General features: G+C 73.6%; 72 protein-coding genes and 2 pseudogenes. 48 read left to right on the plus strand and 26 right to left on the minus strand.

Going from position 1 to position 87080, the window contains the following annotated elements:
* Positions 1-532: GNAT family N-acetyltransferase (locus tag BBH68_RS24280; protein WP_065965617.1), on the minus strand; the 532-nt coding region annotated here is incomplete at its 3' end.
* A gap of 209 nt (positions 533-741) precedes the next feature.
* Here BBH68_RS24280 and BBH68_RS24285 point away from each other — a divergent pair.
* Entirely contained in the window at positions 742-2037 is a 1296-nt protein-coding gene (locus tag BBH68_RS24285; protein WP_065965674.1) for a YihY/virulence factor BrkB family protein, read from the plus strand.
* A 5-nt stretch (positions 2038-2042) separates the two neighbouring features.
* Here BBH68_RS24285 and BBH68_RS24290 read toward each other — a convergent pair whose 3' ends face one another.
* Positions 2043-2666, minus strand: coding sequence for a hypothetical protein (locus tag BBH68_RS24290; RefSeq protein WP_065965618.1), 624 nt, complete (start codon positions 2664-2666; stop codon positions 2043-2045).
* A gap of 164 nt (positions 2667-2830) precedes the next feature.
* Here BBH68_RS24290 and BBH68_RS24295 point away from each other — a divergent pair, with 164 nt between their 5' ends.
* The 5 genes from BBH68_RS24295 (at position 2831) to BBH68_RS24315 (ending at position 11039) form a co-directional block, all read left to right on the plus strand.
* Positions 2831-4873 carry a spermine/spermidine synthase domain-containing protein gene (locus BBH68_RS24295; protein WP_065965619.1) on the plus strand — a complete coding sequence of 681 codons (2043 nt, stop codon included), beginning with the start codon at positions 2831-2833 and terminating at the stop codon, positions 4871-4873.
* Positions 4874-5215: 342 nt separating this feature from the next.
* The gene (rsgA, locus tag BBH68_RS24300) at positions 5216-6343 is read left to right on the plus strand and encodes a ribosome small subunit-dependent GTPase A (protein ID WP_065965620.1); all 1128 of its coding nucleotides are present in this window, start codon (positions 5216-5218) and stop codon (positions 6341-6343) included.
* A gap of 145 nt (positions 6344-6488) precedes the next feature.
* The gene (locus tag BBH68_RS24305; RefSeq protein WP_104531393.1) at positions 6489-7928 is read left to right on the plus strand and encodes a dihydrolipoyl dehydrogenase family protein; all 1440 of its coding nucleotides are present in this window, start codon (positions 6489-6491) and stop codon (positions 7926-7928) included.
* A 53-nt stretch (positions 7929-7981) separates the two neighbouring features.
* The gene (locus tag BBH68_RS24310; RefSeq protein ID WP_065965621.1) at positions 7982-9118 is read left to right on the plus strand and encodes a protein phosphatase 2C domain-containing protein; all 1137 of its coding nucleotides are present in this window, start codon (positions 7982-7984) and stop codon (positions 9116-9118) included.
* A 178-nt stretch (positions 9119-9296) separates the two neighbouring features.
* Positions 9297-11039, plus strand: coding sequence for a pyruvate dehydrogenase (locus BBH68_RS24315; RefSeq protein ID WP_065965622.1), 1743 nt, complete (start codon positions 9297-9299; stop codon positions 11037-11039).
* A 42-nt stretch (positions 11040-11081) separates the two neighbouring features.
* On the opposite strand, the gene BBH68_RS24320 is transcribed toward BBH68_RS24315, so the two are convergent.
* On the minus strand, positions 11082-14276 hold the full coding sequence (locus BBH68_RS24320; protein ID WP_065965623.1) for an alpha-mannosidase: 3195 nt from the start codon (positions 14274-14276) through the stop codon (positions 11082-11084).
* Between the two features lie 151 nt (positions 14277-14427).
* Between BBH68_RS24320 and BBH68_RS24325 the strand changes: the two genes are divergently transcribed.
* Entirely contained in the window at positions 14428-14910 is a 483-nt protein-coding gene (locus BBH68_RS24325; protein WP_065965624.1) for an ATP-binding protein, read from the plus strand.
* 218 nt (positions 14911-15128) lie between these two features.
* Here BBH68_RS24325 and BBH68_RS24330 read toward each other — a convergent pair whose 3' ends face one another.
* A complete protein-coding gene (locus BBH68_RS24330; RefSeq protein ID WP_065965625.1) occupies positions 15129-16232 on the minus strand; it encodes a DUF2637 domain-containing protein in 1104 nt (367 codons plus the stop codon).
* A gap of 356 nt (positions 16233-16588) precedes the next feature.
* Here BBH68_RS24330 and BBH68_RS24335 point away from each other — a divergent pair, with 356 nt between their 5' ends.
* The gene (locus BBH68_RS24335) at positions 16589-17287 is read left to right on the plus strand and encodes a GntR family transcriptional regulator (RefSeq protein WP_065965626.1); all 699 of its coding nucleotides are present in this window, start codon (positions 16589-16591) and stop codon (positions 17285-17287) included.
* Between the two features lie 116 nt (positions 17288-17403).
* Here BBH68_RS24335 and BBH68_RS24340 read toward each other — a convergent pair whose 3' ends face one another.
* Both BBH68_RS24340 and BBH68_RS24345 read right to left on the minus strand, forming a co-directional pair.
* The gene (locus tag BBH68_RS24340; protein ID WP_065965676.1) at positions 17404-18201 is read right to left on the minus strand and encodes a hypothetical protein; all 798 of its coding nucleotides are present in this window, start codon (positions 18199-18201) and stop codon (positions 17404-17406) included.
* A 205-nt stretch (positions 18202-18406) separates the two neighbouring features.
* Complete coding sequence (locus BBH68_RS24345) at positions 18407-20275, minus strand: PucR family transcriptional regulator ligand-binding domain-containing protein (protein WP_065965627.1); 1869 nt, start codon at positions 20273-20275, stop codon at positions 18407-18409.
* 268 nt (positions 20276-20543) lie between these two features.
* Between BBH68_RS24345 and BBH68_RS24350 the strand changes: the two genes are divergently transcribed.
* From BBH68_RS24350 to BBH68_RS44550, 5 genes are all read left to right on the plus strand, one after another.
* Positions 20544-21443, plus strand: coding sequence for an FAD binding domain-containing protein (locus BBH68_RS24350; RefSeq protein WP_065965628.1), 900 nt, complete (start codon positions 20544-20546; stop codon positions 21441-21443).
* On the plus strand, positions 21434-22000 hold the full coding sequence (locus BBH68_RS24355; protein WP_065965629.1) for a (2Fe-2S)-binding protein: 567 nt from the start codon (positions 21434-21436) through the stop codon (positions 21998-22000). The genes BBH68_RS24350 and BBH68_RS24355 overlap by 10 nt, the downstream gene beginning before the upstream one ends.
* A complete protein-coding gene (gene pucD, locus BBH68_RS24360) occupies positions 21997-24426 on the plus strand; it encodes a xanthine dehydrogenase subunit D (RefSeq protein ID WP_065965630.1) in 2430 nt (809 codons plus the stop codon). The genes BBH68_RS24355 and pucD overlap by 4 nt, the downstream gene beginning before the upstream one ends.
* 124 nt (positions 24427-24550) lie before the next feature.
* Positions 24551-25705, plus strand: a complete 1155-nt coding sequence (locus BBH68_RS24365; RefSeq protein WP_065965631.1) for an XdhC family protein — start codon at positions 24551-24553, stop codon at positions 25703-25705.
* A gap of 123 nt (positions 25706-25828) precedes the next feature.
* Positions 25829-27553, plus strand: a complete 1725-nt coding sequence (locus BBH68_RS44550; RefSeq protein ID WP_425428839.1) for a glycoside hydrolase family 6 protein — start codon at positions 25829-25831, stop codon at positions 27551-27553.
* Positions 27554-27560: 7 nt separating this feature from the next.
* Here BBH68_RS44550 and BBH68_RS24375 read toward each other — a convergent pair whose 3' ends face one another.
* The 3 genes from BBH68_RS24375 to BBH68_RS24385 all read right to left on the minus strand — a co-directional run bounded on the left by BBH68_RS24375 (position 27561) and on the right by BBH68_RS24385 (position 30461).
* Complete coding sequence (locus BBH68_RS24375) at positions 27561-27956, minus strand: tautomerase family protein (RefSeq protein ID WP_065965633.1); 396 nt, start codon at positions 27954-27956, stop codon at positions 27561-27563.
* A 137-nt stretch (positions 27957-28093) separates the two neighbouring features.
* Positions 28094-29320, minus strand: a complete 1227-nt coding sequence (locus tag BBH68_RS24380; protein ID WP_065965677.1) for an MFS transporter — start codon at positions 29318-29320, stop codon at positions 28094-28096.
* A 253-nt stretch (positions 29321-29573) separates the two neighbouring features.
* Positions 29574-30461 carry a phosphatidylinositol-specific phospholipase C gene (locus tag BBH68_RS24385; protein ID WP_065965634.1) on the minus strand — a complete coding sequence of 296 codons (888 nt, stop codon included), beginning with the start codon at positions 30459-30461 and terminating at the stop codon, positions 29574-29576.
* Positions 30462-30656: 195 nt separating this feature from the next.
* Between BBH68_RS24385 and BBH68_RS24390 the strand changes: the two genes are divergently transcribed.
* Positions 30657-31772: a winged helix DNA-binding domain-containing protein gene (locus BBH68_RS24390; RefSeq protein ID WP_065965635.1), complete on the plus strand. Its 1116-nt coding sequence runs from the start codon at positions 30657-30659 to the stop codon at positions 31770-31772.
* A gap of 118 nt (positions 31773-31890) precedes the next feature.
* Here the strand turns inward: BBH68_RS24390 and BBH68_RS24395 are convergent, their stop codons facing one another.
* Positions 31891-33084: a magnesium and cobalt transport protein CorA gene (locus tag BBH68_RS24395; RefSeq protein ID WP_065965636.1), complete on the minus strand. Its 1194-nt coding sequence runs from the start codon at positions 33082-33084 to the stop codon at positions 31891-31893.
* 228 nt (positions 33085-33312) lie between these two features.
* Entirely contained in the window at positions 33313-34155 is an 843-nt protein-coding gene (locus tag BBH68_RS24400; RefSeq protein WP_065965637.1) for a helix-turn-helix transcriptional regulator, read from the minus strand.
* 100 nt (positions 34156-34255) lie between these two features.
* Between BBH68_RS24400 and BBH68_RS24405 the strand changes: the two genes are divergently transcribed.
* The 3 genes from BBH68_RS24405 to BBH68_RS24415 all read left to right on the plus strand — a co-directional run bounded on the left by BBH68_RS24405 (position 34256) and on the right by BBH68_RS24415 (position 39884).
* The gene (locus BBH68_RS24405) at positions 34256-35962 is read left to right on the plus strand and encodes an AMP-binding protein (protein ID WP_065965638.1); all 1707 of its coding nucleotides are present in this window, start codon (positions 34256-34258) and stop codon (positions 35960-35962) included.
* Between the two features lie 37 nt (positions 35963-35999).
* The gene (locus BBH68_RS24410) at positions 36000-37838 is read left to right on the plus strand and encodes an AMP-binding protein (RefSeq protein ID WP_079151171.1); all 1839 of its coding nucleotides are present in this window, start codon (positions 36000-36002) and stop codon (positions 37836-37838) included.
* Between the two features lie 114 nt (positions 37839-37952).
* Positions 37953-39884, plus strand: a complete 1932-nt coding sequence (locus BBH68_RS24415; RefSeq protein ID WP_065965639.1) for a hypothetical protein — start codon at positions 37953-37955, stop codon at positions 39882-39884.
* On the opposite strand, the gene BBH68_RS24420 is transcribed toward BBH68_RS24415, so the two are convergent.
* Positions 39856-40806: an alpha/beta fold hydrolase gene (locus tag BBH68_RS24420; protein WP_065965640.1), complete on the minus strand. Its 951-nt coding sequence runs from the start codon at positions 40804-40806 to the stop codon at positions 39856-39858. The genes BBH68_RS24415 and BBH68_RS24420 overlap by 29 nt on opposite strands.
* 247 nt (positions 40807-41053) lie before the next feature.
* On the minus strand, positions 41054-41758 hold the full coding sequence (locus BBH68_RS24425; protein ID WP_065965641.1) for a hypothetical protein: 705 nt from the start codon (positions 41756-41758) through the stop codon (positions 41054-41056).
* Positions 41759-41933: 175 nt separating this feature from the next.
* On the opposite strand from BBH68_RS24425, the pseudogene BBH68_RS43330 reads away from it, so the two are divergent.
* Together BBH68_RS43330 and BBH68_RS24435 are read left to right on the plus strand one after the other, a co-directional pair.
* A pseudogene (locus BBH68_RS43330) lies at positions 41934-42173 on the plus strand (hypothetical protein); the annotation flags it as partial.
* A gap of 128 nt (positions 42174-42301) precedes the next feature.
* Positions 42302-42727 carry a helix-turn-helix domain-containing protein gene (locus tag BBH68_RS24435; protein WP_065965642.1) on the plus strand — a complete coding sequence of 142 codons (426 nt, stop codon included), beginning with the start codon at positions 42302-42304 and terminating at the stop codon, positions 42725-42727.
* A gap of 43 nt (positions 42728-42770) precedes the next feature.
* Here BBH68_RS24435 and BBH68_RS24440 read toward each other — a convergent pair whose 3' ends face one another.
* Positions 42771-43577 carry an SDR family oxidoreductase gene (locus BBH68_RS24440; RefSeq protein WP_425428840.1) on the minus strand — a complete coding sequence of 269 codons (807 nt, stop codon included), beginning with the start codon at positions 43575-43577 and terminating at the stop codon, positions 42771-42773.
* A 139-nt stretch (positions 43578-43716) separates the two neighbouring features.
* On the opposite strand from BBH68_RS24440, the pseudogene uraD reads away from it, so the two are divergent.
* The 4 genes and pseudogenes from uraD to BBH68_RS24460 form a co-directional block, all read left to right on the plus strand.
* Positions 43717-44214: pseudogene (uraD, locus tag BBH68_RS24445) on the plus strand (2-oxo-4-hydroxy-4-carboxy-5-ureidoimidazoline decarboxylase); the annotation flags it as partial.
* A gap of 95 nt (positions 44215-44309) precedes the next feature.
* On the plus strand, positions 44310-44693 hold the full coding sequence (uraH, locus tag BBH68_RS24450) for a hydroxyisourate hydrolase (protein ID WP_065965643.1): 384 nt from the start codon (positions 44310-44312) through the stop codon (positions 44691-44693).
* A gap of 5 nt (positions 44694-44698) precedes the next feature.
* Complete coding sequence (gene pucL / locus BBH68_RS24455) at positions 44699-45580, plus strand: factor-independent urate hydroxylase (RefSeq protein WP_065965644.1); 882 nt, start codon at positions 44699-44701, stop codon at positions 45578-45580.
* 14 nt (positions 45581-45594) lie between these two features.
* Positions 45595-46965: an 8-oxoguanine deaminase gene (locus tag BBH68_RS24460; protein WP_065965645.1), complete on the plus strand. Its 1371-nt coding sequence runs from the start codon at positions 45595-45597 to the stop codon at positions 46963-46965.
* A gap of 99 nt (positions 46966-47064) precedes the next feature.
* On the opposite strand, the gene BBH68_RS24465 is transcribed toward BBH68_RS24460, so the two are convergent.
* Positions 47065-48267, minus strand: coding sequence for a L,D-transpeptidase (locus tag BBH68_RS24465; protein WP_245738282.1), 1203 nt, complete (start codon positions 48265-48267; stop codon positions 47065-47067).
* Between the two features lie 203 nt (positions 48268-48470).
* Between BBH68_RS24465 and BBH68_RS24470 the strand changes: the two genes are divergently transcribed.
* The 5 genes from BBH68_RS24470 to BBH68_RS24490 all read left to right on the plus strand — a co-directional run bounded on the left by BBH68_RS24470 (position 48471) and on the right by BBH68_RS24490 (position 54229).
* The gene (locus tag BBH68_RS24470; RefSeq protein ID WP_065965646.1) at positions 48471-49658 is read left to right on the plus strand and encodes a lipid II:glycine glycyltransferase FemX; all 1188 of its coding nucleotides are present in this window, start codon (positions 48471-48473) and stop codon (positions 49656-49658) included.
* 185 nt (positions 49659-49843) lie between these two features.
* On the plus strand, positions 49844-51481 hold the full coding sequence (gene murJ, locus BBH68_RS24475; RefSeq protein WP_245738286.1) for a murein biosynthesis integral membrane protein MurJ: 1638 nt from the start codon (positions 49844-49846) through the stop codon (positions 51479-51481).
* A gap of 44 nt (positions 51482-51525) precedes the next feature.
* Entirely contained in the window at positions 51526-52206 is a 681-nt protein-coding gene (locus BBH68_RS24480; RefSeq protein ID WP_065965647.1) for a response regulator transcription factor, read from the plus strand.
* Entirely contained in the window at positions 52203-53690 is a 1488-nt protein-coding gene (locus tag BBH68_RS24485) for a sensor histidine kinase (protein WP_065965648.1), read from the plus strand. Before BBH68_RS24480 ends, BBH68_RS24485 begins: the two co-directional genes overlap by 4 nt.
* The gene (locus BBH68_RS24490) at positions 53687-54229 is read left to right on the plus strand and encodes a hypothetical protein (RefSeq protein WP_079151175.1); all 543 of its coding nucleotides are present in this window, start codon (positions 53687-53689) and stop codon (positions 54227-54229) included. Before BBH68_RS24485 ends, BBH68_RS24490 begins: the two co-directional genes overlap by 4 nt.
* Positions 54230-54305: 76 nt before the next feature.
* Here BBH68_RS24490 and aceB read toward each other — a convergent pair whose 3' ends face one another.
* Positions 54306-55922, minus strand: a complete 1617-nt coding sequence (gene aceB, locus BBH68_RS24495) for a malate synthase A (protein WP_065965649.1) — start codon at positions 55920-55922, stop codon at positions 54306-54308.
* Between the two features lie 151 nt (positions 55923-56073).
* The gene (locus tag BBH68_RS24500) at positions 56074-56742 is read right to left on the minus strand and encodes a nucleotidyltransferase family protein (protein ID WP_079151178.1); all 669 of its coding nucleotides are present in this window, start codon (positions 56740-56742) and stop codon (positions 56074-56076) included.
* Between the two features lie 232 nt (positions 56743-56974).
* Between BBH68_RS24500 and BBH68_RS24505 the strand changes: the two genes are divergently transcribed.
* The gene (locus BBH68_RS24505) at positions 56975-57352 is read left to right on the plus strand and encodes a DUF5955 family protein (protein ID WP_065965683.1); all 378 of its coding nucleotides are present in this window, start codon (positions 56975-56977) and stop codon (positions 57350-57352) included.
* Between the two features lie 92 nt (positions 57353-57444).
* On the opposite strand, the gene BBH68_RS24510 is transcribed toward BBH68_RS24505, so the two are convergent.
* Positions 57445-58230, minus strand: a complete 786-nt coding sequence (locus BBH68_RS24510) for an IclR family transcriptional regulator (protein WP_065965651.1) — start codon at positions 58228-58230, stop codon at positions 57445-57447.
* Positions 58231-58469: 239 nt separating this feature from the next.
* Here BBH68_RS24510 and allB point away from each other — a divergent pair, with 239 nt between their 5' ends.
* Both allB and alc read left to right on the plus strand, forming a co-directional pair.
* Complete coding sequence (allB, locus tag BBH68_RS24515) at positions 58470-59825, plus strand: allantoinase AllB (protein ID WP_065965652.1); 1356 nt, start codon at positions 58470-58472, stop codon at positions 59823-59825.
* Positions 59822-61000, plus strand: coding sequence for an allantoicase (gene alc, locus BBH68_RS24520; protein WP_065965653.1), 1179 nt, complete (start codon positions 59822-59824; stop codon positions 60998-61000). The genes allB and alc overlap by 4 nt, the downstream gene beginning before the upstream one ends.
* A gap of 11 nt (positions 61001-61011) precedes the next feature.
* On the opposite strand, the gene BBH68_RS24525 is transcribed toward alc, so the two are convergent.
* Positions 61012-61887 (minus strand): SCO6745 family protein, encoded by an 876-nt coding sequence (locus tag BBH68_RS24525; RefSeq protein WP_065965654.1) that lies wholly within the window; start codon positions 61885-61887, stop codon positions 61012-61014.
* 240 nt (positions 61888-62127) lie between these two features.
* On the opposite strand from BBH68_RS24525, the gene BBH68_RS24530 reads away from it, so the two are divergent.
* Complete coding sequence (locus tag BBH68_RS24530) at positions 62128-62967, plus strand: AIM24 family protein (RefSeq protein ID WP_076970662.1); 840 nt, start codon at positions 62128-62130, stop codon at positions 62965-62967.
* Positions 62968-63019: 52 nt separating this feature from the next.
* On the opposite strand, the gene BBH68_RS24535 is transcribed toward BBH68_RS24530, so the two are convergent.
* Complete coding sequence (locus BBH68_RS24535) at positions 63020-63202, minus strand: DUF6126 family protein (RefSeq protein ID WP_065965655.1); 183 nt, start codon at positions 63200-63202, stop codon at positions 63020-63022.
* On the minus strand, positions 63199-63840 hold the full coding sequence (locus BBH68_RS24540; protein WP_065965656.1) for a helix-turn-helix domain-containing protein: 642 nt from the start codon (positions 63838-63840) through the stop codon (positions 63199-63201). The genes BBH68_RS24535 and BBH68_RS24540 overlap by 4 nt, the downstream gene beginning before the upstream one ends.
* Before the next feature lie 209 nt (positions 63841-64049).
* Here BBH68_RS24540 and BBH68_RS24545 point away from each other — a divergent pair, with 209 nt between their 5' ends.
* From BBH68_RS24545 to BBH68_RS24560, 4 genes are all read left to right on the plus strand, one after another.
* The gene (locus BBH68_RS24545; protein WP_065965657.1) at positions 64050-64505 is read left to right on the plus strand and encodes a ribonuclease; all 456 of its coding nucleotides are present in this window, start codon (positions 64050-64052) and stop codon (positions 64503-64505) included.
* Positions 64506-64699: 194 nt separating this feature from the next.
* A complete protein-coding gene (locus BBH68_RS24550) occupies positions 64700-65665 on the plus strand; it encodes a sugar kinase (protein ID WP_076970661.1) in 966 nt (321 codons plus the stop codon).
* 128 nt (positions 65666-65793) lie between these two features.
* A complete protein-coding gene (locus BBH68_RS24555; protein ID WP_065965658.1) occupies positions 65794-66432 on the plus strand; it encodes a bifunctional 4-hydroxy-2-oxoglutarate aldolase/2-dehydro-3-deoxy-phosphogluconate aldolase in 639 nt (212 codons plus the stop codon).
* Positions 66433-66600: 168 nt separating this feature from the next.
* Complete coding sequence (locus BBH68_RS24560) at positions 66601-67425, plus strand: transporter substrate-binding domain-containing protein (protein WP_065965659.1); 825 nt, start codon at positions 66601-66603, stop codon at positions 67423-67425.
* Between the two features lie 22 nt (positions 67426-67447).
* On the opposite strand, the gene BBH68_RS24565 is transcribed toward BBH68_RS24560, so the two are convergent.
* Together BBH68_RS24565 and BBH68_RS24570 are read right to left on the minus strand one after the other, a co-directional pair.
* Positions 67448-68398, minus strand: a complete 951-nt coding sequence (locus tag BBH68_RS24565) for a LysR family transcriptional regulator (RefSeq protein WP_065965660.1) — start codon at positions 68396-68398, stop codon at positions 67448-67450.
* A gap of 149 nt (positions 68399-68547) precedes the next feature.
* Entirely contained in the window at positions 68548-70500 is a 1953-nt protein-coding gene (locus tag BBH68_RS24570; protein WP_065965661.1) for a glycoside hydrolase 5 family protein, read from the minus strand.
* Between the two features lie 428 nt (positions 70501-70928).
* Between BBH68_RS24570 and BBH68_RS24575 the strand changes: the two genes are divergently transcribed.
* From BBH68_RS24575 to BBH68_RS24625, 12 genes are all read left to right on the plus strand, one after another.
* Positions 70929-72608, plus strand: coding sequence for an ABC transporter substrate-binding protein (locus BBH68_RS24575; protein ID WP_065965662.1), 1680 nt, complete (start codon positions 70929-70931; stop codon positions 72606-72608).
* Between the two features lie 11 nt (positions 72609-72619).
* Positions 72620-73603: an ABC transporter permease gene (locus BBH68_RS24580; protein ID WP_065965663.1), complete on the plus strand. Its 984-nt coding sequence runs from the start codon at positions 72620-72622 to the stop codon at positions 73601-73603.
* A complete protein-coding gene (locus BBH68_RS24585) occupies positions 73600-74508 on the plus strand; it encodes an ABC transporter permease (protein ID WP_065965664.1) in 909 nt (302 codons plus the stop codon). The genes BBH68_RS24580 and BBH68_RS24585 overlap by 4 nt, the downstream gene beginning before the upstream one ends.
* Before the next feature lie 50 nt (positions 74509-74558).
* Positions 74559-75584 (plus strand): ABC transporter ATP-binding protein, encoded by a 1026-nt coding sequence (locus BBH68_RS24590; protein ID WP_425428841.1) that lies wholly within the window; start codon positions 74559-74561, stop codon positions 75582-75584.
* Entirely contained in the window at positions 75581-76579 is a 999-nt protein-coding gene (locus tag BBH68_RS24595) for an ABC transporter ATP-binding protein (protein ID WP_065965666.1), read from the plus strand. The genes BBH68_RS24590 and BBH68_RS24595 overlap by 4 nt, the downstream gene beginning before the upstream one ends.
* Before the next feature lie 125 nt (positions 76580-76704).
* Positions 76705-77424 carry a GntR family transcriptional regulator gene (locus BBH68_RS24600; RefSeq protein WP_065965686.1) on the plus strand — a complete coding sequence of 240 codons (720 nt, stop codon included), beginning with the start codon at positions 76705-76707 and terminating at the stop codon, positions 77422-77424.
* 171 nt (positions 77425-77595) lie between these two features.
* Positions 77596-78585, plus strand: coding sequence for a sugar ABC transporter substrate-binding protein (locus tag BBH68_RS24605; protein ID WP_245738284.1), 990 nt, complete (start codon positions 77596-77598; stop codon positions 78583-78585).
* A complete protein-coding gene (locus BBH68_RS24610) occupies positions 78582-79625 on the plus strand; it encodes an ABC transporter permease (protein ID WP_065965667.1) in 1044 nt (347 codons plus the stop codon). The genes BBH68_RS24605 and BBH68_RS24610 overlap by 4 nt, the downstream gene beginning before the upstream one ends.
* Entirely contained in the window at positions 79622-80458 is an 837-nt protein-coding gene (locus BBH68_RS24615; protein WP_065965668.1) for an ATP-binding cassette domain-containing protein, read from the plus strand. Before BBH68_RS24610 ends, BBH68_RS24615 begins: the two co-directional genes overlap by 4 nt.
* 282 nt (positions 80459-80740) lie before the next feature.
* Positions 80741-80869, plus strand: coding sequence for a hypothetical protein (locus BBH68_RS44095; protein ID WP_281182493.1), 129 nt, complete (start codon positions 80741-80743; stop codon positions 80867-80869).
* Positions 80866-82017, plus strand: coding sequence for an ROK family glucokinase (locus BBH68_RS24620; protein WP_065965669.1), 1152 nt, complete (start codon positions 80866-80868; stop codon positions 82015-82017). The genes BBH68_RS44095 and BBH68_RS24620 overlap by 4 nt, the downstream gene beginning before the upstream one ends.
* Complete coding sequence (locus BBH68_RS24625; RefSeq protein WP_065965670.1) at positions 82014-82613, plus strand: hypothetical protein; 600 nt, start codon at positions 82014-82016, stop codon at positions 82611-82613. Before BBH68_RS24620 ends, BBH68_RS24625 begins: the two co-directional genes overlap by 4 nt.
* 62 nt (positions 82614-82675) lie before the next feature.
* On the opposite strand, the gene BBH68_RS24630 is transcribed toward BBH68_RS24625, so the two are convergent.
* From BBH68_RS24630 to BBH68_RS24640, 3 genes are all read right to left on the minus strand, one after another.
* Complete coding sequence (locus BBH68_RS24630; RefSeq protein ID WP_065965671.1) at positions 82676-84604, minus strand: SMI1/KNR4 family protein; 1929 nt, start codon at positions 84602-84604, stop codon at positions 82676-82678.
* A 118-nt stretch (positions 84605-84722) separates the two neighbouring features.
* Positions 84723-86126, minus strand: a complete 1404-nt coding sequence (locus BBH68_RS43335; protein WP_065965672.1) for an RNA-guided endonuclease TnpB family protein — start codon at positions 86124-86126, stop codon at positions 84723-84725.
* A gap of 152 nt (positions 86127-86278) precedes the next feature.
* The coding region (locus BBH68_RS24640; RefSeq protein ID WP_065965673.1) for an aldo/keto reductase at positions 86279-87080 on the minus strand (802 nt) is incomplete at its 5' end.

Here is an 87080-nt window from a genome sequence, read left to right on the forward strand (position 1 = left end):
GGGGTCGGGTGTCGAGTTTGGTGTCGAAGACCCGGAACCCCCGCCGCCGGTAGTTGTCCAGCGCGTACGGCCCGTCCTTGCTGCAGGTGTGCAGCCACACCCGCTTGGTCGGCGGCCGCCCCGGCCACCGCTCGGCCAGGTCCCAGGCCCGGGCGGTGCCCCGGCTCAGCAGGTGCCCGCCGATGCGCCGGCCGCGGAAGGCGGGCAGCAGCCCGAAGTACACGATCTCGACCACGCCCTCCTCCTGCCCCTCCAGCTCGATGTACCCGGCCGGGGTGCCGCGCTCGTACGCCACCCAGGTCTCGAGCCCGGGTCGCTCCAGCCACCCGCGCCACTGCTCGAGGCTCCACCCGAGCCGGTCCGTCCACGCGATGTCCGCGCCGACGGACCCGTAGAGGAAACGGCTGAACTCCGGCGAGGGGATCTCGGACCGGACGATCCGCACCCCCGCGGAGGCGGGAGGCTCCTGGGCCGGGGCGAGGTCCGCGGGCGAGGTCTGCTCCAGGGACCAGGTGGTGACCGTGATGCTCATGCGCCACATCTCATCACGGCCCGGACCTCACCCCACGGGCGAGGCTGCAACGCCGCGCAACCTTTGCGTACGGCTGTACGCCGCGCGGACAGTGGGAGCGGCGGAGGGCGGTACCGAGTCGGCGCGGCATCCCCTCCGCCGGTCACCGGCCGGCCACGGAGGGAAACACCGTGCGCCCCCGGCCGGCCCCGGGCGGATACCGTGAGAAGGTGCAGCCAGGGAAAGAACCGTCGAAGCCGTCCGGCCGGCTCCACAAGGCCCGCGCCTTGTACCGCAATGTGTCCAAGCGCAGGATGGCCTGGCTGCTGCTGAAGGACACCGTCAACTCCTGCATGGAGTACCGGGTCACCGGCCTGGCCGCCGAGGCCGCCTTCTTCACCCTGCTGTCGCTGCCGCCGCTGCTCCTCGGCCTGATCGGGCTCCTCGGCTACTTCGACGCGTGGACCAGCACCGAGACCGTGGCCACCATCCGGCAGAACATCCTCGACGCCTCGGGGACCGTCCTGTCCGACCAGGGGGTCAGGGAGATCGCCCGGCCGCTCCTGGACGACGTCATAGAGGGCGGGCGGCCCGATGTGATCTCGCTCGGCTTCGGCATCGCCCTGTGGTCCGGTTCGCGCGCGGTCAACGTCTTCGTCGACACCATCACCATCATGTACGGGCTCGAAGGCCGCCGCGGGATCGTCAGGACCCGGCTGCTGGCCTTCCTCCTCTACCTGGTCGCGCTGGTCATCGGGGCGGTGGCGCTGCCCCTGATGGTGATCGGCCCGGAGACCGTCGTGTCGCTGGTGCCCGCGAGCGGGGACCTCGTACGGATCCTGTACTGGCCCGTGGTCATCCTGCTGTCCGTCGCCTTCCTCACCACCCTCTACCACGTCTCCGTACCGGTGCGCTCGCCCTGGCGGGAGGACATCCCCGGCGCGCTCGTCGCCCTGACGATATGGGTGCTCGGCAGCTTCCTGCTGCGCATCTACCTGATCCACACCGTCGAGGGGCCGACGATCTACGGCTCGCTGGCCGCGCCCGTCGCGGTGCTGCTGTGGATCGGCGTGTCCGCCTTCGCGGTGCTCGTCGGCGCGGCCGTCAACGCCGCGATCGACCGGGTCTGGCCGTCGGTGGCGACCGCCGCCGGGCGCGCCGAGGCCGCCGCCCGGGCCCGGGACGAACTGGCCAGGCAGCGGGCCAGGGAGCAGCGCACGGCGGACGACGGGGCGGCGGAGATCACCCCGCCCTCGGAGTTCCCCGAGCGCTGGGCGCAGTTCCTGCCGCACGCCGACATACGGTCCCGGCTGCATCACCGGCGCACCCCGCGGCAGGGGTCGCGCACGCCGGAGAACGGCGGGAAGAAGCCCCCGCAGGAGCCACCGGCGGCCCAGAACGGCGCCTCCACGGACCCCGCGCCCGACGCCCGCCCCGACGCACGCTTCGAGGGGCGGACCGACGGCCGGCCCGGCAGCCAACCCGGCAGCCGCAGCGACAACCGGTCCGACGCCCGCCCCGGCTAGGCGGGTCAGATCCAGACGCGGGAGGCCAGGAGCCCCAATCCGGCCTCCGCCGCCTGGCGCCACACCCGCAGCGGCCCGTCCAGGAGCGCCGCGCCGTCCTCCTCGCCCGGCCAGTCGTCGATCCGGGCCAGCACCCGCTCACGCTCCGCACCGGCCACGGCGAGCGCGGCCTCGACCGCCGGAAGCAGGCGGTGCACCTCGCCGGCGGTGACCACGGCGTCCCCGGCCCAGCCGGGCAGCTTCTCCGCGCGCTCCGGCCCCAGGCCGTGGAAGAGGGCGGCCACCGGGTTGGCCTTGCGCACGGACTCGACGAACGGCTGGACCGTGTCGCCGTCGATCCGGTCCCACCAGTTCATGACGTGGAGCTTCCCCGTGGTGTCCATGGCGTCGAAGGCCGAGTCGCCGACCATGTTGTACAGGTGCAGCGCCTCCTCGGTGGTGTAGCCGTCCTCGCGCCGCACCGGCACCGCGCCACCGCCACGCGCCGCGTCGCGCTCCCAGCGCCACCAGGACCCCACGGCCGACGAGCGCGCCGCCGTGGCCTCGATGGCGGGCGAGGCCAGCGGGGCGAGCTCCGCGACGTCCGCGTCGTCCAGCGCCCCCACCAGCCACAAACCGGACATCCCCATGCCGCGCCCTCCATCACCGCGTCTGTGCTCGAACGGAGGTTCCACGGTGTCATGCCCCGCCGACACCCCGGCTGGGCCCATCGGGTGACAGGCGCGTGGCAGGTGGCCCACCTGCCGCCCGGGGTGCTCGACCTGCCCCCGCTCAGATGACACCGTCTCCAGGCATGGACCACAGCGCCCGAACGCGGAACGTGCGCCCGAGGCTGCTGCTCGCCAGCGCCACCATGCTCTTTGTCGAGCTGGCGCTGATCAGGTGGACCGGCGCCAACATCGTCCACCTCAGCTACTTCTCCAACTTCATCCTGCTGGGCTCGTTCCTCGGCATCGGTCTGGGGTTCCTGATCCCCGCCGGGCGCGGCCAGTGGCTGCCCCGCTGGGCGCCCGTGCCGCTCGCCGTCCTCGTCGTCCTGGTGCGGGAGTTCCCCGTGCAGGTACGGCAGACCAGCGGGGAGGTCATCTACTTCACGGCCGTGAAGACCACCGGCCTGCCCCAGTGGGTGACCCTGCCCATCCTGTTCGGCCTCGTCGCGCTCATCATGACCGCGATCGGCAAGATGACGGCGGACCTGTTCCGGCAGCTTCCGTCGCTGGAGGCCTACCGCTACGACCTGCTGGGCTCGCTGTGCGGGTCGCTCTCCTTCGCGGCGCTGTCCTGGCTGCGCGCCCCGTCCGTGGTGTGGGGGGTCCTCGCCGCGGCGGCGCTGCTGGTCCTGGGCGGGCGGCACCACACCGTCCGGTACGCGGTGCCGCTGGCCGTCATGGTGGCGGCGCTGACCCTGGAGTCGATGGCCAGTGGCATCTCCTGGTCCCCGTACTACAAGATCGAGGTCAAGCGTCCGACCACGGGCAGCCGGGACTACAAGATCTCCGCCAACGGGGTGCCGCACCAGAGCATCGCGCCGCTGAAGGTGCTGCGGCGCTCCGACTCCCCGTACGAGGAGCCCTACCGGGAGACACCGGCCAACCCGCACCGCCGCGTCCTGGTCATCGGCGCGGGCAACGGCAACGACGTCGCCGTCGCGCTCGCCCACGGCGCCCGGCGGGTGGACGCCGTCGAGATCGACCCCAGGCTCCGGGAGATCGGCGCCGACCTGCACCCCGACCGGCCGTACGACGACCCCCGGGTGCACGTCCACATCGACGACGGCCGGGCCTTCCTCGAGCGCACCGACGCCCGCTACGACCTGGTGGTCCTCGCGCTGCCGGACTCCCTGACCCTGGTGTCCGGGGCCAGCAACCTCCGCCTGGAGAGCTATCTGTTCACCCGGCAGGCGTTCGAGGCCGCGCACCGCCACCTGGCCCCCGGCGGCGCGTTCGCCATGTACAACTACTACCGGCAGAACTGGCTCATCGACCGCTACGGCTCCACCCTCGCCGGGGTCTTCGGACACGCGCCCTGCATCACCCACTACGGCGGCAAGAAGGCCGCCATCCTGGTGGCCGGCGTCACCCCCGGCGACCAGCGGTGCGGCAGCACCTGGCGGCCCTCCGGCCAGGTGCCCGCGGCCGCCACCGACGACCATCCCTTCCCGTACCTGCTGCACCGCACCATCCCCAGCCTCTACCTCGGGGTGCTCGGCGCGATCCTGCTCGTGACCATGGTGTCGGTGCGGCTGACCGGGGTCCGGATCAGGCGCACCCTCAAGTACACCGACACGTTCCTGCTCGGTGCCGCCTTCATGCTGCTCGAGACCAAGAACGTGATCGGCTTCGCCCTCTACTTCGGCACCACCTGGCTGGTCAACGCCGTGGTCTTCGCGGGGGTCATGCTGGCCGTGCTGTGCGGGGTCGAGGCGCGGCGCCGGATGCGCCGGGTCAACCAGCCCGCGCTGCAACTCCTGCTGTTCGCCACCCTCGCCGTGTCCTGGCTCGTCCCCACCCACCTGGTGCTCGGGCTGCCCTTCGCCGCGCGCCTGGCGGCGGCGATCGCCCTGGCCTTCGCCCCGATCTTCTTCGCCAACGTCATCTTCTCCGACCGCCTGGCCGCCGCCCCCGACCCCACGGCGGCCTTCGGGGCCAACCTGCTGGGCGCGCTCACCGGCGGCACCCTCGAATACCTCGCGCTCGTCACCGGGTACCAGGCGCTGCTCCTCGTCGTCGCCGTGCTGTACGCGGGCGCGTGCGTCGCCATGCGCTTCACCCGCCGCGGCCCGGGCTCGCCCGGGCCCGTCGAACAGCGCACGGCGGAGCCCACCGCACGTCCCTGAGAAGCGCCCCCGAGCAGTGGCCCGGGTGAACGCGCGGCGTCGGCCGCGGGCCCGGCGACCTCACCGGCGGAAAAACGCGTGGCGCGGCCGTGGCGCCCGGGCTACAGTGAGCGCGTTCCGAGCGGCGCTCGGGACACCCGGGGACGTCCTGTGACGCCCCGTGATGTGCTGTGTCGGACCGAGCGATACCCGGGAGGTGTGAACGATGGCTGTTGTCGCGATGGGCGCTGCCCGCTTCCAGGAGTTCATCAATCCCACTCCCGTGGCCACCGGCTGACCTTCTCTCAACACCTTCCGCGCCCACGCGCGCGACAGTCGGGGCCGCCCTGCGAAGGGTCCCCCTTGAACCACTCTCCTTCTTCTTCCTCCTCCTCCGATTTCTCCGCCTCGCCGCGACCGCTGACCGCATACGGATGGGACGACGGGTGGCAGGCCGAGTTCGCCCCCCACGCCGAGCGGGGGCTGGTGCCCGGGCGTGTCGTACGGGTCGACCGCGGTCTGTGCGACGTCCTCACCGCCGAGGGCACCGTGCGCGCCGACACCGAGTTCGTCGTCCCCCGCGACCCGATGAAGGTCGTGTGCACCGGGGACTGGGCCGCGGTGGACGCGGCAGGCGACCCCCGGTACGTACGGGCCCTGCTGCCGCGCCGGACCGCCGTGGTGCGGTCCACGTCGTCGCAGCGCTCCGAGGGACAGGTGCTGGCCGCGAACGTCGACCACGCGGTGCTGGCCGTCTCCCTCGCCGCCGAGCTGGACCTGGGGCGCCTGGAGCGGTTCCTCGCGCTGGCCTGGGAGAGCGGGGCCCAGCCGATGGTCGTGCTGACCAAGGCGGACCTGGTGCCCGACCCCGTGACGCTGGCCCACCTCGTGTCCGACGTGGAGACCGCCGCGCCCGGCGTGCAGGTGCTGACCGTCAGCTCCACCGCCGGCGAGGGACTCGACGTGCTCGGCGCCGTGCTCGCCTCGGGCACCTCCGTGCTGCTCGGCCAGTCCGGCGCCGGCAAGTCCACGCTCGCCAACGCCCTGCTGGGCGAGAGGGCGCAGGACGTCCGGGAGGTCCGGGACAGCGACGGCAAGGGGCGGCACACCACGACCACCCGCGACCTGCTGCCCCTGCCGTCGGGCGGCGTCCTCATCGACACGCCCGGGGTGCGCGGGGTCGGGCTGTGGGACGCCGGAGAGGGCGTCGCGCAGGCGTTCTCGGAGATCGAGGCGCTGGCCGAGGAGTGCCGCTTCCACGACTGCGCCCACCAGGCGGAGCCGGGCTGCGCGGTGCTCGCCGCCATCGAGGACGGCACCCTGCCCGAACGCCGCCTGGACAGCTACCGCAAGCTGCTGCGCGAGAACCAGCGCCTCGCGGCGCGCACCGACGAGCGGCTGCGGGCCGAGCTGCGGCGGACCTTCAAACAGCGGCAGGCCCTCGGGCGGCACATGATGGAACGCAAGCGGGGCCCGATGCGCAAGCCGTAACCGCTGCTCCCGGGTGGATCCGGCACGCCTCGGATCCACCTGCGGACCCGTGGTTCATGTGGCCCGCACCGGTTACTTGGGGCCAGGATGGCCCAAGGAACCGAAAGCCCGGCCGGACGCCGGAGCCGGGAAGAGAGCGAGTTGCATGATGGCCGCCACGGAAGAGTACGACGTCATCGTCCTGGGCGCGGGACCGGTCGGCGAGAACGTCGCCGACCGGACCCGCGCCGCCGGGCTCTCCACGGTGATCGTGGAGAGCGAACTGGTCGGCGGCGAGTGCTCGTACTGGGCCTGCATCCCCAGCAAGGCGCTGCTGCGCCCGGTCATCGCGCGCGCCGACGCGCGCCGTCTGCCCGGGCTGCGGCAGGCGGTCGACGGCCCGCTGGAGAACGCGGCCGTCTTCGGGCGCCGCGACGAGTACGTCGCGCACTGGAAGGACGACGGCCAGGTCAGCTGGCTCGACTCGATCGGCGTGGACCTGGTCCGCGGACACGCCCGGCTGGCCGGCCCCAAGCGGGTCGTGGTGACCGGCGCGGACGGGCAGGAGCACCACCTCACCGCCCGGCAGGCGGTCGCCGTGTGCACCGGCAGCGACGCCGCGCTGCCCGGCCTGCCCGGGCTCGCCGAGGTCCGGCCCTGGACCAGCCGCGAGGCCACCAGCGCCTCCACCGTGCCCGGGCGGCTGGCCGTGGTCGGCGGGGGCGTGGTCGCCACCGAGATGGCCACCGCCTGGCAGGCGCTCGGCTCGGAGGTCACCGTCCTGGTCCGGGGCTCCGGCCTGCTGGAGCGCATGGAGCCCTTCGTGGGCGAACTCGTCGCCAAGTCGCTGACCGAGGCCGGGGCCCAGGTCCGCACCGGCACCTCGGTGACCGGCGTACAGCGGGACACCCCGGACGGGCCGGTGACCCTGACCCTGGCCGGCGGGGAGCGGCTGGAGGCCGACGAGGTGCTGTTCGCCACCGGGCGCACCCCGCGCACCGGCGACATCGGGCTGGAGACGGTCGGCCTCGAACCGGGCGCCTGGCTGCGGGTGGACGACAGCTGCCGGGTGTCGGACGTCCCGGGCGGCTGGCTGTACGCCGTCGGCGACGTCAACCACCGCGCGCTGATGACCCACCAGGGCAAGTACCAGGCCCGCATCGCGGGCGCGGCCATCGGCGCCCGCGCCCAGGGCGTGCCGCTGCTGGAGACCGACCCCTGGGGCGCCCACGCGGCCACCGCGGACACCGCAGCCGTGCCGCAGGTCGTGTTCACCGACCCCGAGGTCGCCGCCGTCGGGCTCACCGCCGCCCAGGCGGAGGCCGACGGCCGCCGGGTCCGGGTCGTCGACTACGACCTCGCCCGGGTCTCCGGCGCCGGGCTCTACGGCGAGGGCTACCGGGGCCAGGCCCGCATGGTCGTCGACCTCGACCGGGGCCACCTGATCGGCGTCACCTTCGTCGGCCCGGGCGTCGGCGAGCTGCTGCACTCGGCCACGGTGGCGGTCGCGGGCGAGGTCCCCCTGGAACGGCTGTGGCACGCGGTCCCCGCGTTCCCGACGATCAGCGAGGTGTGGCTGCGGCTGCTGGAGACCTATCGGGGGTAGACGCCGCTCAGGCCTGGTTCCCGTGGGCGGTCCGCTGGGGAACCATGGAGGGCATGAGCCAGCAGGGGGACCGGCGCGGTCACGAGGACGAGTGGTGGGGCGAGTTGTACCGCCGGGACACCGACGACGTGGGGCCCGCGACGGCGGGGGACTCGGTCGACGACCGTTTCGACTCCGCCTCCCGCACGGTCGCCGGCCCCCCGCCCGCACCAACCCCCTCCCCGCCTCCCGTCCCCGCCCCGGCCTCGTCCCCCGCCCCCGGAGCCCCCTGGGGTCCACCCGCCCCGCACCACCCCACCCGGCCGCCCCGGCCCGGCCCCGCGCCGGGGCCGGGCGGGCCGCCTCCCGCCGACGCGTTCGAGCCGGGCGTGTTGCCGTGCGCCGACGCGTACGAGTGGGCCGACCTCGGGCCGGACACCGTCCTCGACGGCGCCCGCTGTGGAGCCGCCACGCTGCGCGCCGTCTCCTCCCGCGGCGAGTCGGCCCGTCGTCGCGGCGAGCCGCGGCAGGACGCGCTGCTCACCGCGCGCTTCGGGGCCGGGCCCGGCGGGCTGGTGCTGGTGGCGCTCGCCGGCGGGGCGCCGGGGGCCGTGGCGGCCCAGCGGGCGGCGCGCGAGGTGTGCGAGTGGATCGCCCGGGCGGTCGGCCGCAGTCACGCGCGGCTGGTGGAGGACATACGCACCGGGAACCGCGACGCGCTCAAGTCCGGACTGCACCGGCTCACCGACCGGGCCCTGGGCCGGTTGCGGGCCCGCGCGGCCGAGCTGGGCCTGGACCCGGCCGAGTACGCCGCCTCGCCGCGCTGTCTGCTGCTGCCCATCGACCCCGACTGCCGTACCCGCGTGGTCTTCGGCGCGGGCGACGGCGGCCTCTTCCGGCTGCGTGGGGGCGCCTGGCAGGACCTGGAGCCCGCCGCACCGGCGCCGGAGGCGGAGGCCGCGGGCGACGTCCCGGCCCCCGCCGTCCCCTTCCGCTTCCGGGCCTCCATAGCCCGCCCGGGCGATGTGCTCCTGATGTGCGGCGGCGGGCTCGCCGAGCCGCTGCGCGCCCGGCCCGCGCTCGCCGGACACCTGGCGCAACGCTGGACGGACGCGGAACCGCCGGGGCTCGCCGCGTTCCTCGCGGACGCCCGGACGAGGGTCGAGGGCTACGCCGACGACCGTACGGCGGCCGCCGTCTGGGAGGCGTGAGCGCGCGGTCCGTGGGTTGATGGAGCCAGGGCCCGGCCGCACCCGTACAGCCGGACCCGTACGACCGGCCCGTAGAGACCGACCCGTACAGACCGATCCGTACAGACGGACCCGGTATCCACACCGGCCGCGCACGCCCCTGGGCCGCGTGAGCCACGACCCGGACGGAAGGCGCGCGATGGGCAAGCAGACCGTGGCCGAGCAGTTCGTGGACCTCCTGGCGCGCGCCGGGGTGCGCCGGCTGTACGGGGTCGTCGGAGACAGCCTCAACCCCGTGGTCGACGCGGTCCGCCGCAACGCGGCCATCGACTGGATCCAGGTCCGCCACGAGGAGTCCGCCGCCTTCGCCGCCGGCGCCGAGGCCCAGCTCACCGGCCGCCTCGCGGCCTGCGCGGGCTCCTGCGGGCCGGGCAATCTGCACCTGATCAACGGCCTGTACGACGCGCACCGCTCGATGGCCCCGGTCCTCGCCCTGGCCTCGCACATCCCCAGCAGCGAGATCGGCTCCGGCTACTTCCAGGAGACCCACCCGGACCGGCTGTTCGGCGAGTGCAGCCACTACTGCGAGCTGATCTCCAGCCCGCGGCAGATGCCGAGGGTGCCGCAGACCGCGATCCAGCACGCCGTCGGCCGCAGCGGCGTCAGCGTGGTGGCGCTGCCCGGCGACATCGCGGCGCTGCCGGCGCCCGAGCGGGCGGAGGAGCACGCCCTGGTCACCACCCGCCCCTCGGTGCGCCCGGGCGACGCCGAGATCGACGCGCTCGCCCGGATGGTGGACGCGGCCGACCGGGTGACGCTCTTCTGCGGCAGCGGCACCGCCGGGGCGCACGCCGAGGTGATGGCCTTCGCCGAGCGGGTGAAGGCCCCGGTGGGGCACGCGCTGCGCGGCAAGGAGTGGATCCAGTACGACAACCCGTACGACGTCGGCATGAGCGGTCTGCTGGGCTACGGCGCGGCGTACGAGGCCACCCACGAGTGCGACCTGCTGATGCTGCTGGGCACCGACTTCCCGTACAACGCGTTCCTGCCCGACGACGTGAAGACCGTGCAGGTCGACGTCCGGCCCGAGCACCTGGGCCGCCGCTCCAAGCTGGACCTGGCCGTGTGGGGCGATGTGCGCGAGACGCTGCGCTGCCTGACGCCGAAGGTGCGTGCCAAGACGGACCGCCAGTTCCTGAACCGGATGCTGAAGAAGCACGCGGACGCGCTGGAGGGCAAGGTCAGGGCGTACACCCGCCGGGTGGACAAGCACATCCCGATCCACCCGGAGTACGTGGCGTCGGTGCTGGACGAGGAGGCGGCCGGCGACGCGATCTTCACCGTCGACACCGGCATGTGCAATGTGTGGGCGGCCCGCTATCTGACCCCCAACGGCCGCCGCCGCGTCATCGGCTCGTTCACCCACGGCTCGATGGCCAACGCGGTGCCGCAGGCGATCGGCGCCCAGTTCCTCGACCGCGGCCGCCAGGTGGTCTCGATGTCCGGCGACGGCGGTTTCGCCATGCTGATGGGCGACTTCCTCACCCTCGTCCAGTACGACCTGCCGGTGAAGGTGGTGCTCTTCAACAACTCCTCGCTGGGCATGGTGGAGCTGGAGATGATGGTCTCGGGCCTGCCCTCGTACGGCACCACCAACCTCAACCCCGACTTCGCGGAGATCGCCCGCGCCGCCGGGGCGTACGGCGAGCGCGTGGAGAAGCCCAAGCACCTGCGGGCCGCGCTGCGCTCCGCCCTGCGCTACAAGGGGCCCGCGCTGCTGGACGTCGTCACCGACCCCAACGCGCTGTCCATCCCGCCGAAGATCCGGGCGGAGATGGTGACGGGCTTCGCGCTCTCCGCGAGCAAGGTCGTGCTGGAGGGCGGGGTGGGCCGGATGGTGCAGATGGCCCGCTCGAACCTGCGGAACCTGCCCCGGCCCTGACCCCGCCCCCCTTGCCTCCCTACCGCGCTGCTGCCTGCCGCGCTACGCGGGCGTGAGCCTGAGGGTGACGATCTCGTGCGGGCGCAGGCTCAGGGCCAGCCCGCCCTCGCCGGTGGCCGCCTCGTGCAGCGGCCGCTCCAGCAGGTCCGTCACCTGGGCGCTGACCACCGGGAAGGCGGTGGTGAGCGTGGCCGCCGCCCGCCCGCCGCGCGACTCGTACAGCCGCACCACCACATCGCCGCTCCGGTCCTCCGCCAGCTTGACCGACTCCACGGTCACCGCCGGATGGTCGACGCCGATCAGGGAGGGCAGCACCGGGCCCGCGGGGAGGGCGCGCGGCGGCAGATTGAGCGCCAGGCCCTCGGCGACCGCGTCGCCCACCTCGGCGCCGGGCAGCAGCGCGTAGCCGAAGCGGTGGGTGCCGAGGTCGGTCTCGGGGTCGGGGCTGTGCGGGGCGCGCAGCAGGGTCAGCCGCACGGTGGTGCCCAGCACCCGCCCTCCCCCGTCGCCTTCCCCGCCCCCGTCGTTCTCCCCGGCGCCGGCGCCCTCCACGGCGTGCTCCGTACGGGTCACATCGTGGCCGTACGTCGAGTCGTTGAGCAGCGCCGCGCCGTAGCCGGGCTCGGCGACCCGCAGCCAGCGGTGGGCGCAGATCTCGAACCGGGCCGCGTCCCAGCTGGTGTTGGTGTGCGTGGCGCGGTCCACATGCCCGAACTGGATCTCGGAGGTGGACACCTTGGCGTGGATGTCCAGCGGGAAGGCCGCCTTGAGGACCTTCTCCGACTCCTGCCAGTCCACCTCGGTGGTGATGTCCAGCCGGCGGCTGCCCCGGCTGAGCCGGATCTCCTGGGTGATCCGGGAGGCCCCCGACGCGCCGAAGACGCGCACCACCCGCACCGCGGCGCGCAGCGGCCCGGACTCGACCAGCTCGACGGACTCGGCGTCGGTGAGGTCGGTGTGGACCCGGCGGTAGTGGCGGTCGATGTCCCAGGCGTCGTACTCGTTCGGGTGGTCGGGGTGCAGCTGGAGGAGGTTGCCGCGGGCGCCGGGCGCGATCAGCTCCCGGTCGGCCGCGAGGTCCACCACGGAGGTGAGCAGCCCGTCGCCGTCGATCACCACCCGCAGCAGGTCGTTGTCCAGCACGATCGTGCGCCCGTCGCTCAGCGCGCCGACCGGCACCTCGGACGCGCCGGCCGCCGGCGTGTCGCCGTGCACGGCCGACGCGCCCAGCGCGGGCAGCCGCACCGCGACCGCGGCGCGCCCGTCCTCCAGCGGCTGCACCGGCGCGCCCGGCGGCAGGGCCGCCGCCGTCGGCGCGTCGAGCGTGACGACCTCCTCGCGCGCGTACGGGGAGGCGTTCAGCACCACCGGCCCCTCCGACGCGCCGCCGAGCGCGGCCACCGCCGCGGCGACGATCCGCTCAAGATCGGCGCGGACCCGCTCGTAGGTGTCGCGGGCCTCCCGGTGCACCCAGGCGATCGAGGAGCCCGGCAGGATGTCGTGGAACTGGTGCAGCAGCACCGTCTTCCAGATCCGGTCAAGATCCTCGTACGGATAGGCGTACCCGGGGGCCCGCAGCGCGGCGGCCGTCGCCCACAGCTCCGCCTCCCGCAGCAGGTGCTCGCTGCGCCGGTTGCCCTGCTTGGTCTTGGCCTGGGTGGTGTACGTGGCCCGGTGCATCTCCAGATACAGCTCGCCGGACCACACCGGCGCCTTGGCCGCGTACTCCCGCTCGGCCTCCGCGAAGAACGCCGACGGCCGCTCGATCTCGACGCGCGGCGAGCCCTCCAGTGACTTGAGCCGCCGCGCCTTCTCCAGCATCTCCCGGGTGGGGCCGCCACCGCCGTCGCCGTAACCGAAGGGGACGAGGGAGCGGGTCGCCAGCCCCTTGTCGGCGAAGTTCCGCTCCGCGTGGGCCAGCTCGCTCGCGTGGAACTGGGCGTTGTAGGTGTCCACCGGCGGGAAGTGGGTGAACACCCGGGTGCCGTCGATGCCCTCCCACCAGAACGTGTGGTGCGGCATCTTGTTCGACTGGTTCCAGGACAGCTTCTGGGTGAGGAACCACCGCACCCCCGCCAACTTCGCCAGCTGCGGGAACGCGGCGGTGTAGCCGAAGGAGTCCGGCAGCCAGATCTCCTCGGTGTCCACCCCCAACTCCTCCAGGAAGAACCGCTTGCCGTGCACGATCTGCCGCGCCAGCGCCTCCCCGCCGGGCATGTTGGCGTCCGATTCGACCCACATCGAGCCGACCGGGGCCCAGTTGCCCTCCGCCACCGCCTTCTTGATCCGCTCCCAGATGTGCGGCTGGTGCTCCTTCACCCACGCGTACTGCTGCGCCTGCGAGCAGGCGAAGACCAGCTCCGGGTACTCGCCCGCGAGCGCGGTGACGTTCGCGAACGTACGGGACGCCTTGCGCACGGTCTCGCGCAGCGGCCACAGCCACGCCGAGTCGATATGGGCGTGTCCGGTCGCCGACACGCGGTGGGCGCTGGCGTGGGCGGGGCGGCTGAGCACCTCGGCCAGGGCGGCGCGCCCGGCCGCGGCGGTGCCCGGCACATCATGGAGGTCCAGCGCGTCCAGCATGTTCTCCAGCGCGCGGAGTATCTCGTGGCGCCGCGGCCGGTCCACGGGCAGCTCGCGCATCAGCTCGGACAGCACCTCGATGTCCAGCACCAGGTGCCAGACCTCCTCCTCCAGCACGGCCAGGTCCGCCGAGGCGAAGCGGTACAGCGGCCGGTCCCCGGCGGTCAGCACATCGCCCAGCTGGGTCGGCTCGAAGCCGTCGCGCAGCACGGCCGGGTTGGCGGCCGCCTCCAGCAGCAGCCGCACCGGCTCGCCGCCCGCCGCCGGGGCGGCGACGGGGATGTGGCGGTTCCGCGGGTGGATGCCCTTGATCGGCACCCCCTCCGCGTCGTACACCAGCCCCTCGGCCTGGAAGCCGGGCGCGTCGCCGGTGAAGCCGGGGTCGATGACGGCCTCGACCCGCCGTCCCGCCCACGCCTCGGGCACCTCCCCCTCGAGCCGGAACCACCAGGTGGACCACGGCGAGCCCCAGTCGGTGCCGGTCTCGAATGGCTCGTAGGACCCCTTCAGCGCGTCGCGCACCGGCACCGGCTCGCCGGGGGTGCGCCACGCGGACAGCGTGAGCGGGGCGCGCGCCGAGTACTGGGCGGGCCTGATGAACTGGTGCAGCGCCCGGTCGAGGCGCCCTTCCACCAGCGATCGGTCGTCGTGCATGCGCGGCTCTCCTCGGGATCGGCGCTCGGCGGATCAACACCCCGATCACTTCCCGCGGTGTGTGGGCGCCAACACGCGGGAAGCATTCCCGTGAGCGTGTTCGACGACAATTCGACGCTGGCCGCGCCACGGGCGGCCGGGGCGGGGGAGGATGAAGCGTCAGCCTGCACGTCGGGGCGGGGCGGCCGGGCGGCCGGAAGCGGGGGCTGTGGCCATCGAGAGCGAGCGGGGCCCGGCCCTCAGCAAGCGATTACGCGGCGGCGAGCTGCCCGGGGTGGCGGAGGTGCGGGCGGGCCTGCGCGAGCTGCTGCGCCACTGGGGCGAGCCGGGCCGGAGGGACGTGGCCGAGCTGCTCGCCAGTGAGCTGGTCACCAACGCGCTGGTGCACACCGACGGCGGGGCGCACCTCACGGCCACGCTCGGCGCGGGTCCGGGGGCCCTGCTCTGCGGCCGATTACGGGTCGAGGTGCGGGATTTCGCCTCCCGGCATCCGACGCCGCGCGTCCAGGTGTCGGAGGAGGGCACCTCCGGGCGCGGACTGATGCTGGTCCACTCGCTGGCGGACGCGTGGGGGGTGCGGGCCCACGGCGTGGGGAAGGCGGTCTGGTTCGAGCTCGACGCGCGGTGCGGGTGAGGCACGGCGCGGGAGACACCCCCGAGGCTCGGCGCGCGGTCGGGGCGAGGTGCGGCGCGCGGTGCGCCGCGCGGTCGGCGTGAGGTGCGGCGCGCGGTGCGGGTGAGGTGCGGCGCGCGGGAGACGGCGCCGGAGGTTCGAGGCGCGGTGTGGGGGAGAGGAGCCTGTCCGGCGGGGGCGGGAGAGGAGCCCGGCTCCCCGTCCCGCCCACCCGGCGGTCAGCCGAAGGCCCGCTCGATCTGCGCGAGCTTCTCCTCGAGGGAGTCGAGCCGCGGCATGGTGAGCGTGTCGTCCTCGGCGGTGAGGTCGATGGTCCGCGGCCGCTCGGCCGCGCGGTCGCCGACGGTTCCGGCGGTGGCGTCGTCAGCGTCGCCCGCGGACCGCAGCGCGGGCCGGGAAGCGGGCGCGGGCAGCTGCCCCTTTTCCAGCGAGGGTGAGTTTTCCAGCGAGTTCTCCGGTATGGCAGGCTCCGATGTGAGCGCGGGCTGCGGGGAGGACCCGGTGACCTCCACCTGACGGCCACCACGCCGGCCCCAGCTGCGGTGCTGCCGGTTCAGCGCCCGGATCCTGGCCCGGTCCAGCTTCTCCTGCTCGCGCCTGCGCTGCCGGTTCAGCTCCTTCTCCCTGCGGTCCTCGCGGACCTCCTCGACGGCCTCGTCCAGGGTGCGGACGCCCTCGAGCAGCATCAGCGACCAGGCGGCGAAGGTCTCGCGGGGCGCGCGCAGCCAGCGCACGATACGGATCTGCGGCAGCGGCCGCGGCACCAGACCCTGCTCGCGCAGCGCCGCCCGGCGGGTCTGCTTCAGTGCGCGGTCGAAGAGCACCGCGGCCGACAGCGACATGCCGGCGAAGAACTGCGGCGCCCCCGCGTGGCCCATGCCGCGCGGCGCGTGCACCCAGTTGAACCAGGCCGCGGCGCCGGCGAACAGCCACACCAGCAGCCGGGAACCGAGCGCGGCGTCACCGTGGCTCGCCTCGCGCACCGCGAGGACCGAGCAGAACATCGCGGCGCCGTCGAGCCCGAACGGCACCAGGTACTCCCAGCCGTTCGTGAGGGCGAGGTTCTCGCGTCCGAAGCCCACCAGGCCCTGGAAGGAGAGCGCGGCCGCCACCCCCGCGCAGCAGAACAGCAGCACGTACGAGGCCATGCCGTAGATGGCCTCCTTGCGCCGCCGGCGCTCCTCGCTGCGCTCCCAGGAGTCGGTGGTGGCGTTGTCGTCCTTGCTGTTGCGGCCGCGCGCGAGCACTGTCACCGCTCCCACGACGCCGACCAGCACCACGACGGCCGGGAGGCCCCAGCTCGATATGTCGGTCAATCTCATCCGGTGTCCCTTGCCTGGCTTCCGTGAAGTTCTGGCCGCAGTACCCGGCCTACTCGCGCGACATCTTGGCGCAAACCTCGCTTGCCCCGAGTGGTTTCCGGACAAGAGGCCGCCAATTCGGCGGGGGGACACGCGGATAGGTGCGATACGGTTCGAACGCTCGCGCTGTGCAAGCGGCTTGCATTCTATTCATGGAACCCGATCGGGCGTAAACGGGTCTCTGAGCTTGCGTCAGGGTGCTCGATGTGCGCCCTTGTGCTGTGTTCCGTTAGCGTTGCCTTAAATACGGCGTCCGAGGGGTTTGACCTCACGTGACCTCCGCATATGGTTTCCAGCGGACGTCGGGAGGAGCCGAGGTGGAGCAGGCCAGAGCCGGAACGGCGGCGGAGCCGCCCCCAAGTCCCGGCACCCCTTGCCCCGGCGGGACCACCCCACGGCCCCGGCGCCACTCGGTGCGCGGGCAGATCCTGGACGCCCTGCGGGACGCGCTGGTCGGCGGCGAGCTCGCCCCCGGCGAGGTGTACTCCGCGCCGGCCCTCGCCGAGCGCTTCGGCGTGTCCCCCACCCCCGTACGGGAAGCCATGCAGCAGCTCGCGGGGGAGGGGGCCGTCGAGGTGGTGCCCAACCGCGGATTCCGGGTGGCCCGGCGCAGCGCGCGCGAGCTGGCCGAGCTGGCCGAGGTCCGGGCGCTGCTGGAGGTCCCCGTGATGCTCAGCCTCGCCGAGGCGATCGCCCCCGAGCGCTGGGCGGGGCTGCGGCCCTTCGCCGAGGCGACGGCCGCGGCGGCGGCGAAGGGGGACCGCGCGGCGTACCTGGAGGCGGACCGCACGTTCCACCAGGCGGTTCTCAGCCTGGCCGGAAATCAGCAGCTCGTCGTCGTGGCCGACGAACTGCACCGCCGGGCGCAGTGGCCCCTGGTCGGCGGCCAGATCGTCCGCACCGCCGACCTCATCGCCGACGCGGCCGAACACACGGCCCTGCTCGACGCGCTGACCGAGCGGGATCTCGACGCGGTCGAGTCCCTGGTGCGCGACCACTTCAACGGCGGCGACTGACGCTCGCGCGCGCCGGCGCCCGAGCCTCCCCCACCCCACCCCTTCCGGAGAAGGCGGATCGCCGGGAAAGCGAAGAGGCGGAGGCGAACCGAGCCCTAAGGGCAGCGGGGCCTCGGTCACGCCGGCGTGGAGGGGGTGCGTGCTAACTGGTCGGCGAGCCACACCGGGACGCCGCCCAGCAGCCGCACCAGGCGGACCGCCTCCGTGCGCAGGCGGGTGGCCTCCGGCTCCTCCTCCACTTCGGCCAGGGCCGCCAGGGCCGGGGCGATGCCGATCAGATAGCCCAGCTCTTCCCGGATGCGCAGCGATTCGGCGAAGCCGCGCCGGGCCTCGACCACCTCGCCCTCCTGCTCCGCCATCGCGGCGAGGTGGCGCCAGGTGAACGAGCGCAGCAGCTCGTCGCCGTGGTTGGCGGCCCCGGCGTGGGCGCGCTGGAAGGCGGCCTGGGCGCCGGTGGGGTTCTGGGACAGGTGCTGGGCGATCAGGCCGCGGCGGAAGTCGAGCAGCGGGCGGGTCGGCGAGCCGGGGCCGAGCAGCGCGGCGGCGCGCCCGAGCGCGGTGCGCGCCTCGTCGGCGCGGTCGCGCGCCCCCAGCAGCGTGGCGGCGTACGCGAGGTAGCCGCGCTCGCAGGCCGTGGCGCCCCGCTCGTCGTCGGTGAGGGCGAGCGCCTCCGCCGCCCGCAGGGCGTCCTCGGCGGCCTCCCACCCCTCGGAGGTGTACATGCAGCGCTCGATCAGCACCGCGCTCCGCTTGAGTGCGGCCGAGGTGTCGGTTATCGCGCGGGGGGCGAGCAGGGCGGCGGCGTCGTGCCAGCAGCCGCGCGACCGCAGCCGCCATACCGCCGTGTCCAGGGGGTCGTCCACGCGACCCGGACGGAGATCAGAATCGGAGTCCGACGATCCAGGTGGTGACATGGCGGTGTCCGCCACATTGCCCTCCCCAAGCGCGCCATCGAGCCGGAAGCTGTGATCCGAATCTCAGCATGAATGCGAGGGCCCGGCCAAGGGGTCGGTGTGAATGAATTCACAAACACTTGGAAAACCGGTGAGTCCTTGACAGGCGCGAGCTGCCGCCCCCGCGAACCCGCGTTCGCTCTGCCCAGCAGCTCAGCCCGGCAGCTCAGCTCATCCGCAGGGCCAGGAAGAAGTCCACCTTGTCCTCGAGCCGCGCCAGGTCACGCCCCGTCAGCTGCTCGATCCGCCCCACCCGGTACCGCAGCGTGTTGACGTGCAGATGCAGCCGGGCCGCGCAGCGCGTCCAGGAGCCGTCGCAGTCCAGGAACGCCTCGAGCGTGGGGATCAGCTCGGCGCGGTGGCGGCGGTCGTAGTCGTGCAGGGGGTCGAGCAGCCGGGCGGTGAAGGCGCGGCGGACGTCGTCGGGTACGAAGGGGAGCAGCAGGACGTGGGAGGCGAGCTCCTGGTGGCCCGCCGCGCAGACCCGGCCCGGGCGGGCGGCGGCGACCCGCCGGGCGTGTCGCGCCTCTTCGAGGGCGCCGCGCAGCCCTTCGGCGGACTGGACGGTGGCGCTGACGCCGAGCGTCAGCCGCCCGTCGCCGTCCAGCCCCCGGAAGAGCGGTTCCCGGACGGCGGCGAGCAGCGCGTCAGCGTGGAGCCCGGCCTCGAAGCCGTACGCCCGCTCGGCGCCGCCGCTCCCGGCGGCCGTGTCGCCGCCGGTGTCGCCCCTCGCACCACTCGCCGTACCAGTTGCCGTACCGCCCGCCGGGGCCGCCGCCGCGCCGTCGGCCGGCGCGGGCAGCGGGACGAGCGCGACCGCCTCCTCGCCGGTGTGCGCCACCGCGATCCGGTCCGAGGGCTCGGGCCCGCCGGCCTCCGGGTCGACCAGCACCTCTTCGAGCAGCGACTGGGCCACCGGGCCGCCCGGCGCCGGGGGAGCCTCGCCCTCCCACTCCACGCGGGCCACCACCACCTGCCAGTGCGGCGCCGTGCCCAGGCCCGGCAGCAGGACGGGGGCGGCTACCCGCAGCCGGGCCGCGACCTCGGCGGGCGGCGCGCCCGACTGGACCAGCTCCAGCACCTCCTGGGCCAGCCGGCGCCGTACGGTGCGGGCGGCGTCCCTGCGGTCCCGCTCCACGGCGATGAGCTGGGTGACGCCGTGCAGCAGGTCAAGCCGCTCCTCCGGCCAGTCGCCGGCGTCCGCCCCGACCACCAGCAGCCAATCGGACAGCACGGTCTCGCGCACGTCCCCGGAGCCGGCGGGGCCGCGGTCGCTGCCGCGGATCGGGAAGAGGGAGTACGTGGCGCCGTCGGCGGCGGTCACGCGGTGCGGGCCGCGCCGGCCGGAGCGCTGGGCGGCCAGGTGCTCGCCCGCGAGCTGGGCGCGGACCGCGGCCGGCAGCTCGGGCGCGCCCCCGGGGCCCACCGCCCCCGCGCCCCCGGGGCCCACCGTCCCCGCGCCCCCGGGCCCGGCGGCCGCCGGGCCACCGGACGCCGCGACGGTCGGCACCGCGATCCGGCGGCCGGTGGAGGAGAGCACCCAGGCGGGCAGGTCCAGGTCGGAGGCGAGCAGGTCGAGCACGACCTCCGGGCCACCCCCCGCGGGCCCCGAGGTCATCAGCCGCCGGTGCCGGTCCACGACGGCCGCCAGGTCCCCGGCCCGCTCCCCGGAGACCCGGCGCACCACGTACTCGGTGATCGACGCGAACGCCACGTCCTCCACCACCGAGAACAGCGGCAGCCGGTGCCGCGCGCAGGCCAGCACCAGGTCCTCGGGCACGGAGCCCAGCTCCGCCTCACCCGCCGCGAGCCCGGCGACCTGGGCCTCCACCAGGATCCGTACGAACCGCTCGGAGTCATCCGGCTCCCGCCGCCACGCCAGACCGGTCAGCACCAGCTCGCCACCGGACAGATAGCGGCTCGGGTCGCGCAGGTCGGTGGTCATCACGCCGCGCACGGTGCGGTCCAGCTCCTCCTCGCCGCCCAGCAGGCGCAGCCCCAGGGCGTCGGTCTCCAGCAGTGCGCGCAACCGCATGTCGTCGCCAGCAATCCTCGTGTGTCGCCGGTGGAAGTCCTCGCAGTCCTCGCCGCTTCGGTGGCTACCGCCGAGCTTTCCACTCCCCGTCTTTCGTTCGAATCTACAAGACCCGCCCGCCGGCCAGCCAACCGCTTCATGTCTTCGGTGACTGCACCAGGTGGCCCATACCTCGGTCTACTGGCGGCAAGCCGCGTGCCCGGCGGGAGAGCCGAAGAGCAGAGTGCTGGGGGACACACCCCGGAGAGACCGGAGAGAAGGGACGCCCATGGAGTTCCTCCGCCCCGCCAGGTGGGACGAAGCGCTCGCCGCGAAGGCCGCGCACCCCACCGCCGTGCCGCTCGCGGGCGGGACCGATGTCATGGTCGAGCTCAACTTCGACCGGCGGCGCCCCGATCACCTCCTCGACCTCGGCCGCATCCCCGAGCTGCACACCTGGGAGACCGGCCCGGAGACCGTGCGGCTGGGCGCCTGCGTGCCGTACGCGCGGATCATCGAGCGGCTGCCCGGCGAGCTGCCGGGGCTGGCGCTCGCCGCGCGCACCGTCGGTTCGCCGCAGATCCGCAACCGGGGCAGCGTCGGCGGCAACCTCGGCGCCGCCTCCCCGGCCGGTGACGCGCACCCCGCGCTGCTCGCCGCCGGGGCCGAGGTGGAGGTGGCGTCGGTGCGCGGCAGCCGCCTGATCCCGGTCGAGGAGTTCTACACCGGCGTGAAGCGCAACGCCCTGGCGGACGACGAGCTGATCAGGGCGATCCACATCCGCAAGGCCACCGGACCGCAAGCGTTCTCCAAGGTCGGCACGCGCAACGCCATGGTCATCGCCGTCTGCGCGTTCGCGATCGCCCTGCATCCGCGCACCCGTACGGTGCGGACGGGCATCGGGTCGGCCGCGCCCACCCCGGTCCGGGCGCGCGCCGCCGAGGACTTCCTGAACGCCGCCCTCGCCGAGGGCGGCCACTGGGACGGCGGCCGGGCCGTCACCCCGTCGATCGCCGGGCGGTTCGCCGAGCTGTGCGCCGCCGCCTGCGACCCGATCGACGATGTGCGCGGCAGCACGGCGTACCGCCGCCACGCGGTGTCCGTCATGGCCCGCCGCACGCTCGGCTGGACCTGGGAGGCGTTCCGCGAGGGCGGGGCCATCACCGGAGGAGGCGCACAGTGCGCGTGACGTTCACGGTCAACGGGCGGCGGCACCAGGCCGACGAGGTGTGGGAGGGCGAGTCGCTGCTGTACGTGCTGCGCGAGCGGCTGGGCCTGCCGGGCTCCAAGAACGCCTGTGAGCAGGGAGAATGCGGCTCCTGCACGGTCCGGCTCGACGGGGTTCCGGTGTGTGCCTGCCTGGTGGCGGCCGGTCAGGCCGAGGGCCGCGAGGTGGTCACGGTGGAGGGCCTGGCGGAGTACGCGCGGGCTCGGAGCGACGGGGCGGCGGCCGGGGCCCGGAGCGAGCGGGCGGCGGGCGACGGGACACCCGCGCAGCCACCCGTCCAGCCGCCCCCGCTCGCCCCCGTCCAGCAGGCCTTCATCGACGCCGGCGCCATCCAGTGCGGCTTCTGCACCCCCGGACTGCTCGTCGCCGCCGACGAGCTGCTGGAGCGCGAACCCGACCCCTCCGACGCCGACATCCGCGAGGCGCTCTCCGGCAACCTGTGCCGCTGCACCGGCTACGAGAAGATCCTCGACGCGGTGCGCCTGGCCGCCGCGCGCGGCGCGGAGACGAGGCCATGACCATGGACACCGACCGCATCACCACCTCCACCTCCACATCCGGCCGCGCTCCCGCCCGAACCGCCACCGAGCTGCGCCAGGGCGCCACCGCCAAGGGCACCATCGGCGAGTCCACGCCACGCCCCGACGGCACCCTCAAGGCCACCGGCGAGTTCGCGTACTCCTCCGACCTGTGGCACGAGGACATGCTGTGGGGCTTCACCCTCCGCAGCCCGCACGCCCACGCCGAGATCCGCTCCATCGACATCGGCGAGGCGCTGGCCATGCCCGGCGTGCACACCGTCATGACGTACGCCGACCTCCCCGCCGAGACCCACTACGGCCTGGAGATCCGCGACCAGCCCGTGCTCGCCGCCGGCCGGGTCCGCTACCACGGCGAGGCCGTCGCGATCGTCGCCGCCGACCACCCCGAGACCGCGCGCCGCGCCGCCGCCCGGATCAAGGTCGAGTACGCCGAGCTGCCGCTGGTCACCGACGAGGCCACGGCCACCGCGCCCGGCGCGCCCGTGCTCCACCCCGGCCGCGCCGACCGCCACGCCGGCGGCGTCCCGCACCCCAACATCGTCCACCGCCAGCCCATCAGGCGCGGCGACGTCGCCGCCGCCGAGGCCCGCGCCGAGGTGGTGGTGCGCCGGGACTACGAGGTCGGCATGCAGGACCAGGCCTTCCTCGGCCCGGAGTCCGGTCTCGCCGTGCCCGCCGAGGACGGCGGCGTCGACCTCTACATCGCCACCCAGTGGCTGCACGTGGACCGCGACCAGCTCGCCCCCGTCCTGGGCCTGCCCGCCGACAAGGTCCGGCTGACCCTGTCCGGCGTCGGCGGGGCCTTCGGCGCCCGCGAGGACCTGTCCATGCAGGCCCACGCGTGCCTGCTGGCGCTGCGCACCGGCCGGCCCGTCAAGATCGCCTACAACCGGTACGAGTCCTTCTTCGGCCATGTCCACCGCCACCCCGCCAAGCTCGCCTACGAGCACGGCGCGACCCGCGACGGCAAGCTGCTGTACGTCCGGTGCCGCATCGTCCTCGACGGCGGCGCGTACGCCTCCTCCTCCCCGGCGGTCGTCGGCAACGCCGCCTCGCTGTCCATCGGCCCGTACGCGGTGGACAACGTCGACATCGAGGCACTCGCGCTGTACTCCAACAACCCGCCCTGCGGCGCCATGCGCGGCTTCGGCGCCGTACAGGCATGCTTCGCCTACGAGGCGCAGATGGACGCGGTGGCGGCGGAGCTGGGCCTGGACCCGGTGGAGTTCCGGCAGCGCAACGCCATGTCCCAGGGCACGGTCATGCCGACCGGCCAGCGCGTCGACTCCCCGGCCCCGGTCGCCGAGCTGCTGCGCCGGGTCAAGGAGCGCCCCCTGCCGCCCGAGCGCCCCTGGGCGGACGCCGGGGGCTCCGTGGACGTACGGGGGCTGCCCGGCGGGCTGTCCAACACCAGCCACGGGGAGGGCGTGGTGCGCGGCGTCGGCTACGCGGTCGGCATCAAGAACGTCGGTTTCTCCGAGGGCTTCGACGACTACTCCACCGCCCGGGTGCGGCTCGAAGTGCTGGGCGGGGAGCCGGTCGCCCTGGTGCACACCGCCATGGCCGAGGTGGGCCAGGGCGGTGTGACCGTACACGCCCAGATCGCCCGCACCGAGCTGGGCGTCACCCAGGTCGTGATCCACCCGGCCGACACCCGGGTCGGCTCGGCGGGCTCCACCTCCGCCTCCCGCCAGACGTATATGACCGGCGGCGCGATCAAGCACACCTGCGAGGCGGTGCGCGAGGAGGTGTTCCGGCGCGGGCGGGAGCGGTTCGGCCACCGGCACCCCGGCTGGGCGGGCGACGCGGGACTGCTGCTGGAGGGCGGCAAGGTGGTCACCGGGGCGGGCGAGGTGATCGGCGACCTCGCCGAGATCCTCGGCGGGGACGCGATCGACATCGAGCGGGAGTTCCGGCACCGCCCGACCGAGCCCTTCCACCCCGAGACCGGGCAGGGCTTCGGCCACGTCCAGTACTCCTTCTGCGCCCACCGGGCCGTCGTGGACGTGGACACCGAACTCGGCCTGGTCAAGGTGGTCGAACTCGCGGCGGCCCAGGACGTCGGCAAGGCGCTCAACCCGCTGGCCGTCGTCGGCCAGATCCAGGGCGGTACGACCCAGGGGCTCGGGCTCGCGGTCATGGAGGAGATCCAGGTCTCCGGCGGGGCGCTGGTGCGCAACCCGTCCTTCACCGACTATCTGATCCCCACCATCCTCGACACGCCGAGCATCCCGGTGGACGTGCTGGAGCTGGCCGACGACCACGCTCCGTACGGGCTGCGCGGGGTCGGCGAGGCCCCGACGCTCTCCTCGACCCCGGCCGTGGTCGCCGCGATCCGGGCGGCGACCGGCCTGCGGCTGGGGCGCGTCCCCGTCCGGCCGGAACACCTGACAGGCACGTGACGGTTGTGGGTAGAGGTGACACAAAAGGGCGCGAAGGGTGCAAGGGGCGCGAGGGGCACAAGAGGGCCCGCCCGCCAGCCCGCGCGTCCGCCCGCCCCCTCCGGCGACCAAGGAGCTGAGCACCATGCTGGACATCGCTGCCGAGCTGCACCGCTGGTGTGAGGAGGGGCGCGACTTCGCCGTCGCCACGGTCGTGTCCGTCGGCGGCAGCGCGCCCCGGCAGCCGGGCGCCGCGCTGGCCGTGGACGCCGCGGGGACGGCGGTCGGCAGCGTGTCCGGCGGGTGTGTGGAGGGCGCGGTCTACGACCTGTGCCAAGACGCGCTGCGCACCGGGCGGGCCGTGCGGGAGAGCTTCGGCTACTCCGACGAGGACGCCTTCGCCGTGGGCCTGACCTGCGGCGGGATCATCGACATCCTGGTCACGCCGGTGCCCGCCGCCGACACCGGGCCGCGCCTCGTCCTCGCCGCCGCGCTGTCCGCCGCCGCCCACGGCCACCCGGCGGCGCTCGTACGGATCGTGGAGGGGCCGGCCGGGCTGCTGGGCCGCGCGCTGCTGGTGCGCCCCGACGGCTCGTACGAAGGGAGCCTCGGCCCGGCCCTGGACCGGACGGCGGCGGACGAGGCCCGCGCGCTTCTGGAGGCCGGGCGCACCGCCACCGTCACGGTCGGCGCGGACGGCGGCCGCTGCGGCGAGCCGCTCACCCTCCTCGTCGAGTCCGCCGTGCCCCCACCCCGGATGATCGTCTTCGGCGCGGTCGACTTCGCGGGCGCGCTGGTGCGGATCGGGAAGTTCCTCGGCTACCACGTGACGGTGTGCGACGCCCGGCCCGTCTTCGCGACCGCCCGGCGCTTCCCGGAGGCGGACGAGGTCGTCGTCGAGTGGCCGCACCGCTACCTGGACGCCACCGAGGCCGACGCCCGTACGGTCCTGTGCGTGCTCACCCACGACGCGAAGTTCGACATCCCGCTGCTGGAGCGGGCGCTGCGGCGGCCGCTCGCCTACGTCGGCGCGATGGGCTCGCGCCGCACCCACGAGGACCGGCTGCGGCGGCTGCGCGAGGCCGGGCTCGCCGACCGGGAACTGGCGCGGCTGCGCTCCCCGATCGGCCTGGACCTCGGCGCCCGCACCCCGGAGGAGACGGCCCTGTCCATCGCGAGCGAGATCGTCGCCACCCGGCGGGGCGGCAGCGGCACGCCCCTGACGGGGGCGCGGACCCCCATCCACCACGACGTTCCCGCGCCCCTGGGGCCGACCGGCCCGATCGGCTCGGTCGCCTGACGGAACGCCACCCGTTGGTGGGGGAGCGGTTCGGCCACTCGGCGGACGTACGCGTTGCGGGGCCCCGGTTTCTGATTGAGCCTCAGAAATCCACCCCGAAACCGCCGCTCGAGGAGTGCGCACGTGCGTAGAAGACGGACGATCCCCACCAAGCCGATGGCCGTTCTGGCCGCGATCGCGCTGCCCTTGTCCAGCGCCGCCGCCGTGTACGCGGCCGTGCCCCGGGAGCCCCGGGCCGAGGCCTTGAACCGCCTCTACACCCCGCCGGCCGGGACGGCCCCCTACCGTCAGGTGACCCGGCTGGCCCGGCATGGCGACCGCGGCGCGGCCGCCGGGGTACTCGCGATGCTCCGCACGCCTCACGCGGTCTGGTACGGGGACGAGACCCCGGAGGAGGTCGAGCAACTGGTCCGCGCGACCACCCGGCGCGCCGCCCGGCGGGGCCGGGTGCCGGTCCTCGCGCTCTACAACGCCCCCGGCCGCGACTGCGGCAACTACTCGGCGGGCGGCGCGAAGGGCACCGCGGAGTACCGGGCGTGGATCGACGCGGTCGCCCGGGGCATCGGCAACCGCCGGGCCCTCATCGTCCTGGAGCCCGACTCACTCGCCCTGCTGCCCTCTGACTGCGACCGCGCGGGCGGCGCGGCCGGCGGGCACCACGAGGACGCCCGGGACGAATTCCCGGGGGAGCGGGAGGGCGCGGCGGAGGGCGGCGAGGGACTCGACGGCGGTGTCGACGGGGGTGTCGAGGGCGATGTGGACGGCGATGTCCTCGACAGTGAGCTGTTCGCGGGCGGGGCCGGGGTGCTCGGCGGCGTGCTGGCACACGCGGAAGCGCAGGCCCAAGCGGAGGCCGAGGCGCGGCTCGCGGCACAAGCGGCCCCGCCGGTCGGCGTGCACCTGCCCGCGGACGTGCGGGCCGGGGGCCCCGGGGGCGCGCGGGCCGACGTCGGCGCCGACACCGGTACCGGCACGGACAACACCGTCACCGACACGCCGGGCGGCCGCCCCGCCGGCCAACCCGCCGGGCAGCACGCCGAGCAACCCGCCGGGCAGCACGCCGACCCGCACCCGGGCCGGCCCGCGGCCGGCGGCACCGTGAAGCCCACGCAATCCGCGCGACCCACCCAGCCCACTCAGCCCACTCAGCCCACGGTTCGGCCCGCGCCCACCCCCGCCGAGCTGAGGGCCCGTACCGCCGCCCGCTACGCGGAGATCCACTACGCGGTCGACACCCTCGAACCGCTGCCCGGCGCCAAGGTCTACCTGGACGCCGGACACGCGGGCTGGCACTCCGTCACCGGCATCGTGGGCCGCCTGCTCCACGCGGGCGTGGACCACGCGACCGGCTTCGCGATCAACGTCTCCCACTACCAGACCGACGAGGACAACGCCTGGTACGGCCGGCTCATCTCCTCCTGCCTGGCCTACGTGGCCGACGGCGGCGACATCATGGACTGCCCCGACCAGCGGTGGCCGCGGCTGCGCGCCGAGCGGTGGCTGGAGATCCATGTGCTCGACGAGCCGGAGGAGATGAAGCACTTCGTCACCGACACCAGCCGCAACGGCCGCGGTCCGTGGACACCCCGGGCCGGCAGCCACGCCGACCCCCAGCCCTGGTGCAACCCTCCCGGCCGCGGCCTGGGGATCCGTCCCACCACCAGGACGGGCGATCCGCTGCACGACGCCGCGCTGTGGGTGAAGACCCCGGGCGAGTCGGACGGTCAGTGCCTGCGCGGCACGGCGGGCCCCCGGGACCCGGAGCGGGGGACGGTCGACCCGGAGGCGGGCCAGTGGTTCCCCGAACAGGCCCTGGAGCTGGTCCGCTTCGCCCGCCCCTCGCTGTGACCGTACGTCAGGACGCCGCGGGCGCGACCAGCACGCCACCGATGCCGCTGCGGCCCGCCGGCGTGCCCACCAGTTCCACGCTCACACCGGAACGGACGCGTTCGCCGAACACGGCGACCACCGCGTCCGTGACCTCGGAGATCAGCCGGGCCACGATCTCCTCCGCGTCCGGCCGGCTGAAGGCGGCCTCTTTGATGCCGAACGTCACGCTCGGCGCCGGCGCCTCCGCCGGCTTGCCGCCGATGCCCCAGCGGCCCGCCGGCAGGCCGATCAGGCGCACGTCCACGATGTCCCGCGCCCACTCCCCGTAGACCGCGACGACCGCGTCGGTCAGGGCTTCGATCAGGTCGGTCTCCCGGCCGGCGAGGTCGCTCTCGAGGACATGAACGGTCAGATGCGGCATGACGCCACCCCCAGGTAATAGCTTTGAAAGCAAATAATATTTGCAAGCAAAGCTAAATCGCCGGGTTGACCATGTCAACCCGGCGATTCCCGGCGTCACCCGGCGCACCTCATCCGGCGCGCCTCACCCGGCACGCGTCAGTCGGACGTACGGGCCGGGCGCCGGCCGGCGCCGCGGCGCTCGGTGGTCCAGTACAGGAGGGCGAGGAGCGGCAGGGCCGCGCCGAGGAGGGTGACCGTGCTCCAGCCGCCGGCCCGGTAGGCGAGCGAGCCGAGCTGCGAGCCGAGCGCGCCGCCGATGAAGAAGGTGGCGATGAAGGCCGAGTTGAGCCGGGCCCGGGCGTTGGGGTCGAGCTGGTAGATGGTGTGCTGCCCGAGGATGAGGGTGGTCTGCACGGCCGTGTCGACGAGGACGGCGGCGAGCGCCAGCAGCACCACGCTGTGCTGACCGAAGCCCGCGACGGCGAAGGCCACCGCGGCGACGGCGAAGGCGACGCCGGTCATGGGGCGGACGAGCTCGCGGTCGGCCCAGCGGCCGGCGAGCGGGGCGACGGCCGCCCCGGCGGCTCCGACGAGGGCGAAGATGCCGACGCCCACGGGGGAGTAGTGGAAGTGCGGCCCGGTGAGGACGTACGAGACGGTGGTCCAGAAGGCGCTGAACGCGCCGAACATCGCGGCCTGGTACAGACCCCGGCGCAGCAGCGCCGGGTGGGTGCGCACCAGCGCGACGGTGGAGCGCAGCACGTGGTGGTACGGCACGGAGGTGGTGGGCGCGTGCTGGGGCAGCGCCGCCCGCAGGGCCAGGGCCAGGGCGGCCATGAGCACGGCGGAGCCCAGGTAGACGACGCGCCAGCCCGCGACGTCGGACACCAGGCTGCTGACGGTGCGGGACAGCAGGATCCCGGTGAGCAGACCGCTCATCACCCGCCCCACGATCCGCCCGCGGGCGTGGTCGGGGGCCAGGCTCGCGGCGAACGGCACGAGGATCTGGGCCACCACGGAGGTGGCGCCGCTGATCAGCGAGGCGGCCAGCAGCATGGGGAAGCTGGTCGCCAGCCCGGCCGCCACCAGGGAGAGGGTGGTGATGGTCAGCAGCGCGGTGATCAGCCCGCGCTTCTCCAGCCGGTCGCCGAGCGGGACCAGGAAGAGCATGCCGATCACATAGCCGACCTGGGTGAGGGTGATCAGGGCGCCCGCGGTGGCGGTGCTGATGTGGAAGACGTCGCGCAGGGACGACAGCAGGGGCTGCGCGTAGTACAGGTTGGCGACCGTCATGCCGGAGGCGACGGCCAGCAGCGCGATCAGCCAGCCCGGTACGCCATGGGGAGCCAGGCGGCTGTCGGCGGCGCGCGGTGATGTGCGCAGAGCGGTTGACTGGGACACGGGACCTTCTTCGGGGAGCGAGCCGGGGGCCGGCTCGGGGGATGCCTGGTGGATCGAGCGTCTTTCTTGCTGCTTTCACCTGGCATCAAGCGCGCGGCGGGTCCCGTTCTTCCGCAGTCGTGGCGATGGTCGTCGATAATGGTTATCTCTGCTGGAGATGAGCGACCGCAGACCGCACCCGCCTGCTTGGCGGGTGCGGGTGCGGGTGCGGGTGCGGGGGACGCGGTGGGCCGGGTCAGGCCGCCGGGTTGTGCCGGATGAGGGTGTCGACGAGCCCGGACACGGTGTTCGGGAAGTCCATCGGCACCACGCCCAGACCGGTCCAGCCGCTGGCCTCGGAGCTCTGAAGGAAGCTCTTGACCTGCGGGTTCAACCGGTCCGCGTTGGAGCGGGGCGGGAGCAGGGCGGCGGTCGAGACGTAGTTGAGGAAGAGCTTGCCGGGCTGGGTGGCGGCCTTGCGGAACTGGGCCTGGATCTTCGGCCACTTGCCGAACGGCTCCGCCATGTATTCGTCCTGGATGTCGAAGAGCCGCGCGTCGGCGTACCGCACCCCCGGCATGTTGTCGGAGTCGGCGAGCAGGACGACCCTGCCGCGGGCCTCGCCCAGGGTCGGGAGCGTGGCGTCGAGGCGGAACAGCGGTCGCCAGCCCTTGCCGTCCAGGTAGGTGTCGAAGATGCGGCGGAACTCCGCGGCGCTCTCCTCGGAGTACTCCTGCTTGACGCGCATGAGCACGGTCTCGGAGGGGTGCGCGGTCAGGAAGGAGCGGCAGGCGGTGAGGACGTCGTCGAAGTTGAGGTGCTGGTAGAAGGCGCCGTGGTGGATGGGGAAGGCGCCCTCGAAGGCGCGGCAGCGGATGTCGAGGAAGCGTATGCCGCTGTTCAGCTGATCGGCGATGGTGGTGTTCTGGCACTCCGTCCAGGGGCCTCCGTAGCGGGCGCCGGAGTCATGGGTGCCCGGCAGCGTCAGCCGCTGGACGGGGGTGGCGTCCGCGATGCCCGACAGCCAGTCCTGGGTGGTGAGCACCCTCGGTGCCGCGGTGGCCGTGGCCGCCTGGCCCGCGGTGGAGAACAGCCCCGCCGCGGACACCGCGGCCGCGCCTCTGAGAAACCCTCGCCGGTCCATGCGTCGTCTCCCGTCGCTGTGGTGTGAGTCGCCGGAGGGCATCGAAGCACAACACGCGCCGGGAAAACGCCAGTTGTGCTCTCCCGTGCCGCCGGCGCGGCTCCGGGGGCGAAGGGAGGGAAGAGAGGGAAGGGAGGGAAGGGAGAGGATCGGCTGAGGACAGAAGCTGACCGCAAGGCGCCCTACTGTGAGCGCATGACGAACGACGTGCTCGGCCCGCGAGCCCTCAACCGGGCCCTGCTCCAGCGCCAACTGCTGCTGGACCGCTCCCCGTCCCTCACCGCGCCCGAGGTGATCGAGCGGCTGGTCGGCATGCAGTCCCAGGCGCCCGGCGCCCCGTACATCGGCCTGTGGACGCGCCTGGAGGGCTTCGACTTCGAGGAGCTGTCCCGGCTGACGCGCGAGCGGGAGGTCGTCCGGTTGGTGCTGATGCGCGGCACCGTGCACCTCGTCACCGCGGCCGACGCGCTGCGGCTGCGGCCGCTCGTCCAGCCCATGCTCGACAAGCAGTTCCGCGGCACCCCCTTCGCCCGCCTGCTGTCCGGCGCGGCGCGGGAGGAGCTGGTGAAGACCGTCCGCGAGCTGCTCGCGGACGGCGCGCTCGGCCCGGCCGAGCTGCGCGCCGAACTCGGCCCCCGGTGGCCGGACGCGGATCCCGGCGCGCTGGTCGACGCGGTGCGGCTGTGGGTGCCGCTGGTGCAGGTGCCGCCGCGCGGGCTGTGGGGGAAGAGCGGCGGGCCCCGGTACGCGACCGTCGAGGACTGGCTGGGCCGGCCGCTGGACGCCGACCCCTCCCCGGACGCGATGGTGCTGCGCTATCTCGCCGCCTTCGGGCCCGCCACCGTCGCGGACATGCAGAAGTGGTGCGGGCTGACCGGGCTGCGCGAGGTGGTCGAGCGGCTGGGACCCCGCCTGCGGAGGTACCGGGACGAGAGCGGGCGCGTGCTGTACGACCCGGCGGACGCGTCGCTCCCCGACCCCGAGACCCCCGTCCCGGCCCGCCTGGTCGCCGACTTCGACAACCTGCTGCTCTCGCACGCCGACCGGGCCCGCATCCTCGCCGACGGCTACCGGCGGCGGGTGATGGGCGACAACGGCGTCGTGCGCGGCACCATCCTGGTGGACGGCTTCGTCGCCGGGATATGGAAGATCGAGCGCGCCCGCGGCGCGGCGGTGCTGCGCGTGGCCCCGTTCATTCGGCTGGGCGCCGCCGACCGGGAGGCCCTGGAGGCCGAGGGCACACGGCTGCTCGCGGTGACCGACCCCGAGGCGGGGGAGCGGGAGGTGCGGTTCGACCCGGTGGCCGAATGATCAGATCCGGGTCTGTTCTGATCCGGGCCGATCGGATGGCCGATCAGATCTGATCAAAATAGTGTGCCAAGCGGCGCCGGCCGTCGTGCCGTATCCCCCAACATTCGGGCGCCAGCGGTCAGAGCCAGTCGCGCCGCTTGAACACCAGGTACAGGCTCACGCAGACCACGGCCATCAGCAGGATCGCGAAGGGGTAGCCGAAGACCCAGTGCAACTCCGGCATGTGGGTGAAGTTCATCCCGTAGATGGTGCCGACCAGCGTGGGGGCGAAGAGGATGGCTGCCCAGGCGGAGATCTTCTTGACCTCCTCGTTCTGCTCGAAGCCCGCCTCGGCCAGCGCCCGCATCTCCGCGTTCTGCTGCTGGGTGACCAGGGTGGCGTTGACCGCGAGGATGTCGGTCAGGGCCGAGCGGAAGCCGTCCACGCGCTCGCTGGTGTGGGTGACGTGGTCGGCCACATCGCGCAGATAGCGCTGCAGCTCCTCGTCGGTGCCGTACTTGTCGAACCCGGCCATCAGCCCGTGCAACATCCCCACCAGCGGGCGGGTCGCGCGCTGGAACTCCACCATCTCGCGGGAGAGTTCATAGATGCGGCGGGACACCTCGGGGTCGCCGCGGAACACCTCGGTCTCGATCTCGTCGATGTCGTTCTGCACGCCCGCGACCACCGGGGCGTACCCGTCCACCACCGAGTCCAGGATCGCGTACAGCACCGCCTCCGGGCCGAGCGCCAGCAGCTCGGGCGTGGCCTCCATGCGGCGGCGCACCGCGGACAGGTCGGGGGCGGCGCCGTGCCGGACCGTGATCACGAAATCGGGGCCGACGAAGACGTGCAGCTCGCCGAAGTCGACCTCCTCGGGCGCGTCGAGGTAGCGGGCCGCGCGCAGCACCACGAACAGCGTGTCGCCGTAGCGCTCCAGCTTGGGCCGCTGGTGGGCCTCCATCGCGTCCTCGATGGCCAGCTTGTGCAGGTCGAACTCGTCCGCGAGCGAGAGCAGCTCCGCCTCGCTGGGCCGCAGCAGTCCGATCCAGGCCATGGCCCCCGGCTCCTCGCGCAGCCGGCGGTAGGTGGCGGCCAGCGTGCCGGGCGTGCCGACCCGGCGCCCGTCCCGGTAGACCGCGGCGTCGACCACGCTGCGCTCGTCCTCCGCCGCCACCCGGGCGCCCGGGGCGGCGTCGCGCGGCTCGGCGCCCGGCGGCTCGGCCGGGCCCGCCCCGGGCCGGGGCGCGCCTGAGCCGCCACGGCCCGGGGCGGGACGCAGCCAGGAGGGCTTCCGCGGGGTGCGCGGGGACCGGGAACGATGCTCTGACATGGAGGGATCCTCACGAGTAGCAGGCGCGGGGGGCGGGCAGCCGGGCACACCGCGGGCGCACTGACCTCAAGGCAGGATATACACCCCAAATGTCCGGGACCCGCCCGGGTCGCCGGGAGCCGCGCCCCTGCGCGGGGCTACGGCAGCAGCCCCGCACTACATCCGCCCCACCCCGTCGCGCCCCGCCCCGCCCCGCCCCGCCGCGTCGCGCCCCGCCTCGCCGAGTGGCTACGGCAGCAGCCCCGCCCGCCGCGCCTCCACCACCGCGTGCAGCCGGGTGTGCGCCCCCAACTTCCGCATGGACGAGCGCAGATAGCTCTTCACCGTCTCCGGCCGCAGCCCCAGCCGGTCCGCGGCCGCCGAGTTCGTGGCCCCCGACGCCACGCACGCCAGCACGTCCACCTCGCGCGGCGACAGCTCCACCCCCGGCCGGGCCGGCGCGTCCCCCGCGCCGCCGGCGGAGGCCCTGGCCAGCCGCCCGCAGGCGCTGAGGATCCGCTCCCGCAGCTGTGGATCGGCGACCTGCTGGGCCAGCGCCCGCAGGTCGCCGTGCGCCTCGCGCACCTCTTCCCACAGCGCCGGATCCGCCTCGGGCGGCTGCTGCGCCACGGTCAGCAGCCGCTGCGACTCGTCCTGCACCGCCAGCGACTGCTCCAGCTCGCGGGCCACCTCCATCGCCGCGTTCAGCGCCCGGTCGCCGAGGGCGATCGGCTGGCGCAGCGCCCCGTACAGCACCCCGCGCACCCGGCCGCGCACCACCACCGGCACCGCCAGTATCGAGCGCAGGCCCTCGGCGCCGACCGCCGCGTCGTACTCGTGGCTGATCGCCCGCGAGGTCGGGTAGTCGGACACCGAGATCGGCCGGGACATGGTGATCACCTTGCCGCCCAGGCCGTTGCCGGGGGTGATGGCGAGCCCGCGCAGGGAGTTCGTGGTGGTGCCGGTCAGCTCGGAGATGCGGAACTGCCGCGCGCCGGAGAACAGCCCGCCGAACGCGACGGGCAGCCCGCCGCGCCGCCGCATCCGCAGCAGGGCCGTCCGCACATCCACCGCCCGGTCCGATTCCGCCACGGCCACCTCCCCGAAATGCCACCACCCCCGTCCGGGGGTGGTGAGACCCAGATCACCCGTCGCACGATGCTAGCGAGCAGCACGGCAATCAGGAGGAGATGTGACAGCAAACGGCCGGACCCAGAGTTTCCGGGCAGCCCGGGACTTCCTCCTGGCGCATCGCGACGACTACACGGCGGCGTACGAGGGTTTCAGATGGCCGCGTCCCGCCGAGTTCAACTGGGCACTGGACTGGTTCGACCGGATCGCGCGGGGGAACGACCGTACCGCCCTGCACATCGTCGAGGAAGACGGCCTCGAGACGCGGATCAGCTTCGAGGAGATGCGCCGCCGCTCCGACCGGGCCGCGCTCTGGCTGCGCGCCCAGGGGGTGCGGGCGGGGGACCGCATCGTGGTCATGCTCGGCAACCAGGCCGAGCTGTGGGAGACGGCGCTGGCGGCCATGAAGCTGCGGGCCGTCGTCATCCCCGCCACCCCGCTGCTGGGCCCGCTGGACCTCGCCGACCGGGTGGAGCGCGGCCGGGCCGCGCATGTGATCGTGCGGGCCGGGGACGCGGCCAAGTTCGCCGAGGTGCCGGGGGACTACACGCGCATCGCGGTCGGCGGCGCCCCGGAGGGCTGGCTGGCCTACGAGGACGCGGGCACCGGCCTCGGCACGGAGGCGCCCGGGGCACCGGACCCGGCCTTCGTGCCGGACGGCCCGACCCTGGCCGACGACCCCCTGATGCTCTACTTCACCTCGGGCACCACCGCCCGCCCCAAACTGGTCCAGCACACCCACACCACGTACCCCATCGGCCATCTGTCGACGATGTACTGGATCGGGCTGATCCCGGGCGACGTGCACCTCAACATCTCCTCCCCGGGCTGGGCGAAGCACGCCTGGTCCAACCTCTTCGCCCCCTGGAACGCCGAGGCGACCGTGTTCGTGTACAACTACACGCGCTTCGACGCCGCCCGTCTCATGGCCGAGATGGACCGCTGCGCGGTGACCACCTTCTGCGCTCCGCCGACCGTGTGGCGGATGCTCATCCAGGCCGACCTGACCCAGCTGAGCACCCCGCCCCGGGAGGCGGTGGCGGCCGGTGAGCCGCTGAATCCGGAGGTCATCGAGCATGTGCGGCGCGCCTGGGGGGTGACCATCAGGGACGGCTTCGGCCAGACCGAGACCTCCGTCCAGGTCGCCAACACCCCGGGGCAGCCGCTCAAGACCGGCTCGATGGGCCGCCCGAGCCCCGGCTTCGCGGTCACCCTGCTGGACCCGGTCACCGGGCAGCCGGGCGACGAGGGCGAGATCTGCCTCGACCTGTCGGGCCCCTCGGGCCGCCCGGTCGGCCTGATGACGGGGTACGAGGGCGACGAGGAGCGCACCGCCGAGGTGACGGCGGGCGGCTACTACCGCACCGGCGACATCGGAGCGCGCGACGCGGACGGCTACATCACCTACGTCGGCCGCGCCGACGACGTCTTCAAGGCCTCCGACTACAAGATCTCCCCGTTCGAGCTGGAGAGCGCCCTCCTGGAGCACGAGGCGGTCGCCGAGGCGGCCGTGGTCCCGGCGCCCGACCCGCTGCGGCTGGCCGTGCCGAAGGCGTATGTCGTGCTGGCCGAGGGGTGGGAGCCGGGGCCGGAGACGGCCAAGGTCCTGTTCGCCCACTCACGGGCGGTCCTTGCCCCCTACAAGCGTGTTCGTCGACTGGAATTCGCGGAACTTCCCAAGACCGTCTCCGGCAAAATCCGCCGTATAGAGCTACGCGAGCGCACCCTGCGCGGCGATGGTGTCGAGTTTCATGAGGAGACCTCATGACCGACCCGCACTCACCACGCGATCACGAGGAGTACTCATGACGGACCGCCCGGCCGACCCCTCAGGCCCATCGGGCTCATCCGGCCCGCAGGACCCGGCTGACACCGCCGCCCCCACAGACCCCTCCGCTTCGACCCGGACCACCGGTTCGACCGGGACCGCCGCCTCCGCCGGGACCGCCGCCACTGCCGGGGCCGCCGCGCCCGCGCCCGCCCTGGCGTACGCGAGCGGGGCCGGCGAGGTCCCGCTGCTCGGCGACACCATCGGCGCCAATCTGGCCCGCGCCATCGAGCGGTTCGGGGAGCGCGAGGCTCTTGTCGACCTCCCCAGCGGACGCCGCTGGACCTACACCGAGTTCGGCCGGGCCGTCGAGGAGGTCGCGCTCGGGCTGATGGCCAAGGGCGTCGGCAAGGGCGACCGGGTCGGGATCTGGGCGGTCAACTGCGCCGAGTGGGTGCTGGTGCAGTACGCCACCGCCCGCATCGGCGCCATCATGGTCAACATCAACCCCGCCTACCGGGTCCACGAGCTGAAGCTCAGGCTCCGGCGGGCCGGCATCTCCGTCCTGATCTCCTCGACCGAGCACCGGACCAGCGACTACCGCCGCATGGTCGAACAGGTGCGCTCCGAGTGTCCCGCCCTGCGCGACGTCATCTACATCGGCGACCGCACCTGGGACGGGCTGATCCGCGCGGGCGCCGATGTGTCACGCGAGCGGCTGCTCGAGCGCGAGGCCCGGCTGTCCTGCGACGACCCGGTCAACATCCAGTACACCTCCGGCACGACCGGCCTCCCCAAGGGCGCCACGCTCTCCCACCACAACATCCTCAACAACGGTTACTCGGTCGGGGAGACGCTCGGCTACACCCCCCAGGACCGGGTCTGCCTGCCGGTCCCCTTCTCCCACTGCTTCGGCATGGTGACCGGCAACCTGGGCGCCACCAGCCACGGCGCCTGCATCGTCATCCCCGCCCCCACCTTCGACCCGGCCGCCACGCTGCGCGCCGTCGAGCAGGAGCGCTGCACCTCGCTGTACGGCGTCCCGACGATGTTCATCGCCGAACTCGGGCTGCCCGACTTCGACGCGTACGACCTCTCCTCCCTGCGCACCGGGATCATCGCCGGGGCCACCTGCCCGCCGGAGGTCATGCGGCGCGTGGTGGAGGAGATGCACATGGCCGAGGTGTCGGCCTTCTACGGCATGACCGAGCTCTCGCCGGTGTCCATCCAGACCCGCCGCGACGACGACCTGCGGCACCGCACCGGCACGGTCGGCCGGGTGCTGCCGCATATCGAGATCAAGGTCGTGGACCCGGTGACCGGCGTGACGGTGCCCCGCGGCACCCGCGGCGAGCTGTGCACCCGCGGCTACTCGGTGATGCTCGGCTACTGGGAGGAGCCCGAGCGGACCGCCGAGGTGATCGACGCCGGGCGCTGGATGCACACCGGCGACCTCGCGGTGATGGACGAGGACGGCTACGTCCGGATCGTCGGCCGGATGAAGGACATGATCGTCCGGGGCGGGGAGAACGTGTACCCGCGGGAGATCGAGGAGTTCCTGTACACCCATCCGAAGATCGCCGATGTGCAGGTCGTCGGCGTGCCGGACGAGAAGTACGGCGAGGAGATCCTGGCCTGCGTCATCCTGCGGGAAGGCGCCAGGTCGCTCAGCCGTGACGAGCTGGCCCGCTTCTGCCGGGGCCGCCTCGCGCACTACAAGGTGCCCCGCTATCTGCGCATCATGGAGGCCTTCCCGAGGACCGTCAGCGGCAAGGTCCGCAAGGTCGAGCTGCGCGAGGCGGGCATCGGGGACGCGGTCCGGCTGCGGGACGCCCGTACGGACGCCGCCGACACCCAGGCGGTTCCCCTGCGCTGACGCACCCTCGCGCCGATCCGCCCCCGCGCTGGGGTAACGGCCCGGCTGTCAGTGCCCCGTGGTGGAATCGTCCCCGGCACACAAGCGGTATGACGGGGCACCACGGGGGCACTGATGGCACGGCGTTCGGCACTGGCCGCGATCGACACCCTGCGCGGGCTCTCCCGGGGCGCCCCTCCGCCGCCCGCCGACGAAGGCGTGCTGCGCCTCCTGGCCGCCACGCACGTCACCTTCTGGCCCGGTGCTCGGTTCCCCGCATGGGTGCGCGACGCCTGGGCGGCCTGGGACGGCCGGGGGATCGCCGACCCGCTGCGGCCGGCGCCGGAGCCAGACCCCCACCGGGCGCTCACGCGGCTCCGCGAGGACCACGTCTGGAGCGACAAGCTGGGCGTCAACGAAACGCTCCGCGGCGAGCTGGACACGGCCTGGCTCGCGGGCACCGTCACCGGCCCGGACCTGCTCGCCGCCACCCCCGCCCGGTACACCATGCCGGTGTGGCACCAGTCCGCGTCCCCGGCCATGCACGGGCTGGAGCGGACGCTGCGCACCTTCCTGGCCGGCGCGCTCGGCACCGACACGGACGCCTGGCTGCGGCTCGCGACCGCCGTGGAGGAGGTGCGCACCCTCCCCGGCGCCGACCGCGACGCCACCTGGCCCGACCTGCTGGCGCGCGCCGCCGGCACCCCCGCCGACCCCGTGCGGATCGTCCCGTACGGCAAGGTCACCGGCCGCGACCGGGAGAAGCTGCTGAGTTGGCGCGAGTGGACCTGGCCGGCCGGGGAGGTGCTGCGGCGGGCCCCCGACGCCAAGGTCCTGGACGCCCTCGTGCCGCTGCTGCCCGACCACACCGGATGGCTGCTCGCGCTGTACGTGATCGCCCAGCGGCAGCCCGCGCCCCGGGCCCTCGTCGAGCATCTGATCGGGCGCGGCGACCGCGAGGCGCTGGTGCTGCTGGCGGAGTGGAGGGACCTCGACCCGCCCACCCATCGCGCCCTGCGCGCCCACGGCGACCCCGAGGTCCACCTCGGGCTGCTCGCCCCGCACTTCTCCCTCGGCCCGGAGGAGGCCCGGCAGCTGCTGGACGGCTCGGTGCCGCTCGCCCCGTACGTGTCGCGCATCCCGGGCAACGCGTACCCCGACCTGCCGCACGCGGCCGAACCGGAGCTGATCGGGGCCGCGTTCGCCCACGACCACGGGCGGTTCAAGACCGCCGAGCAGCTCGTCGGCTGCCTGAACACGCTGCGGTGCGGCGGCCCCGGGGGCCTGTCCGCGCTGCTGGCCACCGGCCGGGTGGGCCCGGCCGTCACCAGGATGTGCCGGCAGGCCCTCGCCTCCGCCGACCCCCTCGCCACGCTGGAGGAGCGGGCGCGGCGCGAGCTGACGACGAAGAAGCTGGCGGGCCGGCTGCGCAAGGTCCGCACCACCTCCGGCTTCGCCGACACCGACCGGCTTCTCGCCCTCTTCCCGGACATCGACTGGGAGGAGCTGGAGGCCGAGCACGCCCGCGAGCCGTTCGCCTTCTGGCCGGCGGTGGTCGGCCATGCCGCGACCCCCTCCGCCGTCGCCGCGCGCCACGCCGGCGCGATCCTCGGCGACCGGCGCGGCAGCCGCCGCCGGCGCCCCGCCCGGGACGCCGAGATCGCCCGCGGCATGGCCCGGCACGGCCTCGGCGCCGCCGACTGGCGGGCCATCACCCCGCGCGCCGACCGGCTGCTGGCCGATGGCCTGCTGACCGCCGATGACCTGGTCTCCCTCGCGGCCCCCGCCGACCGGATCCTCGGCTACCTCGGCAGCGCCCTGCGCCGCGCCGACGCCCCGGCCCCGGCCAGGGCCGCCGCCGAGCGGGTCGCCGGGCTGGTCGCCACCCACCTCGACGGCAGCGACGACCCGGACGCGGCCTGGCAGCGGGTGTACGCCCGCCTGGCCGGGCAGGCCCCGCGGTGGCCCCGGGCGAGCAGCATCGAGGCGACTCTCGCGACCCCCACGCCCCTCTCGCCCCTGGAGCCCCTTGCGCCCGTCACGAGCGCGAGCGCACCGCCGAGGTGAAGGAGCGCACCAGCCCGGCGACCTCCCGCGGGCACTCCAGGAGCATCGCGTGCGACGCGTCCAGCGTCCGCACGGTGAGGTGCGGGTGCGCGGCGGCCAGCTCGCCCAGGTCGCGGTCGAGCCCCTTGACGTACGCGGCCATCAGCTCGTCGAACCACGCCAGCTCGCCGCCCTGCGCCACCAGCCGGCCCGCCCGGACGACCAGCACCGGGCGGTCGAGGCGGCGGTAGACGGGGAAGAGGTCCAGCTCTTTCATCCGGTCGAGCATCTCGAGGGCGCGCTGCCGCTCCGGCCGCAGATACAGCCGCCCGTCCGGGGTCTCGCCGAGCGCGCGCCGGACGCCCTCGTCGAGCGCCTCGGGCGCGATGCCCAGCGCCTTCGCCATCGCCGCCTGCTGGGCGAGCACGGTGGTCTCCAGCGCCTTCGGCGGGAAGGTCCTGCCCATCGCGGCCTCGGAGAACCGGCGGGCGTGGGCCAGACCCTCGAGCACGGTCTCCCGGTCGAGGCCCACGTACTGCTCGGGGCGGCCCTGGCCGACGCCGTCGAGGTTGACGGCGGCGGGGGTGCGCGGGTGGGCGTCCGCGTACAGCGCGGCGACCATGCCGCCGAGGGAGTGGCCGACCGGTATGGCCTCGGGGATGCCGCAGGCGTCCAGCACGGCCTCGACGTCGTCCAGCACGGCGGGGAACGTCCAGGGCGGGTCGCCGGGGCCGGAGCGGCCGTGGGCGCGCAGGTCCATCGAGACGACGCGGTGGTCGATGGCGAGGTCGGCCGCGGCGACCGACCAGTCGGCGAGGGTGCGGGAGGCCCCGTGGAGCAGCAGCAGGGGGGTGCCGGTGCCGCCGTGGTCGCGTACGGCCAGCGTCAGGTCGCCGCGCTCGACGGTGAAGTCGACGGGGGAGTCAGGGGTGGGCGAGGGCATGGGGCATCGCTCCGTGGTGTCGCGGACAATGCGGACAAGGGGATCGACCGCCGAATGGGGTCGGTCACCACCGTAGGGCGTCGCACGGGCTCCAAGATCATCCTCCGAGGGGAGGCCCGAGGGCCCTCCGCCGGGTCATAATGAACAAGGGCCGAACGCGGAACACGCGTGAACGGCCGTGGAGCCGCGCCGCCTTGGACCCTTGCCGCCCCGGATCCCCGCCGCCTCCGATCCCCGCCGTCTTGGCTCACCGCTCGGCGGGGCCCACCCGGGTCAGCGAGTCCGCCGGATCGTTGACGGGCTGTGGGGTGCCGGTCAGATCCATGATGAACAGCGGGATGTGCAGCGCGTCGGCGCGCGCCCGCGCGTCCCTGGCATAGCCCGCGAGCGAGAAGAAGACGCCGGCGGCGGACTCGTTGAGCCCGGTCAGCCACAGGCACTCGACGTCGCGCAGCGAGGTGGGCCGGGTGGTCGGGTCCACCCGGGCGACCAGGCCCGGCCCGCACAGGTCCACGGACGCCGCCTGGCCCTCCGGCCTCCGCACCTCCCGGAAGCCCAGCCACGTCAGATACTGCGCGGCGGCGGTCACCGCGTCCCGCGCGGTACGGATCGTCACCGGCCGGAAGGCCGGGCGCGGCGCGGCCGGGGGCCGGTCCGCGGGGCGGTCCGTGGCCCGGTCCGCGGGGGCCGGCGCCGGCGCCACCGGCACGCGCACCAGCGCGCCGCACGCGCAGCCGAACTCCGGCTGGGGCCAGTGGCCCCGCAGGCCGCACATGGCGCAGGTGGCCACCACCCAGGCGTCCTCCCAGGTGCGGTGTCCGAACTCCTGCGGGATGCCGTCGCGCAGCACGGGCAGGGTGAGCGGCGCCCCGCACGAGCAGGGGTAGGTGGGCGGGGTGAACGACTGCTCGCGGCGGCAGGCGGGGCAGCGCACCGGCACGCTCTCTGTCATCTGCTCCTCCGAGGAGATCGCTCCGAGAGGTATCGGCCCATGCTCCATGAAGCGGGCGGCTCCCGGCAGCGAGTTGGGGGTTCCGTGCCCGGCGGGCCGACCGCCGTGTTAAGGCCCCCGCCGCGCCCGGGGACGGCTGGTGACGCCCGCCACGCGGGCGCAGTAGGTTGTCGGCGTGAGACTGAGGGTTGAGTTCACCACCGAGCCGTTCGACCTCGACGAGGTGCCCCCGCACGCGGTGGCGGCCCGCGAGATCGTGCAGGGCGCCGCGCTGGACTCCGTCGACGTCGGCCCGTTCGGCAACACGGCGGAGGGCCGGGCGGAGAGCGTGCTGGCCACCATCGACGCGCTGCTCCGCACCTCCTTGGCGGTGGGCGCCACCCGGGTCTCGCTCCAGGTGAACGTCATCGCGGACGCGGAAACGGTCACAGGCGCGGAAACGGACACAGGAGCGGAACCGGACACGGACGCGGATACCGACACGGACGCGGCTGCGGCCCGGGGCGGGCCGGGCGGCGCGGGCGGGCCGGGGGAGGGCGGCAGGTGACCCCTCCCGCCGACGAGCCCTTCGTCACCGCCGTCAAGCCGCTGGTGGACGCCATAGGCGGCGAGCTGATCGCCCCGGACCGCGCCCAGGGCGACGACGTGGTCCTCTCCTGGGAGGGCCGGGCGGTCGTGGCCGTGCGCCTCCCTCACTTGTCCGCCTCGCTCGACCACATCCTCGCCGAGCTCCGCCGCCGCCACGGCGTTCCGCTCCGTGACCTGGACCGCAGGACCAAGCAGTCCGTCGTCCGCGTCCTCGAACAGCGCGGCGCGTTCTCGATGCGCCACGGCGTGGAGACGGTCGCCACCGCGCTCGGCGTCAGCCGCTTCACGGTCTACAACTACCTCAACCGCGAGAACGCCGAGCGGGCGGCCGGACCCGGCGCGGGTGGCCCGGAGGAGCGGGGTGGGGCGGGCGGCGCGTAGGGGGCAGTCCGCGCGGCCGGGCCTGGGGCGGCACCGGGGGTGTTCAGGCCAGGCCGCCGTTGCTGTGCAGCAGTTGGCCGTTGACCCAGCCGCCCCGTTCGGAGCACAGGAAGGTGACCAGGTTGGCGCAGTCCTGGGGCATTCCGAGGCGGCCCAGCGGGGTGGCGCGGGCGAGGTCGGTCTTCTGCTGCTCGGTCATCCAGCCGGTGTCCGTCGGCCCGGGGTTGACGGCGTTCGCGGTCACGCCGAGGTGGGCGAGCTCGCGGGCGGCGGCCAGGGTGATGCGGTCCATGGCCCCCTTGCTGGCTCCGTAGGGGAGGTTGCCCGCCGTGTGGTCGCTGGTCAGGCTGACGATGCGGCCGGTGCCCGGGGTGCCGCGGAACCTCAGCCCGTATTCCTTGATCAGCAGCCAGGTCGCCCGCGCGTTGACCGCGAAGTGCAGGTCGAAGCTCTCGAGGGAGGTGTTCAGCAGGCCAGAGTCGACGGATTCGCAGTGGCAGAGCACCAGAGCGGTGACCTGGCCCAGCTCCTTCTCGACCGCGTCGAACAGCTCCGCCGGGACGGACGGGTCGCTCAGGTCGGCCTCGATCGCCATCGAGCGCGCTCCGAGCCCGCCCAGCCGCTCGCGCAGCTCCCCGGCGGCCTCCGGCTGGTCTCCCCAGGGCATCCTGCGGTCGTACGGCGCCCAGTGGCTGAAGGCCACGTCCCAGCCGGTCTCCGCCAGGTCCAGGGCGACGGCCGCGGCGATGCCCTCCCGCCGGCCCGCCCCGGTGACCAGGGCCAGCGGACGCCCCGCGCCGGCCGTCTCCCGTCCGCTCATCGCGTGCGCCTCATCGCTCATGGGGCTCATCCTGCCCCGCCGTACGGCCGCCGGGCACGCTGATTTCCGGCCCGGGGGCCGCCGTCCGGGCGGATGTGGCGGCGCGCCACGGCAGCAACTTTTCAACAAACTGTTGACGCTCGTCGGGGGCGGCTCCTAGCTTGCCGGTGTGACTTCCAGCGCTCCGCCGGGGCTGGCCCGGTTCAACGCAGCGGACGAGCCGGGCGTGGCCGCGCTGCTGCGCGAGGTGTGCGCCAGCCGGGCGTGGGCGGCGGCGGTGGCCGCCGGGCGGCCGTACGGCAGCGTGGCCGCGCTGCTGGCCGCCGCCGAGGACGCCGTGGCGGGGCTGACCGACGCGGACCTCGCCGAGGCGATGGCCGGGCACCCGCCCATCGGGCGGCCGCGCCCCGGCGACGCCGCCTCGGCGCGTGAGCAGAGCGGGGTGGGGGAGGCCGAGCGCGCGGAGCTGCTGGAGCTGAACCTGGCCTACCAGGAGCGCCACGGGCATGTCTTCCTCATCTGCGCCACCGGGCGCGGTGGGCAGGAGATGCTGGCGGCGCTCAAAGAGCGGATCGGCAACGACCCGGACACCGAACGCGACATCGTCCGCACCGAGCTGGGCAGGATCAATCGCATCCGGCTGGCCCGGCTCGTAGGCGATGAGGGTCTCCGGTACGAGGACGGCGGGGACGAGGGCCTTAGGTACGAGGGCGTCAGGGACGAGGGCGTCGGGGACGAGCGGGAAGAAGGAGGGCAGGGGTGATGGCCACGGCATCCGGCGCGCGCACCTCCGTGTCCACGCACATCCTGGACACCACCCTCGGCCGCCCGGCCGCCGGCGTGGCCGTCGAGCTGTCCGTCCGCCCCGCGGGCGACGCGCCCTGGGCGGCCCACGCCGTCTCCAGGACCGACGCCGACGGCCGCTGCAAGGACCTGCCCGCCCTCCCCGGGTCCACCGCCCACGCGCGGCTGCGGTTCGAGGTCGAGCCATACCTGGACCGCGCCGGACACGCGTCGGCCGAGGGGCGGCCCGCCGGAGCCTTCTTCCCGGAGGTGGCGGTGGTCTTCGCCGTCGAGCCCGGGCAGCACTACCACGTGCCCCTGCTGCTCAACCCGTTCGGCTACTCCGTATACCGAGGGAGCTAGCACCGATGCCCACGCTCGGCCAGAACCAGTACGGCAAGGCGGAAACCCGCGTCGTCAGGATCGTGCGGGACGGACCCGTCCACCACATCAAGGACCTCAGCGTGTCGGTGGCGCTCTCCGGCGACATGGACGAGGTCCACCTCTCCGGCAGCAACGCCAACGTCCTGCCGACCGACACCACCAAGAACACCGTGTTCGCCTTCGCCAAGCGGCACGGCATCGCCTCGCCCGAGCAGTTCGCCATCCGGCTCGCCCGCCACTTCGTCACCGGCCGGGCCGCCATCCACACCGCCCGGATCCGGATCGAGGAGTACGGCTGGGACCGGATCGAGACCCCCGGGACGGCCCGGCACTCCTTCGTGCGCCGGGGCCAGGAGACCCGCACCACCCAGGTGGTCCACGACGGCGAGCGGTGGGAGGTGGTCTCCGGGCTGACCGACCTGACCGTCCTGAACTCCACCGACTCGGAGTTCCGGGGGTTCGTCAGGGACGAGTACACCACCCTCCCGGAGGCGCGCGACCGCATCCTCGCCACCGACGTACACGCGCGGTGGCGCTACGGCTGGAGCGACGAGCGCGAGCCGGCGCCGGACTGGGACCGGGCATACGCCGGGGCCAGACGCGACCTGCTGGCCGCCTTCGCCGAGACGTACTCGCTCTCGCTCCAGCAGACGCTGTACCGGATGGGCGAGCGCGTGATCGAGAACGCTCCCGTCATCGACGAGATACGGCTCTCGCTGCCCAACAAGCACCACTTCCTGGTCGATCTGGAGCCCTTCGGGCTCGAGAACGACAATGAGGTGTACTTCGCCGCCGACCGGCCATACGGCCTCATCGAGGCCACGGTCCTGCGGGACGGCGTCCCGCCCCGGATCGCCACCGACTGAAGGGCGCTCCCCACGTGAACCGCATCGTCATCGAGAACTGCGCCGTCGCGACCGTGGACGCCCACGGCACCGAGCACGCCGACGGCCATGTCGTCGTCGCGGGCAACCGCCTGGAGTCGGTGGGCGCCGGCCCCGCGCCCGCCGGTCTCGACGGGGTGGTCCGCCGGATCGACGGCACAGGACACCTGGCGACCCCCGGCCTGGTCAACACCCACCACCACTTCTACCAGTGGCTCACCCGAGGCCTCGCCCAGGACCTGGGCCTCTTCGACTGGCTGGTCGCGCTCTACCCGACCTGGGCGCGGATCGACGAGCCGATGGTGTACGAGGCGGCGCGCGCGTCGCTGGCCATGATGGTCCGCGGCGGCGTCACCTGCGCCATGGACCACCACTACGTCTTCCCGCGTGGCGCGGGCGATCTGCTGGGCGCCGAGATCCGCGCGGCCCGCGAGCTGGGCGTGCGGTTCACGGCCGCGCGCGGCTCCATGGACCTCGGCGAATCGAGCGGCGGGCTGCCGCCCGACTTCGCCGTCGAGACCATAGAGGAGGCGCTGCGCGCCACCGAGGAAGCGGTCGACACCCACCACGACCCGTCCTTCGACTCCATGCTGCGGATCGCGGTCGCGCCCTGCTCGCCCTTCTCCGTGTCCACCGAACTGCTCCGCGAGGCCGCGCTCCTGGCCCGCCGCAAGGGCGTACGGCTGCACACCCACGGCTCGGAGACGGTGGAGGAGGAGAAGTTCTGCCACGAGAAGTTCGGGATGGGCCCGACCGACTACTTCGAGTCGACGGGCTGGCTGGGCGAGGACGTGTGGATGGCGCACTGCGTCCACATGACCGACGACGACATCGCCGCCTTCGCCCGCACCGGCACCGGCGTGGCGCACTGCCCCTCCTCCAACGCCCGCCTGGCCGCGGGCCTCGCGCGCGTCCCCGACCTGCTGGCCGCCGGGGTGCCGGTGGGCCTGGGCGTGGACGGCACCGCGTCCAACGAGTCCGGCGAGCTGCACACCGAACTGCGCAACGCCCTGCTGGTGGGTCGGCTCGGCCCGCACCGGGAGGCGGCGCTGAATGTCCGTCAGGCGCTGCGCCTGGGCACCTACGGCGGGGCTCGGGTGCTCGGCCGCCAGGACGAGATCGGCTCCCTGGAGCCGGGCAAGCTGGCCGACCTGGTGCTGTGGAAGCTGGACGGGCTCGGCCACTCCACGATCGCCGACCCGGTCGCGGCGCTGGTCCTCGGCCCGCCGGCGCCGGTGACCCTGTCCCTGGTGAACGGCCGCCCGGTGGTGGAAGGGGGCCGGCTGGTCACCGCCGACGAGGACGACATCGCCCGGCGCGCCCGCGACGAGGCCCGCCGCCTCGCCCGTATCGCCGCCGACACCTGAAACGGGGGGAGCCCCGACGCCTGAAACGGGGGGAGAGACGGAGCCGAGCGGTGGCCGGGAGGGACGGCTCCCGGCCGGGGGTCCGTGGCCGTCGCGCGCTCAGCGCAGGGCGCTCTTGGCCCGCCACTCCTCCCAGCCGACGTTCCAGTCGCCGAAGCCGTTGTTCAGCGCCACCCGCCCCTTGGTCTCCGCGCCCTTGACCTCGAACGGGTCGCCGACCCGGGCGCGCTCGTACAGCCATGCCGCGTCGGCGTCGCTCATGCCGATGCAGCCGTGGCTCCTGTTGGCCTTGCCGAAGTAGGCCGCGTTCCAGGGTGCGGCGTGCGCGTACGTCCCCGACCAGGTCAGCCGCATCGAGTAGTCGACCATCTCGTCGTAGGCGTTGCCGAGGCCGACGGTCTCGGAGTTCATCCGGATGGTGCCCTCCTTGGCCATCAGCACCTCCGTGCCCCGCCAGGAGCCGGTGTCGGGGCCGGGGGTGCCGCCGGAGACCGGGAAGGTGCGCACCGCCTTGCCGTCGCGCTCCAGGGTGAGCCGCTTGCTGTCGAGGTCGACCTTGACCACCTGCCGGGCGCCGATGGTGAAGCCGAGCTTGTAGTCGCGGACGAACCAGCCGCCGCCCTCGCCCGAGTCGGTGCCGTTCAGCCGGGCGTCCAGGGTGACTTCGGTGCCGGGGCGCCAGTACTCCTTGGGCCGCCAGTCCACCCGGTCCTTGCCGGACCGGTCCTTCATCCAGCCCCACGAGCCCTCGGTGTTGTTCGAGGTGGTGACCTCGAGCTGCTTCTCGACGGCCGCCTTGTCCCGCACCGGGCGGTCGAAGACCAGGGAGATCGGCTGTGCCACGCCGACCGTGGTGGCGTCGCCCGGCCGCCAGTCCACCTTGTTGACCAGGTCCGCGGCGGGGGTGGTGAAGGAGGACCGGGCGCTGCCCGCCGTGCCGCCCTCGGCGCGGGTGGTCGCCTTGACGGTGTAGGTGGTGCCGGGCGCGGCGTTGCGGTCCGAGGTCCAGATCCGGCCGTGCCGCGACATCGTGCCGGTGAGCCTGCCGCCCCGGCCGTCGGTGACGGTCACCGAGTCGAGGGTGCCGCCGCTCGCGGCGACCTTGACCGGCTCGCCGGCCCGCCGGGGTGTGACGGTGACCGTCACCGCCTTGCCGTCCCGGCCTCCGCCGCCGACCTTCGCGTCCGCCTTCGCCGGGGCCGAGCCGCCGGAGGAACAGCCGGTCAGCGCGGCGGCCAGCAGGGCGGCGGCCGTGGCGGTGGCGGCGGCCGTGGCGGTGGCGCCCACACGTATCTGGCGCAACGGAAACCTCCGTGGAGTGAAGGGAGATGACGGGACGCTCGGGACTCTAAGCCGCGAAAGGCGCCGGAAACGGCCGTGGCGGGCATGTGACGGCAGCTGCAGAGAAACGGTCATCGTCCGGTCACATTGGCCGCGCGGCGCGGTCATTGGCGGCTGTGAACCTTCCTCGCGTTCCCATCGAAAACGGCACCCGAGGAGGTGCAGTGTCAGCGCTGCTCGTGACGGCCGGCTGCCGTCGGCAGGACGTCCGGCTGGGCCCCATCGACCCCGAGGCGTACCGCGCCTTTCTGGCTTCCCGCACCGGCTCCGCCCTGGGCCCCGGCTTTCTGCAGTGCCCGTCCTGGGCCGAGGTGAAGCAGGGCTGGCAGGCCCGGCTGCTCGGCTGGGGCCCGGAGAGCGGCCCCGGCGCGGGGGAGCTCAGCGGGGTGGCGCTGGTGCTGCTGCGCCAGTTCCCTGGCACCCGGAAGTACTTCGCCTATCTGCCCGAGGGGCCCGTCGCCGACTGGACCGACCCGGACATCGACGGCTGGCTCGCCCCGCTGCTGCGCCATCTGCGCTCCTGCGGCGCGTTCGCCGTGCGCATCGGGCCCACGCCCGCCTACCGCAGCTGGAACGCCGCCGCGCTCAAGGCGCACACCGGCCCCGGCCGCCGCCTGTCCGACGTGCTCGCCTGCGAGGTCGATCCGCTGGGCACCGCGGTGGCCGAGCGGCTGCGGGCCCGCGGCTGGCGGCGCTGCGGCGACGAGGGGGAGGCGGCCGGGGACGCGCAGCCCCGCTATGTCTTCCGGGTGCCGCTGGCCGGGCGCGGCCCCGAGGACCTGTGGAGCGGGCTGAACCAGGAGTGGCGGCGCAACATCCGCCGGGCCCACAAGTCGGGCGTGCGGGTGGAGCTGGGCGGGCCCGCCGAACTCCCGGAGTTCTACCGGCTGCTGCGGATCACCGAGGAGCGCGACGGCTTCCGCCTCGGCCGCTCCCTGGCGTACTACGAGCGCCAGTACGCGGCCCTCAACGCCGAGCAGCCGGGCCGGATGAGGCTCTACCTCGCCCGGCACCGGGGCGAGATCCTCGCCGCCCACACCATGATCACGGTGGGCCGGCGGGTCTGGTACCAGACCGGCGCCTCGGCCGACCACCGCCGCGAGGTCCGCCCCTCCAACGCCCTGCAGTGGCAGATGATGCTGGACGCCCACGCCCAGGGCGCGGAGGTGTACGACATGCGCGGGGTACCCTCCACACTCGACCCCGACGACCGCCCGTTCGGGCTGCTGCGCTGGAAGCTCGGCACCGGAGGGCAGGCCGTCGAGACGCTGGGGGAGTGGGAGACACCATTGAGCGGCACCGCCAACCACGCGCTCCACCGCGCCTTCCAGCTGTACCTGGCCCGCCGATGAGCGCCCCCACGAGCCCCGCGAGCCCGGCCGGTCCCGCGAGCCCGCCGCCCCCGCCGGCCGACGCGGCGGACGTGACCCAGGCGGGCGGCGCGGCGGAGGTGACCCAGGCGGGTGAGGCGGCCCAGGCGGGCGGCGCGGCCGAGGGGGCCGGGCGGTCCGCGTCCGTGCTGCGCAGCGGGGCCCTCATGGCCGCCGGGTCCCTGGTCTCCCGCGCCACCGGATTCGTACGCTCCGCCGTCGTCGCCGCGGCCCTGGGCGTGGGTCTTGCCGCCGACGGCTACGCGGTCGGCAACTCGGTGCCCAACATCCTCTACACCCTGCTCCTGGGCGGCGCGCTCAACGCCGTCTTCGTGCCCGAGCTGGTCAAGGCCGCCAAGGAGCACGCCGACGGCGGGGCCGCGTACACCGACCGGCTGCTCACCGTCTGCACGGCGGCCCTGCTGCTGATCACGGCGGGGGCCGTGATCGCCGCGCCCGCCATCGTCGCGGCGTACACCGACTACACGGGCGCGCAGGCCACCATGACGGTCGCCTTCGCCCGCTACTGCCTGCCGCAGATCTTCTTCCTCGGTTTGTTCACCCTGCTCGGGCAAGTGCTGAACGCCCGGGGCCGGTTCGGCGCGATGATGTGGACCCCGGTCCTCAACAACGTCGTCGTCATCGCCGTCTTCGCCCTGTACCTGGCGACCGCCGCCACCGGCGGCACGCTCACCCCCGGCGAGACCGCGCTGCTCGGCTGGGGCACCACCGCGGGCATCGCCGCCCAGGCGCTGGCGCTGCTGCCGTCCCTGCGCGCGGCACGCTTCCGCTGGCGGCCGCGGTTCGACTGGCGGGGCAGCGGACTGTCCCGGCCGCTGCGCTCGGCCGGCTGGCTGGTGCTGCTGGTGTTCACCAACCAGCTCGCGTACTGGGCGGTGACCTGGCTGGCCACCATGGCCGGGGAGCGCGCCGCGGCCGCGGGGACCGACGGCGCCGGGTTCAGCGCCTACAACAACGCGTATCTGCTGTGGGCCGTGCCGCACGGGATCGTGACCGTGTCGCTGGTCACCGCGCTGATGCCGCGGATGAGCGGGGCGGCGGCCGACGGCGACCTGGCCGCCGTGCGGCGGGACGTGTCGTACGCCCTGCGCGGCAGCGCCGCCGCCGTCGTCCCCGCCGCCTGCGCGCTCTACGCGCTCGCCGGGCCGGTGATGGCGGCGGTCTTCCAGTACGGCAGGACCGACGCCGACGACATCGCGGCCATGGCGGGGACGCTGATGGCGTTCGCCCCCGGCCTCGTGGCCTTCTCCGGGCAGTACGTCCTCTCCCGCGCCTTCTACGCGCTCTCCGACACCCGCACGCCCTTCCTGCTCAACCTGGTGATCTCCGGGCTCAACGCCGGGCTGTCCGTGGCCGCTTATCTGCTGCTGCCCGCGCGGTGGGCGGTCACCGGGATGGCCGGGGCCTACTCGGTGGCGCTGTACGCGGGCTGGGCGGCCACCGCGTGCGTGCTGAACCGCAGGCTCCCGCCGACGGCCGCCCCACCGGGCAGGCGACGCAAGGCGAGGGCGAGGGCGAGGGCGAGGGCCCGGGCACGGCGCGCCGGGCTGTGGCGCTCGCCGTCCGTGGCCGCGCTGGCCAGGCTGCTGCTGGCGGCCCTGCCGGCCGCCGCCCTCGGCGAGTTCGTGGCCACCCGCGCCACGCCCCTGGGGCCGTTCGCCGCCGCGGCGGTGGGCGCGGTGGCCATCCTGCTGGTCTTCGCGATCCTGGCCGGTCCGATGCGGCTGACCGAACTGGACGCCGCCCGGCGGTCCCTGGCCCGCCGGCTCGGCCGCCGCGCCTGACCCCACGTACCGCCCCCCACCTGCTGGAATGGAATACTCCGCACATGCCACGCGTCCTTCTCATAGAAGACGACCCCTCCGTCCGCGAAGGGATCGAACTCGGCCTGCGCCGCCGCGGACACGAGGTGCGCACCGCCGCCACCGGCGAGGCCGGACTCACCGCCATCCAGGAGTTCCGGCCCGATCTGCTGCTCCTGGACCTCATGCTGCCCGGTGTCAACGGGGTCCAGGTGTGCCGCCGGGTCCGCGAGGGCAGCCAGCTCCCGATCATCATGCTCACCGCGCGCGGCGACGACTTCGACGTGGTCGTCGGGCTGGAGGCCGGGGCCGACGACTACATCGTCAAACCCGCCCGGACCGAGGTCATCGAGGCCCGCATCCGGGCCGTGCTGCGCCGCATCGAGGAGCCCGGCGGCCGCCCCGCCGTCGAGCTCCACGGCGACCTCGCCATCGACCGCGCCGGGCTGACCGTGGCCAAGGCCGGCGAACGCCTCGCGCTCGCCCCCTCCGAGCTGAAGCTGCTGCTCTACCTGACCGCCGCGCCCGAACAGGTCTTCAGCCGCCAGCAGTTGCTCGAACAGGTCTGGGAGCACAGCTACCACGGCGACGCCCGCCTGGTCGACGCCTGCGTACGGCGGCTGCGCCACAAGATCGAGGACGTGCCCGGCAGCCCGCGCTACATACAGACCCTGCGGGGCTTCGGCTACCGCTTCGGACCCCTGTGAGACCGCGGGGGGCCCGCTGGAGGGCCCGCGCCGGGCTGCGCACCCGGCTCTTGCTCGCCTTCCTGCTGGTCGCCGCGGTCAGCGCCGGGACCACCGCGACCCTCACCTACCGCAAGGCCCGCACCGCCATCCTCGAACAGGCCCAGGACACGGCCGTCTCCTCCTTCCGGGAGCGGGTCAGCGACATGGCCACCCCGCTGCCCATCGAGCCCCAGTCCCTCCAGGAACAGCTGCGCGCGCTCGCCCGGCAGGGCAAGCCCCACCCCTGGGTGGTCTTCGCCGAATACGGATCCATCCGGGTCTCCTCCGGCACCAGCCCGGTGTCCACCGTCATCACCCCGCAGCTGCGCCGCGCCGCGCTCGCCAACCCTCACGGCGGCTTCCAGCGGGTCGAGAAGCACGGCGAACCCTGGCTGACCGTGGCCGTCCCGACCGTCTTCCGCGCCGGGAAGACCGTACGCCCCACCGGCCTGGTGCTGTACGCCGTGATGCCGCTGAGCGACGAGGAGGCCAACGTCCGGTCCATGGTCACCGCCGCCCGCGACGGGGCCCTGCCCGGGCTCGCGGTGGCGATCATCCCCGCGCTGCTGGCCGCGCGCAGCGTGCTGCGCCCGGTCCGCGACCTGCGGAAGGCCTCGCAGAGCATGGGCCGGGGCCGCCTCGACACCCGGATCCAGGTCAAGGGCGGCGACGAACTCGCCGACCTCGCCCGCACCTTCAACGAGTCCGCGATCGCGCTGGAGCGCTCCGTCGGCGAGCTGCGGGACGCCGAGGCGCGCGCCCGCCGCTTCGCCTCCGACGTCTCCCACGAGCTGCGCACCCCGCTGGCCGGCATGCTCGCGGTCACCGAGGTGCTGGACGAGGACGCGGCCCGGCTGGCCCCCGACACGGCGGCCGCCGTCCGGCTGATCAGCGCGGAGACCGGCAAGCTCGCGGTCCTCGTCGAGGACCTGATGGAGATCTCCCGCTTCGACGCCCGGGCCGCCGAGCTGAACACCGACGAGGTCGACGTCGCCCAGACCATCCGCAAGACCCTGACGATCCGCCGCTGGACCGACCCGGACCGGATCGTCACCGAGCTGCCCGACGGCATCCGGGCCCGGCTCGACCCGCGGCGCTTCGACATCGTCGTCGCCAACCTCGTCGGCAACGCGCTGCGACACGGCGGCGCGCCGGTGACCGTACGGCTGCGGAAGGCGCCGGAGGCGCACGGCGAGGGGACGCGACTCGTCACCGAGGTCGCCGACAGCGGCCCCGGCATCCGCCCGGAGGTGCTGCCGCATATCTTCGACCGCTTCTACAAGGCGGACTCCGCCCGCACCCGCTCGGAGGGCAGCGGCCTCGGCCTCGCCATCACCCTGGAGAACGTGCGGCTGCACGGGGGTACGATCCGGGCGGCGAACGGCCCGCAGGGGGGCGCCGTCTTCACCGTGGAGATCCCCCTGACCGGCGGAGAGGCGACCGGCGGAGAGGTGAGGAAGTGAAGCGCCGCGGTGCCGCCGCGGCCCGCGCGGCCGCGGCCTGCGTCATGGCGGTCGCGCCGCTGACCGGCTGCGGGGTGCGGGGGAGCGATGTCATCGAGGCCGGCGGCCCCGCCACCGTCACCGTCTTCCCCGCCGACGAGCAGCGGCTGCTCCTGTTCTTCGTCTCCCCCGAAGGCCGTCTGACGCCGGTGGCGAGGCGGGTCGGGGGCGACGGAAGCGGCCAGGCCGTCCGGAGTGGCCAGGCCGTCGGGCCGCCGCTCGGTGACAAGGTCCTCGCCGCGCTGTTCGCCGGCCCGTCGGACGGGGAGCGCGCGGCGGGGCTCCGCACCCGGCTGCCCCGGCCGGAGGGGAGGCCGGCGATGAAGTGGTCCCCCCGCGACGTGCTGGTCCACCTCCCGCTCGCGGTGCGGGACCTCAGCGAGACGGCCCGGCGCCAGGTGGTCTGCACGGTCGCGTACGCCGAGGGCGGCGACGGCGACGCGGAGGTGACCCTAGCGGGCCAGGACGGCGCCCTCCCGCCCACCCACTGCGACGCCTGACCCGGCACCGGACCCGAGCCGCCCGGACCCGCGCCGCCGGGCACACGCCAGGGCCGCGCCGCCGGCCGGGCTTCGCTCAGCGCAGCAGCTCGTACGCCGGCAGCGTCAGGAACTCCGCGTAGTCCTCGTCCAGCGCGACCTTGAGCAGCAGGTCGTGGGCCTGTTCCCAGGTGCCCGCCGCGAACGCGTCCGCCCCGATCTCCTCGCGGATCGCGGCAAGTTCCTCCGCGGCGAGCGCGCGGACCAGGCCGGCCGTCGCCTTCTCGCCGTTCTCGAAGACGACCCCCGCGTTGATCCACTGCCAGATCTGGGAGCGGGAGATCTCGGCCGTGGCGGCGTCCTCCATCAGGTTGAAGATGGCGACCGCGCCCAGGCCGCGCAGCCACGCCTCGATGTAACGGATGCCGACCTGGACCGCGTTGCGCAGCCCCGCCGAGGTGGGCTTGGCCTCCAGGGAGGCGATGTCGATCAGTTCGGCCGCCGTGACGTGGACGTCCTCGCGCAGCCGGTCCTTCTGGTGGGGCTGGTCGCCGAGCACCGCGTCGAAGGAGGCGCGGGCGATCGGGACCAGGTCGGGGTGGGCGACCCAGGAGCCGTCGAAGCCGTCGTTCGCCTCGCGGTCCTTGTCGGCCCTGACCTTGTCGAAGGCGACGGCGTTGACCTCGGGGTCGCGGCGGGAGGGGATGAAGGCCGCCATGCCGCCGATCGCATGGGCGCCGCGCTTGTGGCAGGTGCGGACCAGCAGCTCGGTGTAGGCGCGCATGAAGGGGGCGGTCATGGTGACGGCGTTGCGGTCGGGGAGGACGAAGCCGGGCCCGGCGTCGCGGAAGTTCTTGACGAGGGAGAAGAGGTAGTCCCAGCGCCCCGCGTTCAGCCCGGAGGCGTGGTCGCGCAGCTCGTAGAGGATCTCCTCCATCTCGTACGCGGCGGTGATCGTCTCGATGAGCACGGTGGCGCGGATCGTCCCCTGGGGAATGCCCAGGTGGTCCTGGGCGAAGACGAAGATGTCGTTCCAGAGGCGGGCCTCGAGGTGCGACTCGGTCTTGGGCAGGTAGAAGTACGGGCCCTTGCCCTGGTCGAGCAGGCGCCGGGCGTTGTGGAAGAAGTAGAGCCCGAAGTCGACGAGGGCCCCGGGCACCGCGCGGTCCCCGGCCCGCAGATGGCGCTCGTCCAGGTGCCAGCCGCGCGGCCGGGCGACGACGGTGGCCAGCTCCTCGGCGGGGCGCAGCGCGTACGCCTTGCCCTCGGGGGTGGTGAAGTCGATGCGGCGCTCATAGGCGTCGATGAGGTTGAGCTGGCCGAGGACCACGTTCTCCCAGGTCGGCGCGGAGGCGTCCTCGAAGTCGGCGAGCCAGACCCTGGCGCCCGAGTTGAGGGCGTTGATGGTCATCTTGCGGTCCGTGGGGCCGGTGATCTCCACCCGGCGGTCGTCGAGCGCGGCCGGGGCGGGGGCGACGCGCCAGTCGGGGTCCTCACGGATGTGCGCGGTCTCGGGGAGGAAGTCAAGAGTGCCGGTTCGGGCGATCTCGGCGCGGCGCTCGGCACGGCGCGCGAGGAGTTCGTCGCGGCGGGGGGTGAAGCGGTGGTGGAGCTCGGCCAGGAAGGCCAGGGCCGAGTCGGTCAGCACCTCGCCCTGCCGCTCGAGCGGCTCGGCGTCGACGATGGCCAGCGGGGACGGCGCTGGTGCGGACATGGGCGGTCACTCCTCGGGCGGCACCGGACGGGGCACGTGGACTTCGGGTACGGGGACTTCGGGCACGTGGATCTCGGGGTACTGGACTTCTAGTTAGTGGATACTAATTTCCTCATGGTGGAAGTTCAATGTTCTGTTGAGGTCTGTCGACTCACTCCAGGCGCTTCAGATCCTCGGGGGTGTCGATGTCGTCCGCCCGGGCGACGTCGGAGCAGTCGACGAGCGCGATCGCCGACTGATGCGCCTTCAGATAGTCGCGTGCCCCGCGGTCGCCCACCGCACTCGCCGCGACCCCCGCCCACCGCTCGGCGCCGAACAGCACCGGATGGCCCCGCCGCCCGCCGTACACCGCCGCCGCCAGGGAGGACGGCGAGCGGTACGCCGCCGCCACGCGGGCCACCGCCGCGGCCCCGATCCCCGGCTGGTCCACCAGCATCACCAGGGCCGCCCGCGCCCCCGTACCGGCCAGGGAGGCGAGGCCCGCCCGCAGCGAGGAGCCCATGCCCGCCGCCCAGTCCGGATTGTCGACCAGCACGCACCCGGGCAGCTCGGCGTCCGCCCGTACGGCCTCGGCGCCCGCACCCAGCACGATGTGCACCGGCGCGCAGCCGCCCTCCCGCAGCGCCCGCGCCGCGTGCTCCACCAGCGGTCGGCCCCGGTGGACCAGCAGGGCCTTCGGCCGCCCGCCCAGCCGCCTGCCCCCGCCGGCCGCCAGCAGCAACCCGGCGACCTGCGGTGTGACGTGCGGTGAGCCGTGAGGTGTGTCCTGCGGTGTGACGTGCGGTGAGTCCTGTGGCGTGTCCTGCGATGTGTGATCCATGGGCATGGTCTGCCGCTTGTCCCTTCGTGAGGCCCCCGTTGTCTCCTGTTGTCTCCCCCGTCGCACCCGGTCTGATTTTCGCTCTCCGTATGGCGTGTCGCGCGCAGAGTGGCGTTAACTGATCCGCAGCCTCTCGCGTCCGATCGGCGCGCTCAGGGGCCGTGGGGAGAAGGGGGCAGGCTTCGTGCAAAGGCGCGCGAGGGCGAGCAGGGCAGTGATGTCCGACGATCAGATGGGGCTCCGGGTGGCACCCGGAGCCTGGTCAGTGGAGGGCGCCGCGGTCGTGGAAGACAGGCGAGTGGCCGGCACCGAGGAGAATTCCAGAGCGACGGAGCTGCGCCGGGCCGTCGCCCGGCTGCGGCGCGAACTGGCCGCCCACCCGGCCGACTTGCCGGACCGGGCCATAGCGGACGACGAACTCGCCGCGCTGGACGCCATGACGCGGGAGGGAGCGCCCGAAGTGCCGCGCCTGCGCCGCTCGCTGCTGCTCATCGCGGGCGCGCTCGGCTCGGTGAGCGCGCTGGCGCCCGCGCTGAGGGGGGTCCGTACGGCGATCGACCTGTTCGGCGACGCGCCGCGGACCGGGGGAGGGGTCGAGGGAAGGGTCTGAGGGGCCGGGGGGGAAGAGACGGCCCGGGGGGGGCGAGGCGGGCGGCCCGTGACGTCGCGCCATCGCGCCGTACGTACCCTCCGGCCGTGCCGTCAGGCGGACCCCGTGCTGGCCAGCTCGGCGGACAGCTCGGCCGCGACCTCCTTGAGGATCGGCACGATGTCCTCCGTGGCCTCGTCCGTCACCCGCCCGGCCGGGCCGGAGATCGAGATGGCGGCCGCCGTGGGGGAGTCGGGCACGGTCACCGCGAGGCAGCGCACGCCCATCTCCTGCTCGTTGTCGTCCACCGCGTAGCCCTGCTCCCGCACGCGTCCCAGAGCCTCCAGGAAGACGTCCGGTGAGGTGATCGTCTTCTGGGTGGAGGCCGGCATGCCGGTGCGGGCCAGCAGCGCGCGCACCTCGTCGGCGGGCACGTCCGCGAGCAGCGCCTTGCCCACACCCGTCGTATGCGGCAGCACCCGCCGCCCGACCTCGGTGAACATCCGCATCGAGTGGCGCGAGGGGACCTGCGCGACGTACACCACCTCGTCGCCGTCCAGCAGCGCCATGTTCGCGGTCTCGCCGGTCTCCTCCACCAGCCGCGCCAGATACGGCCGGGCCCAGGTGCCCAGCAGCCGGGAGGCGCTCTCGCCGAGGCGGATCAGCCGGGGGCCCAGCGCGTAGCGGCGGTTCGGCTGCTGGCGTACGTAGCCGCAGGCGACCAGGGTGCGCATCAGGCGGTGGATGGTGGGCAGCGGCAGCCCGCTGCTGCCGGAGAGTTCGCTCAGCCCGACCTCGCCCCCGGCGTCCGCCATCCGCTCCAGCAGATCGAAGGCGCGCTCGAGGGACTGGACGCCGCCGGAGTTGGCAGCGGCGGTCTTGGGCTCGGCGGACGGCACGTCGACGTTTCCTTTCGCGGCGGATGCGGCCGGCCCTCGCGTGACTGTTCCGCCCCGGCCGACCGGCCAACGGGCAGCCTACCCGCCCCCGGCCGGCCGGGTTCTGCGGTTCGAAATCCGACTTCCATTGTATGGATGGCTTGACCGGGCAGGCGGCTCGGTGAAAACTCCCGGAACAGAAAGTAGATTCCGCTTCGCGGAAGTATTGCCCCTAGTGTGTCGACGAACGGAGGGCGCGGATGTCCGACGCGGATCCGGATCTGGTGCTTCGCTCGACCCGCGTGGTGACCCCCGAGGGCATCCGCGCCGCCTCGGTCGCCGTCACCACGGCGGACGGAAGGATCTCGGCCGTTCTGCCCCACGACGCGGCCCTCCCGCCCGCGGCCCGCCTGGAGGACCTCGGGGACGACGTCCTCCTCCCCGGCCTCGTCGACACCCACGTCCACGTCAACGACCCCGGCCGCACCGAGTGGGAGGGCTTCGCCTCCGCCACCCGGGCCGCCGCGGCCGGCGGCGTCACCACCCTCGTGGACATGCCGCTCAACAGCGTCCCGCCCACCACCACCGTCCGGGCCCTGGAGACCAAGCGCGCCGTCGCCCGCGCCGCGGCCCACGTCGACGTCGGCTTCTGGGGCGGCGCCGTCCCCGGCAACGTCCCCGACCTCAACCCCCTGCACGACGCGGGCGTCCTCGGCTTCAAATGCTTTCTGCTCCACTCCGGCGTGGACGAATTCCCCCACCTCGCCCCCGCCGAGCTCGACGCGGCCCTCCGCGAGATCGCGGGCTTCGGCGGCCTGCTCATCGTCCACGCCGAAGACCCCCACCTCATCGACCGGGCCCCGCGACCCAGCGGCCCCCGCTACGCCGACTTCCTCGCCTCACGCCCCCGCGAGGCCGAGAACCGGGCCGTCGCGGGCCTGATCCAGCTCGCGCGCGAGCACGCCGCCCGAGTGCACATCCTCCACCTGTCCTCCGCCGAAGCGCTCCCGATGATCGCCGCCGCCCGGCGCGAGGGCGTCCCGGTGAGCGCCGAGACCTGCCCCCACTTCCTCACCCTGACCGCCGAGGAAGTCCCCGACGGCGCCACCGAGTTCAAGTGCTGCCCGCCCATCCGCGAGGCCGCCAACCAGGACGCGCTGTGGCAGGGCCTGGCCGACGGCACCATCGACTGCGTCGTCTCCGACCACTCCCCGTGCACCGCGGACCTCAAGGCCCGCGACTTCGGCGAGGCCTGGGGCGGCATCTCCTCCCTCCAGCTCGGCCTCCCCGCCGTGTGGACCGAGGCCCGGCGACGCGGCAGGACCCTGGAGGACGTCGCCCGCTGGATGTCCACCGCCCCCGCCGGCCTGGTCGGCCTCGCGCACAAGGGCGCCATCGAGCCCGGCCGCGACGCGGACTTCGCCGTCCTCGCGCCCGACGAGACCTTCACCGTCGACCCGGCCGCCCTCCACCACCGCAACCAGGTCACCGCCTACGCGGGCAGGACCCTGTACGGCGTCGTACGGTCCACCTGGCTGCGCGGCCGGAAGATCGCCGACCACGGCACCCCGACGCCACCCACCGGCCGACTCCTCGAAAGGCAGCCCACCGCATGACCGCGCCGATCCCCCGCTTCACCGGCGACGCGAGCCCGTACGGCGGCGGCGACCCGTACGCCGACTACCGCACCGCGGACCTCCCCTTCACCCACCTCGCGGACCTGGCCGACCGGCGGCTCGGCGGAAGCGTCATCGCCGCCAACGACGAGTTCTTCGCCGAGCGCGAGAACCTGCTGCGGCCCGAGCCCCCGCACTTCGACCCCGCCGCCTTCGGCCACAAGGGCAAGGTCATGGACGGCTGGGAGACCCGCCGCCGGCGCGGCGCCTCCGCCGCCCACCCGCACCCCGCCGACGACGACCACGACTGGGCCCTCATCCGCCTCGGCGCCCCCGGCGTCATCCACGGCATCGTCGTCGACACCGCCCACTTCCGCGGCAACCACCCCCAGTCGGTCAGCGTCGAGGCCACCTCGGCCTGGGGCACCCCCTCCCCGGAGGACCTGCTGTCCGACGACGTACGGTGGACCGAACTCGTCCCCCGCACCCCCGTCGGCGGCCACGCGGCCAACGGCTTCCCGGTCACGGTGGCCCGCCGCTTCACCCACCTCAGGCTGAGGCAGCACCCCGACGGCGGCATCGCCCGCCTCCGCGTCCACGGCGAGGTCCTCCCCGACCCCGCCTGGCTCACCGCCCTCGGCACCTTCGACCTGGCCGCCCTGGAGAACGGCGGCGCCGCCGAGGACGCCTCCGACCGCTTCTACTCCCCGCCCGCCAACTCCATCCAGCCCGGCCGCTCCCACAAGATGGACGAGGGCTGGGAGACCCGCCGCCGCCGCGACCGGGGCCACGACTGGGTCCGCTACCGGCTCACCGAACACGCCGAGATCCGGGCCGTCGAGATCGACACCGGCTGCTACAAGGGCAACGCCCCCGGCTGGGCCGCCCTCCACGCCCTCGACGCCACCACCGGCGCCGACCCCACCGACCACACCGCCCCCGGCTGGACCGAACTCCTGCCCCGCACGCCCCTCCAGCCCGACACCGTCCACCGCTTCCTGCTCGCCGCCGCCCCGCCCGCCACCCACGTCCGCATCGACATCTTCCCTGACGGCGGCATCGCCCGCCTCCGCCTGCACGGCACCCTGACGGAGGCGGGCGCGAACCGGCTCGCGGCGCGGTACGCGGAACTGGGCGGAGCCCCAGGCATCTCCGGCGGCAGGGCACAGAGCTAGGGCCGCGCCCGTTACCCCACCGGCTTCGGGAGTCCCATCGGGTTGGGGAGTCCCATCGGGTTGGGGAAGCGGAGCGCCGTCCCGCAGGCCGCGGCCAGGGGGCGCAGCAGCCCCGCCAGGCGCGCCACCTCCTCGGGGCCGAGCGTCCGCCAGGGGCGCTCGGCGGCCCGGTCCGTCGCCGCCTCGACCGTACGCAGCAGATCGCGCCCGGCGTCCGTGGCGGAGCCTTCCGGGGTGACCAGGCCGCGCTCCAGCAGGCGGTGTTCGGCGGCTTCCCACTCCTCGTCGGTCCAGCCGCGGTAGGGCTGGAGTTCGGCGCGGGGCAGGTCCGCGGCGGCGCGGAGGGCCAGGGTCTCGCAGCCGTCGAGGCCTGCGGCGACGAGGGCCGCGACATGGCCGTCGCCGCGGTGTTCACGGAGCAGGGTGGCCGCGTGCCAGAGGCGTCCGGCGGGGTCGGTGGGGAAGTCCAGGGCGCCGTACGCGGCGGTCAGCACCCGTCCGGCGTGGTCCAGGCCCGCGGCGAGCGGCGCCAGGGCCTCGGCGGCCCGCTCCACCTCGTGCTCGTATCCGGCGAGCAGACGGGTCAGCGCGGCGGTGGCGCCCGCCCGGCGCAGCTCCAGGGCGCGCTCGGGGGCGGCCAGGGCCCAGACGGCGGGGAGGGCGCGGGCCACCATGGCGGGGGCGAAGCCGAAGAACGCGGCCACGACGGGCTCCGGCCCGACCGGCCCCAGGGGCGCGGCACGGCCCGCGAAGTAGCCGCGCCAGAAGCCGCGGAGACCCGCGTCCTCGTAGGCGGCCAGGGCCTCCGGCGCGAAGTACGTGACCGCGTGGATCGGCTCGAACAGGGGCCACATCGCGCGGGCCGTGGCCGCCGGGCTGTCTGCCATGGTGGTGTTCCCTTCAGGGGCGGGGCGGATGGTCACAGGCCATGCTCCCGGACGGTTCCGGTGCGCTCAGGCCGCCCCGTCCGCCGGGGAGCCGCCGGAGGACGACGGCAGTGGGCCGACCGATCTGTGACCCGGATTGCGCCGACCCGTGGAACCCGGGGAGTCGGGTCGCTCGTTCACCGGGCAGCTCATCCGTAGCTATGCGATATATCCGCCATGTCCGCCCCGAGGAGCCCTGCTGTGACCTTGCGCCAAGAGATCGTCGGCAACGCCATGCAGATGGCGGTCTGCAGCCTCCAGCCCGGCCAGACCGTCTACTGCGAGGCCGGGAAGTTCCTGTTCAAGACGTCGAACGTGACGATGGAGACCCGGCTGTCCGGGCCCGGCGCCGGGTCGGGCGGAGGGCAGGCCCCCGGCGGCGGGAACGGTGGGGGGAACGGCGGCGGGGGCATGGGGGGCATGCTGCGGCAGGCCATGGGCACCGCCATGCAGGTGGGGCAGCGGGCGCTGGCCGGGGAGTCGCTCGCCTTCCAGTACTTCACCTCGACCGGCGGCGAGGGGACCGTCGGGTTCGCGGGCGTGCTGCCCGGGGAGATGCGCGCCCTGGAGCTGGACGGAGGCCGGGCCTGGTTCGCGGAGAAGGACGCCTTCGTGGCGGCCGAGTCGACCGTGGAGTTCGGCATCGCCTTCCAGGGCGGCAGGACGGGGCGCAGCGGCGGCGAGGGGTTCGTCCTGGAGAAGTTCACCGGGCGCGGCACGGTGATCATCTGCGGTGCGGGCAATTTCATCGACCTCAACCCGGCCGACTTCGGCGGCCGGATCGAGGTCGACACGGGCTGCATCGTGGCCTTCGAGGAGGGCATCCAGTACGGCGTGCAGCGCATCGGCGGGCTCAACCGCCAGGGCTTGATGAACGCCGTGTTCGGCGGCGAGGGCCTGTCCCTGGCCACGCTGGAGGGCGACGGGCGGGTGATTCTGCAGTCGCTGACCATGGAGGGGCTGGCCAATGCGCTGAAGAAGGCGCAGGGCGGGGACAAGCAGGGGCCGACGGGCGGGCTGTTCTCCAGCCGCGCGGGGTGACCGGAGGCGGCTCCAGCCGCGCGGGGTGACCGGGCCGCTGTCGGCGGCCGGGCTATTTGGCTCCGGCCAGGTAGAACAGCAGGAAGAGGAACGCGGCGATGAAGTGGACGCCGACGAGGTAGATGAAGACGCGGACCGAGAGCGCCATCGGCGCGCGGTCCTCCTCCCGTACGGGCCGGCCCTGCGCCGCGCCGCCTGGCGCGCCGGTGTCCGGGGTGCTGTCGGCGTCGCTCATGGCGTGTGGTGCCTCCCTCCGCGGGCGGCGTCCCCGAGACACAGGTCGGCCGTGCCGCTCTGCAGCAGTGTGTGGACGAACAGCAGGTCCGTGCCGCCGGACGAGGCGGCGGCGATGCGGTGCGGGGTGAGCGAGTCGAAGTGGGCCGCGTCGCCGACGGCGAGCACATGGACGGTCTCGCCGAGGGTCAGCCGCAGCCGGCCCCGGGTGACGTACAGCCACTCCTCGCCCGGGTGGACCCGCACCAGGTCCTCCTGCGGGCCGGGCCCGGCCGGTACGTGCACCCGCAGGGCCTGCATCGCCCGGCCGGGGCCGCCGGCCCGCCAGTACGTCCAGCCGCCCACCCGCGAGGCCTCCATCCGGTCGGCCCGCAGGATCGGGTCGCGTTCGGCGGAGGCCTCGCCGAGGAGGTCGGATACCGTGGTGCCGTAGGTGCGGGCCAGCGCGAGCAGCATGGGCAGCGAGGGCTGGCGCCGGGCGGTCTCCAGGCGGGAGAGGTGCGCGGGGGAGAGCCCGGCCACCCGGGCGGCGGCTTCGAGGGTCAGGCCGCTGCGCCGTCGCAGGTCGCGCAGGCGCGGCGCGACGGAGGGCAGCTCGGAGGGAGGCCCGTCGGCGGGCCCCTCGGGGAGCGGGGTCATGCCTCCGGTATAGCCAGCATTCGCCTCTGGGGCAAAAGTTTTGCCTCTGGGGCAAAAGTCGGCGCCGACCCCCGAGCCCCCTCCGCCGGTAGCGGGCGTTACGCCTTGGTCACGTCTCCCGGCGCTTCGGGGGGATCTTGTGAACGCCGGGGAAACTCCGGTGACTTGGCATTGACATGTCATGGTCTACGCGCGTCATGCTGAGGGGCATGAGAATCCCCCCACGGATCGCCCGCATCGGTGCCCTCGGCGCCCTCGCCACGAGCCTTCTCATCGGCGGCCCGGCCGCCGCCGCCACGGCCACCCCACTCACCCCCCACGCCCCGCTCGCGCCCCTGTCCGTGTCCCAGGCCGCCCCGTCGGTGTCCCAGGTCGCGGCGGTCGGCGACATCTGCTACTCCGACCTGCCCTCGCAGGCCCATGACACCCTGGACCTGATCGAGGCCGGCGGCCCCTTCCCGTACCCGCAGGACGGGACCGTCTTCCAGAACCGCGAGGGCGTCCTGCCGACCCAGACCAGCGGCTACTACCACGAGTACACCGTCGTCACCCCCGGCTCGGACGACCGCGGCGCCCGCCGCATCGTCACCGGGAAGAAGACGGACGAGGACTACTACACCGCCGACCACTACGCGTCGTTCGACCTGGTCGACCACGGCTGCTGACCGGCCGCCGACCAGCGCCGATCGGCCGCCGACCACTCAAGACCGCCACCCCCCGCACCGCGGCCGCTGCCTGCTCGCAGGCAGCGGCCGCCGCGTTGTGCGGGCCGCGCCCCAACCCCCGCGGGGACGGCTGTCGGTGTCGCCCGGTAGCGTTTCCGGGAGACGGCGTTGTGCGGGAGCAAGGGGAGGCACCGTTGGCGAGCGGCCCGGACGTGGTCACATGCGGTGAGGCGATGCTGTTGTTGCTCGCCGAGCCCGGGGTCCCTCTGGAGCGGGCCGTGCACTTCCGCCGCTCGGTCGCCGGCGCGGAGTCCAATGTGGCCATGGGCCTGGCCAGGCTCGGCCACCGGGCCCGCTGGCTGGGCCGGGTGGGCGCGGATCCGGCCGGCCGGGCCGTGCTGCGCGAGCTGCGCGCCGAGGGTGTGGACGTGGCCCACGCCGGGGTGGACGAGCAGGCCCCGACCGGGCTGCTGCTGCGCGACAGCCATCCGCACCGCGCCATCGACGTGCAGTACTACCGCTCCGGCTCGGCCGGTTCCCGGCTCGCGCCCGAGCACATACCCGCCGAGGCCGTCGCCGGCGCCCGCCTGGTGCACATCTCCGGGATCACCCCGATGCTGTCGCCGACCGCGGCGGCCGCCACCGACCGGCTGATCGAGCTGGCCCGCGCCGCCGGAGCGGAGGTCTCCTTCGATCCGAACGTGCGGCGCAAGCTGGGCGGGGCGGCGCAGTGGGCGCAGACGGCCGGACGGCTGCTGCGCGAGGCCGACCTCGTCCTCGCGGGCGAGGACGAGCTGGAGCTGCTGACCGCGAGGTCCGCCGACGAGGCCGCGGCGGAGCTGCTGGACGGCCGGGCCCACACCGTCGTCATCAAGCGCGCCGACCGCTCCGCGACCGCCCTGACCGCGGGCGGCCGTGGGGACCAGCCGCCCTATCCGGTGCCGGTCACCGACCCGGTCGGCGCGGGGGACGCCTTCGCCGCGGGATATCTGTCGGCCCGGCTGCGCGGGCTGTCCGAGTCGCGGGCGCTCGCCGAGGCCGCCTGTGTGGCCGCGCTGGTCGTCCAGAGCGCCACCGACACGGACGGGCTGCCGAGCGCGGACGGGCGCGAGCGGGCCCTGGCCGCGTTCGAGGACGGCGCCGACCCCGTCCACCGCTGAGCCCGGGACCCTCACCCTCCACCGCTCCCCCCCGCAGACAATCGCACAGCGAACCGCCGCATATCCCGGAGGCAATCCGGAGCGGCATCCCCAGGAGACCCTTCTGAGAGGAAAGGCGGCGAATTGCCGTGTACCGCTGGGAGACCACCCGGGCCGCGCTCGCACAGCGGGTTTTCGCCATCATCCGCAGCGACAGCTATGACCACGCGGCCGCGGCGGCGGACACCCTGCTCTCGGCCGGCCTCACCACGGTGGAGTTCTCGCTGACCACCCCCTTCGCGCTGGAGGCCGTCACCACCCTGGTCCGCGAGGTCGGCGACGACGCGGTGATCGGCGCGGGCACGGTGCTCGACGCCGCCTCCGCCCGGATGGCCGTGGACGCGGGCGCCCGCTTCCTGGTCTCGCCGAGCCTGGACCCGGAGGTGATCCGCACCGGCCACCGCTACGGCCTGCCGGTCTTCCCCGGCGTCGCCACGCCCACCGAGATGGTGCGCGCGATGGAGCTGGGCGCGGACGCCCTGAAGCTGTTCCCGGCCTCCGCCCATAGCCCCCGCTGGGTGAAGGACGTACGGGCCGCGCTGCCGCAGGCCGCCCTGCTGCCCACCGGCGGGGTGACCGTGGCCGACGCCCCGGAGTGGATCGCCGCCGGAGCGGTGGCCTGCGGGATGGGCTCGGCGCTGACGGAGGGCGACCGGGACGTGGTGGCCAAGCGCGTCGCCGAGCTCCTCGCCCGCCTGCGGGACGTCGCGCCGCCCGGGGGTTCCTGACGGGGCGCCGGCCGCGGCGCTTTCCAGCAGGTGGTCAACGGGTTCCGCCGAGCGGCGCGTTCTGCCACCCTGAGCGCGCCGTGATCACGCGCACCGCGCGCCCCCGCCGCGTGTGCGCCGTGAGTACCGTTTTGTGCCGCTCGCCGCGGCCTGTGCGAAGGAGTCGCCATGCGACGTTCCGTCACGCTGTCCGCCCTCGCCGCCGTGCTGGCCGCCACCGCGGCCGGCTCGGCCCTGGCCGCCGCGCCCGCCGCCTCGCCCGCGGCCGCCGCCCGGCACCAGCGCGGCACGCTGCTCGACCGGGTGCCCGAGCGCGGCGTGCTGCGCGTGTGTACGACGGGCGACTACCGCCCCTTCACCTACCGCGACCCCAAGTCCGGCGACTACACCGGCATCGACATCGACATGGCTCGCGACCTGGCCAAGAGCCTGGACGCCAAGCCCGCGTTCGTGCCCACCACCTGGGCCAAGCTGGTCGACGACCTGGCGGCCGGGCGCTGTGACGTCGGCATGGGCGGGGTGTCGGTGACCTTGCCCCGGGCCCGCAAGGCGTACTTCAGCGAGCCGTACCTGACCGACGGCAAGACCCCGGTGGTGCGCTGCGAGGACGCGGAGAAATACCAGACGCTGGAGGACATCGACCAGCCGGGCGTGCGGGTGATCGTCAACCCGGGCGGCACCAACGAGCAGTTCGCCCGCGCCCACATCAAGCGGGCCACCCTCACCGTCCACCCGGACAACACCACGATCTTCGACGAGATCATCGCGGGCCGCGCCGATGTGATGATGACCGACGCCAGCGAGACCCGCTACCAGGCAAAGATCCACCCGGAGCTGTGCGCCGTCCACCCCGACAAGCCGTTCTCCTTCTCGGAGAAGGCGTACGCCCTGCCGCGCGGCGACCAGGAGTTCAAGGAGTACGTCGACCAGTGGGTGCATCTGGCCACCCACGACGGGACGTACGCGAAGTACGAGCACGACTGGATGAAGTGAGGGGCGGCGGGCGCGGGCGGGCTCAGGATCCGGCCTGCCCGTCCCCGGTCCGCCCATCCTGAGTCAGGCCGTCCCGGGCCGGCCCGGCCGCCGCGTCGAGGAAGGCGTCGATGAAGTCGCGGACGGCCGGGCGGTGGTCGTCGGGCCGCCAGGCGAGTGCCAGCCGGCTCGGCGAGAGCCCACCGACCGGAAGGGTGACCACGCCCGGCCGCCGGTAGATCGCGGCGTTGCCCGCGGCCAGCAGCACCACCCCGCTGCCCTCCTCCACCGCCTCGAACGTCTCGTCCGCGTTGGAGACCACCGAGCCGATACGCACCGGGTGCCCCGCCCGCTCCTCCAGGGCCAGCCAGTAGTCGCGCAGCGGGCCCGCGCTCTCCGGAAGGGCGAGGAACGGCTCGTCGAGGAGCTCGGAGAAGGCCACCTCGGCGCGCCCGGCCAGCCGGTGCCCGGCGGGCAGCGCGACCCAGCGCGGCTCGGTCGCCACCACCCGCACGCTCAAGTCCTCCTGTCCGGGGACCGGCAGCCACACCAGGGCCAGGTCCGCCTCGCCACCGCCCGCGAGGCCCGCCGTGGGGTCCTCCCAGTCGACCTGCCGCACGCGGATCCGCCAGTGCGGGCGCCGCTCGGCGAAGCGCGCCCGGGCCGCCGGCAGCAGGCCGCGGCCCACGCTGCTGGAGACGCCCACGGTCAGCACGGCCGCCTCCGCGGCCGCCGCCTCGCCGACCGCCCGCCGCGCCTCGTCCCAGACCCGGACCAGCTCGCGGGCCCTGGGCAGCAGGGCCCGGCCGGGGGCGGTGAGGACGACCGTCCGGCGGTCGCGGTCGAAGAGCCTGACCCGCAGCAGCTCCTCCAGCCGCCGGATCTGCTTGCTGAGCGCCGGCTGCGAGACGAACATCCGCTCGGCGGCGCGGGTGAAGTTGAGTTCTTCGGCGACGGCGAGGAAGTACCGCAGGTCGCGCACATGAGCGTCCACAGCCGATCGTTATCACACCACGGGCCCGGCCTCCCGGGCGGCCGCCGCCCCGGCCACCCGGCCACCCGGGGGCCTGGCGGCCCGGGGTCCGGCGGCCAACGGCCCGGCGAAGCGTTGCCCGGGCGCCCCGCTGCCCCGGGGGCCGCCGCTCAGCGCTCCAGCCGCAGCACCCGCACCCCGTACGGCGCGAGCACCACCGTGTCCCCAGGGGAGCCGTCCAGGGTGGTGAGCCGGCCGTCGGCCACCGCCGGCTCGACCGACAGCTCCTCGGCGGCCTGGCTGACCAGCCAGACGAAGACCCGCCCGTCCTCGTGGACCAGGCGGTCCACGGCGACCCGGGGGTCCGGGACGGTGACCGGGCGGCGGACCCCGGCGTGCGCGGCGAGGGCGTCGTACAGGGTGGTGGTCGCCTCGGGGTTGACCCGGGGGGTGACGGCCGCCATGTGCTCGATCGGATAGGTGCAGAAGACCACGCCACCCTCGCCGGTCTCGCGCAGCAGCAGCGCGGGGCGGCCGCGCCCGTCGACCGCGAGGACCTGGGCGCCGTCGGGCTCGACGGGGAGGAACACCCGGCTGTTCTCGGTGCCCGCCGCGCGGAAGGTGAGCCTCGCGCCCTCGGGGAGGGTGCCGAAGGCGCGGGTGAGGGTGAAGGTCACCTCGTCGTCCTCGATCGGGTCGACCAGGCCGTACTCCAGCTGGTGGCGGACGCCGAACAGCTCGTTGAGGTGGGCGTACCAGGGGCCGCGCTGCTCGTCGTGGGCGCCGGGGGAGTACGAGACGTAGACCGTGGCGCCCTCCCGGGCCCGGCGCTCCAGCTCGTACCAGGTGGGGGAGAGGAGCTGTTTGGTGGAGGGGACCAGCCACAGCCGTACGTCCGCGGGCAGCGCGCCGTCGCTCTCGCGCACCACCGCCGCCGGGGCGTCGGCGAGCCGGGCGGCCACCCAGGCCTGGCGGCCGGTCTGCTGGACGTAGGAGCGGTCCTCGGCGCGGGTGAAGGGGTAGAGGGTGTCCAGGTAGGAGGAGACGAGCAGGGCCGTGTCGGCGTCGGCGCGGCGGCAGCGGGGGAAGTCCACCGCGCGCAGCACCTCGCTGAAGGCGCGCAGTTCGCGCAGTTGCGGCTTGGGGGTGCCCGCGGTGTCGGTGAGGCCGAAGTGCATCTCGAAGGCGTGGTGGTGGTACGGGCGCTGCTCGCTGAGGTTGTCGTAGTCGGTGTTGTTCCAGGCGATCCAGCCGGTGGCCCCGGCCAGCAGGCTGTTGTGGAGGGTCTGCCGGTAGTAGCGGGCGGCGCCGGGGCCCGAGGCGAAGTCGGAGCTGACGCCGAACTCCTCCAGCACCACGGGCCGGCCGAAGGTGCCGGTCAGCTCGCACACCCAGGCGGCGGCGTAGTGCTGCCTGACCGCGTCGTCCTCCATGCGGTAGACGTGCGGTCCGAGGAAGTCGCACAGGTCGGCGGTGTCCCGGAGGCGGAAGCCGTTGTCGTGACCGGAGTTCTCCAGGCCCCAGGCGCCGTCGCCGAGCGAGACGGGCTGGGTGCCGCCCCCGGCCCGGACCGCGTCCACGACGATCTGGGCCCAGGCCGCGACCGCCTCGCGCTCGGCGGGCCCGGCGCCGGACCGCTCGCCGGGCTGGCGGCCGTAGATCGGCATCTCGTTGGAGACCAGCCAGCCGGCCACCGCGGGGTGCCCGGCGAAGCGGCGCACCGTCTCGCGGGCGAACCACGCCTGGCGGGACACCAGCCACACATCGCTGTACAGATCGCGGTCGCCGCGCCAGGGCGGGTCCCAGTTCTCGCCGGACATGTGGCCGACGAGGAAGGTGGGGACGGTGGTCATGCCGAGCGCCCGGTGGCGGTCGAGGAAGTCGGCGAAGCGCGCGCACAGCTCCTCGTCGAGGCGGTCGGGGGCGGGCATGAAGTCCGGCCAGTAGAAGAACGACCGGGTCATGTTGAGCCCGTGGTCCCGCAGCACGCGCAGCTCGGCCTCGACCACGTCCGGGTCGTACGAGCGCCACATCAGCGGGCCGCCGGTGCGTGACCAGTAGTTGGCGCCGAGCCAGATGACCGGGTGGTCGTCGACGGTGAGCCGTGCGGACGTGCGCTGCATCTGCGAACTCTCCCTCAGGCAGGGGGTGTCAGGGATGCGGCCCGTTGCGGACGGGCGGTGCCGCGCAGCAAGCAGTGAACGGCTTTACCGGTTTAGTGTCAACCCTCCGGACAGGGTCCGTACGCATCGCGGAGCGCCGGACGGGATCGGCGAGATCCGGCTCTACAGCAAGGTTCTCCGCCGGGACCTGGGTGTTCGACGATTCGACTAGTCCGGTTCAGCGAGGGAGCCGCGTCGCTCCTATTGACACCCTCTTCCGGGCCCCCTTAATTTCACGGCGCCGGTGGTGCGCGGACCGCCGCCCGGCGCCCGTCCTTCTCATCCCGCACGGCTCACGCCATTCGGCTTATGCCATACGGCTCATCCCGCACGGCTCACGCCATTCGGCTCATCCCGCACGGCTCGAACCCGCACAGCGAGGGGAACCCATGATCACGAGGACAACGGCCGGTCCGCGCCGCGCGCTCGCCGCCGGGGCCGCGCTCGCGCTCACCGCCACGCTCGCCGCCTGCGGCGGGGGCAAGAACAACAACGGCGGCGGGGGCGGGGTGCTGACCGTGGCCACGGGCTCCACGGGCAACTTCGTCCGGAACTTCAACCCCTTCGCCCCGCAGCCCCTCCAGGCCACCCACGGAATGATCTACGAGCCGCTGTTCCACCTGAACGCGGCGAAGGCCGGCGAGATCGAGCCCTGGCTGGCCACCAAGTACACCTGGTCGGACGGGGGCAGGAAGCTCCGCGTCACGGTGCGCTCCAACGCCACCTGGAACGACAAGAAGCCCTTCACGGCCGAGGACGTCGCCTGGACCTTCCAGATGGCGAAGGACGACAAGGCGCTCAACCAGTACGCCCTCCCCATCGCCTCCGCGAGCACCGAGGGCACGTACACGGCGGTGATCACCTTCACCAAGTCCGCCTACACCAAGGAGTACTTCATCCTCGGCAAGATGAAAATGCTCCCCAAGCACATCTGGTCGAAGATCCCCGACAAGGAGCGGGCGACCACCCTCAACACCAACCCGGTGGGCTCCGGCCCGTGGAAGGTGAAGTCAGTCAAGGGCATGACCATGGATCTCGTGGCCCGCGACGACTATTACTTCAAGGGGCTTCCGCACTTCAAGGTCCTGCGTTACCGGTCCTTCACCGGAAACAGCGGCGTCACCGCCGCGGTGACCTCCGGGCAGATCGACTGGGGCGGCGGTTTCATCCCCGACATCAAGAAGAACTACCTCGCCAAGGACAAGAATTTCGAACTCGTCAACATTCCCCTGGCGACCACGTTCTTCGTGCCCAACGCCCAGCGCGGCCCGACGGCCGACGTCAACGTCCGCAAGGCGATCAGCGCCGCCCTCGACCGCGAGTTCATGAACCGGAGCGTGTACGACGGCCAGGCGCCCGTCGCCAACCCCATGGCCCTGCTGCTCCCCAACTACGAGTCGGTGCTCGACCCGTCCCTGAAGGACGCCGTGATCGAGACCGGCCAGGACAAGGTCGACACGTATCTGACCGACTCCGGGTACACCAAATCGGGCGGCATGTGGCAGAAGGACGGCAAGAAGCTGTCCGTGACCGTCGAGCTGGTCTCCGGCTGGACCGACTACGTCAGCGTCGCCCAGCTGGCCAAGCAGCAGCTCAAGAAGGCCGGCATCGAACTGGTCGTCAAGGCCGAGTCGTACGCCCAGTGGACCAACAACCGCGCCCGCGGCCAGTTCCAGATGCTGCTGGACAACAGCGGCTACACCCCGGACCCGCGTGCCTATTACGCCCAGCTGCTGGACAGCTCCATTCCGCCGAAGATCGGCGAATCCACGAACGTCGGCAATTTCGGCCGCTATTCCAACCCGATCGTGGACAAGGCCCTGGACGAGATCGCCGCCGGCAAGGACCTGGCGAAACAGAAGCGCTGGTATTACCGGATCCAGCGGGAGTTCATCAAGGACATGCCGGCCATCCCGCTCTTCTACGGCCAGAACGAGCAGGAGTTCAACGGCAACCGCGTCACCGGATATCCCACCGAGGACAACCTCTACGCGGCCCCCTCCATCTGGCTCGACCCCGACGGCGGCTGGGTGGCAGCCCGTATCAAGCCCGCGAAATCCGGTCAGTAGGGCGCGGCAGCGTGCGGTACGTACTGCGAAAACTCGGCTTCTACGCCGTCGCCGCCTGGATGGCCGTCACCGTCAACTTCTTCCTGCCCCGGCTCATCCCCGGCGACCCGGTGCAGCTGATGATGGCCCGGATGTCGCAGTCCGGGCCCGTCGAACCGGGCCAGGAAGAGGCCCTGGCCGCCATGCTGGGCCTGAGCCACGGCAACCTCCTGACCCAGTACGGCGACTACCTGTCCTCCGTGGTCCACCTGGACTTCGGCCTCTCCGTCACCTACTTCCCCAGCCCCGTCACCGACGTGCTGCACGACGCCCTGCCCTGGACCCTCGTCCTCGTCGGCGCCGCCACCCTCATCAGCTTCGTGCTCGGCCTGACCCTGGGCACCCTCGCCGGCTGGCGGCGCGGCAGCTGGCTGGACTCCCTCGTCCCCTCCACCACCTTCCTGGCCGCCGTCCCCTACTTCTGGCTCGCGCTGCTGCTCCTCTACCTCTTCGGCCAGGTCTGGGGGGTGCTGCCGCTGGGCGGCGGCTACGACGAGACCCTGGACATCGGGCTGAACGGCGACTTCCTCTCCTCCGCCCTCGAACACGCGGTGCTGCCCGCCGCCACCATCGTGCTCAGCTCGGTCGGCGGCTGGATGCTCGGCATGCGCAACATGATGGTCTCCACCCTCGCCGAGGACTACGTCACCGCCGCCGAGGCCAAGGGGCTGCGCCCGCGCACCGTCATGGTCGGCTACGCCGCCCGCAACGCCGTCCTGCCGTCCGTCGCCGGCTTCGCCATCTCGCTCGGCTTCATCGTCAGCGGCTCGCTCGTGATGGAGATCGTCTTCTCGTACCCCGGCATGGGCTTCACCCTGCTCCAGGCCGTCGAGAACACCGACTACCCCCTGATGCAGGCGGTCTTCCTCGTGATCACCTTCGCCGTGCTGGCCGCCAACTTCCTGGTGGACCTGGTGTACGGCTTCGTCGACCCCCGGACCAGGCAGGCCCGATGACCGCCACCCTCCCCACCGCCACCCCGGCCGCCCCCGAACGCGCCGCCGGCCTCGGCCTGCTGCGCCTGGCGCTGCGCTCCCGCCGGCTGGCCCTCGGCCTCGGCGTCCTCGCGGTCTTCGCGCTCACCGCGGTGATCGGCCCCTGGCTCGCGGGCGACCCCGACGCGGTCAGCGTCGACCTGGGCCAGGCCCCGTCCGGGGCGCACTGGCTCGGCACCACCCAGACCGGCCAGGACGTCTTCGCCCAGCTCGTCGTCTCCGCCCGCGGCACCCTGGTGATCGGCGCCGCGGCCGCCGTCATCGCCACGGTCGTCTCTGTCGTCATCGGCATCGGCGGCGGCTTCCTCGGCGGCGTCGCCGACGAGACGCTCTCCCTCATCAGCAACGTCTTCCTGGTCATCCCGGGGCTGCCGCTGGTCATCGTGGTCGCGGCGTACGTCAAGGGCGACGGGGTCCTCTCCACCGTCCTCGTCATCGCCCTGACCAGCTGGGCCGCCTCCGCCCGGGTGCTGCGCGCCCAGACCCTCTCGCTGCGCGGCCGCGACTACGTGCTGGCCGCGCGCGTCTACGGAGAGAAGCGGTGGCGGATCGTGCTCGTGGAGATCCTGCCCAACGAACTGGCCATCATCGTGTCCCAGTTCATCCACGCCGTGATCTTCGCCGTGCTCACCCAGGCCGGCCTGGCCTTCCTCGGCCTCGCCGACCCCGCCTACCTCACCTGGGGGACGATGCTCTACTTCGCCCAGAACGCGGAGGCCCTGACCGGCGGCGCCTGGTGGTGGTTCGTCCCGCCGGGGCTGTGCATCGCCCTCCTCGGCGCCGCCCTGTCCCTCGTCAGCTTCGGCCTCGACGAGGTCCTGGACCCCAGGCTGCGCACCCGCCGACCCCGGAAGGGAGCGCGATGAACGACAGCGCGACGCATCACAGCGCGACCGAGAACAGCACGGCGAACGACATGGTGCTGCGCGCCGAGCACATCGACGTCGCCTACGAGGGGTACGGCGGGGCCCGCCCCACCCGGGCCGTCCGCGACGTCGGCTTCGAGCTGCGCCGCGGCGAACTGCTGGGCATCGCGGGCGAGTCGGGCTGCGGCAAGTCCACTCTCGCCTACGCCGTCGCCCGCTGTCTGCAACCCCCCGCCCGCCTGACCGCCGGCTCCGTGATCTTCCACGCCCGCGACGGCGGCGAGACCGACCTGCTGGCGCTGGAGGGCGAGGCGCTGCGCGCCTTCCGCTGGAACAAGCTGTCCATCGTCTTCCAGAGCGCGATGAACGCCCTCAACCCGGTGACCCGCGTCGGCCGGCAGTTCGACGACATCTTCCGCGCGCACCGGCCGGGCATGTCCGGCCCCGAGCGCCGGGAGCGCGCCCGCGCCCTGCTCGACATGGTCGGCATCGACCCCGCCCGGATCCGCGCCTACCCCCACGAGCTGTCCGGCGGCATGCGCCAGCGCGTCGTCATCGCCATGGCGCTCGCCCTGGAACCCGAGGTCGTCATCATGGACGAGCCGACGACCGCCCTCGACGTGGTCGTCCAGCGGGAGATCCTCGACGAGGTGGAGCGGCTGCGCGAGGAGCTGGGCTTCAGCGTCGTCTTCATCACCCACGACCTGTCCCTGCTGCTGGAGATCAGTGACCGGCTGGCGGTGATGTACGCGGGCGGCATCGTCGAGTACGGGCCCTGTGAGCGCATCGCGGCCGGCGCCGGCCACCCCTACACCCAGGGCCTGCTGCGCTCCTTCCCCGAGCTGACCGGCGAGCGCCGCGCGCTGCGCGGCATCCCCGGCTCGCCCCCCGACCTGCGCGGGGAGCTGACCGGGTGCCCCTTCGCGGACCGCTGCGAGCGGGCCTTCGAGCCCTGCCGCACGGTCGCCCCCCGGCCGGTCCCGCTGCCCGGCGGGGGCTATGCGGCCTGCCATCTGCACGACCCGGACCACATCGCCGCGGCGGCGGGGCCGCTCCACGAAGGGAGCCAGTCGTGACCGCGCTGGACGTCACCGGGCTCACCGTCGACTTCCCACAGCCCGGCGGGCGGCCCTTCCGGGCCGTCGACCGGGTCTCCTTCTCGCTGCGCGCGGGCCGCACCCTGGCGCTGGTGGGGGAGAGCGGCAGCGGCAAGTCCACCGTCGTACGGGCCCTGTCCCGGCTGGTGACGCCCACCGAGGGGGAGATCAGGCTCGACGGGGCGCGCCGCACGCGCGGCGCGGACTACCGGCGCGCCGTCCAGATGGTCTTCCAGGACCCCTTCGCCTCCCTCAACCCGGCCCACACCATCGGCCACCATCTGCACCGGCCGCTGCTGGCGGGCGGCAAGGCGCGGCGCGGGGCCGACGTACAGCGGAAGGCCGAGGAACTGCTGCGGTCGGTGAACCTCACGCCCCCGGCCGACGTGGCCCGCAAGCGCCCGCACGAGCTGTCCGGCGGCCAGCGGCAGCGGGTGGCCATCGCCCGGGCGCTCGCGCCGGGCCCGCAGGTGCTGCTGGCCGACGAGCCGGTGTCGATGCTGGACGTCTCGATCCGGCTGGAGATCCTGGGCCTGCTGGACCGGCTGAAGGACGAGCGGGGCCTGGCCCTGCTGTATGTGACCCACGACCTGGCCACCGCGCGCCACTTCTCCTCGGAGGTGATGGTGATGTACCGGGGGGAGATCGTCGAGCGCGGCCCCAGCGACGAGGTGATACTCGCCCCCCGGCACCCCTACACCCAACTGCTCGCCTCGGCCGCGACCGGATCCGGGGTGAGCCGCGAGGAGGCCCGCGCGGCGCGGGCGGCCCGGCTGGCGGCGCGGGCGCGGCGGGACGCCGAGCGGCGGGAGATCGTGGTCGGCGACGGCTGCCGGTTCCGGCCGCGCTGCCCGCTGGCCATGGACGCCTGCGCCCGGCGGCCCCCGGAGGCCGAGGTGGGCCCCGGGCACCGGGCCCTGTGCTGGCTGCCCGCCGGCGCCGGCACCGCCGGGTCCACCAACAGTTGTGCGTAGTTTGTCCGGACAACAGAACTTCACGACTTCCCGTCATGTGCTCATCCGGCTACGCTCGCCCCGTGGCAAAGCAGGAAGAAGATTCCTCCGGCCCGGCCGGCTCGGCGGAGACGCTCCAGTTCAGCGTGGACCGCAGCAGCCCCGTCCCGCTGTACTTCCAGCTGTCCCAGCAGCTCGAAGCGGCGATCGAGCAGGGGCGGCTGGCGCCCGGCAGCCTGCTCGGCAACGAGATCGAGCTCGCCGGACGGCTCGGCCTGTCCCGGCCCACCGTCCGCCAGGCCATCCAGTCGCTGGTCGACAAGGGGCTGCTGGTGCGCCGCCGCGGGGTCGGCACCCAGGTGGTGCACAGCCAGGTCAAGCGCCCGCTCGAGCTGAGCAGCCTGTACGACGACCTGGAGACGGCCGGGCAGCGCCCCGCCACCCGGGTCCTGCGCAACACCACCGAGCCCGCGACCGCCGAGGTCGCCGCGGCCCTCGGGGTCGCCGAGGGCACCGAGGTGGTGGTGATCGAGCGGCTGCGGCTGGCCCACGGCGAGCCCATGGCCCACCTGTGCAACCACCTCCCGGCGGGCCTGTTGAAGCTGGACAGCGCCGAGCTGGAGGAGACCGGTCTTTACCGGCTGATGCGCGCGGCCGGGATCACCCTGCACAGCGCCCGCCAGACGGTCGGCGCCCGCGCCGCCACCGCCGAGGAGGGCGAGCGGCTCGGCGAGCCGGCGGGCGCGCCCCTGCTGACCATGGAGCGCACGGCCTTCGACGACACCGGCCGGGCCGTCGAATTCGGCTCCCACACCTACCGGGCGTCGCGCTACTCCTTCGAGTTCCAGCTGCTCGTACGCCCCTGAGGGCTCGCCCGCGCGAAACAGGTCCCGACCACCCTCTGGACCCCGGCCGTACACCGTGACGGATACTTGGGCGGCGCCCGAGCCGATGACGCATGTCCGGGCGCCGCCGAACGGGACGTCTTCGAGAAGGGCTGGGTCTTCGTGGCCAGGGTTGGGACAGGGGCACGCGCGTTGACCGCCGCCGTGCTGGCGGCGGTGCTGGGGTTCGCCTCGGCGGGATGCAGCAGTACGGGCGGCAAGCGCGCCGAGGAGCGGGCCGAGCAGGCGGCGAACGCTTCGGGGCGCGCGGCGGTGAACACCCCGAGGATGACCTTCGCGATGGTCACCCACTCCGGCGACGGTGACACCTTCTGGGACATCGTCCAGAGCGGGGCCAAGCAGGCCGCGGTCAAGGACAACGTGAAGTTCCTCTACGCCCACCACGAGGAGGGCAAGGACCAGGCCCAGCTGGTGCAGACCTACATCGACCAGAAGGTCGACGGGCTGATCGTCACGCTCGCCAAGCCCGACGCCATGAAGGACGTCGTCAAGAAGGCGGAGAAGGCGGGCATACCGGTCATCACCGTCAATTCCGGGTCGGAGGAGTCCAAGGACTTCGGGGCGCTCACCCACGTCGGCCAGGATGAGACCATCGCGGGCGAGGCGGTCGGCGAGGAGCTGAACAAGCGAGGCCGCAAGAAGGCCCTGTGCGTGCTGCACGAGCAGGGCAACGTCGGCCACGAGCAGCGCTGCGACGGCGCCGCGCAGACCTTCGACGGCAAGATGGAGAAGATCTACGTCGAGGGCACCAACATGCCCGACGTCGAGTCGAGCATCGAGGCGAAGCTCCAGTCCGACAAGGACATCGACACCGTCGTGACGCTCGGCGCGCCCTTCGCCGCCACCGCCGCCAAGGCGGCCCAGCAGGCGGGCAGCAAGGCGGAGATCGACACCTTCGACCTCAACGCCAAGGTCGCCAAGTCGCTCCAGGACGGCACGCTCGGCTTCGCCGTCGACCAGCAGCCGTACCTCCAGGGCTACGAGGCCGTGGACCTGCTGTGGCTCTACCACTACAACGCCGATGTCCTCGGCGGCGGCAAGCCGGTCCTCACCGGCCCCCAGATCATCACCAAGGACGACGCCGCCGACCTGGCCAAGTACACCGACCGGGGGACCCGATGAGCGCGGACGCGCTGCCCGCGACCAAGGACGAGAGGCTGGCCCGCCGCTCCCTGCCGCGCCGCCTGGCCGGCCGGCCCGAACTGGGCGCGATCGTCGGCGCCGTCGCCGTCTTCGTCTTCTTCTCCGTCGTCGCCGACAGCTTCCTGCAGTGGTCCAGCTTCAGCACGGTGCTGAACGCCTCCTCGACCATCGGCATCATGGCGACCCCGGTCGCGCTGCTGATGATCGGCGGCGAGTTCGACCTGTCGACCGGGGTGATGGTCACCTCCTCGGCGCTGATCTCCTCGATGTTCTCGTACCAGATGACGGCCAACGTCTGGGTCGGCATCGGGGTGTCCCTGCTGGCCACCCTCGCCATCGGCTTCTTCAACGGCTTCCTGCTGGTGCGCACCGGGCTGCCGAGCTTCATCATCACGCTCGGCACCTTCCTGATCCTCCAGGGCTGCAACCTCGGCTTCACCAAGCTGATCAGCGACACGGTCTCCACCAAGTCCATCGGCGACATGGAGGGCTTCCCCGAGGCCCAGGACGTCTTCGCCTCCCACCTGACCATCGGCGATGTCGATCTTCAGGTCACCGTCCTGTGGTGGCTCGGGCTCGTCGCGCTGGCCACCTGGATCCTGCTGCGCACCCGCGCCGGCAACTGGATCTTCGCGGTGGGCGGCGGCAAGGAGGCCGCCCGCGCGGTCGGCGTGCCCGTCGAGCGCACGAAGATCGGGCTGTACATGGGCGTCGCCTTCGCGGCCTGGATCTCCGGACAGCACCTGCTGTTCAACTACGACGTCATCCAGTCCGGCGAGGGCGTCGGCAACGAGTTCCTCTACATCATCGCGGCCGTCATCGGCGGCTGCCTGCTCACCGGCGGCTACGGCTCGGCGATCGGGGCCGCCGTCGGCGCGTTCATCTTCGGCATGGCGAACAAGGGCATCGTGTACGCGCAGTGGAGCGCGGACTGGTTCAAGTTCTTCCTCGGCGCGATGCTGCTGCTCGCCACGCTGCTCAACTGGTGGGTCCGCAAGCGGGCGGAGGCCGGCGCATGACCACGACAGACACCTCCGCGGGCAGCTCCGCCCGGACGCCGCTGATCGAACTGCGCGACGTCAGCAAGAGTTACGGCAACGTCAACGCGCTGCAGGGGGTCTCCCTCGAGGTGCACGCCGGGGAGATCACCTGCGTGCTGGGCGACAACGGCGCGGGCAAGTCCACCCTCATCAAGATCGTGGCGGGGCTGCACCAGCACGACGCGGGCAGCCTCACGATCGAGGGCGAGGAGACCCGGCTCGGCTCGCCGCGCGAGGCCCTGGACCGCGGCATCGCCACGGTCTACCAGGACCTCGCCGTGGTGCCGCTGATGCCGGTGTGGCGCAACTTCTTCCTCGGCTCCGAGCCCACCAAGGGCCGCGGGCCCTTCAAGCGGCTCGACGTGGAGACCATGCGCACCACCACCCGTGCCGCCCTGCTGCGCATGGGCATCGACCTGCGCGACGTCGACCAGCCCATCGGCACCCTCTCCGGTGGCGAACGGCAGTGCGTGGCCATCGCCCGCGCCGTCCACTTCGGCGCCAAGGTCCTGGTGCTGGACGAGCCGACGGCGGCGCTGGGCGTCAAGCAGTCCGGGGTGGTGCTCAAGTACGTCGCGGCGGCCCGGGACGCGGGCCTCGGTGTGGTGCTGATCACCCACAACCCGCACCACGCCCACCTCGTCGGCGACCGCTTCGTCCTCCTCAAGCGCGGCGCGATGGCCGGCAGCCACCTCAAGACGGAGATCGCCCTCGACGAGCTGACCCGCCAGATGGCGGGCGGCAGCGAGCTCGAACAGCTCAGCCATGAACTCGCCCGCCCCTCGGCCAAGGACACCCCGACCGAGGTCTGAGCGGGGCCCAGCGAGGTCTGAGCGGGGCCCGCGCGGGCCCGAGCGAGGCCTGCGCGAGATCCGTGCGAGGGGCCCGGCCGAGAGGCTCGGCCGAGGGGCCCGGCCGAGGCCTGCCACCCCGCGCACCCCGGGCGCCGCATGGCGCGATGACCCGCCCCCGGCGGGACTCGCCATGCGGCGCCCGGTGCGCGTGAGGCACAATCGCACGGCGGGTCCCACCCCGCCACGACCACGCACGCCGAGGCCCCGGCCTCCCGAGACCCCCGCAGGGACGACGAACTCTTGCGCACCCGCAGCGACCGCACCCCCCACGCCCGCGCCGCCGCCCCGGCGGGTCCTCCCGGCCCGGGCCGGGAGGCCGTCGGCCCCGCCCGCGGCGGCTCCGGCCTCGGCGAGGGGGCGAGCCGATGAGCCTCTACCGTGAAAGGGTGCACCGGGGGTCGGCCCGGGCGACCGTGCTGCGCACCGTCGGCACCCGCGAGCGCCGCTCGCACCTCACCGCGCCCCGCGTGCCCACCGTCGGCATCGACATCGGCGGCACCAAGGTGATGGCCGGAGTCGTCGACGCCGACGGCGAGATCCTGGAGAAGGTCCGCACCGAGACGCCCGACAAGTCCAAGAGCCCCAAGGTCGTCGAGGACACCATCACCGAGCTGGTGCTGGACCTCTCCGACCGGCACGACGTGCACGCCGTCGGCATCGGCGCCGCCGGCTGGGTCGACGCCGACCGCAACCGCGTCCTGTTCGCCCCCCACCTGTCCTGGCGCAACGAGCCGCTGCGGGACCGCCTCGCCGAGCGCCTCGCGGTCCCGGTGATGGTCGACAACGACGCCAACGCCGCCGCGTGGGCCGAGTGGCGCTTCGGCGCGGGACGCGGCGAGGACCACCTGGTCATGATCACCCTCGGCACCGGCATCGGCGGCGCCATCCTGGAGGACGGCCAGGTCAAGCGCGGCAAGTACGGGGTGGCGGGCGAGTTCGGCCATATGCAGGTGGTGCCCGGCGGCCACCGCTGCCCGTGCGGCAACCGCGGCTGCTGGGAGCAGTACAGCTCCGGAAACGCGCTGGTCAGGGAGGCCCGCGAGCTGGCCGCCGCCGAGTCCCCGGTCGCGTACGGGATCATCGACCGGGTCGGCGGCAACATCCAGGAGATCACCGGGCCGCTGATCACCGAGCTGGCCCGCGAGGGCGACGCCATGTGCGTCGAGCTGCTCCAGGACATCGGCCAGTGGCTCGGCGTCGGCATCGCCAACCTGGCCGCCGCCCTCGACCCCTCCTGCTTCGTCATCGGCGGCGGCGTCAGCGCCGCCGACGACCTGCTGATCGGCCCGGCCCGGGACGCCTTCCGGCGCACCCTGACCGGCCGCGGCTACCGGCCGGAGGCCCGTATCGCCCGGGCCCAGCTCGGCCCCGAGGCGGGCATGGTCGGCGCCGCCGACCTGGCCCGGCTGGTCGCCCGCCGGTTCCGCCGCGCCAACCGGCGCCGCGTGGAGCGCTACGAGCGCACCGGGACCGGCCCCCTGCGGCTGGCGTCGCGCGGACAGGCGGGGCGCGAGTGACCGCCGCCGACCAGCGTCCGGGCACCGGCTCACCGCCCGGCCGGGGCACCGACCGCGCCACCGAGCCCCCCACGCCCCCCGCCGGCCGCCGGCCGCGCCGCTGGCTCAAGGCGCTCGCGGTCTTCCTGCTCATCACCATCCCGGCGGGCTATCTGGTCATCTCCGCGCTCCAGAGCCGCGACAGCGGCGAGGACAAGCAGGAGAACGCCTCGGCCACCGGCCTCACCGCCGGCTGGCCCAGCAAGGTGCAGCGGCGCATCTACGACGTGCCGATCCCGGGCTACTCCGACGACGTGGCGTACTACGAGACCAACGCCTGGAAGAGCAGCTCGCTGTACGTGCAGTTCGTCACCTCCGTCCAGGGCCTGGACCGGTTCCTGGTCAACGTCGGCACCGACCGCGCCGCCCTCAAGAACGGCGAGATCACCATCGACGCCGACGAGGCCGAGAAGGTCGGCTGGCGGCTCGGCGGCGACGAGGACTGGGCCGGCACGGTCTTCACCCAGAAGCAACCCCAGCCGGAACTGGAGATCACCGTCGACTTCGACAACCGGCGCCACCCCAAGGTCTACGTCGTCTCCACCGTCACCCCGTAGCCCCGGCCGACGGCCCGGCGGCCGGACCCGAGCACGGTCCCGTCCCGGGCCTCGGCCCGTCCTCACCCGTCCGCGGGCCACGCCTCGGGCGCGCGTCCTCCCAAACCCACCCGGACCACCGCGTATGTCTCGCCGTCCCTTGGCGGCCGCGTCCAGGAACGGGTGGTGAATGTGTGCAGCCGCCCGTTCATGAGGGCCTGTCGCGGCAGAGACGCGCCGAACTCCCCGGCCACCGCTTCCAGCAGCGACCGTTCCGTCCCGGCCACGTCCTCCAGGGCGCCGAAGAACCGGCTCGGATCCAGCGCCCGCGGTATCTCCCCGCTCTGCTCGACCTCTCCGCCGGCATAGGTGAACGCGTACTGCTCGGCACCGTCTCGCGCCACGGAAAGGTGGAAGAACGGCTCGCCGTGCCAGGCCCTCAGGCCGCTCCACACCACCACCGCGCGAGTGCCCGCGCCGGCGGCAGCGGCCGGGGAGACGAACCGCTGCCGACCGAACGGGGCGGGATCGCCGTCGAAGGCGAAACTCCAGCCGGGGCCGGCCCGGCCGACCGCCATGAGGGCCCGGTCGTCGTAGGACGAGAACTCCCTCTTGTCCCGCAGCGCGTGGCGCGCCTCCCACAAGGTCATGGGCCGGCTCAGCGCGGCGTCGTCCCCGTCCGCGAGGCGCCCGGGCAACTCCTCCGGCTCCACCCCCTCCACCAGGACGAACCGGTAGGAGGTGCGATGGTCGCCCTGGTCCGGCTCCGCGAGCCACGCCAGGCCGCCCGGGTCGAGCCCGGCGGCCGGGCCCGGCGCCTCACCCGGCTGCCCGCCCCGCGGAGTGGACAGCAGCTCGCGGCCCCGCTCCGGGGTCAGCAGCGGCCCGAGTACGGGGTCGGCCACCCAGCCCAGCGGCGCCAGGTGGTCCGGTCCCAGCGGCTCCCACAGCGGCACGGCGCTCATCAGCATCCGCCATGCCCCGTCGGTGTCCCCCCACCGCGCCAGCTCCCGCGCCCGCTCGACCGCCTCGCCGAACGGCCCCGCCGCCGTGTACCGGTACGTGCCGCGCCGCACCTCCTCCAGGATCGCGTACGCCAGTGACACCAGCTCCTCCTCGGCGCCCCCCAGATGGAACCTCAGCGTGGAGTCGTCCCGGTACCGGTGCGCCGCGTGCTCGGCGACCAGCGGGGGCAACAGCTCGGGCGCGTACCGCGGGTCCGTGGCCAGGCCGTCGAAATCCACCTGATAGGTCTGTCCGAGCAGGCGCCGTATCTGGTCGCCCAGCCCGGCGGCCCGCGGTCTGCCGTACTCCTTGGCCTCGTCCAGCGCCTTCACGGCCCGCTCCCAGCTGCCGCGCAGCGCCTCCAGCCGGGCCTCCTCCACCTGGATGTCCAGCTCTCGCGTCGTGTCGTTGGCGAACTCCGGCTCCCCGTCGCCGCTGTGCGCCTCCAGGCTGTGGAACTGCCGGTGCATGGCCCGCATGAACTCCAGGAAGTTCGCGTGCCGCTTGGGCGGCTCGGCCAGCCAGCTCGACCATGTGTAGACGGCCCACTCACCGTCCTCGTCCACGTCATCGGGATCCATGAGCACGTGGGTGATGTCGGACTCGACGTCGAGCTGTAACCCGCGCCGCCAGAGGTCCGCCTCCCGCCGCTCCTCGGGCCCGGCGTTCTCGTCCAGATACCCCTCGAAGGTGACCGCGAGCCCCGACGCGTCGTTGTGCCAGCGCGCGTCCCCGGTCCCCGCCAGCAGCCACACGAACCCGCCCGCGTGCCGCCACCCGTCGCTGACCTTGAGGAACTCCCGGTACGACGGGGGCATCCGCCGGCCGAGGCGCTCCTCCATGTCCGCGATCCGCTCCTCGGACGCGGGCGGGAACCCCAGCCACCGCGCCCGCCGCGCGGTCTCGTCGTCCTCGCCCCGCGTCTCGCCGTCGGGCAGGGAATCCGCCCACTCCCCGCTCCATCTGAGCAGGAAGGACCGCCAGTCGAATGCCGTGATGTCCGTCATACGCACGATGCTGCCACCTGCCACCGACAGCGCCCGGCGCGCGGGGCTTACTTGTCGACCAGGGACATGTGGTGCTCGTTTTGACATCCTCGCCGCCCTGAAGGGCGGTGATTCCCGCTTACCGCGCCGTTGAAGGCTGCGGTGTCGGGTGGGTTCCTGCTTCGCCGCGCGGTGCCGGGAGGATTCCCGGTCTTACCTGCGCTCCACAGGCTGACACGGCCAGTCCGGCCGCCTTGGCGACGTTGACCGCCGCGTTGATGTCCCGGTCCAGGACGGCCCCACATGCCCCGCAGGTCCATACACGGACATGCAGGGGCTTGGGGCCGTCCTGGACGCCGCACTGCGAGCACACCTGAGACGTGGGCTCGAAGCGGCCGATCCGGATGAAGGTGCGCCCGTACCGGGCGGCCTTGTACTCCAGCATGCTCACGAACGCGGACCATCCGGCGTCGTGCACGGACTTGGCCAGGCGTGTACGCGCGAGTCCCTTCACCGCCAGGTCTTCCACAGCCACCGCTTGGTTCTCGCGGATCAGCTTTGTGGAGAGCTGGTGATGGAACTCGCGGCGAGCGTCGGCGACACGGGCGTGCGCCCGTGCGACGCGGACCCTGGCCTTGTCCCTGTTCTTGCTGCCCTTCTTCTTGCGGGAGAGGGCGCGCTGCGCCTTCTTCAGGCGCTTCTCGGTCCGGCGCAGGAATCGCGGGCTGCCGACCTTCGTGCCGTCGGAGAGGACCGCGAAGTGCCCGAGCCCGAGATCGATGCCCAACTCCGGCGACACCTCGGGCAGGGATTCCTCCGGGCCGGTCTCCACGACGAAGCTCGCGAAGTACCGGCCCGCGCTGTCCTTGACCACGGTCACCGTGGACGGCACCGACGGCAGAGCGCGGGACGTCAGGAACCCCTTGCCGAGCGGGCTGAAGGGCACGAAGCCGATGCCCAGGGCTACACAGGTGGGCAGCACCTCCGGCTCGGGGTCCCTGGTCCACAGCGAGTACTCGCTCTGCACCGCCGTCACCGGATGCACCGCGTGGGCGCGGCGGATGGTCCGCGCACTGGCCTCCGAGAGGCCGAAGCAGCGCACCTTGCCTTCCTGGACCAGTTCGCCCACCGTCCCGGCGACGTCCTCGATCGGTACGTCCGGGTCGACGCGGTGCTGGTAGAACAGGTCGATCGTGTTCACTCCGAGGCGCTGGAGGGAGGCGTCGGCCACGGCGCGGATCTGCTCGGGGCGGCTGTTGAGCCCGGCGGGTGCGCCGTCCTCGATGCGGAAACCGAACTTGGTCGCGATCACCACCTGGTCGCGCAGCGGGGCGAGGGCCTCTCCGACGAGTTCCTCGTTGACGTACGGGCCGTACACCTCGGCGGTGTCGAAGAAGGTGACGCCGCGTTCGACGGCGCCGCGGAGTACGGCGATCATGTTCTTGCGGTCGCCGGGGTTCGGGCCGTAGCTCTGGGACATGCCCATGGCGCCGAGCCCGATCGCGGAGACGCGCAGGTCCCGTCCCAGTGTGCGTGTGTGCATCGTTCTCCTCCTTGCCGGGCGACCCGCTCGGTCAGCCGAGTGGGTCTGTCCTGCCGAGTGGTGACCGAGGGGAAGTGTCGCCTGGTCGTTCACGCGATGGCCTTCACGGGCGGTAGGGCGGCCGCCGGAGCGTCGGGCGCCGTTTTCTGGGGCTACCAGGCGTACGCCTCAGGAGCCTCACCTCCGGGGCCCGGCCAGATCTCGTCGAGCGCGCGGAGGGTCTCGGGAGGCAGGGACAGGTGCGGGGCCCGCAGCGATTCGGTCAGTTGCTCGGGGGTACGCGGCCCGACGATGGCGGTGGCGACGGCCGGGTTGTGCAGGAGCCAGGCCAGTGCGACGTCCGCAGGGCGCTCGCCGAGGTCCGCGCACAGGGCTTCGTACTTCTCGAGCTGCGGCCGGTGCCGCTCGACGGTGGCCAGGAAGTCGGGTGACGAGCGCCGGCCGCTGTCGGCCTTGCGCAGGGTGCCGCCGAGCAGGCCGCCGCCCAGCGGGCTCCACGGGATCAGGCCGAGGCCGTAGTGGCGCAGGGCGGGGATCAGTTCGAGCTCGATCGTGCGGGCGTTGAGGTTGTACAGGCTCTGCTCGGACACGAGGCCCAGGAAGTGCCGCTTGCTCGCCTCCTGCTGGGCGGTGGCGATGTGCCAGCCGGCGAAGTTGCTGCTGCCGACGTAGGTGACCTTGCCCTCGCGGACGAGTTGCTCCATGGCCTGCCAGATCTCGTCCCACGGGGTCGAGCGGTCGACGTGGTGCATCTGGTACAGGTCGATGTGGTTCGTCCGCAGCCGTCGGAGGCTGGCCTCGGCGGCCCTGCGGATCTTGTAGGCCGACAGGTACTTGTCGTTGGGGCCGGTGCCCATGGGCTGGTAGAGCTTGGTGGCCAGCACGATCCGGTCGCGCCGGCCGCCGCCCTGGGCGAGCCAGCGGCCGATGATCTCTTCGGACAGGCCGTAGCCC

The organism is Streptomyces sparsogenes, from assembly GCF_001704635.1.
GTDB classification, from domain to species: Bacteria; Actinomycetota; Actinomycetes; order Streptomycetales; family Streptomycetaceae; genus Streptomyces; species Streptomyces sparsogenes.

Bases quoted from the DNA above. Each gene is read 5' to 3' on its own strand.
- BBH68_RS24570 (WP_065965661.1), bottom strand. From the start codon at position 70,500: ATGCAGCGCACGTCCGCACGGCTCACCGTCGACGACCACCCGGTCATC.
- aceB (WP_065965649.1), bottom strand. From the start codon at position 55,922: ATGTCCGCACCAGCGCCGTCCCCGCTGGCCATCGTCGACGCCGAGCCG.
- BBH68_RS24440 (WP_425428840.1), bottom strand. From the start codon at position 43,577: ATGAGCCCCATGAGCGATGAGGCGCACGCGATGAGCGGACGGGAGACG.
- BBH68_RS24345 (WP_065965627.1), bottom strand. From the start codon at position 20,275: ATGCGGTTGCGCGCACTGCTGGAGACCGACGCCCTGGGGCTGCGCCTG.
- allB (WP_065965652.1), top strand. From the start codon at position 58,470: ATGTCCGACGCGGATCCGGATCTGGTGCTTCGCTCGACCCGCGTGGTG.
- BBH68_RS24420 (WP_065965640.1), bottom strand. From the start codon at position 40,806: ATGCCCTCGCCCACCCCTGACTCCCCCGTCGACTTCACCGTCGAGCGC.
- BBH68_RS24620 (WP_065965669.1), top strand. From the start codon at position 80,866: ATGAGCCTCTACCGTGAAAGGGTGCACCGGGGGTCGGCCCGGGCGACC.
- BBH68_RS24590 (WP_425428841.1), top strand. From the start codon at position 74,559: ATGGTGCTGCGCGCCGAGCACATCGACGTCGCCTACGAGGGGTACGGC.
- BBH68_RS24610 (WP_065965667.1), top strand. From the start codon at position 78,582: ATGAGCGCGGACGCGCTGCCCGCGACCAAGGACGAGAGGCTGGCCCGC.
- BBH68_RS24505 (WP_065965683.1), top strand. From the start codon at position 56,975: ATGGGGCTCCGGGTGGCACCCGGAGCCTGGTCAGTGGAGGGCGCCGCG.
- BBH68_RS24350 (WP_065965628.1), top strand. From the start codon at position 20,544: ATGGAGTTCCTCCGCCCCGCCAGGTGGGACGAAGCGCTCGCCGCGAAG.
- uraH (WP_065965643.1), top strand. From the start codon at position 44,310: ATGGCCACGGCATCCGGCGCGCGCACCTCCGTGTCCACGCACATCCTG.
- BBH68_RS24525 (WP_065965654.1), bottom strand. From the start codon at position 61,887: ATGGCAGACAGCCCGGCGGCCACGGCCCGCGCGATGTGGCCCCTGTTC.
- BBH68_RS24375 (WP_065965633.1), bottom strand. From the start codon at position 27,956: ATGCCGCATCTGACCGTTCATGTCCTCGAGAGCGACCTCGCCGGCCGG.
- BBH68_RS24560 (WP_065965659.1), top strand. From the start codon at position 66,601: ATGCGACGTTCCGTCACGCTGTCCGCCCTCGCCGCCGTGCTGGCCGCC.
- BBH68_RS24425 (WP_065965641.1), bottom strand. From the start codon at position 41,758: ATGACAGAGAGCGTGCCGGTGCGCTGCCCCGCCTGCCGCCGCGAGCAG.
- BBH68_RS24310 (WP_065965621.1), top strand. From the start codon at position 7,982: ATGAGCCAGCAGGGGGACCGGCGCGGTCACGAGGACGAGTGGTGGGGC.
- BBH68_RS24500 (WP_079151178.1), bottom strand. From the start codon at position 56,742: ATGGATCACACATCGCAGGACACGCCACAGGACTCACCGCACGTCACA.
- BBH68_RS24330 (WP_065965625.1), bottom strand. From the start codon at position 16,232: ATGAGATTGACCGACATATCGAGCTGGGGCCTCCCGGCCGTCGTGGTG.
- BBH68_RS24585 (WP_065965664.1), top strand. From the start codon at position 73,600: ATGACCGCCACCCTCCCCACCGCCACCCCGGCCGCCCCCGAACGCGCC.
- BBH68_RS24545 (WP_065965657.1), top strand. From the start codon at position 64,050: ATGAGAATCCCCCCACGGATCGCCCGCATCGGTGCCCTCGGCGCCCTC.
- BBH68_RS24395 (WP_065965636.1), bottom strand. From the start codon at position 33,084: ATGTCAGAGCATCGTTCCCGGTCCCCGCGCACCCCGCGGAAGCCCTCC.
- BBH68_RS24575 (WP_065965662.1), top strand. From the start codon at position 70,929: ATGATCACGAGGACAACGGCCGGTCCGCGCCGCGCGCTCGCCGCCGGG.
- BBH68_RS24320 (WP_065965623.1), bottom strand. From the start codon at position 14,276: ATGCACGACGACCGATCGCTGGTGGAAGGGCGCCTCGACCGGGCGCTG.
- BBH68_RS24315 (WP_065965622.1), top strand. From the start codon at position 9,297: ATGGGCAAGCAGACCGTGGCCGAGCAGTTCGTGGACCTCCTGGCGCGC.
- BBH68_RS24295 (WP_065965619.1), top strand. From the start codon at position 2,831: ATGGACCACAGCGCCCGAACGCGGAACGTGCGCCCGAGGCTGCTGCTC.
- murJ (WP_245738286.1), top strand. From the start codon at position 49,844: ATGGCCGCCGGGTCCCTGGTCTCCCGCGCCACCGGATTCGTACGCTCC.
- BBH68_RS24535 (WP_065965655.1), bottom strand. From the start codon at position 63,202: ATGAGCGACGCCGACAGCACCCCGGACACCGGCGCGCCAGGCGGCGCG.
- BBH68_RS24290 (WP_065965618.1), bottom strand. From the start codon at position 2,666: ATGGGGATGTCCGGTTTGTGGCTGGTGGGGGCGCTGGACGACGCGGAC.
- BBH68_RS24305 (WP_104531393.1), top strand. From the start codon at position 6,489: ATGATGGCCGCCACGGAAGAGTACGACGTCATCGTCCTGGGCGCGGGA.
- BBH68_RS24340 (WP_065965676.1), bottom strand. From the start codon at position 18,201: ATGTCACCACCTGGATCGTCGGACTCCGATTCTGATCTCCGTCCGGGT.
- BBH68_RS24540 (WP_065965656.1), bottom strand. From the start codon at position 63,840: ATGACCCCGCTCCCCGAGGGGCCCGCCGACGGGCCTCCCTCCGAGCTG.
- pucL (WP_065965644.1), top strand. From the start codon at position 44,699: ATGCCCACGCTCGGCCAGAACCAGTACGGCAAGGCGGAAACCCGCGTC.
- BBH68_RS24415 (WP_065965639.1), top strand. From the start codon at position 37,953: ATGGCACGGCGTTCGGCACTGGCCGCGATCGACACCCTGCGCGGGCTC.
- BBH68_RS24410 (WP_079151171.1), top strand. From the start codon at position 36,000: ATGACGGACCGCCCGGCCGACCCCTCAGGCCCATCGGGCTCATCCGGC.
- BBH68_RS24365 (WP_065965631.1), top strand. From the start codon at position 24,551: ATGCTGGACATCGCTGCCGAGCTGCACCGCTGGTGTGAGGAGGGGCGC.
- BBH68_RS24390 (WP_065965635.1), top strand. From the start codon at position 30,657: ATGACGAACGACGTGCTCGGCCCGCGAGCCCTCAACCGGGCCCTGCTC.
- pucD (WP_065965630.1), top strand. From the start codon at position 21,997: ATGACCATGGACACCGACCGCATCACCACCTCCACCTCCACATCCGGC.
- BBH68_RS24325 (WP_065965624.1), top strand. From the start codon at position 14,428: ATGAAGCGTCAGCCTGCACGTCGGGGCGGGGCGGCCGGGCGGCCGGAA.
- BBH68_RS24385 (WP_065965634.1), bottom strand. From the start codon at position 30,461: ATGGACCGGCGAGGGTTTCTCAGAGGCGCGGCCGCGGTGTCCGCGGCG.
- BBH68_RS43335 (WP_065965672.1), bottom strand. From the start codon at position 86,126: ATGCACACACGCACACTGGGACGGGACCTGCGCGTCTCCGCGATCGGG.
- BBH68_RS24615 (WP_065965668.1), top strand. From the start codon at position 79,622: ATGACCACGACAGACACCTCCGCGGGCAGCTCCGCCCGGACGCCGCTG.
- alc (WP_065965653.1), top strand. From the start codon at position 59,822: ATGACCGCGCCGATCCCCCGCTTCACCGGCGACGCGAGCCCGTACGGC.
- BBH68_RS24630 (WP_065965671.1), bottom strand. From the start codon at position 84,604: ATGACGGACATCACGGCATTCGACTGGCGGTCCTTCCTGCTCAGATGG.
- BBH68_RS24480 (WP_065965647.1), top strand. From the start codon at position 51,526: ATGCCACGCGTCCTTCTCATAGAAGACGACCCCTCCGTCCGCGAAGGG.